The following is a 115,343-nucleotide window of genomic DNA, read 5'->3' as shown; positions in this document are numbered from 1 at the left end:
CACACCGGCGAGCCCTACCGCTACTGGAACGGCTGGCACTACCTGGCCCGCGAAGCCCAGGCCTGGGAGCTGGCCGAGCAAGGCGTGGACCTGCAGCGCAGCCACGAACGCAGCGACCCGGATGGCGAGGCCTCCCCCGCGCGCCGCGACGCGCGTGCCTGCCTGCGCAAGGCCGAGCTGGCCCGTCTGCGCGGCGATGTGCCCGCCACCGTGCGCCAGGTGCAGGCCGCCACGGCGCTGCTGACCCAGGCCGATGCAGAGCAGAACGTGGACTTCGACGACTGGCTGCACCTTGCGCGCGAGGTCCTGCCGCTGGCCCCGCAAAGCGTTCCGGCCGTGCTCATGGCGGCGGAGCAGCACCTGGCCCGCACCGAAAGCCCCGCCGCATCGCAGGCGGTGCGCACGCACCGCAAGGTCCATGCGGCCCGGCTGCAGGCCATGGCCTGCCATGCCATGGGCCAGCCCGAGGCCGCGCTGCAGCTGGCTGCGCTGGGCCGCTTCGGCCTGGTGGATGACTCCGACGATGCCTTCAGCGGCCTGGTGCTGCAGTGGCTGGAAGAGGCGGGCCGCCTGGCCGATGCGGCGGACCTGGCGCTGGAAAGCGTGCTGCACAGCCGCCCCGGATCGGCCCGTCAGGGCTATGAACTGGCCTTGCGCAGAGTGGACAGCGACACCGCCCATGCACCGGCCTGGGCGCTGATCCTGGCCTGGGCGGGACTGGATTCCGACATGCAGGAGATCCTGGAAGACAGCCCGGCTGCTCCGCGCAGCGCCGACGACTACCTGGCCCTGGCGCGCACCCAGGCGCCCGGCCACCCTCTGCTGGACCTGATCGACGGCTGGCGCCTGGCCAAGGACCGCCAATGGGAGCAGGCCCTGCCTCTGCTGGAGCGCGGCGTGTCCGACCAGCCCCGGCACGCCAACTCCGAGCTGCTGCCCATGCTCTGGGCCGCGCGCTTCGCCGTGCTGCCCGCCGCGCAGGCGCTGCAGCGCCCCTTTGCGCAGGGCCATGGCGCCCACTGGTGCTATGCGGCGGGCGTGACCCTGGACGACGAGGACGACCTGGCCTCCCTCATGGGCGAAGGCCGGCAGGTGCCGGGCGACGAGGCGCGCGAGCCGCTGGTGCAGCGTTACTACGAAGAGGGCCTGGCCCGCTTCGAAGCCTTCTGGGCCACCGGCCAGGGCCGGTACAAGGACGCACACCTGCACGTCTACTCCATGCTCTGCAACAACCTGGCCATCAAGTACCGCTCGCAGCAGCGCTATGACGAGGCGGCGGCCCTGCACCACAAGGGCCTGTCCAGCAGCCCCTTTGCCGAACACCACGACGGCCTGCTGTGGTGCGCCATCCGCCGTGACGACCGCCCCGGCATCGTCACGGCGGCCGAGCAGCTGTGGCACTTCACCCAGGACTACGGCTACAGCCGCCACTGCCCCACGGACTACTTCCCCAGCGCGGCGCTGGCGCTCTACCAGCTGGGCCGCGCAGGCGAAATCGGCATCTGGCTGGAGCGCCTGGACCAGTGGTTCGAGGAACTGGACGAGGACGACCAGCGCGAACAGCGGCGCGACTACCTGGCCTCGCTGATGTCCCTGCTCGACTTCTTCTCCGAAAACCATGGCGAACTGGTGCGCCCGCGCCTGGACGCCCTGCTGCCCGAAGTGCGCGCCCTGGGCGAGTGCTACACGCTGCGCCGCCTGGCCTGCGCCATGGAAAGCTGCGGCCCCATCGACCAGGCCGTGGCCCTGCACCGCGAGGCCATCGCCAAGCTCACGCCCGACGACGGCGAGGCCGAGCACAGGATGGCAAAGGACGGCCTCAAGCGCTGCCTCAAGCTGCGCTCGGACAGCAAGCCCTGGTGGAAGCTGTGGTGAACCCGGGCGCCGGTGCCAACGCCGCCAGTGCCTATCGGCCGCGCGACGTGGTCAATGCGCCGGCCATCAAGCAGCGCATCCGCGAGCGCAGCGCCGCACGCGGCGACAGCGAGGAGATCGCCGCCTGGCTGGCCAACCACTTCTACCGCCATGTGATCGGCAACCTCGACGCCGATCCGCCTGCCGTGCAGCCCGTGTCCACGCAGGCCGAGCTGCTGCGCCTGCACCGCCGCGCCGAGCCTGCCGCCTGGGCGCTGGAGCGCCTGCGCGAACATGCGTCCCGCCAGCCGCTGTCACCGGACAGGCCGGCGGCCGACGGCAACGCGCCGCTGTGGTGGGTGGAGCCCGACAGCGCAGCCCTGCTGGCGCTGGAGAGCCGGCTGCTGGAGTTCCTGTCCACCCGGCGCGGCACCGCGCTGGAAGGCAAGCTGCAGCGCATCAACTGCCCGCAGGCGCTGGCGCGCTGGACGCTGGAGCACCTGGCCTTCGCCCGGAGAAGCGACAGCGGCTGGGCCGAGCACCGGCCCGGCGCCGTGCGCCCGCTGCTGCGTGGCCAGCTGGGTGTCTTCGTCGAATTCGATGCCCAAAGCCCGGACCTGCGCGCCGAAATGGCCTATGAAAGCCAGATGATGCGCCACTGCCTGGGCCAGTTCAGCGAGCGCGGCGCACTGCGCGGCGGCTATGGCGAGCACTACGCCGAAGCCTGCGAGCAGGGCCGGCTGCGGCTGTTCAGCTACCGCACGGGCACGGCCCAGCCGCGCATCACCGTCAGCGCCCAGGTGCGGGACGACGGGCGGCTGCGCATCGACCAGATCAAGGGCAAGCAGAACCGCCCGCCGATTGCGCGCTACCTGGCCGATGTGCTGGCCCTGCTCAATCACCTCGATACCGATGGCGAGGCGCCGGCGGACGCCCTGGCCATGGGCATCGTGCGCCGACCGGCACAGCTGCTGGCCACGGGCAGCGCGGCTGCCTGGTGCGCGGCCAGCGAGCTGCACACCGAGGCCGAGCAGCTGTGGCTGCTGCAGTCCCACCCGGCGCTGCTGGAGCAGCTGGACATCCGGTCGCCCCTGATGCAATGGCTGGTCGTGGCACGCCGCGACACCGTGCCCGTGCCCGCCTTCGAGCGCATGCCGCGCAGCGCGGCCCTGCAGCAGTCGCTGGAGCTGGCGCGCCGCCGGGCGGGATCGCCGGGCAGGACAGGAAATCCGCGATGAACGCCTTCACCCTTGTTGTGCTGTCTGCATTGGTCTGGTGGGCAGTGCGCGCCGGCCTGCGGCGCATGCGTGCGTCGCGCCAACGCGGTGACTTCAGCAACTACCGCAGCGGTGACGCGGCACTGGACTGGGCCCTGGCCCTGGCCCATCCCATGGCCTTTCACGCCATTCAGGGCGGCTTTGCGGACCGGCAGCTCAACGGCGCCGACTCCGCCCTGACCACCCAGCTGCGCCCCATGGTGCTGCACCACCTGGGCCTGCGCACCGACCTGGACGATGCCCAGATCGCACGCCAGTTGCCCGACGGCCTGCGCCAGCGCTGGTTCACGCTGGACCTGCAGCGCCTGCAGGCCGGTGACGATCCCCATGCCGCCATGGCCTTTGCCTGCGCACGCGTGGCCTTCCATGTGCGCTGCGCCTGGCTGCTGGGCTGGGTGGACGAGTCCCTGCACCAGCAGATCCTGCACCTGAACGCATGCCGCGCGCGGGACTGCTTTGACAGCTGGCAGGCCTTCGGCCTGGCCTACGCACGCGGCCGCAGCCAGTGGCTGGCCCGTGGTCGCGCCGACGTGCTGGGGCGCAGCGTGACGCCCGAGCAAGTGCAGCAGTGGGTGGCCGACCCCCGCCACCCCTGGCATGCCATGCCCTGGCAGCAGCAGGCCGTCCGGTGACTGCCGCCAGGTGGGTGCGCCGCCTGCCCTGCCTGCCCTGCCCGGTGCTCAGCCTTCGCCATGCACCTTGGCGAAGGTGAGGATCACCTCCCGCACCACCTGGCGCTGAGGCGCGGGCAGCTTCAGAAAGGCATCGAAGGTTTCGCGTTCGAGATAGCCCACGCCCGGCTCCTGGCATTCGAGCGGCGACGGCAGGGACGGCGGGGACCGCTGGGCTGATTCGCCATAGCGCAACACGTCGGGCTCGACCTCGAGCAGACCCGCCAGCAGCACCAGCTTGTCCTGCTCGGGAACGGCCTCGCCGTTCAGCCAGCGCGAGACCGCCTGGAAGGAGATCGGCCGACCCCAGTAACTGGAATTGAACAGCTTCAGAAGCACGCTGGGCCGGGGCTCCAGTCCCGCAGCCTCGATGGCCTGGCGCAGGCGCATTGCGAATTCGAGCTTGTTACGCATTCCGACACCCTGGATTTCCCTGGAATCTTGATTGAATCATCAGCCCGTCGCCCGGCCAGCGTTCAGGCGAAGATGCTGCGCGCCTCGGTGAAGCGCTTGGCGAAATAGGTGTTGTCCATGCGCACGCGCTGCACCGTGCCGCCGCTGGACGGTGCATGCACGAACTGGCCGTTGCCCACAAAGATGCCCATGTGCGAATAGCGCGCGCCCAGGGTGTTGAAGAACACGAAGTCGCCGCGCTGCAGGCTGCGGCTGCCCACGGGATTGCTGAACTGCGCCCACTGCGCCGTGGTGCGCGGCAGGCGGTTTTCGGTGATGCCGCCCACGGCCCACTGGATCAGGCCGCTGCAGTCGAAACCGCCTTCGGGCGAATTGCCGCCATAGGTATAGGGCGTGTTGACCACAAGCATGGTGCGCGCCAGCAGCGCCTCGCGCAATTCGCCGTCCAGATTGAGCGCCTGCGGCGAAGGCACCGGCGCCGGGCCCGCGCCCTTGCGTGGTGCGGAAGAGCAGCCAGCCAGCAGCACGGCGGCCGCCAGCAGACCCCAGTCACGGCGCGAGAGCCGCACGCCGGTCACCGGAGACACCGCAAGGGAAGTCGAAACACCAGCCTTCATGGCGCTGCATGTTCTCACAAAGCCCTCGCGGCCAAAAGAAAAGCCGCAGGCTGCGCTGCGGCTTGGCGGCAAAGAGCGCGCGGCCCGGCGGCTCAGGCAGTGCCCATCAGAACGGGAGCTTGGGCATGCCGCCGCCACCGCCCATCATTCCCTTCATGGCCTTCATGCCGCCCATGCGCTTCATCATCTTCATGAGGCCGCCGCCCTTCATCTTCTTCATCATCTCCTGCATCTGCTCGAACTCCTTGAGCAGGCGGTTGACTTCCTGGACCTGCACGCCCGCGCCGTCGGCAATGCGCTTCTTGCGCGTGGCCTTGATGATCTCGGGCTTCTTGCGCTCCTTGGCGGTCATGGAGCAGATGATGCCTTCCTTGCGGCGGATCTCGCGCTCGGCCTTGTCCATGTCCACCTGGCCGGCCTTGGCCGTGAGCTGGGCCGGCAGCTTGTCCATGAGGTTGGACAGGCCGCCCATCTGCTTCATCTGCTGGATCTGGGCCAGGAAGTCGTTGAGGTCGAAGCCGTCGCCGCTCTTGACCTTCTCGGCCAGCTTCTGCGCGGCCTCCATGTCCACGCCCTTGGTGACCTGCTCGACCAGGGCCACGATGTCGCCCATGCCCAGCACGCGCTGCGCGTGGCGGTCGGCGTCGAACACCTCCAGGCCGTCGATCTTCTCGGACACGCCGGCGAACTTGATGGGGGCGCCCGTGATCTGCCGCACCGACAGCGCCGCGCCACCGCGCGAGTCGCCGTCGAGCTTGGTCAGCACGATGCCGGTCAGGGGCAGCGCTTCCTTGAAGGCCTTGGCCGTGTTGATCGCATCCTGGCCCTGCATGGCATCGACGACGAACAGGGTCTCGACCGGCTTGAGCGTGGCGTGCAGATCCTTGATCTCGGCCATCAGCAGCTCGTCGATGGCCAGGCGGCCGGCCGTATCGACCAGCAGCACGTCAAAGAAGTGGCGCTTGGCGTAGTCCAGCGCGGCCACGGCGATGTCGTGGGGTTTCTGGTCGGGCGTGGAGGGGAACCACTCGGCACCGGCCTGGGCGGTCACGGTCTTGAGCTGCTCGATGGCGGCGGGGCGGTACACGTCGCCCGACACGGTGAGCACCTTCTTCTTGCGCCGCTCGATCAGGTGCTTGGCCAGCTTGGCCGTGGTCGTGGTCTTGCCGGCGCCCTGCAGGCCCGCCATCAGGATGACGGCCGGCGGCTGGGCGTTGAGGTTGATGTCGGCCACGCCCTCGCCCATGGTGGCGGCGAGTTCCTTGTTGACGATGGACACCAGCAGCTGGCCCGGCTGCAGCGAGCCCAGCACCTCCTGGCCCAGCGCCTTTTCCTTGACGCGCGCAACGAAGTCGCGCACCACGGGCAGGGCCACGTCGGCCTCGAGCAGGGCCATGCGCACTTCGCGCAGCATGTCCTGCACGTTGGATTCGGTGATGCGGGCCTGGCCGCGCATCTCCTTGACGAGTCGCGAAAGTTTGTCGGTCAGAGCGGAGGCCATAAGCGGGGAGGAACTGGAGTCGTCGGAAAGGAAAAGGTGTGCTGCAGCGAGCCAGCCGGGGCCAGGTGGCCAAGTGGGGCCGGGTCGCGGCACGGACCCTGCAGATCCCGATGATTCTACCCGCTGCCCCTGCCGGGGTAAGTACCGGCCTTCCGTGCCCCACGGCACGCACTGGCCAGCAGTAACATGCGCAATGTCTCCATAGTTTATGGCTATCACATTCCGCAATGCTGGCTTGCTACCGCCTGGGAGTCTTCATGCCTGATACGCCGTATCGCCAGTTCCTGGACCGTGTGCCCGACGGTTTTCTTCTGTTTGACGAGCAGGGCGGCCTGCTCGATGCCAATGCCCAGGCCTGCGCCAGCCTGGGCCATCACAAGGCCGCCATGCTGGGGCTGGGCATCATGGACGTATGGCTGGACCTGGATGGACGGCCGCGTGATTTCTGGCGGGACATGGTCGTGGACAGCCAGGCCCGTCTGCGAGGCCGGCTGACCCGCCGCGATGGCAGCAGCTTGCCCGCCGAGATCCATGTCCATTGCCTGTCACTGTCGGGCAGGCGGCTTTTCTTCACTACCTGGCACGACCTCGGCGAGCGCACCGGCCAGGACGAGCCGATCGGCCAGCCCAATGCGCAGCTTGAGCCGCACCTGCAAAACCGCACCTGGCCGTGGCAGGACTCGACGCGCCTGCTGGAGACCGTGATGCGCGAGACGCCCGACCTGGTCTTCGCCAAGGACCGGCAGGGCCGCTACACCTTCGCCAACCCCGCCACAGCCCGCTTTGCCGGACGCGCGCCCGAAGACATCGTGGGCAAGACCGACCAGGAGCTTTTCTCCGACAGCAGCTTCACCGACAGCGACCGCCGGGTGCTGGACAGCGATGCGCCCGTGGTGATGGACGATCATCTGCTGGTCGACGGGCAGCGCCGCATCTTCCAGTCCACCAAGATTCCCTATCGCGATGCCGAGGGCCGGACCGTGGGCGTGCTGGGCATTGCGCGCGACATCACCCTCATGCGCCAGACCGAGTCCCAGCTGCAAAAAAGCTACGACGTGCTGCGCCAGGCCGAACAGCTGGCGCGCCTGGGCAGCTGGACATGGGAACTGGACACCGGGCACTTTCAGGCTTCGGAGATGATGTATGTGATGAACGGCCTGGACCCCCAGGGTCCGCCACTGAAGCGCCATGCCCTGCGCGCCATGCTCGGGCCGCAGGATCTTGCCCGGCTCACCGCTGCCGTGGATCTGTGCATCAGCACCGGCCAGTCCTACAGCCTCGATGTGGTCCAGTGCTGCCCGGACGGCCGGCAGTTCGCCGCCCGCCTCATGGGCCGGGCCCTGCGCGACGAGCAAGGCCGCATCGTCGCGCTCAGCGGCACGCTGCAGGACCTGTCCGAACGCGAGGACGCACGCATGCGCCTCGAAGCCCTGGCCGACAACCTGCCCAGCGGCGCCATCTACCGCCTGGAAGGCGGCTTGACGCAACTGCGGCTCAGCTACATCAGCGCCGGCATAGAGAACCTGATCGGCGTGCCGGCCCACGCCATCATGGCCGATCGGCAGGTCTACCTGAATGCCATCCATCCCGAGGACCTGCCGCTCTACCAGGGGATGATGCAACGCTCGATCGATACGCTGCGGGTCTTCGATTGCCGCTTTCGCGTGCTCAAGCCCGACGGAGAGATCCGCTGGCTGCGCTGCCGCTCGGCCCCCCGGCGCTGTCAGGAGGGCATGGTCTGGGACGGCATCATGCTGGACATCACCCGCGAGCGCGAGGCCGAGCAGGCGCTGCATCAGGCCAAGGAAGCCGCCGAAGCGGCCGAACGCGCCAAATCGGATTTCCTGGCCATCATGAGCCACGAAATCCGCACACCCATGAATACCGTCATCGGCATGACGCGCCTGGTGCAGCAGACCGCGCTGACATCGCGCCAGCGCGGCTACCTGGAGAAGGTGGAGCGCTCGGCCAGCGCCCTGCTGGCCGTGATCAACGACATCCTCGATTTCTCCAAGATAGAGGCGGGCATGCTGGCGCTGGAGGAAGTGGACTTCGCCCTTGACGATGTGCTGGAGACCGTGACGGCCTCCACGGCACTGCGCGCAGAGGAAAAGGGGTTGGAAGTGGTCTATGCGCTGGACCCGCAGCTGCCGCCCCGTTTGCGCGGCGACCCAATGCGCCTGGGCCAGGTGCTGACCAACCTGGTCGGCAACGCCATCAAGTTCACCGAGCATGGCGAGGTGGTGATCTCCCTGCATCTGGCGCCGCCACCGGTGGACGCGCCTGCGGATGCCGATGCGGACACCACGGCAGCGCCCCTGCACCACCTGTGCGTGAGCGTGCGCGACACCGGCATAGGCCTGGATGCATCGCGGGCCGAGCGGCTGTTCCAGCCCTTCACCCAGGCCGACATCCAGACCACGCGCCGCCACGGCGGCACCGGCCTGGGCCTGGCCATCTGCCACAGGCTGGTGCAGCTCATGGGCGGCGAGATCGGCGTGTGCAGCCAGCCCGGCCAGGGCAGCGACTTCCGCTTCACGGCCAAGGTCCGGCTTGCCACGGATGCGCTGCCGGACGGCCACGACAACCTGGGCAGCACCGGCGTTCTCATCGTCGACGACAACGCCAGCGCGCGCGAGGCGCTGGCCGCCATGGTGCGCAGACTGGGCATGCGCTGCGATACGGCGGCGGACGGCATGCAGGCGCTGCGCATGCTTCAAGAGGCCGCACGCCAGGAATCCCCCTATGGCCTGGCCCTGCTGGACTGGCGCATGCCCGGCATGGACGGACTGGAGCTGGCACGCCGCATGCGCGAGCGACAGGACCTGGTCAAGACCCCGGCTGCGCTCATGGTCACGGCCTTCGGGCGCGACGAAGTGCAGCTGCGTGCCGCGCAGTTTGGCCTGCGGGGCCTGCGAGGCCTGCTGATCAAGCCCCTGACCGCATCGGCACTGAGGTCCTGCATCCGGGAGGCGCTGCGGGACCCGGAATCGACCCAGCCCGAAGACCCGGCGGCCGGCCCGTCGCCACAGCAGCGCTACCCCGACCTGCCTGGGCGCAGGGTGCTGGTGGTGGATGACAACGTGCTCAACCGCGAGGTGGCCACCGAGCTGCTGGAGCAGGCCGGCATATCGGTACAGACTGCGCAAGACGGTCTGCAGGCGCTGCAGCTGCTCGACAGTCAGCCTTTCGATGCCGTGCTCATGGACGTGCACATGCCCGGCATGGACGGCCTCAGTGTCACGCGCGCCCTGCGCACGCGCAGCGCGCTGCGGCATCTTCCGGTGATCGCGCTGACTGCGCAGGCCTATGTCGAGGAGCGCGCCCGGATCGAGGCCGCAGGCATGAATGCCCATCTGACAAAACCCGTTGACGATGTGCTGCTGTACGAGACGCTGCAGCGCTGCCTGCGCGCAGCCCCGCCGACAACGGCAGCGCCTGCGCCGGCCCCGCCCTCCCGGCCCACGCCGCCAACCCCTGCCCCGGCCTGGGATCCTGTGCAGCTGCGGCAATGCCTTGCCAGCCAATCGCCGCGCATGCTGCATGCGATCGAAGGCTTTGCCCAGGACTTTGCCGATGCGCCGCAACAGCTGCGCAGCGCCGCGCGCAGCGGCAACTGGGCAACCGTGGCGTTGTTGGCGCATACCTTCAAGGGCAGCCTGGGCTACCTGGGCGCGAACCTGCTGGAGCAATGGTCGGCCATGGCCGAGACCGGCGCGCATGCCTGCCTGTCAGGCGACGGCAATGGCGGGAATGCCCGGCCCAGCGGTGATCTGCCATCCCTGGTCCAGGCGCTGGCCGATGGGCTGCAGGGCCTGCTGGCGGAAATCGCCGTGCGGTCCAGGCAGTTGGCCTTGCCACCCCTGGCCACGGTGTCCAGCGCTGCGCCCCCGCAGCAGCGGCAGCGGCAGCGGCAGCCGATGACCGCAGAGGAAGTCTCATCCACGCTGGCTCGGCTGCGGCTGCAGATTGCCGACAGCGACTATGCCGCCGTGGCCGAACTGGAACGGCTGCGGCCCCTGGTCAGCGGGCGCCATGCGTCCGTGCTGCAGCGCATCCAGCGCTGCACCGAGTCCCTGGAAACCGAGGCGGCGCTGCAGGCGCTCGATCAGCTGGCGCGGAGCATGGCCGCGAACCGGATGGCCCTACAGGGAGCTGCAGATGCTTGACGCCCTGACCGGGTCGGAGCTGCCCACGGTCCTCATCGTGGACGACGAGCGGCTGAACCGCAGCATGCTGGCCGAGCTGCTGAGCCCCCACTACCGAGTGCTGCTGGCCAAGGATGGCCCTGGCGCCCTGGTGGTCGCCCACCGCGAAGCCCACCGCCTGCAGCTGATCCTTCTGGACCTGGCCATGCCCGGCATGAACGGCTACGAGGTGCTGGGTGCGCTGCGCGCGCAGGAGCGCACCGCCCATATCGCCGTCATCTTCATCACCGGACAGAGCAATGCCGAGGCCGAGGAATACGGCCTGCGCCTGGGCGCGGCCGACTATGTCTCCAAGCCCATACGCCCCGCCGTGGTCGAGGTGCGCGTGCGCAACCAGATACGGCTGGCCCTGCAGCGCCAGGCCCTGGAGCGCCTGGCCATGGTGGACGGGCTGACCGGCCTGGCCAACCGGCGCCACTTCGACGACGTGCTGGAGCGCGCCTACCGCCGCAGCCTGCGCACGGGCGAGCCCGTGGGCCTGGCTCTCATTGATATAGACCACTTCAAGCAATACAACGACTGCTATGGCCATGTGCAGGGGGACGAGGCGCTCAAGGCCGTGGCTGCCACGCTGCAGCGCCATGCGCGCCGGCCCTACGACCTGGCAGCGCGCTTTGGCGGCGAGGAATTCGCGCTCATCCTCCCCGGCGAAAGCGACGCCCCGGCCATGGCCGAGCATTTCCGCCAGGAAGTGCTGCGCCTGTCCATCGCCCACGCCGCCTCTCCCACGGCGCCGCAGCTCACCGTCAGCTGCGGCGTACTCACCGTGCGGCAGCCGTCTGCCGCGCCTTTGGAAACCTGGCTGCAGAAGGCGGACGGCCTGCTCTACCAGGCCAAGGCCCAGGGGCGCAATCGCATCGAGGCAGCCGCGGAGCCCTGAAAATGCGCGCCGAACCACGGTATGGCACCCGGATTCTGAGCCTGCACAACCGGCGGCGGGAAAGCCACAGCTATCATTGAAAGATGCTCTCCGTCCCCCTGATTTCCGCCAACGTATCGCCCCTGGGCTGGATGCTGGCGCTTGCCGCAGCCGTGGCCTATGCCGTGCCAGCCGCCGGCGCCCGACGCATCAGCCAGGCCGGCGCCCGCATTGCCCTGCGCCTGGCCTGGGTGCTCCACGCCCTGGCCCTGGCCTGGGGCCTGCTCGGGGAGCAGCCTCACTTCGGCTTTGCACCGGCCCTGTCCATGACGGCCTGGCTGGTGCTCACCGTCTATGGCGTCGAGCAGCAGCTGTTCCCCAAGATGCGCGCGCAGCTGGCGCTGTCCGCGCTGGGCACAGCCGCCGTGCTCATGGCCGCGCTGTTTCCGGGAACGCCCCTGCATGTCAACGCCTCGCCCTGGCTGCCGCTGCACCTGGCACTGGGAATTGCCTCCTACGGACTGTTCGCGGCCGCCGTGGTCCACGCCTCGCTGATGACACGCGCCGAGCAGCACATGCGGCTGGGCGGCGGTGGCCATGACAGCGGCCTGCCGCTTCTCACGCTGGAGCGCCTGACCTTCCGCTTCGTGTCCGCAGGCTTTGTGCTGCTCACGGCCACGCTGGCCGCAGGCTGGCTGTTCGGCGAACAGCTCTATGGCAAGGCCTGGGTCTGGAACCACAAGTCTGTGTTCTCGCTGCTGTCGTGGCTGACCTTTGCCGTGCTGCTGATCGGCCGTGCGCGCTTTGGCTGGCGTGGCCGCAGCGCCGTGCGCATGCTCTATGCAGGCGCCCTGCTGCTGCTGCTGGCCTATGCGGGATCGCGCTTCGTCATGGAAGTGCTGCTGGAGCGCACCACATGAAGTACCTGCTGGTCCTGATCGTCATCATCATTGCAGTCGGCGTCTGGCGCAGCCAGCGCCGTGCCGAGGCCCGCGAGCGGCGCCAGGCCGCTGCGCCGCGCAATCCGGCCAACCCGGCCAATGCGCCGCTGGCGGCACCGCAGGACATGGTCGAATGCGCGCACTGCGGCCTGCACCTGCCGCGCAGCGAGGCCATCGAGGCGGCCGGCCGCAGCTACTGCAGCGCAGAGCACCGCACCCTGGCGCAACGGCGCTGAGCATGCAGGACGCGGCCCCCCCCCAGCCACCCACCATCGACGAGGCCGCGGCGCAGTCGCCGCACGACGCCAACGCCCCCTTTGTCCGGCTATGGCAGGGCTTCCTGACCGGCCGCGTGCTCATCGCCACTGCGCTTTTGCTGCTGCAGCTGGCGCTGCTCAGCGTGCAGCCCGGCGGCAATTCCCTGGTCTGGCTGGTCTGCCTGGGCTACCTGGGGCTGACGCTGCTGCTGCGGCTGACGGCACGCGCGCAGCCGCCGTCGCCCCGCGCCGGCGTGCACTGGCTGCCCGTGATCGGCGTGGACATCGCGGTCATCTGCCTGCTGCAGATGCTGCAGACCGGACCGCTGAACTACTCGGCCCTGCTGGCCATTCCCATCCTGATCTCGGCCGTGCTGGGCAATCTGACGCTGGCCCTGGCCACCACGGCCAGCGTCACGCTGCTGACCCTGGGCTGGGTGGCATGGCAGGACGTGGCTGGCCGCATAGAAAGCACCCAGGCCTACTACCAGGCCAGCTTTGCCTGCGCAGGCTATTTCGCGGTGGCCTATCTGACGCACGAACTGGCACGCCGCGTGCGGCGCGAGCGCCACCTGGCCCAGCACAGCAGCCGCAAGGCCCAGACGCAGGAACAGGTCAATGCCCTGGTGATCCGCCACCTGGGCGAAGGCGTGCTGGTGGTCGATCCCCAGTTCCGCGTGCAGCAGGCCAACCCGGCCGCGCTGCACCTGCTGGGGCTGGCCGACGCGCATGCCCTGCCCTTCGCCCTCAAGGAGCATTCCGGCTGGCAGCGGCTGCAGGACGCCGTGGCCCAGAGCTTTGCCCAGAACCTGCCCATCTCGGCCGCCATCCATCTGCAGTCCATCGGCCAGGAAGGCATGACGGGCCTGCACCTGCGCACCTGGCTGACCGAGGTCGCCACCCCATCCGACGCCGCCGACGCGGCCGAGCCCGCGCTGCTGCAGCAGCTGTGCGTGGTCTTTTTGCATGATCTGCGCGAGATGGAGGCGCGGCTGCGCACGGAAAAGCTGGCGTCCATGGGCCGCATGTCGGCCGCCGTGGCCCATGAGATCCGCAATCCGCTGGCCGCCATCACCCAGGCCAATGCCCTGCTGGCCGAGGATCTGGCGCAGGACCCGGCCCAGCAGCAGCTGTGCCGCATCGTGGGCCAGAATGCCGAGCGCCTGGCACGCATCGTCGAGGACGTGCTCAACATCGCCCGGGCCCAGCAGCACATTGGCGAGGCGCATGCCGGTCTGCTGGCCCTGGACCAACATGTGGCCCAGGTTTGCCAGGAATGGCAGGCCCAGGGCCAGCCAGTGCACAGCATCCAGCTCCTGCTCGACGCCAGGGACAAGACCGTGGTGTTCGATGGCGAGCATCTGCGCCGCATCCTGGTGAACCTGCTGGACAACGCCCGGCGCTACCGCAGCAACGCCCACGAGCCACACACGCTGCAGGTGCTGACCGGCGCGCCGGCCGGCGGCCAGATCTGGCTACAGGTCTGGAGCGACGGCGCCGCGCTGGAGCCCACGGTGCAGCGCCATCTGTTCGAGCCCTTCTTCTCTTCGGAAAGCCGCTCCAGCGGCCTGGGCCTGTATATCTGCCGCGAGCTGTGCCAGCGCTACGATGCCAGCATCAGCTACCAGAGGCTGTCGCGGCCCACGCCGCACGGCCCTGTCGAGGGCAATGCCTTCAGCATCGTGTTCCGTGCCGGCCCGGCCTCGGCCCTGCCGGCCTCCCTGTTTGATCAGATTGTGGTGTGATGCCTTTGAACTCCCTGCCCGCTGCCGCATCGATCCTTGTCGTGGACGACGAGCCGGATCTGCGCACCCTCTATGAACTGACCCTTCTGCGCGAAGGCTACCGCGTGGAAACCGCCGCCAGCGTGGGCGAGGCGCGCGAGCAACTGCAGACCCAGCGCTTCGACGTGGTCATCACCGACATGCGCCTGCCCGACGGCATGGGCATGGAGCTGCTGCAGGACCTGCGCAGCCAGCAGCGGCGCGAGCGCTGCGTGGTCATGACGGCCTACGGCTCCGCCGAGAACGCCGTCGAGGCCCTGCGCTCAGGCGCCTTCGACTACCTGACCAAGCCCGTGGACCTCAAGCAGTTCCGCCTGGTCGTGGCCTCGGCCGCCCAGGGCGTGGGCGGTGTGCCGGCCCCGGGCGTGATGCCGGCGCGCAACCCTTCGGCCGCTCCCGCCGCCAGTCCGGTCCTCAACGGCAGCGGCGCACTGGACGCCATGGTCGGCGAGTCGCCCGCCATGCAGGCCGTCAAGCAGCGCATTGCCAAGGTGGCCCGCGGCATGGCGCCGGTGCTGGTGCATGGCGAGTCGGGCACGGGCAAGGAGCTGGTGGCCCGCGCGCTGCATGCCTGCAGCCAGCGTGCCCATGGCCCCATGGTGGCCGTGAACTGCGGCGCCATTCCCGAAAACCTGCTGGAGGCCGAGTTCTTCGGCGCGCGCAAGGGCTCCTATACCGGCGCCACCCAGGACCGCGACGGCTACTTCCAGGCTGCGCGCGGCGGCACCTTGTTTCTGGACGAGATCGGCGACCTGCCCCTGGCCATGCAGGCCAAGCTGCTGCGCGCCATCCAGGAGCGCCGCGTGCGCCCCCTGGGCTCCGCACAGGAGGAAGCGGCCGATGTACGCATCGTCAGCGCCACCCACCGCGATCTGGCTGCCGATGTGCAGCAGGGGCGCTTCCGGCAGGACCTGTACTACCGCCTCAATGTCATCGAGGTACTGCTGCCCCCGCTGCGCGAGCGCCGCGAAGACCTGCCTGCCCTGTGCCGCGCCCTGCTGGCACGGCTGTCGCAGGAATCCGGCCTGCCCATGCCCGAGATCGACGAGCGTTCAGTGCAGCAGATCGCCCGCCTGCCCCTGCCCGGCAATGTGCGTGAACTGGAGAACCTGCTGCATCGCGCCATCACGCTGGGTGAGGACGGGCCGCTGCGCATAGATCCCGAGATGCAGCTGCCCTGCGGCACGCCGCCCGCACCGCCCGCACCACCCGCATCCGCCTCGCCCTCTTCTTCGCTCTCGCCTTCGCGCCCCCTGCCGCTAGGCGGCCCGCTATCGCCAGAGCCAGCCGATGCCGACCTGCCCCGTGACCTGCAGGCCTGGCTGGACGAGCGCGAGCGCGGCATCCTGGTGCAGGCGCTGCAGGAAAACGGCTTCAACCGCACGGCCACCGCCGCGCGCCTGGGCCTGAGCCTGCGCCAGATCCGCTACCGCATCGACCGGCTGAACATCGCCCTGCCCGGCGATGCCAGCGCCGAGACGGACGGAGGCGGCCATGGCGAGGCCTGATCCGCAGGCGCAAGCCACCCAGGCCCCGGCCTGGACCTGGCAAGGCGGCTGGCTGCAGCAGGCCCGCCACCTGCCCTCGCCCAACTTTGGCGAGCGCCCGACCCAGGCGCTGGTCGATCTGGTCGTCGTGCACTCCATCAGTCTGCCCCCCGGCGAGTACGGCACGGGTGCGGTCCAGCAACTGTTCACCAACCAGCTCGACTGGGACGCCCATCCTTACTACCAGGGGATACGCGGCCTGGAGGTGTCGGCGCATTTCTTCATCACGCGCCAGGGCGAGGTCTGGCAGTTTGTGGACTGCGATGCGCGCGCCTGGCATGCAGGCGCTTCCTGCTGGCGGGGCCGCGACCGCTGCAACGACGACTCCATCGGCATAGAGCTCGAAGGCCTGGAGGGCCTGCGGTTCGAGCCGGCCCAGTACGCGGCGCTCGATGCCCTGTGCAACGCCATCGCGGCCCGCTACCCCGTGGCCCATCTCGCAGGCCATGAGCACATCGCGCCGGGCCGCAAATGCGATCCGGGCGCAGGCTTCGACTGGCACCGGCTGCGCGGGCTGCTGGCCCACCACCCAGCCACGGCGAACTGGCAGCTGCCGCCGGGCGCGGGCCAGCCCTCCACGTAAGCGCACACCCTCATCGCAGGCACCGCCAGATCTTGCGCAAAACCCCGCTTGTCCACAGGCAGAGGACAAAGGGTCTGTCAATCCAGAAAGCAACCGATGTGGCGCGCCAGGCGCACGCAGCGGCTGCCTGATCATTTTTTACAAATTCACGCATGTGTCGCAGCCCCACTGTCCATGGGGCTTTCAGCGGTCCGACCGGCGCAGGGCCAAGGCTGCAGCGGCTTGCGGCGGACCATCGCCCGCAAGCCACGGCGCAGCGGGCCTTTGCTGCTATTGGCTTGTAGGTTGCGCACCCGTTTGGCGCAGCGCAAACAGCGGTTTTCCGGCCGTGAGTACCCCGTGTACATGAGACGGCGATACACTACAGGTAGTGCCCAGAAGCACGCTGGACACCATATCTAGTGTTCACAAGCTGTGCACACCCTGTGAAAACGGTGTGTACATCCGACCCCGATTCCATCTCCCAGCAAGCCTGCCCCAAGTGCAGGTCCGCGTCCGTTCTATCCACAAACACCCGTTGAGGAAACTCATGCAAGAAGCACTGAATTCTTTGGCTCCCGCTGCGCACGGTGATGCTGCCAATCCTTCCTCCGCCCATCACCTGTCCGTGCAGGACGGCTACCAGATCATCCGCCGCAGCGGCGATGTGGTGCCCTTCACGCCGCAAAAGATCGCCGTCGCGCTGACCAAGGCCTTCCTGGCCGTGCGCGGTGCCCAGGGCGCGGCCTCCGCCAGCGTGCGCGAGACCGTGGACGAGCTGACCCAGGCCGTGGTTCGCGCACTGCTGCGCTCGCGTCCGGGCGGCGGCACCTTCCATATTGAAGATGTGCAGGACCAGGTCGAACTGGGCCTGATGCGCGGCGGCCACCACGACGTGGCACGCGCCTACGTGCTGTACCGCGACCGCCGCAACCAGGAACGTGCCGAGCAGAAGAAGGCCGCCGAGGCCGCAGCGGTTGCCGCCGCCGCACCGGCGCCCGTGCTGCATGTGACCGACAACGGCCAGCGCGTGCCGCTGGACCAGGCCCGCCTGCTGGCGCTGATCGAGGCGTCGTGCCGCAACCTCAACGCCGATATCCAGGCCGCCCCCATCGTCGCCGAGACGCTGCGCAACCTGTACGACGGCGTGCCGATCGAAGAAGTCTTCAAGGCCTCCATCCTGGCCGCCCGCACGCTGATCGAGAAAGACCCCGACTACACCTACGTCACCGCCCGCCTGCTGCTGCACACGATCGTGCGCGAGGTCATGGGCCGTGACGTGCACCCGGCCGACATCCAGGCGGCCTACGCAGAGTACTTCCCCGGCTTCATCCGCAAGGGCGTGGACAACGAGCTGCTCAACCCCGAGCTGCTGAACTACGACCTGCCCCGCCTGGCTGCCGCCATCAAGGCCGAGCGCGACGAGCAGTTCGACTACCTGGGCCTGCAGACCCTGTACGACCGCTACTTCCTGCACGTGCGCAAGACGCGCATCGAGCTGCCCCAGTCCTTCTTCATGCGCGTGGCCATGGGCCTGGCGCTGCAGGAAGAGGACCGCAATGCGCGCGCCATCGAGTTCTACGAGCTGCTGTCGTCCTTCGACTTCATGAGCAGCACGCCCACGCTGTTCAACAGCGGCACGCTGCGCTCGCAGCTGTCTTCCTGCTACCTGACCACGGTGCCCGACGATCTGGACGGCATCTATGAGTCCATCAAGGAAAACGCCCTGCTGTCCAAGTTCGCCGGCGGCCTGGGCAACGACTGGACGCGCGTGCGCGCCCTGGGTTCGCGCATCAAGGGCACGAACGGCGAGTCGCAGGGCGTGGTGCCCTTCCTCAAGGTGGTCAACGACACGGCCGTGGCCGTGAACCAGGGCGGCAAGCGCAAGGGCGCCGTCTGCACCTACCTGGAGACCTGGCACCTGGACATCGAGGAATTCCTCGAACTGCGCAAGAACACCGGCGACGACCGCCGCCGCACGCACGACATGAACACGGCGAACTGGATTCCCGACCTGTTCATGAAGCGCGTCATGGAAAAGGGCCACTGGACCCTGTTCTCGCCCTCCGATGTCGGCGACCTGCACGACCTCTTCGGCGCCGCCTTCGAGCACGCCTACAAGGCCTACGAAACCAAGGCCGACAACGGCGAACTCAAGCTGTTCAAGCGCATCCCGGCCATGGACCTGTGGCGCAAGATGCTGTCCATGCTGTTCGAGACCGGCCACCCCTGGGTCACCTTCAAGGACCCCTGCAACGTGCGCTCGCCCCAACAGCACGCCGGCGTGGTGCACTCGTCCAACCTGTGCACCGAGATCACGCTGAACACCAGCGACACCGAGACCGCCGTCTGCAACCTGGGCTCGGTCAACCTGGCGCGCCACATCGTCGATGGCGCCATCGACCACGGCAAGCTGCGCAAGACCATCACCACGGCCATGCGCATGCTGGACAACGTGATCGACATCAACTACTACGCCGTGCAAAAGGCCAAGGACTCCAACCTGCGCCACCGCCCCGTGGGCCTGGGCCTGATGGGCTTCCAGGATGCGCTCTATGAAATGCGCATCGCCTACGCCAGCGACGCGGCCGTCGAGTTCGCCGACCAGTCGATGGAAGCCATCTGCTACTACGCCTACTGGGCCTCCACCGAACTGGCCAAGGAACGCGGCCAGTACTCCAGCTACAAGGGCTCGCTGTGGGACCAGGGCATCCTGCCGCTGGACACGCTGAACCTGCTGGAGAAGGCACGCGGCGGCTATGTGGAAGTGGACCGCTCCTCGCGCCTGGACTGGGATGCCCTGCGCGCCAAGATCGGCCAGCACGGCATGCGCAACTCCAACTGCGTGGCCATCGCGCCCACGGCGACCATCTCCAACATCGTCGGCGTCGATGCCTCCATCGAGCCCTCGTTCGGCAACCTGTCGGTCAAGTCCAACCTGTCCGGCGAGTTCACCGTCATCAACCAGTACCTGGTGCGTGACCTGAAGCGCCTGGGCCTGTGGGACGACGTGATGGTCATGGACCTCAAGCACTTCGACGGCTCGCTGCGCCCCATCGACCGCGTGCCCCAGGACGTCAAGAGCCTGTACGCCACCGCCTTCGAGGTCGAGCCCACCTGGCTGGTCGAGGCCGCTGCGCGCCGCCAGAAGTGGATCGACCAGGCCCAGAGCCTGAACATCTACATGGCCGGTGCATCGGGCAAGAAGCTGGACGACACCTACAAGCTGGCCTGGCTGCGCGGTCTGAAGACCACCTACTACCTGCGCACCACCAGCGCCACCAACATCGAGAAGTCCACGGTGCAAAGCCGCGTGCTCAACGCCGTGCCCTCGGCCGCCGCCGCACAGCCTGCCGCCGTGAACACCTCCAGCGCCCTGGAAGCCGCGGCAGCCGCCGCACGCGCCCAGGCACCGGCGACGGACATCAAGTTCTGCGCCATCGACGATCCCGGCTGCGAAGCCTGCCAGTAAGCCGCGCAGCGCGGGGCCTCGCCACGGCGCAGGCCCCGCGCCCTGCCCGCCAGCCAGCGCCATGCGCAGGATCTTCGCCATGGACCTTGGGCCTGCTCAACACGCCAGGCCACCCATGGTCCTACATTGACCGGAGCAGAAAGAGAGGACTCTTTCGCACCGAATGAACTGAACATATGCCCCAGGGCATGCCGGAGAAAATTGCAATGCTGACCTTTGACGACGACGCCACCCTCTCGAACACGCCCAGCGGCGCGGAGGCTGCGCCGAGCACCACACACAAGCGCGTGAATGCCGCCGACAAGCGCATCATCAATGCCAAGACCGACGTCAATCAGCTGGTGCCGTTCAAGTACAAGTGGGCCTGGGAAAAGTACCTGGCCACCTGCGCCAACCACTGGATGCCGCAGGAAGTGAACATGAACCGCGACATCGCCCTGTGGAAGGACCCCAACGGCCTGACCGAGGACGAGCGCCGCATCATCAAGCGCAACCTGGGCTTCTTCGTGACGGCCGATTCGCTGGCCGCCAACAACATCGTGCTGGGCACCTACCGCCACATCACGGCGCCCGAATGCCGCCAGTTCCTGCTGCGCCAGGCCTTCGAGGAAGCCATCCACACCCACGCCTACCAGTACATCGTGGAGTCGCTGGGCCTGGATGAGGGCGAGATCTTCAACGCCTATCTCGAAGTCCCCTCCATCCGCGACAAGGACGAATTCCTGATCCCCTTCATCGAAGCGATCATGGACCCCGCCTTCAAGACCGGCACCTTCGAAACCGACCAGACCCTGCTCAAGTCGCTGATCGTTTTCGCCTGCCTGATGGAGGGCCTGTTCTTCTACGTGGGCTTCACGCAGATCCTTGCGCTGGGCCGCCAAAACAAGATGACCGGCGCCGCCGAGCAGTACCAATACATCCTGCGCGACGAGTCCATGCACTGCAACTTCGGCATCGACCTGATCAACCAGCTCAAGCTCGAAAATCCACAGCTGTGGACACCCGAATTCAAGGAAGAAATCACGGCGCTTTTCGTCAAGGCCGTCGAGCTGGAATACCGCTACGCAGAGGACACCATGCCGCGCGGCGTGCTCGGAATGAACGCATCGATGTTCAAGGGCTACCTGCGCTACATCGCCAACCGCCGCGCCACGCAGATCGGCCTTGAGGCCCTGTTCCCCAACGAGGAAAACCCGTTCCCCTGGATGAGCGAGATGATCGATTTGAAGAAGGAACGTAACTTCTTTGAGACACGCGTCATCGAGTATCAAACCGGCGGCGCACTTTCCTGGGATTAATCGCTTCTCTGCAGGCACAATGCGAACCATGACGCGCTTCACGCTTTTGCAATACCGATGGTGTTGCGGCGTGGGGCGTCTCCGTGTTCATTGCGATGCGTCACTCCACATCGCTTTGGATCGCTTCGGAGCCCCGTACCCCGAAGTGTTTTGTGCAAATCAACGAAGGAGAAGATGATGGCAACTGCGAAGAAGACGGCCTCCACCAAGGCCCCCACCGACAAGAAGACCACTGCCAAAAAGGCGGCTGCTCCCAAGGCTGAAACCGTGAAGAAAACCACGGCCACTGCCAAGGCAGCACCCGTCAAGAAGGCTGCTGCACCTGCTGTGAAGAAGGCTGCAGCTCCTGCTGCCAAGAAGGCCGCTGCACCTGCTGCAAAGAAGGCTGCCGCTCCTGCCAAGAAGGCTGCTGCTCCTGCTGCGAAGAAGGCTGCCGCTCCTGCCAAGAAGGCTGCTGCTCCTGCTGCGAAGAAGGCTGCCGCTCCCGCCAAGAAGGCTGCTGCTCCTGCTGCGAAGAAGGCTGCCGCTCCTGCCAAGAAGGCTGCTGCTCCTGCTGCAAAGAAGGCTGCCGCTCCCGCCAAGAAGGCTGCTGCTCCTGCTGCAAAGAAGGCTGCCGCTCCCGCCAAGAAGGCTGCTGCTCCTGCTGCAAAGAAGGCCGCCGCTCCTGCCAAGAAGGCTGCTGCTCCTGCTGCAAAGAAGGCTGCCGCTCCCGCCAAGAAGGCTGCTGCTCCTGCCGCAAAGAAGGCCGCCGCTCCCGCCAAGAAGGCTGCTGCACCTGCCGCAAAGAAGGCCGCTGCTCCTGCCAAGAAGGCTGCTGCTCCTGCTGCCAAGAAGGCCGCTGCTCCCGCTGCCACAAAGGCTGCTGCACCTGCCGCGAAGAAGGCCGCTGCTCCCGCCAAGAAGGCTGCCGCTCCTGCTGCTGCCAAGAAGCCCGCTGCAGCCGCCAAGCCTGCCGCAGCGCCCGCCAAGGCCGCAGCAGCTCCTGCCGCTCCCGCCAAGAAGGCTGCAGCCCCGAAGAAGGCCGCTGCTCCCAAGAAGGCCGCAGCAGCTCCCGCCGCTGCCGCGCCCGCAGCTCCCGCTGCCGCACCCGCGCCCATCGCGCAAACCCGCCTGGCTCCCCAAGCCGCATGGCCCTTCCCCACAGGCAACAAGCCCTGAGACTTTTCCGGTCTCAAAGCAAAAAGCCCGGCTCTTTGGAGTCGGGCTTTTTTCATCGCCGGGCCGCCCCAAGATGAAAAGTGCCCCCTCGGGGGCAGCGGTCCTTGCGCAGCGAGGCAAGCGTGGGGGCCATCTTTCATTGTGAAGCCGGCGGCTGCGCCGCCGGCCGGTGTTCCCGGCTTCAGGGCTGGGCGAAGTCCAGCACGTAGTTCTGCGGGCCACGGCTGGCAATCTTGAGCGCGCCCAGGCGGTTGCCCAGTTCGGCGCAACGCACCAGGTCCCAGCCACGCTCCAGGCCGAACAGCATGGCGCCACGCCATGCGTCGCCACATCCCGTGGGATCGACCACGGCGGCGGGCTGCACCGGCGCCACCAGGGTCTTGGCGCCTTGCACCCAGACCTCGCAGCCCTCTGCCCCCAGCGTCACCACCAGGCCTTGCACCTGCCCGGAAATCTGCTCCAGGCTCCAGCCCGTGCGCTCGCTGAGCATGCGGGCCTCGTAGTCGTTCACGGCCACCCAGTCAGCCTGCTCGATGAAGCTGCGCAGCTCCTGTCCATCGAACATGGGCAGGCCCTGGCCTGGATCGAACACAAAGGGAATGCCGGCCGCCTTGAACTGCTGGGCATGCTCGAGCATGGCCTGGCGGCCATCGGGCGCAATGATGCCCACGCGCACCTGCTCCTTGAGCTCTGGCGTGATGCGGTTGCCGTGGGCCTGCATCATGGCGCCCGGGTGGAAGGCCGTGATCTGGTTGTTGTCACGGTCCGTCATGATCATGCACTGGGCCGTGTGCGTGTCCTGCAGCTGGCCGATGTGCGCGGTCTGCACGCCCAGTTCGTCGAGGCGCTGCACATAGTCGGCGCCGTCGCTGCCCACCATGGCCATGGGCCAGGCATCACCGCCCAGCAAGCGCAGGGCGTAGGCGATGTTGCCGGCGCAGCCGCCGAAATCGCGGCGCAGCGTGGGCACCAGGAAGGACACATTGAGGATGTGCAACTGGTCAGGCAGGATCTGGTCGGCAAACCTTCCCTCGAAGGTCATGATGTTGTCGAACGCAAGGGATCCGCAGATGAGAGCGGCCATGGTGTGTCTCGGCTTTCTTGAAAGTCAGGGGGATTCAGGGATAAAAAACCAGGGCCCGATAGCCGGCCACGGCCGCCTCCAGGCCTTGCACTTCGACCGGGGCCGTCACGCTCCACTCGCCATGGCCCTCGATCTGCGCGGGCGCGCCGAACTGGTCAAGCCGGATCACGCGCCGCAGCAGCAGCTTGTCCTGGGCATCGGTGAGCGTGAGTTCGACAGCGGGCATGGCCACGGGGAAGTCGGAACGGTTCTCCAGGCTCAGGCTCCACTGGTACTGGCCGCTGCGCGGCAACTGCCGAAAGCCCGAACTGCCGATCACTACGTCGCCGATCTGGCGGCGCGGCTGCAGCTCGCAGCCCGCCATGGCGCACAGGGCCTGCAGCGCAGGCGCCAGCGAAGGATGCTGCACGGCCAGCGCATCGCGCTGGCCCCACATGACCTGGCCTGCCAAGGCGCCCACGCCCAGCAGGCTGCCCATCACAAGCGCCACGCGCACGGCAGGCCGGCGCCAGAAGGCCTTGCGCCGCGCCTGGCGCACAAAGCCGGGCTCGGCCTCGGGCAGCGCGGCCGCAGCCTCACCGCTGCCCTCGCCATCGCTGTCCGGCCAGCGGGAGAACTCCGGCGAAGGCACGGAGGCCTGCGCCTGCGGCTCCGATTCCCGCAGCAGGCCGGTTGGCACGGACGGCGCAGGCGCATCGGACGACTTGTCGGATGGCTTGTCAGATGACTTGTCGGATGGCTTATGGGGCCGTGTGAACGGCGCGCCTTCCTCATCCTTTGCCGGTGCGGGCACAGGAGCCGCAGTGTCAGGCTCGGGTCCGAGCAGGCCGTCAACGGCCTGCTCGGCCTGGGCAGCGGGCGGGGACTTCGGCGCTGCCCGGGACGCAGCCAGGATCTCGTCCACCAGCGACGCTCCAGGCAGCGCGCTGCCCAACTCTTCGGCGGCGCTGGCGGAGGGGTCCTTCGCGGTCACAGGGGGCGAAGGCGGGGCCTCAGGAGCCGGCACCTCGGCCGGCGGCATGGACGGCGAAGGCTCGGCCCTGGCAGCCGCAGCCGTGGTTGCGGTGGATACCGCAGGTGCCGCAGGTGTGGCAGGTACAGAGGGTGCAACAGGTGCAGCAGGTGCAGCAGACCCCGATGCGCCCCGCCCCGGCAATCCGCTCGGCGCCGTCGGCAGCCACATGGATTCCCTGAATTCGCAGATGTCATCGTCCTCGAATTCGGCCGGGTTGTGCGATGCCCCGCCAGCCACCGGAGTGCCGGCCACCGAGGTGCCGGCCGCGTTCACAGGTGCCGTGGGCAGGGGCTGCAGGTCTTCGGAGGCATCGAACACTTCATGGCAGACGCCGCAGCGCACCCACCCCTGCGAAATTCGCAGCTGGTCGGCCACCACTTTGAAGCGGGTTCCACAGGCAGGACAGCGGGTGACTTGGCTCATCAGCGATCGATTGTAGGCAGCTGCTCGCGGCCCGCGCCACGAAGGCGGCGGCCGCGCGGGGACTCGGGCCGGAAATCAGGCCGCGCGGCGCGCGGTCATCAGGATCCAGCCATCTTCGCTGTCGGCCACTTCCAGCGCCAGGTACGGCGCATAGGCCTCCTTGAGCTCGTCGGCCTGGCGCTCCAGGATACCGGCCAGCACCAGGCTTCCACCCGCTGCCACGCGGCCGCACAGCAGCGGCGCCAGCACCTTGAGCGGCGTGGCCAGGATGTTGGCCAGCACGGTGCGGTATTCGCCGTTGCCGGCATCGGGCAGGCCCGCCTTCAGTTGCACGGCGTTGGCATCGGCGTTGTAGCGCGTGGACTCCACGGCTGCCGGGTCGATGTCCACCGCGTCGATGTCGGTGGCACCGAACTTGGCTGCGCCAATGGCCAGGATGCCCGAGCCGCAGCCGTAGTCCAGCGTGCGGCCAAGACTGCCTTGCGGCTGGCGGGCGATCCAGCGCAGGCACATGCGTGTGGTCGGGTGCGTGCCCGTGCCAAAGGCCAGGCCCGGGTCCAGGCGGATGCTCACGCGCGCCTCGGGCGGCAGCTCGTGCCAGGTGGGGACAATCCAGAATTCGGGCGTGATGTCCACCGGGGCGAACTGCGACTGCGTCAGGCGCACCCAGTCCTGCTCCGGCACCTGCTTGACGGCGATGATGCTGCAGCCCTCGAAGAAGTCCTGGGGCAGCAGCAGATCACGCGCCTCTTCGGCCGCTTGCTGCGAGGGGAACAGCGCCACCAGGCGGCTGCGCTGCCAGCCGTCCTTGGGCGGCGGCATGCCGGGCTCGCCGAACAGGGCTTGCTCGGCCTCGGTCTGCGCGTCGGCATCCTCCACCGATACGCTCAGGGCGTCCAGCGCATCCAGCGCATCGCTGACGGTCTCAACCCGGTCTTCCGGGCACAGCAGGCTCAACTCGAACATGGGCCCATCCTTTTCTATGCAATAAATGAAAATGCTGGCCGCCGTCGCCGGGGGCCAGCATGCAGGGTCAATCGGGCGACCTGCTCAACGCTTGTTGGCGTTGCGGTGCGCCAGCCACTCTTCCAGGTAATGGATGTTGGTGCCGCCTTCCATGAACTTGGCGTCCACCATCAGATCCTGATGCAGCGGGATATTGGTCTTGATGCCTTCGACCACGGTCTCCAGCAGCGCCGTGCGCATGCGCGCCAGCGCCTGCTCGCGCGTGTCGCCGTGGACGATGATCTTGCCGATCATGGAGTCGTAGTTCGGCGGCACGAAGTAGTTGTTGTAGACGTGCGAGTCCACGCGCACGCCGGGGCCGCCGGGGGCATGCCACATGGTGATGCGGCCCGGCGACGGCATGAAGTTGTAGGGATCCTCGGCATTCACGCGGCACTCGATCGCATGGCCCTTGAGCTGGGCATTGATCTGGCGCTGGGTGAAGGGCAGCTTCTCGCCTGCGGCCACCATGATCTGGGTGCGCACGATGTCCACGCCCGTGATCAGTTCGGTCACCGGATGCTCCACCTGCACGCGGGTGTTCATCTCGATGAAGTAGAACTCGCCGTTTTCAAAGAGGAACTCGAAGGTGCCGGCGCCACGGTAGCCCAGCTTCTTGCAGGCAGCGGCGCAGCGCTCGCCGATCTTCTCGACCAGGCGGCGCGGAATGCCCGGAGCCGGCGCTTCCTCGATGACCTTCTGGTGGCGGCGCTGCATGGAGCAGTCGCGCTCGCCCAGGTAGACCGCGTTGCGGTGGTTGTCCGCCAGGATCTGGATTTCCACATGGCGCGGGTTCTGCAGGAACTTTTCCATGTAGACGGCCGGATTGCCGAAGGCTGCACCGGCCTCGGCCTTGGTCATCTGCACGGCATTGATCAGCGCCGCCTCGGTATGCACCACGCGCATGCCACGGCCACCGCCGCCGCCTGCGGCCTTGATGATCACCGGATAGCCCACGGCCTTGGCGATGCGGCGGATCTGCACGGGATCGTCAGGCAGCTCGCCATCCGAGCCGGGCACGCAGGGGACGCCCGCCTTGATCATGGCCTGCTTGGCCGAGACCTTGTCACCCATGGTGCGGATGTTCTCGGGCGTGGGGCCGATGAAGGTGAAACCGCTCTTTTCCACGCGCTCGGCAAAGTCGGCGTTCTCGCTGAGAAAGCCGTAGCCGGGGTGGATGGCCTCGGCGTCGGTCACCTCGGCGGCCGAGATGATGGCCGGCATGTTGAGGTAGCTCAGCGGCGAAGGCGCGGGGCCGATGCACACGGCCTCATCGGCCAGCTTGACGTACTTTGCGTCACGGTCGGCCTCGGAATACACCATCACCGCCTTGATGCCCAGTTCACGGCAGGCGCGCTGGATGCGCAGGGCAATCTCGCCCCGGTTGGCAACCAAAATTTTCTTAAACATGAAGGTCCTCGCGACTTGGTGCCTGCGCCGGTACGCAGGCCGAAGCCGTCAGTTGAGCCAATTGCTCTGTCGCGCCGCGGCATGCGTTCGCGCCAGGGCGTCGTGCCGCTTGCGGCATCGCTCGCCTGCAGGTTACTCGATCACGAACAGGGGCTGGCCGTACTCTACCGCCTGGCCGTTTTCGCCCAGGATGCGCGTGATCGTGCCGCTCTTGTCGGCTTCGATCTCGTTGAGAATCTTCATCGCCTCGATGATGCAGATGGTCTCGCCTTCCTTGACCTGGTTGCCCACTTCCACGAAGGGCTTGCCGCCAGGGCTGGAGGCGCGGTAGAAAGTGCCGACCATGGGCGACTTCACCACGTGGCCGGAGACGGCTGCCTCGGCCGGTGCCGCCACGGGCGCTGCGGGGGCAGCGGCGACGGGTGCCGCCATCGGCGCGGCCATGGGAGCCTGCATGGGCGCTGCCACATAGTGCTGCACCACGGCGCCTTCGCTCTTGACGATCCGGACCTTGCCCTCTGCTTCGGTGATCTCCAGTTCCGACACGTTCGATTCGGACACCAGATCAATGAGGGTCTTGAGTTTTCGCAAATCCATGGGAGCTCCAGCGGCTAACAACTAAATAGGGCGCGAATTTACTCCAATTTCGCCCTTCTGCGTGCTTTGAGGCATATTTTTCATCAACGTCGCCATGGAATTCAGGGCATTTCCTGAGCTTTCACAGCTTCGGCGATGCGAAAAATCAGCCTTTTGCGCTCCAGGAAGCCAGATCTTCGGTAGTAAGCTCACCTATTTTACGTTGCTGCACCATGCCATCTTCGCCGAGCAGCACGGTGAAGGGCAGTCCGCCCTGCAGATTGCCCAGCGAGCGGGTCAGGCCCAGACCGCCTTCCACCGCCAGCGCCACAGGGAAACGCAGGGGTGTGCGACCCAGGAAGCGCTGCACTGCCTCCGGCTTGTCCACAGCCAGGCCAATGACCTGAATACCATGCTGGTCTTGGCGCGCCGAGAAGGCATCGAGCATGGGCAGCTCGCGCACGCAGGGCGGGCACCAGGTGGCCCAGAAATTGACCAGCACCGGCTTGCCTCGCCAGCGCGACAGCGTCATGGCCGAGCCATCGGGCGTGATGAAGCGCTGCTGCCACAGCTGCTCTTCTGCACTGGCATCCATGGCGTGCGGCTGAAAACGCCACCACGCAAACCCTGCCCCACCCAGGCCCGCGGCGGCGGCAACGCCGCCCATCAGCCAACGGCGGCGGGAAGATGTGTTTTGCCCTGCATCCACTGAATCAGCCACGGTCGGCCTCCTCTTCATCCTGATCCAACAGCCTGCGCAGCGCCTCGGCGCTGCCGCGCGGGCTGCGCCCCTGGCCGTCGGGCTTGAGTGCGCCACGCAGATCATCATGGTCGTACACCAGCAGATGCACGCCCACGGACTCGTTCAAAGGGCGGCAGAAGGCGTGGATGCTCAAGGCCTCCACGGCCTGCCCCGTAAAGCCGGTGACGGTGCTGGGCTCGTACTCCACATGCTGGTTGATCAGCGCGATCTCGGCCGACTTGGGGTCGTCGCAGAACAGCTGCAGGTAAATATCGGACAGGCGGGTGGCTGTGCCGCGCCAGACGGCGCCGGCCAGATGGGGCCGGAACTCGGCCAGGCGGTCCATCCATTGCAGGGCCAGTTCGCGCAGGGCCTGCAGTTCCTGGGGCTGGGTGTCGGCGCAGAACAGGGCAATGTATTCACGCACGGCCTCTTCCACCAGGTCGTTGCCCGGCAGCGCGGTGCGCGCGGGCAGCCCCAGCTGGCGAAGTGCGCGGTGCTTGGCAGCCCCCCATTCCAGCCCTTCCTCGACCACGAGGCGGGCCGCGGTCTGGGCAATTTCGGCAGTGGCTTGGTCCATGGCTTTCCGATCCGCTGTATCCCTACATATATATAAGAGGCCTTCCCTGCGGATGGCCCCGGGCCATTGTGACCCAAGCCGCGGCACCGCCGGCCGCAGACGGGCTTTGCACGTTCCCGCCAGCGCCTTGCACCGGCGATTTCGCAACCTTGTGTTTCCGGGACCCGGTGCCTGCTGGGCCGCAAGCTCCTGTTTTTGCAGGACAGCCCTCCCGGACATGACGGCAACCGTAGAATGCCCGGCCATGCACATACATATTCTGGGCATCTGCGGCACCTTCATGGGCGGACTGGCCGCACTGGCGCGCGAGGCAGGGCACCGCGTCACAGGCTGCGACGCCGGCGTCTATCCGCCGATGAGCGATCAGTTGCGTGCACTGGGCATCGACCTGATCGAGGGCTACGGCGCCGACCAGATGGCCCTGCAACCCGACATGTATGTCGTGGGCAACGTGGTCAGCCGCGCGCGGCTGCCCGACGGCAGCCCCAAGTTCCCGCTGATGGAGGCGATTCTTGAAAGCGGCGCCCCCTACACCAGCGGTCCGCAATGGCTTTGCGAACAGGTGCTGCACCATCCGTCCTGCCCGCGCCATGTGCTGGCCGTGGCCGGCACCCACGGCAAGACGACCACGACGTCGATGCTGGCCTGGATTCTCGAATGCGCAGGCCTGGCTCCGGGCTTTCTGGTCGGCGGCGTGCCGCTGGACTTCGGCGTCTCGGCCCGCCTGGGTGCATCCAGCCGCCCGACGCCAGGCCAGGGGCCGGCTGGCGCGGAGCCCGTCTTCGTCATCGAGGCCGATGAATACGACACGGCCTTCTTCGACAAACGCAGCAAGTTCGTGCACTACCGCCCGCGCACGGCCGTGCTCAACAACCTGGAGTTCGACCACGCCGACATCTTCGAGGACCTCGGCGCCATCGAACGCCAGTTCCACCATCTCGTGCGCACCGTTCCCGCCTCCGGGCGGCTGGTGGTCAACGGCATAGAGGAAAGCATCACCCGCGTGCTGCACCAGGGCTGCTGGAGCGAGGTCTCCAGCTTCGGTGCGGTGGTCAGCGATTTCAGTGCCCAAGGCGATCCCAGCGCCTTCGACGTGCTGCACCGTGGCCACAAGGTCGCGCGCCTGGAATGGGCACTGACCGGGGAGCACAACCAGCTCAATGCGCTGGCCGCCATTGCAGCGGCCGAGCATGTGGGCGTGACGCCGGCCCAGGCCTGCGAAGCGCTGGCGCGCTTTCAGAACGTCAAGCGCCGCATGGAGCTGCGCGGCATGGCGGGTGGCGTGTCCGTCTACGACGACTTCGCCCACCATCCCACGGCCATCCGCACCACGCTGGACGGCCTGCGCCGCAAGCTCGGCAGCCAGGCACGCATCCTGGCGGTGTTCGAGCCGCGCAGCAACACCATGAAGCTGGGCACCATGAAGTCGCAACTGCCCTGGGCCCTGGAAAGCGCCGATCTGGTGTTCTGCCACACGGCCGGCCTGGACTGGGATGCTGCCGAGGCGCTGCGCCCCCTGGGCGTGGGAGCCGGCCACAAGGCGCAGGTGGCTGCAGACATCGATACGCTGATCGGGCAGATCCGCGCAGCCGCCCGCCCCGGTGACCACGTGGTGTGCATGAGCAATGGCGGCTTCGGTGGCATTCACCCCAAGCTGCTGGCGACGCTGCAGGCCGCAGGCTGAACCGGGCACGGCCCCCAATGAAAGAAGCCCGGGTCATGCCCAGGCTTCTTTGCTGTATCGCTATCTGTCCGTCGTCAGTAACTGATGGACATGGCCGGCACATCGACACGGATCAGCGGCTTGGACAGCACGGCCTGGGCGGCCACGGCATAGCTGTTGCGCCATTGCTCGTCGTCGAACAGCCCGGAGCGCGTACGCGCCGCACGCGCCACCACCACCAGCTTGTCGGCCAGCAGAACCTTGCCGCTGGCGCGCAGGGGTTCGCAGTCCATGGAGATGAACTGCTGGTCCAGCCAATGCCGTCCTTCATCGGAACTCATGGGGGTGAGCCCGCTGGTGTCCGTGCGGTACTCTTGTCCGGCATCCAACACCACAATCACTTCGCTGCGCATGGAACTCCTCTCTTCATTACGGGATACGGCCCTGTGTCTGCTCATGCAGACAGGGCTGTCACTCATGCCCTGAGCTTAACCGCAAGCGCCTTTTCCACACCCCGGGCAAGCTGACATGCCTCAAGTGCCAGAGACTGGCACCGGCGCTGGAGCCGGCACTGCCGCCAGCAGGTGTTTCAAGGCCTGCCCGCGCCTGCCCAAAGGTGCAAACGTACAATGGCCGACAGATTTGGCCCCGTTTTTTCATGGACCTCACCGCATGACAACCGACACCACGCACCAGAAACTGCTCGACCAGTTGCAGCAACTCGAAGACGAGTTGCGCAGCCAGAGCCTCTGGTCGGCCGTGGCGCCCAGCCCTGAGGCCATGGCATCGACCATGCCGTTCATGTACGACACGCTCAAGCTGCAGGAATGGCTGCAGTGGGTTTTCCTGCCCCGGCTGCGTGCCGTGGTCGATGCCCGCGGCCAATTGCCCTGCCAAAGCCACGTGCATCCACTGGCCGAGCATGAATGGAGCCAGCCCGTGGCATTCGACAAGCGCCAATTGCTGGTCCTGCTGCTGGGCATAGACGACACGCTGAACCAGGGCGGACTGACCCCGCCGGACGCCACGCCGCCACACTGAACAAGAAAACCGGGACATGGAAAAAACGGGGCATGCATGCCCCGTTTTCTTTTCCGGCTCAGGCGGCAACCAGGGCCGCAGCCGGCTCGGGATGCTTGACGCGGCGCTGCTGCACGGCGTCGGACAGTTCGGCCAGCGTTGCCAGGGAATCATCCCAGCCCAGGCAGGCATCAGTGATGCTCTGGCCATAGGTCAGCGCAGCCACCTCATCCTTGCCGGGCGTGAACTTCTGGGCACCGCCCACGAGATGACCCTCGATCATCACGCCGAAGACGCTGCGCGAGCCGCCGCTGATCTGTCCGGCGATGTCGCGTGCCACATCCTTTTGGCGCTCATGCTGCTTGGAGCTGTTGGCGTGGCTGCAGTCCACCATCAGCGTGGGAGGCAGGCCGGCCTTTTCCAGATCCTCGCAGGCAGCGGCCACGTTGGCCGCGTCGTAGTTGGGGGTCTTGCCGCCGCGCAGGATGACGTGGCAATCCTGGTTGCCTGCCGTGTTCACGATGGCAACCTGGCCATTCTTGTGCACGGACAGGAAGTGGTGGCCGCGGCTGGCCGACTGGATGGCGTCGGTGGCGATGCGGATGTTGCCGTCCGTGCCGTTCTTGAAGCCGATGGGCGCCGAGATGCCCGAGGCCAGTTCACGGTGGACCTGGCTTTCCGTGGTGCGCGCACCGATGGCGCCCCAGCTGATCAGATCGGCGATGTACTGGGGCGAGATCACGTCCAGGAACTCGCTGGCGGCCGGCACGCCCAGGCGGTTGATGTCGATCAGCAGTTGCCGCGCAATGCGTAGGCCTTCGTCGATGCGGTAGCTCTGGTCCAGGTAGGGATCGTTGATCAAACCCTTCCAGCCCACGGTGGTGCGCGGCTTTTCGAAGTACACGCGCATCACGATCTCCAGCGTGTCCTTGTACTGCTCGCGTATGGGCGCCAGGCGGCGTGCGTACTCGATGGCGGCCGCCGGATCGTGGATGGAGCAGGGGCCGACGATGACCAGCAGGCGGTCATCCTCGCCAGCCATGATGTTGTGGATGGTGCGGCGGGTGTCGCCGATCAGGGTTTCGACGGCCGTACCGCGGATGGGGAAGAAGCGAATGAGGTGCTCGGGAGGGGGCAACACGGTGATGTCCTTGATACGTGCGTCGTCGGTTTGGCCAGTCTTTTGGGAACCGCCGCGATACCAGGAATCGGCGAGGGAAGCTTGATGAGCAGTCATTGCTTGCTTTCGTGAGGAAAGATGGATCGTGGAAAACGGAGCGAAGAATCGGGAGGGAAAAACAAAAAACCGCCGGGCTTTACAGCTTCGGCGGTTTTGAGGGAGGTTTGTTCGGGTGCGCGCGCTTACCTCTCTTCCGCCGGGGAGGAGAACCAAAAGTAAAAGTAGAAGGAGGCACGGGCTTGCATGGGGATCGAATGTAGCACAGTCATTTTTCGCAGTGCAACATGGACATGAGGGCGGGGAAGCAGCCCTTCACCGTGCCACAGAGAGAAAGCACAAAATCATTGATGCAATAAAACTGCTTTTTTCTCAGTTTCACGCAAAAATTCTTCAGGCATATGTAGAAAATCACGATGCCATGCAGTTTTATTGCCATCGGCCATGAAAACGTGCAAACCCCGGGAAATGATGCATCTGCGCGTCACGCAAGGGCGCGATCAACGCCGCAGCAATGCGTCACGCAGCCTGCGCAGGGCCCGGCGCACGGCGCTCAAGGGTTGCCATCGGCGCGCCTTGTAACCAGACAGGATGGAAGTCACATCGGCTTCGCCGGCCACGGCAGCGGATTCGGCAAACATGTCCGTCAGCAGGCAGGCATCGCCCAGCAGACGCCAGCCCAGGCGCTCGCAGCGGCGGAAGTGCTCGGGCTCCTGGGCATCGCCCACCAGCACGGACTGCTGCCAGGCGTGGACGGCCTCCCTGAAGCCTTTGAGCAGACGCTGGTAGGCAGGAAATTCGTAGAGGGCATGCCAGCCCGTGGCCAGCGTGGTGAGAAAGTGCTGGTGGTCCAGCACCGCCAGGTCAAGCTGCTGTATGGCGTCTTCCACCGCGGGGCGCGGGCTGCCCGCATAGCGCACGCGCACGGACTCGTCCAGCGCGACGGCCAGCAAGGCCAGTTGCTGGTGCATGGGCTGCAGGTCGCCCACGATCAGCTCATGCTGCCAGAAGCGGCTCAGCCGCGACTCGCCGGCCCAGGCACGCCATTGCTTCGGCAGGCTGCGCAGGGGATGGACGGAGGTCCGCGGGCCTGGCCGGGAGGAAAAGGAAAGCTGGGTCATGGAATCGGCGCCGGGCGGCGCCCACCGAACGCGGCGGGCCGCGTCAGGCAGGACAGGGCCCGGCCTGCCGTGCAGGGCGCGGGCATGGGACCGTCAGGCCGTGCCGCCCACCGTCAGGCCGTCGATGCGCAGCGTGGGCTGGCCCACGCCCACGGGCACGCTCTGGCCTTCCTTGCCGCAGGTGCCCACACCGCTGTCCAGGCGCATGTCGTTGCCGATCATGGTGATGTGCTTGAGCGATTCCGGGCCGCTGCCCACGATGGTCGCGCCCTTGACGGGGTACTGGATCTTGCCGTTCTCGACCCAATAGGCCTCGCTGGCGGAGAACACGAACTTGCCGCTGGTGATATCGACCTGGCCGCCACCGAAGTTGGTAGCGTACAGGCCCTTCTTGATCGAGGCCACGATTTCCTGCGGCTCCCGGTCGCCACCGAGCATGTAGGTGTTGGTCATGCGCGGCATGGGAATGTGGGCATAGCTTTCGCGGCGGCCGTTGCCCGTGGGCTTGACGCCCATCAGGCGGGCATTCATCGCGTCCTGGATGTAGCCCTTGAGGATGCCGTCCTCGATCAGCACATTGCTCTGGCTGGTGCAGCCTTCGTCATCGACGTTGAGCGAGCCGCGGCGATCGGCCAGCGTGCCGTCATCCAGCACGGTGACGCCCTTGGCAGCCACGCGCTGGCCGATGCGGCCGCTGAAGGCGCTGGCACCCTTGCGGTTGAAGTCGCCTTCCAGACCGTGGCCCACGGCTTCGTGCAGCAGCACGCCAGGCCAGCCTGGGCCAAGCACCACGGTCATCTCGCCAGCCGGCGCGGGACGGGATTCCAGGTTGGTGAGGGCCGCGCTCACGGCCTCGTCCACGTACTGGGTGATCTGCTCGTCGCTGAAATAGGCCAGGCCGAAACGGCCACCGCCGCCGGCAGAGCCCACCTCACGCCGGCCCTTTTGCTCGGCGATCACGGTAACCGACAGGCGCACCAGCGGCCGCACGTCGGCCGCCAGCGTGCCATCGGCACGGGCCACCAGCACCACGTCGTACTCGCTGGCCAGGCCGGCCATGACCTGGACCACGCGCGGGTCCTTGGCGCGGGCCAGTTTCTCGACCTTGCCCAGCAGCTCGACCTTGGCCGTGCTGTCCAGCGTGGCGATGGGGTCCAGGCCGGGATACAGCGAGCGGCTTTGCGCAATCTTGGGAGCATTGGCGCGCACGCGCTTGCTCTGGGCCGCGCCCGAGATGGAGCGCACGGTGCGCGCGGCATCCAGCAGCGAGGCTTCGGAAATATCGTCGGAATAGGCAAATGCCGTCTTCTCGCCACTGACCGCACGCACGCCCACGCCCTGGTCGATGCTGAAGCTGCCGGTCTTGACGATGCCCTCTTCCAGGCTCCAGCCTTCGGCGCGGGTGTACTGGAAGTAGAGGTCGGCGTCGTCGACCTGGTGGCTGCGGATCTCGGCCAGTGCGCGCGCGAGATGGGTTTCATCGAGCCCGAAGGGCTCAAGCAGCAACTGGCGCGCTGTGGCCAGGCGTTCAATGGTGGGTTCGCGGGAGATCATTCACGCATTGTAGAGAGCCGGCCATGCCCTCGCCGTGCAACGGCTGCGGCCAGCGGCTTGCCAACCCACAAAAAAGAACGGAATGCCGCTCCACCAGGCTGAGCGGCATTCCGTAGGCATGCATCCGCGTGGATGGCGAACATGCTGGCCCATGTCCGCACTTGCTTTGTAGCCTGCCCTGGCGGCGGTGGCAAGTGAGCAGACTCCCGCAGAAACTATCAAAAAAGGAGCAACCAGCGCTTTTGGAGTCTCATTTTCCAAGCCAAATCACAGGAAGGAATGCGACGCCGGATACCGCAGGCATCCAGACTCTTTGACATTTGCGGGCGCCTTTGGCGCCGCAAAGTGCGATTCAGAGCGGCCCGCCGCCCTCGCCCGGCAGTTGCCGCTGCGAGCGCGCCACCGACATCAGCACGCCCAGCGCCAGCCCCAGCGTGACCATGGCCGTGCCGCCATAGCTGATGAAGGGCAGCGGCACGCCGACCACGGGCAGGATGCCGCTGACCATGCCCATGTTCACGAAGGCATAGGTGAAGAAGATCATGGCCACGGCTGCCGCCATGAGCCGCGCGAACAGCGAGTTGGCCTGGATGGCGATGGCCAGCCCGCGCCAGACCAGCAGCAGGAAGGAGACGATGATGAACAGGTTGCCGACCAGTCCGAACTCCTCGGAATAGGCCGCGAAGATGAAGTCGGTCGTGCGCTCGGGAATGAACTCCAGGTGGGTCTGGGTGCCCGCCATGAAGCCCTTGCCCCAGACACCGCCCGAACCGATGGCGATCATCCCCTGGATGATGTGGAATCCCTTGCCCAGCGGGTCGCGCGTGGGGTCCAGCAGGGTGCAGACACGGGTTTGCTGGTATTCATGCAGCACGGGCCAGCGCACGCCGTCGGCGCACAACTGGGGCTCGTACAGCACGATGAGCGTGATGCCGATGGCGCCGGCCAGCACGGGCGGCACGATGAGTTTCCAGGGCAGGCCCGCGAAAAAGATCACGGACAGGCCTGCGGCCATCACCAGCAGCGAGGTGCCCAGGTCGGGCTGCTTCATGATCAGCCCCACGGGCACCAGGAGCAGGACCATGGCGATCACGAAGTCCGTGCCGCGCAGCTGGCCCTCGCGGCGCTGGAACCACCAGGCCAGCATCAGCGGCGTGGCGATCTTCAGCAGTTCGCTGGGCTGGATCACCACGCCCACGTTGACCCAGCGCTGCGCCCCCTTCTTGGTGATGCCGAACAGCGCCACCGCCACCAGCAACGCCACGCCCAGCATGTACAGCGGCACGGCCACCTTCATGAGCTGCTGCGGGGGAATCTGGGCCACCACAAAGAGGATGGCCGCCGCGATCAGCATGTTGCGCCCATGGTCGGTGAAGCGCGTGCCGTGGTCGAAGCCCGAGGAGTACATGGCGATCAGCCCCGCCGACGCCAGCATGCCCACGAACAGCAGCAACCAGAAGTCAAAGCCCCGCAGCAGCGGGGCAACACGTTGCCAGAGGGAGGGCTTGTCGAATTCGGTCACGGGGATGGTCGGTCGCGGGCACGGGCCGCCATTATCCCGTGGCGCATGCGGCCCAGCCCGGCGCAGGGTTGCCCACGGAGGCGGTTGTCATCCAGCTGTCGGCCCGGGCCTTCCCTGCTGGGCGCCGCCTGCCGCAGCGGCCACAATGGGCCATGAGCCGTCCGGGCCGCATTCCGCGCCCGGCCCCAGCAACGCAAAGGAGAGCGCCCGCCATGACCACCACCCATTTGCTGTACCTGCACGGCTTTCGCTCCTCTCCCCAATCCAACAAGGCCCGGCGCCTGGCAGAGCATGTGGCCACGCGCCATCCCCATGTGCGCTGGTGGAGCCCGCAACTGCCCCCTTCCCCGCGCGAAGCGGCTGCCCTGATTGCCGATGGCATCGGCAGCTGGCCGCGCGAGACCATGGCCGTGATCGGCTCCTCGCTGGGCGGCTACTACGCCAGCTGGGTGGCCCAGCTGGCGCGCTGCCGCAGCGTGATGATCAACCCGGCCGTCAACCCGGCGCGCGATCTTGAAAAGTACATCGGCGAGCAGACTTCCTGGCACAACCCGGAGGAGCGTTTCTTCTTCCGCCGCGAATACATCGAGGAGCTGCGCGCGCTGGACACGCGCCATATGACACCGGCCGCCCCCGAAATGCTGCTGGCGGCCGAGGGCGACGAGGTGCTGGACTGGCGCGAGATGAGCGCACGCTATCCGCATGCGCTGCAGATCATCCAGGAGGGCGGCGATCACGCGCTGAGCAACTTCGAGGAGTACTTGCCTCAGCTGGACGAGTTCCTGAATCTGGCCTGATGCCGCGCAAGACTGCGCGGCAGCTGCCAGCCGCAGCATGGGAGAATGTCGGGCTATGCACGCATTGTTTGAAGAATCCGGCAAGTTCCTGGCCGGCCGCATCCTCTCCGAAGCCGACACCTCCGCCCAGGTGGAGCTGGACTCGGGCAAACGGGTCAAGGTCAAGTCGGCCAACATCCTGCTCAAGTTCGACAAGCCGGCGCCTGCCGAACTGATCGCCCAGGCGCAGGCGCAGGCCGCCCAGATCGATCTGGACCTGGCCTGGGAATTCGCCCCCGAGGAGGAATTCGGCTTCGCCGACCTTGCACGCGACTATTTCTCGGACAAGGCCACGCTGGCCGAGCAGGCCGGCGCGCTGTTCCGTCTCTACGACGCACCGCACTACTTCCGCCGCTCCGGCAAAGGCCGCTTCAAGAAGGCGCCGGCCGAGATCCTGCAGCAGGCGCTGGCCGGCATAGAGAAGAAAAAGCAGATCCAGGCCCAGATCACGGCCTGGGCCGAACAGCTGGGCGCCGGCGAATGCCCCGGCCCCATCCGCGAGCAGCTCTACAAGATCCTGTTCCGCCCCGACAAGAACGCCGCCGAATACAAGGCCGTGGTCGAGGCCAGCCGCGCCACGCGCCTGGCACCGCTGGACCTGCTGCACAGGGCCGGCGCCATTGAATCGGCCTACGAGTTCCACTGGAAGCGCTTCCTGTTCGACCACTTCCCCAAGGGCACGCAGTTCCCGGCCCTGCAGGCACCCCAGCCACCGGCCGACCTGCCGCTGGCCGAGGTCCAGGCGTTTTCCATCGATGACTCGGCCACCACCGAAATCGACGATGCGCTGTCGGTGCGCGGCCTGGGCACGGGCACGGTCACCGTGGGTATCCACATCGCCGCGCCCGGTCTGGCCATCGTGCCGGGCACGCCGCTGGACCAGCTCGGCCGCTCGCGCCTGTCCACCGTCTACATGCCCGGCTACAAGATCACCATGCTGCCCGACGAGGTGGTGCAGATCTACACGCTGGACGAAGGCCGCGCCAACCCCGCCGTGTCGCTGTACGTCACCGTGGACGAGGCCACGCTGGAGACCACGGCCAGCGAGACGCGCCTGGAGCGCGTGCCCGTGCAGGTCAACTTCCGCCATGACAAGCTGGACCACATCGTCACCGAGCAGTGGCTGGCCGACCCCTCCTTCGAGGTCGAGGGCACGCCCGAAGTGCTGCAAGGCAAGCGCGCCGAACTGACGTTCCTGCAGCGCTGGGCCAAGCACCTGAAGGCCGGGCGCGAACTGGTGCGCGGCAAGCCCGAGAACTTCAACCGCCCCGACTACAACTTCCGCCTCGTGGGCAACGGCGGCGCCGAGCCCCGCGGCAACGAGCAGGTGGAGATCAGCGTGCGCAAGCGCGGCGCGCCGCTGGACCTGATCGTGGCCGAGGCCGCCATCGTGGCCAACAGCACCTGGGGCGGCTGGATGGCCGAGCTCGGCGTGCCCGGCATCTACCGCAGCCAGGCCAGCCTGGCGCCCGGCATCAAGGTGCGCATGTCCACCAAGGCGCAGCCCCATGCAGGCATCGGCGTCAAGAGCTATGCCTGGGCCACCTCGCCGCTGCGCCGCTACGTGGACCTGGTCAACCAGTGGCAGATCATTGCCTGTGCGCGCCACGGCAAGACCGCCGCCCTGGCTGCGCCGTTCAAGCCCAAGGACGCCGAGCTGTTCGGCATCATCAGCAGCTTCGACGGGGCCTACAGCGCCTACAACGGCTACCAGGCCGGCATGGAGCGGTTCTGGACGCTCAAGTACCTGCAGCAGCACGCCATCACCGAGCTGACGGCCACCGTCATCAAGGAAGGCATGGGCGGCGGCCTGCTGGTGCGCGCCGATGACCTGCCCCTGGTCTTCCCCGTGCTGGGCGTCACCGGCCTGCCGCGCGGCGCCCATGTGCGCGTGCGCCTGGGCGAGATCGACGAGATCGCGCTCGATGTCTCGGGCACGCTGATCGAGCGCCTGGATGGCGATGCGGCGGCCGCTGCCGATGGCGCCGAAGACAGCGCCGAGGATGACGAGGAAGCCGTGGCCGGCCCCATCGCCATCGCCGTGGACATGAACGAGACCGATGGCACACCGGCGGCCGACCCCGCCCAGCCCTGACCTGCCTCACATCCGAGCAACTGCCCCAGATCTGACGTGAAACTGCCTACCGCCCTCCGTTCCCTGAGCACGCTGCAGTTGGCACTGGGCGTTTCCATCGCCCTGCATGCCGGGTTGTTCTCGTTCCGGTTCATCGACCCGGAGCGCTTCGACCGCGTGTTCCAGGACACGCCGCTGGAAGTCATCCTGGTCAATGCCCGCGCCAACGAGCAGCCCGACAAGGCGCAGGCCATCGCGCAGACCTCGCTGGCCGGCGGCGGCGAGGCCGACAAGGGCCGGGCCTCCAGCCCCATGCCCTACTCGGCACTCACGGCCGTGGGCGACGACTTCGAGGAGCGCCAGCGCCAGATCGACTCCATGCAGGAGCAGCAGACCGTCTTGCTGACGCAGTTGCGCAAGCAGGTCGCGGCCCTGCCGCCGCTGGACCCGCGCGAGGCGGCCAAGCAGACCAAGGAGCAGCAGGCCCAGCAGGAAAAGCGCCAGCAGTTGGTCAAGCTGCTGGCCGAGATCGAAAAGCGCATCAACGAGGAAAACGCCCGCCCCAAGAAGCGCTATATCAGCCCGTCCACGCGCGAAGCCGTCTACGCCATCTACTACGACGGCCTGCGCCGCAAGGTCGAGGACAAGGGCACGGAGAACTTCCCCGAGCAGGCCGGCAAGAAGCTCTATGGCGAGCTGGTCATGATCCTCACCGTCAACCACGACGGGCGGGTGCTGTCCACCGAGATCGTGCAGGGCTCGGGCAACCGCCTGCTGGACACCCGGGCCGAGGCCATTGCGCGTGCGGCCGGCCCCTTCGGCCATTTCGGCCCCGCCATGCGCGCCAAGGCCGACCAGATCGCCGTGGTCTCGCGCTTCAAGTTCACCCGCGAGCAGACGCTGCAGACGACCGTGCAGTAGCGCCCTCCTCCTCTCTTCGCGCACCCTCCTTTTCCGACATGACTTCCGCCGCCAACTCCTCCGACCGCTACTGCGTCATGGGCAACCCCGTCGCGCACAGCCGTTCGCCCTGGATCCATGCCCGCTTTGCCGAACTGTGCGGGCAGGACCTGCACTACGAGCGCCAGCATGTGGAGCTGCAAGGCTTTGCCGAGGCCGTGCGCGGCTTTGTCGCGGCAGGCGGACGCGGCTGCAATGTCACCGTGCCCTTCAAGCTGGAAGCAGCACAGCTGGCCACCACCTCCAGCGAGCGCGTGCAACTGGCCGGCGCCGCCAACACCCTGGTGCTGGCGGCGGACGGCATCCATGCCGACAACACCGACGGCCTGGGCCTGGTGGCCGACATCGTGCGCAATGCGGGCGTGCCGCTGGCCGGGCGCGACCTGCTGCTGCTGGGCGCGGGAGGCGCCGCAGCCGGCGCACTGGGCTCGCTGCTTGCCGAGCGCCCGCGCCGCATCGCCGTGGTCAACCGCACCTTCGAGCGCGCCCAGGCCCTGGTGCAGCGCCATGCCGCTATCGCCGCGCACCATGGCGTGGAACTGGTGGCGCTGGAGCAGCAGGCCGTGGATGAGGATTTCGACGTGGTCATCAACGCCACCGCCAGCAGCCTGGCCGGTGCCGAGGTGCCCGTGCCGGCCCGCGTGCTGCGGCCTGGCAGCCTGGCCTACGACATGATGTATGGCGCCGCAGCCCAGGGCTTCCTGCAATGGGCCGAGCAGCATGGCGCCCAGGCCCGCGACGGGCTGGGCATGCTGGTGGAGCAGGCGGCCGAATCGTTCGCGCTGTGGCGCGGCATGCGCCCGCCTTCGGCCCAGGTGCTGAACGAGCTGCGCGCCCATATTGCTCAAGGCGGCTGAGCGCTTTATGAAATCCCTGGCACGCGCCCTGCTACTGGTGCTGTGCGCCGGCTTGCTGCTGCAGCTGTTCTTTGTGCTGCGCATTGCGCTGATGGTGGTGGTCGATCCCGAATCCACGGCCTTTCAGCGCTCCGAGGCCTGGCAGATGCTGCGCAGCTCCGAAGGCCTGCACTGGAGCCAGCAATGGCTGCCCTACGACCGCATCGCGCCCACGCTCAAGCGCGCCGTCATCGCCTCCGAAGATGACAGTTTCACCGAACACCACGGGGTGCAATGGGAGGCCATCGAGAAGGCCTGGCAGCGCAACCAGCGCGCCGAAGCCCGTGCCCAGAAGGCAGACAACGGCAAGGCGCCCAAGATCTACGGCGGCTCCACCATCACCCAGCAGTTGGCCAAGAACCTGCTGCTGTCGGGCGAACGCAGCCTGCTGCGCAAGGGCCAGGAACTGGTGCTGACCCAGCTGCTGGAACTGATGCTGAGCAAGCAGCGCATCCTGGAGATCTACCTCAACAGCGTGGAATGGGGCCAGGGCGTGTTTGGCGCGGAGGCTGCAGCCCGCCACTACTTTCGCAAGAGCGCCTCACAGCTCAGCGCGGCCGAGGCCGCACGCCTGGCCGTGATGCTGCCCCAACCCAAGCGCTTCGAGAAGCTGCCCAACTCCGGCTATCTGCTGCAGCGCACGCGCACGGTCATGCAAAGAATGCCCAGCGCCGTCATCCCCTGAACGGCTACAGTCACGCCATGCGCATTCTTGGAATAGACCCCGGGCTGCAGACCACGGGATTCGGCGTGATCGACGTCGACGGCCACCGCCTGGCCTATGTGGCCAGCGGCACCATCCGCACCACCGGCATCGCGCTCGGCGACCTGCCGGGCCGGCTCAAGCTGCTGTTCGACGGCATCTCGGAAGTCGCCAACCGCTACCAGCCCGACACCTCGGCCGTGGAAATCGTCTTCGTCAACGTCAACCCCCAGTCCACGCTGCTGCTGGGCCAGGCGCGCGGCGCCGCGCTCACGGCCCTGGTCAATGCGGGCCTGCCGGTCGCCGAATACACGGCACTGCAGATGAAAAAGGCCATGACCGGCCACGGCCGCGCGGCCAAGAGCCAGATCCAGGAAATGGTGCGCCGCCTGCTGCAACTGCCCGGCCTGCCCGGCACCGACGCAGCCGACGCCCTGGGCCTGGCCATCACCCACGCCCATGCGGGCGCCGCCATGTCGAAGATGGCCGAGGTCACGCAGCTGCAGCGCCGCCAGCACGCCGTCTACAAGGGCGGCAGGGTGTATTGACTCCCCCTGAGGCGCTGCGCGCCTTCCCCCTGAGGGGGACGACAGCCTAGCTGCGGGGCGGCCCTTGCTTGCTGTCTCTCGCCTGAGCGCGCCCTCCGCAAGCGCCATGGTCTCGATCTCGCTACCGCAACTGCGTTGAATGGGATGCGAGTCAGAGCCGCCCTCAGACGATGCGTCCAAAGAACAGCACGGCGAAGAAGGTCACGCCGGCAATCACGGTCCACTTGAGGATGATGAAGCCCCAGCGCTTGTAGTGCGGCCGGCCCGTGCCCAGGTAGAACGCGAAGGAGACGGCCGAGGCCAGCAGCAGCAGGGTGGCCAGCCAGCGGAAGATCAGCATGGCGGCGCTCGCCTCACCAGGCCCGCGCGGGCTGGGCGAAGCCCTTGGGTGCCTGGCGCTCGCTGTCGAAGCTGACCAGTTCCCAGGCGTCGGGCTGGGCCAGCAGGGCACGCAGCAACTGGTTGTTCATGCCGTGGCCCGAGCGGAAGGCGCTGTAGGCGGCAAGCAGCGGCCTGCCGATCAGGTACAGGTCGCCGATGGCGTCGAGGATCTTGTGCTTGGCGAACTCGTCGTCGTAGCGCAGGCCGTCGCTGTTGAGCACCTTGTAGTCGTCCATGACGATGGCGTTGTCCATGCCGCCGCCCAGCGCCAGGCCATGGCTGCGCAGCATTTCCACGTCCTTGGTGAAGCCGAAGGTGCGCGCGCGTGCGATATCGCGCGTGTAGTTGTCCTCGCCCATGTCGAACTCCACGCACTGGCCCGTGGAGTCCACGGCCGGATGGGCGAAGTCGATCTCGAAGCGCAGCTTGAAGCCGTGGTAGGGGTCAAAGCGCGCCCACTTGAGGTTCTGGCCCTCGCCCTCACGCACCTCGACGGGGCGGATGACGCGGATGAAGCGCTTGGGAGCCTTTTGCAGCTCGATGCCCGCGCTTTGCAGCAGGAACACGAAGGAGGCGGAGGAGCCGTCGAGGATGGGCACTTCCTCGGCGGTGATGTCTATATAGATGTTGTCGAGCCCGAGACCGGCAATGGCCGACATCAGGTGCTCCACGGTATGCACCTTGGCGCCGCCGGTGCCGATGGTGGAGGCCATGCGCGTGTCGGTGACGGCTTCGGCCGAGATCGGGATGTCCACAGGCTCCGGCAGGTCCACGCGACGGAACACGATGCCGGTGTCGGGCTGCGCGGGTCGCAGCGTCAACTCGACGCGCTGGCCGCTGTGCAGGCCCACGCCAACGGCACGGGTGATCGTCTTGATGGTGCGTTGTTGGAGCATCCGGCTATTTTAGAACGCGGCAGCCGTGCGCAGGGCATGGCCCTGGCACGGCTTTCGCTATCACGGCTATGCAGCGACCGTATGGGCCGCTGCTCAGTCAGCCTGCTTGCGCAGGAAGGCCGGGATTTCCAGATCGTCCATGCCGCCGGAGGCCAGGGCATCGACGCGGGCAGCGGCCTGCGTGCGGTTGGTACGCCAGACGCTGGGGACCGACATGTTGTTGGCATAGTCGGCGCCGCCAGCGGCACCGCCGACCAGGCCGCCGGCTGCCGTGGCGGCACCCATGGAGGCCGAGGGCAGCTGGTAGCTCATGTTGTCGGTACCGGTGCGCAGACCGCCCTGCACCACCTGCATGTTCTGGCGGCGTGCGCTGGGGCGCGACAGGCCGGTGGCGACCACGGTGACGCGGATCTCGTCGCCCAGGGTGTCGTCGTAGGCGGCGCCGTAGATCACGTGCGCATCGGGCGAGGCATAGGCATTGATGGTGCTCATGGCAAGGCGCGACTCGGACAGCTTGAGGCTGCCCTTGGCGGCCGTGACCAGCACCAGCACGCCCTTGGCGCCCGACAGGTCGATGCCTTCCAGCAGCGGGCAGGCCACGGCCTGCTCGGCGGCGATGCGCGCGCGGTCGGGGCCGGCGGCCTTGGCCGTGCCCATCATGGCCTTGCCGGGCTCGCCCATGACGGTGCGCACGTCTTCGAAGTCGACGTTCACATGGCCGTACTCGTTGATGATTTCGGCAATGCCGCCCACGGCGTTCTTGAGAACGTCGTTGGCATGGGCAAAGGCCTCGTCCTGCGAGATGTCGTCACCCAGCACGTCCAGCAGCTTCTCGTTGAGCACGACGATCAGCGAATCGACATTGGCTTCGAGCTCGTTCAGGCCGCTGTCGGCGTTGGCCATGCGTCGGCCGCCTTCCCACTCGAAGGGCTTGGTGACCACGCCCACGGTGAGAATGCCCATTTCCTTGGCCACGCGCGCGATCACGGGCGCAGCGCCCGTGCCCGTGCCGCCGCCCATGCCGGCCGTGATGAACAGCATGTGCGCGCCTTCGATGGCGGTGCGGATGTCGTCCTCGGCCATTTCGGCAGCCTCGCGGCCCTTGTCGGGCTTGCTGCCCGCGCCCAGGCCGCTGCCACCGAGCTGGATGGTGCGGTGGGCGCTGCTGCGCAGCAGCGCCTGCGCGTCGGTGTTGGCGCAGACGAATTCCACACCCTGCACGTTGCGCGCAATCATGTGCTCGACGGCATTGCCGCCGCCGCCGCCAACGCCGATCACCTTGATCTGCGTACCCTGGTTGAATTCTTCAACTTCAATCATGTCGATGGGCATGTTGGTTCTCCTGTAGCTCTCTGTAAGTGGTCACCACCGTCTGGGGAAAATTCTGTCTTCTGTCCGGTATTCGGAAGCCGGTGGGCGGGCCGGTAATGCGCAGTCGATGAAAGCACATATCAAAAGTTCCCCACGATGAAGTCTTTGAAACGGCCAAAAGCGGTCTTCATCGACCCACTCTTTTGTGCCACCTTGAAACCGCGCAGGCGAGCCAGGCGGGCCTCTTCGAGCAATCCCATCACGGTGGCGGCGCGGGGTTGGGCCACCATGTCTGCCAGAGCGCTCGAATACTTGGGGATGCCGCGGCGCACGGGCTTGAGGAAGATGTCCTCGCCCAGTTCCACCATGCCCGGCATGACGGCGCTGCCGCCGGTCAGCACGATGCCCGAGGACAGAACTTCCTCGTAGCCGGAATCGCGCACCACCTGCTGCACCAAAGAAAAGATCTCTTCCACGCGCGGCTCGATCACGCCGGCCAGCGCCTGCTTGCTGATCATGCGCGGGCTGCGGTCGCCCAGGCCCGGCACTTCGACCTGGGCATCGGGGTCGGCCAGCAGTTGCTTGGCATAGCCGCTTTCGACCTTGATGTCCTCGGCGTCCTTGGTCGGTGTGCGCAGCGCCATGGCGATGTCGCTGGTGATCAGGTCGCCCGCGATCGGGATGACGGCCGTGTGCCGGATGGCGCCGCCCGTGAAGATGGCCACGTCGGTGGCGCCCGCGCCGATATCGACCACGGCCACGCCCAGCTCGCGCTCGTCGTCGGTGAGCACGGCCTGGCTCGATGCCAGCGGGTTGAGCAGCAGCTGTTCGACCTCCAGGCCGCAGCGGCGCACGCACTTGATGATGTTCTCGGCCGCGCTCTGCGCGCCCGTGACGATGTGGATCTTGGCCTCCAGGCGGATGCCGCTCATGCCGATGGGCTCGCGCACTTCCTGGCCGTCGATCACGAATTCCTGCGGCTCGACCAGCAGCAGCCGCTGGTCCGAGGAGATGTTGATGGCCTTGGCCGTCTCCATCACCCGCGCCACGTCGGTGGCCGTGACTTCCTTGTCCTTGATGGCCACCATGCCGCTGGAGTTCAGGCCGCGGATGTGGCTGCCGGTGATGCCGGTGCACACGCGCTGGATCTTGCAGTCGGCCATCAGCTCGGCCTCTTTCAAGGCCTGCTGGATGCTCTGCACGGTGGCGTCGATGTTCACCACCACGCCCCGCTTGAGTCCGTTGCTCGGGGCCACGCCGAGGCCGGCGAGCTTGAGTTCGCCGTTGTACAGGACCTCGGCGACCACGACCATGACCTTGGCCGTGCCGATGTCCAGTCCGACGATCACATCTTTGTATTCTCTTGCCATATCAGCATCCGCCCCCGGTTGGTTCTGTCCTGTCGCTGTGTCGCTGCATGGTGTGCGTGTACATAGGTCTTTCCTCCCTCGTCTTCAGCGTCGGGGACGCACTGCAGCCGGCGCCTTGGCCGTGCCGGTGGTCACACCGCGCAGCCTCAGCGCATATCCGTCTTCGTAGCGCAGGTCGGCCGACTCGATGGCGTCGGCCTTGCGCTTGTATTGGGTCGTGATCTGGGGCAGCGTGCGCACGAAGCGCTGCACGCGCTGCAGCACGGCTTCCACGCTGCCGCCACCCAGTTCGATCTGTGCATCATTGGCCAGCCTGAGCTGCCAGCTTCCGCGCGCATTGAGCGTGAGCCCGTCGATCTCCACATCCAGCGGCCCCAGCGCCGGCACCAGCAGCCGGTACATCTGCAGCATCTGCGGGGCGCTGTCCTCGGGGCCCTGCAGGCGCGGCAGGCCGTCGCGGTCGAGCTCGCCCAGGTTGGCCTCGAAGACCTCGCCAAAGCTGTTGATCAGGCCGGTGCCCGAATCGGGGCCCCAGAAGGCCTCGGCCACATGCTCGTGCAGGATGACGCGCAGGCTGTTGGGATAGTCGCGGCGCACCTGCGCCTCGCGCACCCAGGGCACCTGCTCGAACGCCGCCTTGGCGCCCTTGAGGTCCACGGTGAAGAAGTTGCCCGTGAGCACGGGCGCCACGTTGGCGCGCAGCGTCACCGTGTTGTTGTGCACCAGCTCGCCCTCGACCACGATGCGGCCGATGTTGAAGGCCGGGTGGCGCAGCGCCCACCAGCTCACCGCTGCCAGCCCCAGCGCAGCCACGCCCACGAACAGGACCGTGGCGGTCACGTTCATGAGCTTGACGTCGAAGGGGGCCGGCAGGGAGTAGCTCATGCGTGCTCCTGCTCCGGTTGCGCGGCGTCCAGCGCGGCGCTGGCCAGGATGCCCAGGCAGAGGTTTTCGTAGCTCACGCCGATGGCGCGGGCCGACATGGGCACCAGCGAGTGGCCCGTCATGCCCGGCGAGGTATTGATCTCCAGCAGGAAGGGCTTGCGATCGCTGGCGCGGATCATGATGTCGGCGCGCGACCAGCCGCGGCAGCCCAGCGTGCGGAAGGCGCGCACGACGATGCGCCGGATCTCTGCCTCTTCCTCGGCGGGCAGTCCGCTGGGGCAGTGGTACTTGGTGTCGTCGGTGAAGTACTTGTTCTGGTAGTCGTAGTTGCCTTCGGGGGCAACGATGCGGATCACGGGCAGCGCATGGGCGCCCTCGCCGGTGCCGAGCACGGGGCAGGTGGTCTCGTCGCCTTCGATGAACTCTTCGCAGAGCACTTCGGGGTCATAGCGGGAGGCCAGCACATAGGCCTGCTCGCATTCCTCGGCCGTCCAGACCTTGGTCAGGCCGATGGTCGAACCCTCGCGCGAGGGCTTGACGATCATGGGCGCGCCCAGCGCCTGCAGCGCGGCGCGCGTCTCGCCTGCGCTGGCGACCAGACGCCAGTCCGGCGTGGGCAGGCCCTCGAAGCGCCAGATGCGCTTGGTCATGATCTTGTCCATGGCGATGCTCGAGGCCATAACGCCGGGGCCCGTGTACGGGATGCCCAGCAGCTCCAGCGCGCCCTGCACTGTTCCATCTTCGCCGTAGCGGCCGTGCAGCGCGATGAAGCAGCGGTCGAACCCTTCCTTCTTCAACTCGCCCAGGTCACGCTCGGCGGGGTCGAAGGCATGGGCGTCCACGCCATGCGACAGCAGGGCCTTGAGCACGCCCGTGCCCGACATCAGCGAGACCTCGCGCTCGGCCGAGCGGCCGCCCAACAGCACGGCCACCTTGCCCAGGGCCTTGACATCGATCTGGGTGCCGAAGCTGCTCATTGCGCAGCTCCCTGCTGCGCCTGCAGCTCTTGTTTCTGAAGCATTTCAACCAACTTTCCGGGCACGGCGCCAATCGAGCCTGCCCCCATGCACAACAACACGTCGCCATCGCGGGCATTGACGGCAATGGCCGCCGGCAGCTCGGCAACGTTTTCCACAAACACCGGCTCGACACGGCCGGCCACGCGCAGGGCGCGTGTCAGCGAGCGGCCGTCGGCCGCCACCACGGGCGCCTCTCCGGCCGCATAGACCTCGGTCAGCAGCACGGCGTCGGCCAGGCCGATGACCTTGACGAAATCCTCGAAGCAGTCGCGCGTGCGGCTGTAGCGGTGCGGCTGAAATGCCAGCACCAGGCGACGGCCCGGGAAGGCGCCGCGCGCGGCGGCCAGCGTGGCCGCCATCTCGACGGGGTGGTGGCCATAGTCGTCGATGACGGTGAAGCTGCCGCCGTCGGCAGTCGCCAGTTCGCCATAGCGCTGGAAGCGCCGGCCCACGCCCTTGAAGCTTTCGAAGGCACGCAGCAGCGCGTCGTCGGAGATCTCCAGCTCCATGGCCACGGCTACGGCCGACAGCGCGTTGAGCACGTTGTGCTCGCCCGGCAGGCTCAGCACCACGTCCAGGTCGGGATAGCTCTGGCCGTTGCTGCGGCGCACCGTGAAATGCATGCTGCCAGCTTCGGCGCGCACGTTGAGGGCGCGCACCTGGGCGTCCTCGGCAAAGCCGTAGGTGGTCACGGGGCGGGCCACCTGGGGCAGGATCTCGCGCACGGCCGGGCTGTCCACGCAGACGATGGCGCGGCCGTAGAACGGCATGCGGTGCAGGAAATCGACGAAGGCGCCCTTGAGCCGGCCGAAGTCATGGCCGTAGGTTTCCATGTGGTCGGCGTCGATGTTGGTGACGACGGCCATCACGGGCAGCAGGTTCAGGAAGGAGGCATCGGACTCGTCGGCCTCGACCACGATGTAGTCGCCCTGGCCGAGCTTGGCGTTGGCGCCCGCGCTGTTGAGCTTGCCGCCGATGACGAAGGTCGGGTCCAGCCCGGCCTCGGCCAGCACGCTGGTCACCAGGCTGGTGGTCGTGGTCTTGCCATGGGCACCCGCGATGGCGATGCCCTGCTTGAAGCGCATGAGCTCGGCCAGCATGAGCGCACGCGGCACGACGGGAATCTTGCGCTCGCGCGCGGCCAGCACCTCGGGATTGTCGGACTGCACGGCGGTGGAGGTGACGACGGCGTCAGCCCCTTCGATGTGCGCGGCCGCATGGCCGACGTGGGTGGCGATGCCCAGGCCGGCGAGCCGGCGCAGCGTGGCGCTGTCGGACAGGTCCGAGCCCGAGATGGCGTAACCCAGGTTGTGCAGCACCTCGGCGATGCCGCTCATTCCGGCGCCGCCGATGCCGACGAAATGGATGTGATGAATGGCGTGCTTCATGCGGCCAGTTCCTCACAGGCGGCGACCACCTCGGCGGTGGCATCGGTCTTTTGCATTTTCTTGGCTTTTCCAGCGCGCTCCAGCAGCGTCGCACGCTGCATATTTTGTAGCATTTCGGCCAGGCTTTGGGCAGTCAGTGCGCTTTGTTGCATCAACCATCCACCACCGGCATCGACCAGGAAACGCGCGTTCGTGGTCTGGTGGTCGTCCACAGCGGACGGGAAGGGCACATAGATGGCTGCGGCGCCCACGGCCGCGATCTCGGTGACCGTGCTGGCGCCAGCGCGGCAGACGATGACATCGGCCTCGGCAAAGGCGCGCGCGGTGTCGTCGATGAAGGGCGTGAGCTCGGCCGCGACGCCTGCGGCGGCATAGTTGGCGCGCAGGGCATCGATCTGCGCGGCGCCGCTTTGGTGCAGCACGACGGGCCGCACATCGGCAGGAATCAGGGCCAGCGCCTGGGGCACGATCTCATTGAGCGCCTTGGCGCCCAGGCTGCCACCCACCACCAGCAGGCGCAGCGGGCCGCTGCGGCCTGCGAAACGCTGCTCGGGCGCGGGCTGCTCGGTGAAGGCCTGGCGCAGAGGATTGCCGACCCAGCGGCCCTTGGGGAACACGTTGGGGAAGGCGGTGAAGATGCGGTGGGAGACGCTGGCCAGCACCTTGTTGGCCATGCCGGCCACGGAGTTCTGCTCATGCAGCACCAGGGGTTTGCCGGCCAGCACGGCCATCATTCCACCGGGGAAACTGATGTAGCCACCCAGACCGACCACCACGTCGGGCTTGACGCGGCGCACCACGGCCAGCGCCTGCCAGAAGGCACGCAGCAGGCGCATGGGCAAAAAGGCCAGGGTCATGATGCCCTTGCCGCGCACGCCCGAGAACTCGATGGTCTCCAGCGGGAAGCCCTGGGCCGGCACGATGCGCGACTCCATGGAGCCGGGCGCGCCCAGCCAGCGCACGTTCCAGCCGCGCTCGCGCAGGGCCTGGGCCACGGCCAGGCCCGGGAAGATATGTCCGCCCGTGCCGCCGGCCATGATCAGGGCCGTGCGCTGGCGTTGCGTGCCTTGGGAGATGGGCTGCTGTGTCATGCATGCCCTCCCTTCATCAGCAACTTGTTCTCGTAGTCCACCCTTAACACCACCGCTATCGCTATCAGATTCATCAAAATGGCCGAGCCCCCGAAACTCATCAGGGGCAGCGTCAGCCCCTTGGTCGGCAGCGCGCCCAGGTTCACGCCCATGTTGATGAAGGCCTGGAAACCCATCCAGATCGCAATGCCCTCGGCCACCAGGCCGGAGAACACCCGGTCCAGCGCAATGGCCTGCCGCCCTATGAGCATGATGCGGCGCGTCAGCCACAGGAAGGTGACGGCGATCAAGAGCACGCCGACCAGGCCGAATTCCTCGCCGATCACGGCCAGCAGGAAGTCGGTGTGCGCCTCGGGCAGCCAGTGCAGCTTCTCGACGCTGCGGCCCAGGCCCACGCCGAAGATCTCGCCGCGACCGATGGCGATCAGCGCATGCGACAGCTGGTAGCCCTTGCCCAGGGCATGCTTTTCGTCCCAGGGATTGAGGTAGGCAAAGATGCGCTCGCGCCGCCATTCGGAGGTTGCGATGATCAGCACGAAGGCCAGCACCACCAGGGCCGCGATCAGGAAGAACATGCGCGCATTCACGCCGCCCAGGAACAGGATGCCCATGGCGATCACCACGATCACCATGAAGGCGCCCATGTCGGGCTCGGCCAGCAGCAGCACGCCGACCAGCACCACGGCCAGCCCCATGGGCAGCACGGCGCGGAAGAAGCGCTCCTTGACCTCCATCTTGCGCACCATGTAGTCGGCTGCATAGATGAGCACGGCGAACTTGGCCAGTTCGGACGGCTGGAAATTCATGATGCCCAGCGACAGCCAGCGCCGCGCACCGTTGACCACGGTGCCCACGTGCGGGATCAGCACGGCCACCAGCAGGACCAGGGACACCAGGAAGAGCTTGCGCGCCATGCGCTCCCAGGTGGCCATGGACACCTGGAAGGCCAGCAGCGCGCCGACGAAGGCCATGCCGATGGACATGGCATGGCGCATCAGGAAATGGGTGGGCGCGATCTTGCCGAAGCGCGGATTGTCCGGCATGGCGATCGATGCCGAATACACCATGATCAGGCTCCAGGCCAGCAGGCCTATGACCACCCAGATCAGGGCCTGGTCCAGGCCGAGCACGCTGGCAGGCGTCTGCGTGGGCCGGTGGTACTGGGGGCCGCCCAGGCGCACGGGCAGCACGTCGATGGCCTTCTCCTGCGCTCCACCGAACCAGGAGCGCATGCGGCCCAGGACCTGCGATACGGCGGTCATGCAGCACCTCCGAGTTCATGCCCGGCATCCAGCGCCAAGGCGCGCACGGCATCGACGAACTGGTGGGCCCGGTCCTCGTAGTTGCGGAACATGTCCAGGCTGGCGCAGGCGGGCGACAGCAGCACGGCATCGCCCTCATGGGCGCGCGAGGCGGCCAGCTCCACAGCGTCGGCCATGGTGGTGGCATCGACCAGGGGCACGCCGCAGTCCTGCAGGGCGGCGCGGATGCGGCCGGCGTCGCGGCCGATCAGCACGGCCGTGCGCACATGGCGCGACACGGGCGCGACCAGCGGAGAGAAATCCTGGCCCTTGCCGTCGCCACCCAGGATGACCACGATGCGGTGGTCAGGTCCCAGGCCGGACAGCGCGGCCACGGTGGCGCCCACGTTCGTGCCCTTGCTGTCGTCGTAGTATTCCACGCCGTTGACGCGGCCAATGGGCTGGACGCGGTGCGGCTCGCCCCGGTATTCACGCAGTCCATAGAGCAGCGGCGCCAGCGTGCAGCCGCCCGCGCTGGCCAGGGCCAGGGCAGACAGGGCGTTGATGGCGTTGTGCCGACCGCGGATGCGCAGTGCGTCGGCAGGCATGAGGCGCTGGATGTACAGGTCTTCGGCGTTCTTGCCCTTGGCGGTTTCGTCGGCCTCATGGGCGCGCACCAGCCACGTCATGCCGCTGACCACTTCCAGGCCGAAGTCGCCGGGGCGGCGCGGCATGTCGCCGCCGAAGGTGATGTGGGCACGCTGCTGGGGCTTTTGGCGCTTGCCCGGTGGCACCACGGGCGCCGGCAGCATGCGCATGACCTCGGGGTCTTCGCGGTTGAGCACCATGGTGCCGCTGCTGCCGAAGATGCAGGCCTTGGCATCGGCATAGGCGCGCAGGCTGCCGTGCCAGTCCAGATGGTCCTGGGTGATGTTGAGCACGGCGGCGGCCGTGGGCTCGAACATCTGCACGCCATCGAGCTGGAAGCTGGACAGCTCCAGCACCCAGGCCTGGGGCAGCGTTTCGGCATCGATGGCCTGGGTCAGCGTGTCCAGCAGCGTGGGGCCGATATTGCCGGCCACGGCCACGCGCAGGCCCGCATGCTCCAGCAGTTGGCCGGTCAGCGAGGTGACCGTGGTCTTGCCATTGGTCCCGGTGATGCCCAGCACCGTGGGACGGTAGCCATGGGCTGCGGCCAGGGCCTTGAGCGCCATGGCGAAGAGATCGAGCTCGCCGCCCACGGGCAGGCCCTGGGCGCGCGCCGTATCGACCACGGGCGCCACGGCGGCCGGGCTCAGGCCGGGCGAGCGGTAGACCAGGCCCAGGCTCTGGCCGTCCACCAGCTGCGCCGTGAGCTCGCCGGGCACGAAGCGCACCTGGGGCAATTCGGTGGACAGCTGCTGCAGCTGGGGCGGCGCCTGGCGCGTATCGGCCACGATGACTTCGGCGCCGCAGCGCACGCACCAGCGTGCCATGGCCAGGCCCGAGGCACCCAGACCCAGCACGAGCACGCGCTGGCCCTGCAGGTGCTGGACCTGCTCGCCGGGCCAGCCGGCAGCCACGGGCGGCAGCACCTGTTCGGATTCAACCGCCTCTTCGGCGGCAAGGGGCGTGACCTCGGCATCGGACGAGTCGGAGATGCTGGGGTCCGCAAAGATCTGGGCCACGAAGGCCGCAGCATCCTTGGCCGCCGTCAGCGTGGCGATGTCGGGCACGGGCTCGGTAAGGGCCACAGGCACCTGCGGCACCTGCGGCACCTGCGGCACCTCGGCAGCCGGAGGCTCCGCCTCGCCGTCGCCAACTGGCGCGGGAGCCGGTGAATCGTCCAGGACCGGATCCGCAACCACCTGCCCCTCGGGAGCGAGGCCGGGCATTCCAGCCGGCTCCGCCAGCTCGACAAGCTCGGCAGGGGACGCCGGCACGGCGGGCTCGGTGGCCGTCAGTGCGTGGAGGTCGGTCTTGAAGTCTTCGGTGTTCATGCACTCACCTCAGCTTCAGCGTGGACAGGCCCAGCAGGCACAGCAGCATGGTGATGATCCAGAAGCGGATCACGACCTGGGTCTCCTTCCAGCCACTCTTTTCGAAGTGGTGGTGCAGCGGCGCCATCTTGAGCAGGCGGCGTCCTTGGCCATAGCGCTTCTTGGTGAACTTGAACCAGGTGACCTGCAGCATCACCGACAGTGCCTCCACCACGAAGATGCCGCCCATGATGGCCAGCACGATTTCCTGGCGCACGATGACGGCAATGGTGCCCAGCGAGGCGCCCAGCGCCAGCGCACCCACATCGCCCATGAACACCTGGGCCGGGTGGGCGTTGAACCAGAGGAAGGCCAGGCCCGCGCCGGCCATGGCCGCGCAGTACACCAGGAGCTCGCCCGAACCCGGGATGTGCGGGAACAGCAGGTACTTGGCGTAGCCGGCATTGCCGGTGACGTAGGCGAAGATGCCCAGGGCCGAGCCCACCATGATCACGGGCATGATGGCCAGGCCGTCCAGCCCGTCGGTCAGGTTCACGGCATTGCTGGCGCCCACGATGACCAGGTAGGTCATGATCACGAAGCCCAGCACGCCCAGCGGGTAGCTGACTTCCTTGAAGAAAGGCACGAGCAGGCCCGCCTTGGGCGGCAGGTCCAGCGCAAAGCCGGACTGCACCCAGGTGACGAACAGCTCGAAGACCTGGGCATTGGAGTTCTCGGAAATGCAGAACACCAGGTACAGCGCTGCCAGCAGGCCGATGACGGACTGCCAGAAATATTTCTCGCCCGAGCGCATGCCTTCGGGGTCCTTGTTGACCACCTTGCGCCAGTCGTCCACCCAGCCGATGGTGCCAAAGCCCAGTGTGACCAGCAGCACGATCCAGACGAAGCGATTGGACAGGTCGAACCACAGCAGCGTGGAAACGGCAATGGACAGCAGGATCAGCGCCCCGCCCATGGTGGGCGTGCCGCTCTTGGCCAGATGGGTCTCCATGCCGTAGCCGCGCACGGGCTGGCCGATCTTGAGCGAGGTCAGCATGCGGATCAGGCGCGGCCCGGCCAGCAGTCCGATGACCAGGGCCGTGAGCGCGGCCATCACGGCGCGCATCGTGAGGTACTGGAAGACGCGCAGAAAGCCGAACTCGGGGGACAGGCCCTGCAGCCATTGGGACAGCATCAGCAGCATGCGGCCTCCTTCTTGCAACCGTCATCCTTGCCGGCCGCCTCGACCGCCTGAACCACCTGCTCCATCTTCATGAACCTCGAACCCTTGACCAGAATGCTGCCCACCTCGGGCAGCGCGGCACAGGCTGCCTGCTGCAGCGAGGCCATGTCTTCGAAATGCCGCGCACCTGCACCGAATGCGGTGGCGGCGGATGTGCTTTGCGCGCCCAGCGTGAACAGCCGGGGTATGCCCAGGCTGCGCGCCAGCGCGCCAGCTTCGGCATGGAATTGCGGCCCCTGGTCGCCGACCTCGCCCATGTCGCCCAGCACCAGCAGCTGGGGAGCGGGCAGTTCGCGCAGCACCTCGATGGCCGCGGCCACCGAGTCGGGATTGGCGTTGTAGCTGTCGTCGATCACGGTGACCGTGCGGCCCTGCACCGAAACGCCCAGTGCGCGCGAGCGGCCCTGCACGGGCTCGAACACGCTCAGGCCGCGTGCAATGTCGGCCAGCGGCACACCGGCTGCCTGGGCGCAGGCCGCAGCGGCCAGCGCATTGCGCACGTTGTGGCGGCCGGCAATGTGCAGGCGTACCGGGGCCTCGCCCTCGGGCGTGACCAGGGTGAACTGCCAGGCATCGCCCAGCCACAGCGCATCGCGCGCATGGACCTGGGCGCCATCGGCAGACTCGCCGAACAGCAGGCACTGGCGCGCAGCGGCCAGCTCGCGCCACAGCGGCGTGTAGGTGTCGCCGGCCGGGAACACGGCCACGCCATCGGCGGGCAGGGACAGCAGCACGCTGCCGTTCTCGCGCGCCACGGCCTCGACCGTGTGCATGAATTCCTGGTGCTCGCGCTGCGCGTTGTTGACCAGGGCCACCGTGGGCTGGCCGATGGCGGCCAGCTCGGCAATCTCGCCGGGATGGTTCATGCCCATCTCCAGCACGGCCACGCGGTGCTGGGCGGTCATGCGCATCAGGCTCAGCGGCAGGCCGATGGAGTTGTTGAAGTTGCCGCGCGTAGCCAGGGCCGCTTCGCCCGCATGGGCGCGCAGGATGGAGGCCACCATCTGCGTGACCGTGGTCTTGCCGTTGCTGCCTGTGACGGCAATCAGCGGCAGCGCAAAGCGCGCGCGCCAGGCCGTGGCCAGCGCGCCCAGGGCGGCCAGCGAGTCGGGCACCTCGATGCCGGACAGGCCTGCGGCCTCCAGGCCGCCATGGGCCAGGGCTGCGGCAGCGCCGGCCTCGCGGGCCTGGTCCAGGAACTGGTTGGCATCGAAACGCTCGCCCTTCAAGGCGACGAACAGATCCCCGGCCTGCAGCGTGCGGGTGTCGGTGTGCACGCGCGTGAGCACGGTCTGGCCGTTGCCGACCAGCCGTGCCTGGGGGATATGCGACTGGATCAGCTCCAGCGCTTGTTGCAAGGTCATCATGACCGCTTCTTTCCTTCGCGGGCCGCCAGCGCCTTGTGCGCCTCGGCCATGTCGGAGAACGGATGGCGCTGGCCCGCCGTCTCCTGGTAGTCCTCATGTCCCTTGCCAGCGATCAGCACCACGTCGCGTTCGCTGGCGTGCGCAATCGCCTGGGCGATGGCCGCTGCGCGATCGGCCTGGGACTGCAGGTTCTCGCCCGGCTGCATGCCGGCCAGGATCTGGTCGATGATGCGTTCGGGCACTTCGCTGCGCGGGTTGTCGCTGGTGACCAGCACACAGTCGGCATTCTTCTGGGCGGCCTGCCCCATGAGCGGCCGCTTGGTGGCATCGCGGTCGCCGCCGCAGCCGAACACGCACCACAGCCGGCCACGGCGCTGCTCGGCGGCCGGGCGCAGGGCGCGCAGGGCCTTGTCCAGCGCATCGGGCGTGTGGGCATAGTCCACGGCCACCAGCGGCTGGTCGGGCTGGACGATCTGCTGCATGCGGCCGGGCACGGGCTCCAGGTGGGCGCAGGCCGCAACGGCCTGGTCCAGGGTCAGGCCCAGGCAGCGCAGCGCGGCCAGCACGCCCAGCAGGTTGGATACGTTGTACTGGCCCACCATGCGCGTGTGCATGCGCAGGCTGTGGCCGGCCTCGATCACGGTGAAGCTCAGGCCCTCGGCACCCAGCGCAATGTCCTTGGCCTGCAGGCGCGCCGCGCCTTCGATGGAAATGCTCCAGACGTCGAGCGCGGCAGGCTGCTTGCGCGACTGCAGCGTGGCCCACAGGCGTGCGCCATGCGCGTCGTCCACATTGACGACGGCGGCCTGCAGGCCGGGCCAGTCGAACAGCGCGGCCTTGGCATCCCAGTAGGCCTGCATGCTGCCGTGGTAGTCGAGGTGGTCCTGCGTGAAATTGGTGAACAGCGCCAAGCGGATGCGCGTGCCGTCCAGCCGGTGCTCGACGATGCCGATGGACGAGGCCTCGATGGCGCAGGCCGCCAGGCCCGCATCGGCGTACTCGCGGAACGCGCGCTGCAGCCGCACCGGGTCGGGCGTGGTCATGCCCGTGGATTCCATGGCGGGCGGAATGCCCACGCCCAGCGTGCCCACCAGGGCGCAGCCGCTGCGTTCCTGCAGCTTCACCTGGGCCAGCGCGTGCGCCAGCCACCAGGCGGTGGTGGTCTTGCCATTGGTGCCGGTCACGGCCAGCACGTCGATCTGGGCGCTGGGATGCTGGAACCACTGGTCGGCGATCAGGCCCGTGGCGGCCTTGAGGCCGGGCAGCGCCGCGATGTGCTCGCCGCAAAAACCGAAGGCTTCGACACCCTGCGCTTCGACCAGGCAGGCCATGGCACCGCGCTCCAGGGCCGAGGCCACATGGGCGCGGCCATCGGTGGCCGCGCCGGGCCAGGCGATGAAGGCGTCGCCGGGCCGGACCTTGCGGCTGTCGGTCTGCAGCGTGCCGCTGCCTTGCAGGCGGGCGGCCAGCCATTGGACAGCCTCGGTGGCCGTGGACAGCACCCGCAGGGCTTGGGAGGAACTCATAGCGAGGGCTCCTCCACGGGGTTGGCGACGATCAAGGGCTTGACTTCCATATCGGGCTGCACGCCCATCAGGCGCAGCGTCTGCTGCACCACTTCACTGAACACGGGTGCCGCCACGGTGCCGCCGTAGATGGTGCCTGCACTGGGCTCGTCCACCATCACGGCGACGATGATGCGCGGGTTCTCGATGGGCGCCATGCCCGTGAACCAGGCGCGGTACTTGCCGGCGGCATAGCCCTTGCCCTGCTGCTTGCGGGCCGTGCCCGACTTGCCGCCCACCGAGTAGCCGATGGTCTGGGCGCGCTGGCCCGTGCCGCCGGGGCCGGCCGCCAGGGCCAGCATCTTGCGCACCTCGTTGGCCGTGCGCGGCGAGAACACGGGCACGCCCACGGGCGGCTCGTCGGTCTTGACCATGGTGGCCGGAATCACGCGCCCGCCGTTGGCAAAGACGGTGTAGCTGCGCGTCATCTGCAGCAGGCTGGCGGACAGGCCGTAGCCATAGCCCATGGTGGCCTGCTCCACCGGCCTCCAGGTCTTGTAGGGACGCAGGCGACCGCTGGCGGCGCCGGGGAAGGAGATCTGCGGCTTCTGGCCGAAGCCCACGGCCGAGAAGGTTTCCCACATTTCCTTGGCCGGCATCTGCAGCGCGATCTTGGTCGTGCCCACGTTGCTGGACTTCTGGATCACGCCGGCCACGGTGAGCAGGCCGTAGTTGTGGGTGTCGGAAATCGTCGAGCCCGTGACGTTGACGCGGCCCGGCGTGGTGTCGATGGGCGTTTCCGGCTTGAACCGGCCCGACTCCAGCGCCAGGCCGATGGTGATGGGCTTCATGGTCGAGCCGGGCTCGAAGGTGTCGGTGATGGCGCGGTTGCGCAGCTGCTCGCCCGTCAGGTTCTTGCGCTTGTCGGGCACGTAGCTGGGGTAGTTGGCCAGCGCCAGCAATTCGCCGGTGTGCGCATCCATGACCACCACGCTGCCCGCCTTGGCCTTGTGCGCGATGACCTGCTCCTTGAGCTTCTGGTAGGCGAAGTACTGGACCTTGCTGTCCACGGACAGCTGGATGTCGCGGCCGTCCTGAGGCGGCACTTCCTCGCCCACGCCCTCGACCACGCGGCCCAGGCGGTCCTTGATCACGCGGCGCGAGCCGGGCTTGCCGCCGAGCTCCTTGTCGAAGGCCAGCTCCATGCCTTCCTGGCCATGGTCTTCCACATTGGTGAAGCCCACGATGTGGGCGGCCGATTCGCCTTCCGGGTACTGGCGCTTGTATTCCTTGCGCTGGTAGATGCCCTTGATGTTGAGGGCATGGATCTGCTGGCCAACGTCCCAGTCGAGCTGGCGCTTGATCCAGACGAAGGTCTTGTCCTCGTCGGCCAGCTTTTCCATCAGCGCGGGCAGCGGCATCTCCATGAGCGCGGCAAGCTGCTTGAGCTTGGCCTTGACCTCGGGGTCGTCCTGCTCGACATCTTCGGGAATGGCCCAGATGCTGGCGGCCGGCACGCTGGAGGCCAGGATCAGTCCATTGCGGTCCAGCAGGCGGCCGCGGTTGGCCGGCAGCTCCAGCGTGCGCGCAAAGCGCACCTGGCCCTGGCGCTGGAAGAAGTCGTTGCCGAACACCTGCACATAGGCCGCGCGTGCACCCAGGCCGACAAAGCCCAGGCCCAGCATGGCCACGATCATCTTGCTGCGCCACAGGGGAGTCTTGGACGCCAGCAGGGGACTAGAGGTGTAGAGCACGCTGCGCGTCATGGAGCCACTCCGGTGCGCGCATCGTCATTGACGTACTGGGCGATGGCCGGCGTGGCCGGCTTCATCTGCAGGCGCTCGCGCGCCATGACCTCGATGCGCTGTGGCGTGGCCTGGGCGCGCTTTTCCACCTGCAGGCGCTGCTGCTCGGTGGCCAGGCGGCGCGACTCGGCCACGGCACGGTCCAGTTCGGTGAACAGGCGGCGCGATTCGTACTGGTTGTGCACCAGGAAGATGGCGCTGGCCATCACCGCCAGCAGCAGCACGAGGTTCAGGCGCAGCATGCCACGCCCTCCTCTTGCGCCAGACGGTGCATGCGCTTCATGCAGGCACCCCAGTGCGGCGAGCCACGCGCATCACGGCCGAGCGCGAGCGCGCATTGGCGGCGACCTCGGCCTCGCTGGGCTTGATGCGGCCCAGGGCTTCAAGGCGCATGGGCGTGGGCACGGCAAAGGGCGCGCGCCGGTCATAGACTTCCTTGGAGTGCTTGGCGATGAACTGCTTGACGATGCGGTCCTCCAGCGAGTGGAAGCTGATCACCACCAGGCGTCCGCCCGGCGCCAGCACGCGCAGGCTGGCCTCTAGCGCCTGTTCGAGCTCTTCAAGCTCGGCATTGATGAAAATCCGAAGAGCCTGGAATGTGCGTGTCGCTGGGTTCTGCCCAGCCTCGCGGGTCCGGACCGCGCCAGCCACGAGCTCGGCAAGCTCCGCGGTGTTGCGAAGGGGCCCCTGGCTTTCGCGCCGAGCAACAATCGCCTTTGCAATGGGGCCAGCAAACCGTTCTTCGCCGTAGTCACGTATCACCTCCGCAATCTGCTGGGCATCGGCTTCCGCCAGCCAGTCCGCCACGCTCTGGCCGCGCGTGGTGTCCATGCGCATGTCCAGCGGACCCTCGAAGCGGAAGCTGAAGCCACGCTCGGGGTTGTCGATCTGGGGAGAGCTCACGCCCAGGTCCATCAGCACGCCCTGCACGCTGCCGGCCGGCAGCTCGCTGAGGTGGCGAAACCCTTCGTGCCGAATCGAAAAACGCGCATCGGTGATGCGCGCTGCCTCTTCGATCGCGTCCGGGTCCTTGTCGAACGCCAGCAAGGCCCCATCCGGCCCCAGCCGCTGCAGGATGCGCCGGGAATGCCCGCCTCGCCCGAAGGTCGCGTCCACCCATTGCCCGGCAACGGGCTGTGCGGCGCCGTCCAGCAGCGCATCGACGGCCTCGTCGAGCAAAACGGTGATGTGTTGCAACGGCTGATTCAAGAAAACGCCTCTTTCCTAGAAAGCAAAATCCTGGAAGGCCGCAGGCATTTCTTCCTGCATGGCCTTCGCTTCATGTGCCTCATAAGTGGCCTTGTCCCACAGCTCGAAATGGTTCCCCATGCCCAGCAGCACGACCTCCTTGGTCAGACCCACGGCTTCACGCAGCTCGGGCGACACCAGCACGCGGCCGGTGGCATCCATGTCCACGTCCATGGCGTTACCCAGGAAGATGCGCTTCCACCACTGCGCCGACATGGGCAGCTGCGCGATCCGCTCGCGAAACTGCAGCCACTCCGTGCGCGGGAACAGCATCAGGCAACCGTGGGGATGTTTGGTGAGGGTGACCTGGCCCTGGGCCATGGCCACAAGGGCGTCACGATGCCGGGTCGGCACAGACAGCCGCCCCTTTCCATCGAGATTCAGCGAGGACGCCCCTTGAAACACGGTCAGTCACCCCGGTCGGTTGGAGCCATCGCGTCCCGGAAATCGGGGCACAAAGGCAACTTTCACCACTTAATTGCACTTTTTTGCACTGTAGCAGCAATTTGGTGTTTCACAACCCGGGAATGGACAATTATTTGCAATGAAATCAACAACTTAGAAGCCGAATGCAATGTGAGTGGTGACAAAAATCCCTGGCTTTACAAGTACTTAGAGGACTGACTGCAAGTGATCTCTCAAAGCCTGCACGCAATTGCAACGATTCAATTCGCCGGCGACCGGTTGCAACTCGGGCAACCCTCCTACAAAAAGTGACTGCCCGGCAATGCGGGCAGTCACTTCGGTGGCGGCTGCGCGGCAGCCGGCCCGTTTCAGAGGATGAAGCGCGAGAGGTCTTCGTCCTGGCTCAGGGACTGCAGACGCTGGTCCACGTAGGCCGCGTCGATGGAGATGGTCTGGCCCGACAGATTGGCCGCGTCGAAGCTGACCTCGTCCAGCAGGCGCTCGAGCACGGTGGACAGGCGGCGGGCGCCAATGTTCTCGGTGCGCTCGTTGACATCGAAGGCGATGCCGGCGAGCCGGGTGATGCCTTCGGGCGTGAATTCCAGCGTGACGCCTTCGGTGGCCAGCAGCGCCTGGTACTGCTTGACCAGGGAGGCATGGGTCTGGGTTAGGATGGCCTCGAAGTCCTGGACCGACAGCGAGTCCAGCTCCACGCGGATCGGGAAGCGCCCCTGCAGCTCGGGGATGAGGTCGCTGGGCTTGGACAGGTGGAAGGCGCCCGAGGCGATGAACAGGATGTGGTCGGTCTTGACCACGCCGTACTTGGTGGAGACGCTGGTGCCTTCGACCAGGGGCAGCAGGTCGCGCTGCACGCCCTGGCGCGAGATGTCGGAGCCGCTGGTTTCCTGGCGCGTGGCCACCTTGTCAATCTCGTCGATGAAGACGATGCCGTTCTGCTCGGCATTGGCGATGGCGCGGGTGCGCACGTCTTCCTCGTTGACCAGTTTTGCCGCTTCCTCGTCGGTCAGCAGCTTCATGGCCTCGGCAATGCGCAGCTTGCGCGTCTTGCGCTTTTCCTGGCCCATGTGGCTGAACATGCCGCGCAGCTGCTCGGCCATCTCTTCCATGCCCTGGGGACCCATGATCTGCACCTGGGGCGGCGCGTCGGCGACATCGATCTCGATTTCCTTGTCGTCGAGCTGGCCCTCGCGCAGCTTCTTGCGGAAAACCTGGCGTGCCGTGTTGTCGGCGGCCACCTCGCCGCTGCGGGCCTGGGGCACGAGCACGTCAAGGATGCGGTCCTCGGCCGCGTCTTCGGCGCGCAGGCGCAGCTTCTTCATGTCGGCCTCGCGCGTCTGCTTGACGGCCACCTCGGCCAGGTCGCGGATGATGGCATCCACGTCCTTGCCCACGTAGCCCACTTCGGTGAACTTGGTGGCCTCGACCTTGATGAAGGGGGCATCGGCCAGCCGCGCCAGGCGGCGCGCGATCTCGGTCTTGCCCACGCCTGTGGGGCCGATCATGAGGATGTTCTTGGGCGTGATCTCCTGGCGCAGGCCGTCGGCCACGTTCTGGCGGCGCCAGCGGTTGCGCAGCGCGATGGCCACGGCGCGCTTGGCGCCAGCCTGGCCGACGATGTGGCGGTCCAGTTCGGAGACGATCTCCTGGGGGGTCATGGCAGAGGACATGGTGTGTATTCGATGCATTGCGCCGCCAGCCCCGTTGCCTGGCCGCTGGCGACTGTGAGTTTCAATGCCGTGCGTTTCGATCGCCGGCCTGCTGGGCAAGCCGGCGCCGCGCGGGTGTCAGAGCGTCTCGACCGTGTGGTGCATGTTGGTGTAGATGCACAGCTCGCCGGCAATGGCCAGCGACTTGCGCACTATCTCCTCGGCCGACAGCTCGGTATTGGTCAGCAGCGCCTTGGCCGCAGAGTGCGCGTAGGCGCCGCCCGAGCCGATGGACACGATGCCCTGCTCGGGCTCCAGCACGTCGCCGTTGCCGGTGATGATCAGCGAGGCCGATGCGTCGGCCACGGCCAGCATGGCCTCCAGACGGCGCAGCACGCGGTCGGTGCGCCAGTCCTTGGTCAGCTCGATGGCTGCGCGCGTCAGGTGGCCCTGGTGCTTTTCCAGCTTGGCCTCGAAGCGCTCGAACAGCGTGAAGGCGTCTGCCGTGGCGCCGGCAAAGCCGGCAAGCACCTTGCCGTGGTAGAGCTTGCGCACCTTGCGCGCGGTGCCCTTGACGACGATGTTGCCCAATGTGACCTGGCCATCGCCACCGATGGCGACCTGCACGCCTTCGGGGGTCTGCCGGCGCACGCTGATGATGGTGGTGCCGTGATACTGTTCCATAGCGGTGCCAGATGAGGGCGAAGGCGGCCTTCTCAAGGGTCTGCTCAAAGAATGCCCCCGCGCTCTTCGCGGCGGGTGCGCCGTCCTGCCGCAAGGGGTGTGGCGCAGCCGCCGCGCGGCGGGATCAGTCCCGCCGTGGAGTGACCTGCGCGTGCTCCTGGATGCCGATCACGTTGAAGAACACCGCCACCAGCTGGTGCAGCTGGCCGAACTGCAGCACATGGCCCAGCGACTGCATGTGGGCAGCCCAGTTGAGCACGGAGCCGGCCGCCGCAAAGTCCATGCGCACCAGTTGGGTGCAGTCGATGAACACGGGCTCGCCCAGGCTGGCCCCCTCCTGCACCGGGTCCAGCCAGGTGGAGGCATCGCCTTCAATGGTGCCGGCCAGCGCAAATCGCACGGCGTCCGCCGTGGCAGCAATGCCTGCCTGCAGGGGCGCGTCCGCGCCCTCGGTTTCGATGGCTTGCGTCAGGCACTGGCAGACCGGGTCCACCCACGAGGGAGGCGAGACCTCATAGGTGACGCAGTAGTCCAGCGCCACCAGCTCGAAATCATCCTGCCGGTTCATCAAACGCAGCACCGCCATGCGCAACCGCCACCACAGCGTATCCACGCTGGAATCGCCCGAGGGAGCCAGCGTGCCCAGCAGCGCCAGCAGCCGGTCCGCATTGAGCAGCACGAACACGCCCTGCGAGCCCGCCCATTGCTGCAGCAGCGCCTCCAGGGGCGTGGCCGCCGCATCGTCGATGCCGGCCACGGCAGCCCAGTCCAGGGTCCAGGGGCTGGAAGCCTTGGCCTGGGAGGCCTTCAGCGCCGTCACGGCACTCGGCGTGATCTGTGCAGGTGCGCTCCAGCGCCAGCCACGCCCGGCCGCTGCGCCCGGCATGGACACCACGGGGGCGGTGCGCTGTTGCGGCATCGCAAACCATTGGGGAGCGGAGCGGCCAAAGCGCGCCGCGAATTCGATGCCCGCCTTGTCGAACTGCAGCGGGCGGTCGGCCGCACGGTACAGGTCCAGCAAGGCCAGCCACACCGGCAGCTGCGCGGGGACATCGCGCCGGTCTATCAGCTCCAGCATGCCCTGCTCGGCACCATCCACATCGCCATTGGCAAAGAGGATGGCCGGCTCTTCCAGGTCGGGATCGTGCTCGAACACCACGAAGCAGGGCGGCACCATGTCCATGGGCTGCGGCGGAGAGACCTCGGTGGCCGCGAAGGCCGGCAGGAAATCGGTCGCCCCCTCCAATGGCCGCAGGGGGCGGGCCATGGGCATGGGGTCAATGATGGGAGCCGTCGAGACGGAGGGCACCTGCGGCGCAGGCGCCAGGCTCATGGGCAAGGTAGTGGCAAAGGCCGCCACGTCGCCGGCCGAGGCAATGGCCGGCGGCACCACGTCGCTGAGCATGGGAATCTGCCCAGACGGCGGCGGCTGCTTGCGAAACGAGGCCGGAGCGGGGTTGCCACCCGCAGGCAGCGCCATGGGAATGGTGGTTGCATCGGCCGCCTGCTTGCCCCGCCACCATTGCTGGGACATCTGGGCCTCGATCTCGTCGATCTTCTTGAGCGTGACGGCGCGTTCACCGGAGGATTTGGAGCTCAGCAGGCTGCTGAGAAATTGCGAGCCCTGCGCGGCGGGGCCGGGCACACCGACCGGTGCGCTGCCCGGCCTGGAGGCCTGTTGCAGCTCGGCCTGGCGCAGGCGGCGCAGCTGGTCGAACTCGCGCTTGCGCACGAAATCGTTGCGGCGCTTGCGCTCGATCATTTCCTTGAGCGCCTGCTTGCTGTACTGGCTTTCCTGCTCCCCGTCCAGGCCGTCGAGGTCGGACCAATTGACCGTAGGGTGGCGCACAAAGCGCACCACCTTGGACAACAACCCCCCCGATTTGCTGCTCTCTTCTTTTGCCATGGCGAGTCAGATTAGCACCGACGGCCTGCAGGCCGTTGCTGCAACTCAATCCCCATACATCTTCTGCTTGAGCTCACGGCGCTGCTGGGCTTCCAGCGACAGCGTGGCCGTGGGGCGGGCCAGCAGGCGGCCCACGCCGATGGGCTCGCCGGTCTCGTCGCAGTAGCCGTAGTCGCCCGCGTCGATGCGTGCAATGGATTGCTCGATCTTCTTGAGCAGCTTGCGTTCGCGGTCGCGCGTGCGCAGTTCCAGCGCATGCTCTTCCTCGATGGTGGCGCGGTCGGCCGGATCGGGAACCACCACGGTGTCCTCGCGCAGGTTTTCTGCCGTCTCACCCGCGTTGGTGTGCATGTCGTGCTTGAGAGTGAGCAGCTTGAGGCGGAAGAACGCCATCTGCTTCTCATTCATGTATTCGTCATCCGACATGGCCAGCACTTCGGCATCCGTCAGTTCTTCCACCGACTTGGTCTTCCAGGCATTGGCCAGCTTGGGGTCTCGTTTCGTCGATCCCGACGAAGGCGTTTGCGTAGTGGTAGGCATAGTGTTGGTTTCGCTAACTTAGTCCGCGCCGAGGGCTTCGGACGGGGCCATGGATGGTACTGTCAATCGGGGCGCCCGGGTCGAATGCCGTGTAGGACAGCCGATCGCCGCAGTTGCGGAACCTGCCGGCTTCCCCGTGCGGCGGGGTGCGGCAATCCAGGCCGTGCGGCGGCCGTGCGTGCAAAGAGCCCTTTTGCGGTCAGCAAGGGACACCAGGTCGGCAACGCCGACCGCAGTGCGGACCGCGGCCTTCTGGCTTGCAGCCGGGGCCGGTGCGGCCACTGACGGCTTCTTGCTGGATTCGGCGCTCACTTGCTGTCTCCTCACGGTATGGGCGACCCCTGCGGGGCAGTCCATTGGGCTTGGGGGCTCTCTTCAGGGGCGCGATTGTATCGATGCTCTACAGGAGCGCAAGCCGTTGCACATACCCCACAGGAATGCAAAGGGGCCGCCCACGCATGCGGGCGGCCCCTGTGTCATTCAGATGTCAGCAAAAAGCCATCCGATTGCCCACAAAGGTTCACAAAAAACTCAGACCAGGCACTGCTCCAGGCCCTGCAGGAAGATGTCCTGGGGCAGGTCGATGCCAATGAAGACCATCTTGCTCTGGCGCTTTTCGCCCTCGGCCCACTGCGGTCCCAGGTCGCTGCCCATGAGCTGGTGCACGCCCTGGAAAATGACCTTGCGCTCCGTGCCCTGCATGTTCAGCACGCCCTTGTAGCGCAGCATGCGCGGGCCGTAGATGTTGACGATGGCGCCCAGGAAGTCCTCCAGGCGGGCAGGGTCAAAGGCACGGTCGGCACGGTAGACGAAGCTCTTGACGTCGTCATCGTGGTGATGGTGGTGCGGATGCTTGCAGTGCTCGCCATGCTCGTGGTCATGGGCGTGGTCGTGCCCGCAGTTCTCGTCGTGCTCATGGCCATGGTCGTGGCCGCAGTGCTCGTCATGCTCATGCTTGTGGCCATGGTCATGTCCGTGGTCGTGATCGTCTTCCTTGAGGAAGTCAGGATCGATGTCCAGCTTGGCATTGAGGTTGAAGCCGCGCAGGTCGAAGACTTCGTTCAGGGGCACTTCGCCGAAATGCACGGCGCGGATGGGCGCGCGCGGGTTCATGTGCTTGAGGCGGTGGATGAGCGCGTTCTTCTCGTCCTCGCTGACCAGGTCGGTCTTGGACAGGAACAGCTGGTCGGCAAAGCCCACCTGGCGGCGCGCCTCCTGGCGGTCGTCCAGCTGCTGGTTGGCGTGCTTGGCATCGACCAGGGTGAGGATGGAGTCGATCAGATAGGTCTCGGCGATCTCGTCGTCCATGAAGAAGGTCTGGGCGACGGGGCCGGGATCGGCCAGGCCCGTGGTCTCGATCACGATGCGGTCGAACTCCACCAGGCCCTTGCGGCGCTTGGCGGCCAGCAGCTGCAGGGTTTCGCGCAGGTCTTCGCGGATGGTGCAGCAGATGCAGCCGTTGCTCATCTGCAGGATCTGCTCCTTGGACTCCGTCCTGAGGATGTCGGTGTCGATGTTCTCTTCGCCGAACTCGTTCTCGATCACGGCGATCTTCATGCCGTGGGACTCGCTGAGCACGCGCTTGAGCAGCGTGGTCTTGCCCGAGCCCAGGAAGCCGGTGAGGATGGTGACGGGAATCAGTGCCATGGGATTGCTTTCAGAAAATTCAGCAAAGGGAAGCGGCAAGGCCCGTCCACCATGGACGGGCCTTGTCGAAAAGACGTTCCGAATAAGTTTAGCGAGCCTGTCAAGTGCCGTTTTGCCAGAGGGCTTGGCCTTTTTTATCGGAGGCCGCCCTTTTCATCGCTATCGCCATTGCCATCGCCACTGTCGCTGCCGTCCCCACTGTGGCGCCGCGCGCGCGGATGGGCGCTCTCGTAGGCCTGGGCCAGATGCTGGAAATCCAGGCGCGTGTAGATCTGCGTGGTCGAGATGCTGGCGTGGCCCAGCAATTCCTGCACGGCGCGCAGGTCGCCGCTGGACTGCAGCATGTGGCTGGCAAACGAATGCCGCAGCACATGGGGATGGACACCGGCCGACAGGCCGGCCTGCTGGCCGCGCTGGCGCAGCCGCGCCCAGACCGACTGCGCGCCCAGGCGTTCGCCGCGCCGGCCAATGAACAGCGCCGGCTCCTGCCGCGCCGCCCGGGCCGCCGCGCCAGCCAGGCCCGTCTCCCGCAAGGCCAGCCAGCGCTGCAGCGCCTGCAGCGCGGCGGCGCCCACGGGCACGGTGCGCCGCTTGCCGCCCTTGCCCTGCACATGGGCGTCGGCGGCCTGCAAATCTATCCAGCCACGGCCCTGGCGTTGCGTGTTCTGGCCGGGCGCCACGTCCAGGCCCACCAGCTCGCCCACGCGCAGGCCGCAGCTGTAGAGGAGTTCGGTGATGGCGGCGTCACGTGCCTCGATCCAGGGGTCGGCGTCGGCGTTGCTGAAGGCGGCCAGCTGCACGGCGTCATCCACGCCCAATGCCTTGGGCAGGGGTTTGGGGGCCTTGGGACCGCGCACGCCCTCGACGGGATTGAAGGGCACCAGCGATTGCTGGGCTGCCCAGCGGAAGAAGCTGCGCCAGCCCGACAGGATGAGCGCAATGCCGCGCGGGCTGCGGCCCCGGGAATGCATCTGGGCCACGAAGCGGCGGATATGGGCGGGCTGCAGCGCCAGCAGCTCCTGGCCGGCGTCGCGGGCCATGGTGCAAAGCCGGGCCATGTCCAGCGCATAGAGTGCGCAGGTGCGGTCGGCCAGGCGCTTTTGCACGCGCACATGCTCCAGATAGGCATGGACGGCGGCGGGGAGCATCGCCAGGTTTTCTGCCGCCAGATCCTCTGCCGGAAGGTCGCCTTCCGGGAGCCCGTCCCTGTCCGATGCTCCCGGCATGGGCTTTCAGCCGGTCAGCCGCGCGCCAGGGTCAGCGGCACGGGCCGCATGCGCGACAGGGCCGCGCTGGCCAGGGCCGAGATGCGCGAGAGGAATTCCGTGCCCATGGTGGCCTCGAAGCGCAGCGGATCGGGAGACCCCAGCACCAGCATGCCGAAGGCATTGGCCGGGTTGATGCTGTCGCCGTCATGCAGCGTGAGCAGGGCCAGGGACTGGGCCGCATCGGGATCGACCAGCCAGCCGCCGGGCTCGAAGCCCATGTTGGGGCCGCAAAACGGCATGGTCAGCGACGCCGCAAAGGATTTGGCGTCCTCGCTGACGCCCATGGTGTAGATGCTGCTGGTCTGGGCGCCGGAGACGTTCCACAGGCGCAGGGCCACCTGGGGCACCTCGAAGACATGCTGCAGGCTGGCCGTGAGCGCGTGGGGCAGCTCGCGCAGGTCCTGGACCTTGGCCAGTGCGCAGCTCCAGGCATGCAGCTTGTCGCCGATGGAGGCGTTCTCGCTGCTGTGGCGCATCATGTCCATGATGCGGTGCTCCAGGCCCTTGATCTTCTCGCGCAGCATCTCGGCCTGGCGTTCCTGCAGGCTGACGGTACGCGGGCTGTGGCTGCTGACCAGCTGCACACGCGCGAGCATCTCGGCGTGGCGCTCGAAGAATTCCGGATGGTTCAGCAGGTAGTCGGCAATCGTCTCTTCGGTGACGGCGATATCGGTAGTGCTGTTCATGGCTGGTCGGGAACCTCGATCTGTCCTTCAAAAACAAACTCTGCGGGGCCGGTCATGCGCACTGCGCCGCCGTCCCACTCGATGGTCAGCCGGCCGCCGCGGGTGTGCACATCGACGCGCGCGTCGAGCAGCCCCCAGCGAATGCCGGCCACCACGGCCGCGCAGGCGCCCGTGCCGCAGGCCAGCGTCTCGCCGGCACCGCGCTCGTAAACACGCAGCCGGATCTGGCCGCGATCGACGATCTGCATGAATCCCGCATTGACGCGCTGGGGAAAGCGCGCATGGCGCTCGATCAGCGGGCCCCAGGTGGCCACGGGGGCGTGGTCCACATCGTCCACCAGTTGCACCGCATGCGGGTTGCCCATGGAAACGGGGGCGATCCAGACCGTGGCCTCGTCGCCCAGCTGCAGGGGCCATTGCTGCGCCGCACCCAGCGGGCGGGGCACAAGGTCTGCACTATTGAAGGGCACCAGGGAGGGTTCCAGCACGGGCTGGCCCATGTCCACGGTGACGCGGCCATCGGCATGCAGCTCGGGGGCGATGAGGCCGGCCAGCGTCTGCACGCGGATGACGGACTTGCCGGTCAGGCCCTTGTCGTGCACATAGCGCGCAAAGCAGCGCGCGCCGTTGCCGCACTGCTCGACCTCGCCGCCGTCGGCGTTGTGGATCACATATTCGAAATCGATGCCTTCGGCGGGCGAGGGCCGCACCGTGAGGATCTGGTCGGCGCCCACGCCGAATTGGCGATGGGCGAGGAAGCGGTACTGGGCTGCGCTCAGGCCCAGCGGGCCGGCGGTTTCGTCGAGGACCACGAAATCGTTGCCAGCGCCCTGCATCTTGGTAAAGCGGATCTGCATCCGGCGATTATCCCCTGCACGGCAGCCTCATGGCGCAATCCGGGGCCATGCCCCGCAGCAGTACTTGCGTCTCTTGCGCAACAGCGGCGGGCGGGCCAATCCGCATAATGCCCCCATGACCCGCCCCAGCCAGCTCCTGCACCCCCAGCGCCAGCCCGTAGACACGCTCAAGGCCTCCACCGTTTTGCTGCTGCGCGACTGCGTGGACGGCAGCGGACTGGAAGTGCTCATGACAAGGCGCTCGCCCAAGGCCAGCTTCGTGCCCAGCGCCTATGTCTTCCCGGGCGGCGGCATCGAGGCCCAGGACGCGGCCGAGGCTGCCCATGCCTGCGCCGACACCCGCCCCGCCCAGGCCGCTGATGCCTTGCGCATCACCCAGGCCATCGCCGGCCTGCGCGAGACTTTCGAGGAACTCGGCATCCTGCTGGCCCACGATGCCCTGGGTCGGCCGGTATCCGCCGCCGAACTGGCCACGCTGGACCGCAAGGCGCCGCTGGTGCCCCAGTGCGAGGCACGCGGCCTGCGCCTGGCCGTGGATGCGCTGTGGTACCTGGCCCACTGGACGGCCGACCGCGACCAGCCCCGGCGCTTCGATGTGCCCTTCTTCGTGGCGCGCATGCCCGAAGACCAGGAACCCGACGCCGACGGGTCGGAACAGTTCGAGCCCATCTGGGTGCGCCCGCAGGAAGCGCTGGAGCGCCACCGCGCGGGCAGCTTCCCCATGATCTTCCCCACCATCCGCACGCTGGATCGGCTCAGCCGCTTTGCCGGCACCGATGCCGTGTTCGCCGCCCTGCAAGGCGAGCAGCCGCTGTGGCAGTGCTGCCCGCGCACCGGCTTTCTCAATGGCAAGGAAGCCCGCCACATGGAGGACGAGGCCCCCTTCGGCGAGCTGGAAATGGTCTGCCCGGACGGCCAGATCCTGCACACGCTGGACTGGCAGAGCGAGCGCGCCGTGCCACTGCGCAAGAACCTGCTGCGCCTGACGGCACCCAACCCCGGCGTGATGACCGGCCCCGGCACCAACAGCTATCTGGTGGGCGATGCCGCCACGGGCTACGCCGCCATCGACCCCGGCCCGGCCGACGCCGCCCATGTGCAGCGCCTGTTCGATGCGGCGGGCGGCGACATACGCCACATCCTGTGCACGCATTCCCATGCCGACCACTCGCCGGGCGCCGCGCTGCTGCAGGCGCTGGCCGTGCAGGCCGGCAGGCCCAGGCCCGCCATTGGCGGCCTGCCCTCGGCGCCCACGGCCCGGCCGGCCAGCCGCTTCACCCCCGACTACGCACTGACCGACGGCCAGCGCATCGTGCTGCAGGATGCGCAAGGCGGCACCACCCACACCCTGCAGGCCGTGTTCACGCCCGGCCATGCGGCCAACCATGTGTGCTTTGTGCTGGAGGAAGACGCCCTGCTGTTCAGCGGCGACCACATCCTCAATGGCAGCACCACCATCATCGATCCGCCTGACGGCAACATGCGCGACTACATCGATTCGCTGGACAGGCTCGACGCGCTGTGCGCCGCGCACGATGCGCGCTTCATCCTGCCGGCCCATGGCTATGTGCTGGGCTTTGCGCGCCAGGCGATCGCCAAGCTCAAGGCCCACCGGCTGGCGCGCGAGGCCAAGGTGCTGGCCGCCATGCAAAAACAGCCTGACGGCAGCGTGCAGGACTGGGTGCGGCTGGCCTATGACGACGCCCCGCCGCAGCTGTGGCCGATTGCCGAGCGCTCGCTGCTGGCGCATGTGGAGCGCATCCGTGCGCTGTGCGGGCGGCAATGACCGGCAATGACCGACGACGCGCGCGGGGCCTGGTATCTGGTTAAGCTGCGCGCATGTCTGAATCTGAAAGCGTTCGCCTGGCCAAGCGCCTGGCCGAACAGGAACAATGCTCGCGCCGCGAGGCCGAACTGCATATCACCGCCGGCAACGTCCAGGTGGACGGCAAGGTCGTGCAACTGCCCGAGACGCGCGTGCGCCCCGAGCAGCAGGTCACGCTGCGCAGCGGCGCCCAGCCCGAGGCCGTGCCGCCCGTCACCCTGCTGATGAACAAGCCTGCGGGCTATACCCAGGGCCGGCCCTATGGCCGGGTGCGCAGCGCCCACTCCCTGCTGGGCGAAGCCAGCATGGCCCAGGTGGACACGCCCATGCCGCTGCTGGTGCTGGCCCAGCATTTCAAGAACCTGGAATCCTTCCTGCCCCTGCCGCTGCCAGCCAGCGGCCTCATCGTCTACACCCAGGACAAGCGCGTGGCGCGCAAGCTGGGCGAGGAAGGCATGTGGCTGGAGCAGGAATGCATCGTCGGCGTCGAGGGCCAGATCCACGAGGACGGCCTGGAGCTGATGAAGGCCGGTCTGCCGATCGGCAAGCGCCAGCTGCCGCCCTGCCGCGTGAGCTGGCAGAACGAGAACCATCTGCGCTTTGCGCTCAAGGGCATCGCGCCCGACGAGATCGACGCCATGTGCACCGAAGTGGGCCTGCGCGTGGTCAGCCTGCGCCGCCTGCGCATTGGCCGCCTCTCTCTGGCCAAGGTGCCCGAAGGCCAGTGGCGCTACCTGATGCCCTGGGAGCGGTTCTAGGCCGGCATTGCCGGGTGCGCGGCGGGCAGCACATTCGGCAAATGAGAATCATTTCATAGAATGCAGGATTCCCGTGCTGCCTTCGGGCCTCCCGCATGCCTGCGCCCGCCTCTTCCTCTTCTTCCCTGCTGAGCACCTTCCAGGACAGCTACCACGAGCTGGTGCGCTTCGTGGCGCGCCGCGCCGGCCCGCAGGCCGCGCGTGACCTGGTGCATGACGCCTGGATACGCCTGGCCGAACGCCAGCGCGGCGAAAGCGATGCGCCCGCCGCGCCGGACAGTCCGCCAGGCGCCAGCCGCGCCTATCTCTACGCGGTGATGGAGAACATCGCCATCGACCACCTGCGCCATGGCCAGCGCACGGCCGAGCGCTTTGACACCAGCGCGAGGGAAGGCGAGCCGCCCTCCCCCCTCAGCCCCGATGTGGCCGACACCCATTCCTACCGCCAGGCCCTGGCCGGGGTCGAAGGCGCCCTGGCGCAGTTGCCCGCGCGCTGCCGCGACATCTTCCTGGCCGACCGCATCGAGGGCGCCTCGCATGCCGAGCTGGCCGAGCGCCACGGCGTCTCGGTCAAAACCGTGGAACGCGAGGTCATGCGCGCCATGGACAGCGTGGAAGCCTCGCTGCGCCGCTGGCGCGGAGACACCGCCGCACCCGCACCACGCACGGGCCGCCGCCGCGCCCTGTCCACCCTGCTGGGGATGGCGGGCCTGGGTGTCGGCAGCCCGGCGATGTGGCTGGCCTGGCGCCAGTGGATGCCGCAGTACCAGGTGCGGCTGGCCACGGCCACCGGCCGCCTGCTGAACCAGCCCCTGCCCGACGGCAGCAGCCTGACGCTGGACGCCGCCAGCCGTGCCGAGGTGGACTTCTACGCCACGCGCCGCCAGGTGCGGCTGCTGGCCGGCAGCGCCTTCTTCGCCGTGGCGCGCGACACGGAACGGCCCTTCGTGGTCCAGGCGGCGGACGTACAGGTCACCGTGCTGGGCACGCGCTTCGAGGTGGCGCTGGAGGACGATGCGGTGCTGGTCGCCGTCGATGCGGGCCGCGTGCAGGTGCGCGACGGCAGCGGCGCCCGGCATGAACTGGGCGCAGGCCAGATGCTGCGCCTGGCGCCAGGCCAGACGGCCGCCGTGCAAACCGTTGCGGCAGTGGCCGCCTGGCGCGAGGGCTGGCTGGACTTCCAGAACACGCCGCTGGCCGAGGTCGCCCGCCGCCTGGAGCGCTACAGCCTGCAGCCACTGCGCGTGGAGCCTGACGCCGCCGCCCTGCCCGTGCTGGGGCGCGTGCGCATTGCGGCGGCCCAGGGCTGGCTGCGCATGCTGCCGCGCACCCTGCCGGTCAGCGTGCAGGAAGAGGTGCAGGAAAAGGAGCAGGGCCCGGGAACCGGGCGCACCCTGGTCATCCGCCGCCGCAGCTGATGCGCCGATGCGCCCATGGCCCCGGAATGCACGGCACATGCGCACCAGGCGTGAGGGAATGTCTGCGCCCGTTCGTATAGGCATGAGGACCCGGGAACGCGACGCATTCGCAGCCCGGAAATCGCCATTGCCCAGATCCGCCACGGGACCTTCCATGTCTTCCTTCCCCTCCAAGCCTTCCCGCCTTGCCCGCCACCATGCCGTTGCCGCGGGCATCGCGCTGCTGGCCCTGCAGCTGTCTCCAGCCGCTCTGGCCCAGGCGGCACCGGCCACAGCCACGGCCGCCAGCACCGACTTCCACATTCCCGCCCAGCCGCTGGACCAGGCGCTGGCCCAACTGGCCCGCCAGGCTGGCCTGCAGCTGCTGGCCGCGCCTGAACTGGTGCAGGGCCGCCGTGCGCCCGCCGTGGAAGGGCGCCTGAGCACCGCCGCCGCCGTGGCCCGGCTGCTGCGCGGCAGCGGGCTGGAAGGCCATGTGAGCCAGGGCACGCTGGTGGTGGAAAAGCCCGCCGGCACCGTGGCCCTGCCCGAAGTCACGGTCTCCGCCGTGGGCGAGACCACGACCACCGAGGGCTCGGGCTCCTACACCACGGGGCTGATGAGCACCTCGACCAAGCTGCCGCTGTCCATCCGCGAGACGCCCCAGTCCCTCACCGTGGTCACCCGCCAGAAGATGGACGACCAGGGCATGCTGTCCATCGACGACGTGGCCAACAGCACCACCGGCATCACCATCAACCGCTGGAGCGACGACCGGGCGCGCTATTTCTCGCGCGGGTTCGTGATCGGTTCGTTCCTGCAGGACGGCGTGCCCGTCTCGTATGAAACCGACACCTCCACCTACGACACCATGGCCATGTACGACCACGTGGAAGTGGTGCGCGGCCCCACGGGGCTGATGACGGGCGTGGGCGACCCTTCGGGCACGATCAACTTCGTGCGCAAGCGCGCGCCGCGCACCACCCAGCGCTCGGTCACCCTGCGCGGCGGCAGCTGGAACCAGGCCGTGGGCGAGGTCGATGTGGGCGGCGCCCTCAACGAGGACGGCTCGGCGCGCGGGCGTGTGGTGGCCTCGGCCCAGTCGCGTGACCACTTCATCGATGGCTACAGCAGCCGCCGCCAGCTGCTGTACGGCACCGCCGAGTTCGACCTGGGCCGCGACACCACGCTGAGCGTGGGCGGCTCCTATGTGAACGAAGACAACCCCGGCTCGCAATGGATGGGCGTGCCCATGGGCTTCGATGGCTCCTTCCTTGACATTGCGCGATCCAGGCGTTTCTCGCCCTCCTGGAGCAAATGGGACAAGAAGGAGGTCAGCCTGTTCGCCGACCTGGAGCACCGCTTCGACAACGGCTGGAAGGCCAGGCTGGCCGCGCGCGCCCTGCAGGCCAAGTCCGCGCTGGACGGCGCCTACCTGGTCTCGGGCGGCCTGGACGACCAGGGCCGCACGCGCTACGACGTGGCCGGCGGCCTGTACGACTACGACAAGCGCCAGCTCAGCCTCGATGCCTCGGCCCAGGGCCCCGTGCGCCTGTTCGGCCGCGAGCATGACCTGGCCTTCGGCGTCAGCCGCCGCACCATCCGCTGGAGCGACCAGGGCTACAGCTACCTGTCGCCCACGGGGGAATGGCTGATCGCCAATGGCGTCGATCCCTATACCTGGAACCCCGACTCGCTGGACCGCTCCGGCCTGCTGGCCGAAGACCTGTGGACGCGCCGCCAGAAGACCACGCTCACCTCGGCCTACGCCACGGGCCGCTTCCTGCTGGCCGAGCCACTGAACCTGATCGCCGGCGCGCGCCTGGACTGGTACGACTTCACCAACGTCCAGCGCCAGGGCAGCTGGAGCCGGGAGCGCGAATTCAGCGAGAAAGCCCATGCCACGCCCTATGCGGCGCTGACCTATGACATCAGCAAGACCTACTCGGCCTATGCCAGCTACACCAGCATCTTCCGGCCGCAGGATTTTCTGGATGTCTCGGGCAGCATGCTGGCGCCGGTGGAGGGCCGCAACTTCGAGCTGGGCCTCAAGGGCAGCTACCTGGACGAGCGCGTGAACCTGGCCGTTGCCGTGTTCAACACCACGCAGGACAACCTGCCCCAGGCCATCGCGGACATCAACTCCTGCACGGTGAAGACCAATTGCTACCGCTCGGTGGGCAAGGTCAAGAGCAAGGGGCTGGACGTGGACATCAGCGGCGAGATCCTGCCGCGCCTGAACGCCGGCCTTGGCTATACCTTCACCCAGGCCAAGATCGCCAGCGACAGCACCGAAGGCGCCAAGGGCGCGCCCTATGCCAGCTACACGCCGCGCCACCAGCTCAAGCTGTCGGCCATGTACCACCTGGGCGGCGAGCTGGGCGCATGGCGCGTGGGCGGCGGCCTGCGCTACCAGAGCCGCACCACCTCCGAGTCGCTGACCAGCGCCGAAGGCTATGCAATCCGCCAGTCCGCCTATGCCGTGGCCGACCTGGTCATCGGCTATCGGGTGAACCGGCAGCTGGACCTGCAGATGAACATCAGCAACCTGTTCGACCGCCGCTACTTCGAGACCCTGGGCACGAACAACGGCGGCAACTATTTCGGCGTGCCGCGCAGGCTGCTGCTGACGGCCAAATACCAGTTCTGAACCGCCCATGAAAATGCCCCGCCGGTGGCGGGGCATGAAAGAAAGTGTGAAGCGCGCCGATAAGCCGGATTCTGTGCACGCGGTTGCCCGCATGTGACCGCCATTAATCTGGGCCGGGCGTCGCCGCCCGGCTCGGTGCTACCTACCCGCACACTCCGGGGGCCCCGTCAACGTGTGCCTACTTGGTATTGCTGCGCGTAGAGATTGCCCGTTTCACCCGGGGACGCGTTCCGCGTCCCCGGGTGGCTATGGGGCCCAGGCTTTCGCCTGGGCGTCTGGCTTGCGCCAGCCGTCGCCAGCTTGCGCTGGCACCCCATAGAACACCAAGTTGGCGGCACATGTCCCCGACTCGTCTCTGTTGCTCTGATCCTCACCTCACGGTGGACAGCCGTTAGCTGCTACGCTGCCCTGTGCAGTCCGGACGTTCCTCCAGTGCCGTGTTTCCACGATTGCACCAGCGGCGGTCTGGCGTGCTTCACGGGCGGCATTATCTCGCGGCTTGGGCCGGGCTGCAGGCAGATGGCGCAACAGCCTCACGGCGGCATGCAGAACTCGCGGCGGAATTGTTCGGGTGAGGTGCCGGCCTCGCGCTGGAACATGGCGATGAAGGCCGAGGGCGTGCTGTAGCCCAGGTCATAGGCGATCTGCTGCACGCTCAGGCCGGCCTCCAGCGCGTCGATGGCCAGCAGGTAGCGCATGCGCTGGCGCCATTCGCCCAGGCCCATGCCCAGCTCGCGCTGGCAGTGGCGCGCCAGGGTGCGCTCGGTCATGTGCACGCTGGCGGCCCATTGGGCCAGGCTGCGGTGGTCCTCGGGCGCAGCGCGCATGCGGGTCAGCACTTCGACCAGGGCCGGGTGTTCGGCGGCCGGCAGATAGCCGGGCTCCACGGGAACGGCCCGCAACTGGTCGTAGAGCACACGGGCCAGGCGCAGGTCGGCATCCGTGGCGGGAATGTGCACGTCGCGCACGGCAAAGTCGGCCAGGATGGCCTTGACGATGGCGCCGATGCGCATGGAGCACGGCTGCGCCGGCAGCTCCCTGCACAACGCAGGCGCCAGGTAGACCGAGCGGTAGACCACGGCGTGCGCCACGTGGCAGCTGTGCACCACGCCGGGCGGCACCCAGACGCCGTACTGCGGCGGCGAGACCCAGTGCTGGCCTGCCGTGTCCATGCACATGCTGCCGTGGGGCGTGTAGTTCAGGTGACCCCAGCTGTGGCTGTGCGGCGGCACCTCGGTGTCGGCGCCGAATTCGTCGTAGCGGAAGTAGTACTCGCCCGGCACATCCTCGACGTTCTGGATGTGCATGGGCTTGCTGGGACGGGGCATGGCGGATGGTCCGGGTTGCGCTATCGATTGTCCGAAACCAGGGATGCACTCCAAGTCGGACAGAACGATCATAGGACCAGTCTTAGGAGTCTTCCAATGGGGTCTTACCTTTTCCCTTTGATCGCCGTGCTCATCTGGTCGGTCAATACCGTGGTCAGCAAGATGGCGGCCGACAGCATCGGCGCGGCCGAGATCGGTTTCTACCGCTGGCTGGTGGCGGCCGTGCTGTTCACGCCTTTCCTTTTGCCGTCCATCTGGCGCCAGCGCGCCGACATCCGGCCGCTGCTGCCGCGCCTCATCGTGCTGGGGATGCTCGGCATGGTGATCTACCAGAGCCTGGCCTACTACGCGGCCCATATGACATCGGCCACGCACATGGGCCTGATCGGTTCGCTCACGCCCATGATGGTGCTGGGCCTGTCCACCGCCATGCTGGGCCAGGCGCTGAGCCGGGGCGCCGTGCTGGGCTGCGTGCTGGCCATTGCGGGCGTGGCCCTGGTGGTGTCTTCGGGGCAGCCTGCCACCTTGCTCACCCAGGGCCTCAATGGCGGCGATGCGCTGATGTTCGTGGCCATGCTGGCCTATGCGGTCTACAACATCCTGCTCAAGCGCTGGCCCATGCCGCGCCTGGCCACGGTGCAACTGCTGTACCTGCAGATCCTGGTGGCCGTGATCGCGCAGCTGCCGCTGTTCCTGATGGCGCCGCGCACGGGGCTGAACGCGACCAACCTGCCGCTGGTGGGCTTTGCGGGCATCATGGCCTCCATCGCCGCGCCGCTGCTGTGGATGATGTCGGTGGCGCGCATCGGGCCGGGCCGCTCCAGCATGTTCTTCAACCTGGTACCCATCTTCACGGCCGTGATCGCCTTCATGGCGTTGGGTGAGCCCCTGGCGGCCTACCACGCCGTGGGCGGCGTGCTGACCATTGGCGGCCTGCTGCTGGCCGAGCTGTGGAAGCAGCCTTTGCGCGCACCGCGTGCCGCCGCCACCGCCTGAAAAAATCAGGGTTTTCCCGAGCGCAAATGGTGCACGCATGCTGCATGCCGGTGCGGCGCCCGCACCAGCTCTGCCCATAAGAATTTGCATTCAGGCCTGCTCATAATTTCTTGTTGGACAGCCCTGTCCCGCCTTTCGATACTGCCGCCACAGGAACAGCTCCAGACGCCCGGCCGGTCTCACTGCAGACCCGCCAGCGCCTGAAGCCCCTAAGACACACGGGCCCCGCCCCGGTCCGTGTGCCCGCTGCACCGTCGAAGACAGGAGACACCCCATGAGCAGTCCGGCATCCGCCGCACATTCCCCCGCCCACGGCGCCGGCCAGGCATCGCCGCCCGACATGGACGCCACCTACCGCAAGATCGCCTGGCGCCTGATTCCCTTTCTGGTGCTGCTCTTCATCCTGGCATGGATAGACCGCGTCAACGTCGGCTTCGCCAAGCTGCAGATGCTGGACGACCTGCAGTTCAGCGAGGCCATCTACGGCCTGGGTGCCGGCATCTTCTTCATCGGCTACTTTCTGTTCGAAGTGCCCAGCAACCTGCTGCTGGAGAAGATCGGCGCACGCAAGACGCTGGCGCGCATCACCATCCTGTGGGGCGCGGCCTCCATGGCCATGGCCTATGTGACCACGCCCACCATGTTCTACGTGCTGCGCTTCATCTTGGGCGTGGTGGAGGCCGGCTTCTTCCCCGGCGTGGTGCTGTACCTGACCTACTGGTTCCCGGCCCGCCACCGGGCGCGCGTCAACGGCCTGTTCATGACCTCGTTCGCCATTGCGGGCGCCGTGGGCGGCCCCATTGCGGGCGCCATCATGAATGGCATGCAGGGCGTGGGCCATCTGTCCAACTGGCAGTGGCTGTTCATCCTGGAGGGCATTCCCTCGGTGATCGCCGGCTTCTTCGTGCTGCTGTACCTGCCCGAGAAGCCCGCCAACGCCAAGTGGCTGAGCGCGTCCGAGCAGCGCGCCGTGACCGCCGCCGTGGAGGCAGAGAACCAGGGCGGCCACAAGCATGTGTCCTTCCTGGACGCCTGCCGCAACTACCGCGTGTGGCTGTGCGCTGCCGTGTATTTCTGCATCGTCAGCGGCAACGCCACCATTGCCTTCTGGTCGCCGTCCATCATCAAGGAGATCGGCATCCAGAACACGCTGCAGATCGGCCTGATCTCGGCCATTCCCTTCCTGGCCGGCACGCTGGCCATGGTCTGGAACGGCATGCATTCGGACAAGACGGGCGAGCGCCGCATGCACTGCGCCCTGTCCGCGCTGATCGCGGCGGCGGGCCTGATCCTGACGGGCCTGTTCCTGCACAACGCCGTGCTCGCCCTGTGCGCGCTGACGCTGGCCTCCATCGGCATCCTCGCGGCCTTTCCCGTGTTCTGGTCGATTCCTGCCGCCTTCCTGGCCGGCACGGCGGCGGCCGGCGGCATTGCGCTGATCAACTCCATCGGCAACCTGGCCGGCTTCGTGGCGCCCTACATGATCGGCGCGCTCAAGACCAGCACGGGGTCGCTGTCCTCGGGCCTGTACTTCGTGGCCGCGCTGGAATTCATGGCCGCCTTCCTGGTCGTGCTCTTCGTCAAGAAGCAGTGATGCCTGCGCGCCGCACCGCGCGCGCCACTGCCCCCTCCTCTTTCCCACCGGGGCCTGCGGCCCCGCCTTTTCCCTGGATCGCCTGCCATGCAACTGCAGTTCACCACCCCCGAGGGCCAGACCTTCGCCCCTGAATTCGACACCCTGATCGTCGCCGGCTGGGCCGGCCGCGACCGCGAGGCCATCGAGCACCACATCGAGGAGCTGGCCGCCATCGGCATTCCGCGCCCCAGCGCCGTGCCGCTGTACTACCGCATCTCCAGCAACCAGCTGAGCCAGCGCAGCGCGCTGCAGGTGCTGGGCCCGGACTCCTCGGGCGAGGTCGAGGTCTTCGTGTTCACGCACGAAGGCGAGATGTTCGTGAGCCTGGCCTCCGACCACACGGACCGCAAGCTGGAAGCCTACAGCGTGGCCTTTTCCAAGCAGGCCTGCGTCAAGCCCGTGGCCACCCAGGCCTGGCGCTTTGCCGACGTGGCCGGCCACTGGGATGAGCTGGTCGTGCGCTCGTGGATCGTGGAAGACGGCCGCGAGGTGCTCTACCAGGAAGGCACGCTGGCCAGCCTGCGCACGCCCCAGGACCTGATCGCAGGCTTCACGGGCGGCAAGGATCTGCTGCCCGCAGGCTGCGGCATGACCTGCGGCACGGTGGGCGCCATCGGTGGCATCCGCCCCTCGACGCAGTTCTCCATGGAGCTGTACGATCCCCGCAGCCAGCGTTCCATCCGCCACAGCTACCGCAGCGAACTGCTGGACGTCGTGGCCTGAGCCGCGACTCCGATCCGCCCACGCCCGCCTTCACCCACAGGACTTCCCACATGACCCAAGCCCTCCCCCTGCCCAGCCTGGAACTGGCATCACAGCGCCTGCATGGCGGCGAAACCACCTCGGTGCAGCTGACCGAGCAGGCCCTGGCCCGCACCATGTCGGGGGAAGGCCCCAAGGTGTTCACGCGCGTGTTCCAGGGCGCGGCCCTGGCCGAGGCCCGTGCCAGCGACGTGCTGCGTGCGGCCGGCCTGGCGCGCTCGCCCATCGAGGGCCTGCCGGTCTCGGTCAAGGACCTGTTCGACATCGCCGGCTTTCCCACGCTGGGCGGCTCGCGCCTGCTGGCCGACGCACCGCCCGCGCAGCGCACGGCCGAAGTAGTGCAGCGCCTGCGCCAGGCCGGCGCCGTCATCGTGGGCACGACCAACATGACCGAGTTCGCCTACTCGGGCCTGGGCATCAATCCGCACTACGGCACGCCGCGCAATCCCTGGCAGCGTGACGAGGACGGCGGCCGCATCCCGGGTGGCTCGTCCTCGGGCGCGGCCATCTCGGTCACCGACGGCATGGCCATGGCGGCCATCGGCTCGGACACGGGCGGCTCGGTGCGCATTCCTTCGGCGCTGTGCGGGCTCACGGGCTTCAAGCCCACGGCGCGCCGCGTGAGCATGGAGGGCGTGCTGCCGCTGTCGGCCAACCTGGACTCCATCGGCCCGCTGGCCCCCAGCGTGCGCTGCTGCGCCACGCTGGACGCCATCCTCTCCGGCGAGCCGCTGGGCGAGCTGCATGCCGCCCCGCTGCAGGGCCTGCGCCTGCTGGCACCCACCAACGTGGTGCTGGACGGCATGGACGCCACCGTGGCCGCCGCCTGGGAGCGCGCCCTGTCCCTGCTGTCGCAGGCGGGCGCCCACATCACCCATGCCGTGGTCGCGCCCTTCGGCGAGCTGGCCGACATCAATTCCAAGGGCGGCTTCACGGCCGCCGAGGCCTGGGCCTGGCACCGCCACCACATCGCCACGCGCCTGTCCGAGTACGACCCGCGCGTGGGCACGCGCATCCTGCGCGGCAAGGACATCAGCGCGGCCGACTACATCGACCTGCTGGCACGCCGCAAGCAGTGGATTGCCGCCGTCAGCGCCCAGATGGCCGACCATGACCTGATCGTCATGCCCACCGTGCCCGTGGTCGCCCCGAAGATCGCCGACCTCACGCAGAGCGACGAGGCCTACTTCGGCGCCAACGGCCTGATCCTGCGCAATCCCACGCTGATCAACTTCCTCGACGGCTGCGCCATCTCCCTGCCCTGCCAGCGCGCAAGCGAGGCGCCCGTGGGCCTGAGCCTGGCCGGCCTCGGCGGGCAGGACCGGCGACTGCTGTCCGTGGCCCTGGCCGTGGAGCAGCTGCTGGCTTCGGCGCAGGGCTGATCGACCAGGCGGCCTCGGGCCTAGCCGCCCAGGCCGCTGCCCGGCAGCCGCGCCACGGCCTGGCCGTGGTTCAGCGCAAAGGCGGCGGCGGTCTCCTCGGCCGCGCGCGCCACCACTTCGGTCAGCGGGTTCTGGTGGTCATTGCGAAAGCAGGCCACCAGCGGCAGCGAGGGGAACTCACGGTCCACGCGCAGCAGGCGCAGGCGCTGCTCGGCCAGCTCGCGCTGGATGATGGCCGGCGGCACGGCGGCCACGCCCAGGCCGTCGCAGACCACGCGGATCATGGTCGCCACCGAGGCGATGCAGTTCAGGTGCACCGAGGCGCTGCTTTCGGTGGAGAACAGCTGCTCGATCACCGCATACGGCTCGGAGCCGCGCGCAAAGCACATGATGGGAAAGGCCGCCAGCTCGGCCAGGCTCAGGGTCTCGTCGCCAATGCCCAGCTTGGGGCTGCCCACCCAGGCCATGGGAAATTCACCCAGCGACAGATGGCCCACGCCGGCCGCCGTCACGGGCTTGGCCTGCAGCGACAGGTCCAGCTGGCCCTTCACCAATTGCTCGGACATGTGCAGCGTGGTGTCGCAGGCGATCTCCACCTGCAGGCGCGGATAGCGCTGCTGCAGCAGCGCCAGGAAATCGGGAAACCAGCTGTGCACGATGGACTCGATGGCGCCGATGCGGATCACGCCGGCATAGGCCTGCTTGTCCAGCATGTCCTCGCGCATCTCGCGCATGAGGCGCAGCATGCGCTCGGCATGGACCAGGGCCTTGGCGCCGTCGGCCGTCAGCGTGACCTCGCGCACGCCACGGTCGAACAGGCGCACGCCGAACTCCTGCTCCAGCGTGGCGATGCGGCTGGAGACGGCGGCCTGCGTGGTGTACAGCCGCTCGGCCGTCATGCGGAAATTGCGCAGCTCGGCCAGCAAGACAAAGGTTTCCAGGAACCGTAGATTCATGCGGCGATGTTAGCCGTCCAGGCCATATCGATATAGCCCATGCATAGAACAGCTGCGTGCACAATGAATGCCTGGTTTTCGCGCAGCGTCTGCGCGCCACCCCCGACTGTCCAACCACCACCCCAAAATCGCGGAGGTCCGATGAGAGCTGACAACATCCTGCAAACGATTGGCAACACGCCCCATGTGCGCATCAACCGCCTGTTCGGCGCCGGTGCCAATGTGTGGATCAAGTCCGAGCGTGGCAACCCCGGCGGCTCCATCAAGGACCGCATCGCCCTGGCCATGGTCGAGGACGCCGAGAAGTCCGGCGCCCTGCAGCCCGGCGGCACCATCATCGAGCCCACCAGCGGCAACACCGGCGTGGGCCTGGCCCTGGTGGCCGCCGTCAAGGGCTACAAGCTGGTGCTGGTCATGCCCGAGAGCATGAGCATCGAGCGCCGCCGCCTGATGCTGGCCTACGGCGCCAGCTTCGACCTCACGCCCAAGGAAAAGGGCATGAAGGGCGCCATCGCCCGCGCCCAGGAACTGGCCAGCCAGACGCCTGGCGCCTGGATTCCCCAGCAGTTCGAGAACCCCGCCAACATCGATGTGCATGTGCGCACCACGGCCCAGGAAATCCTGGCCGACTTCCCCGAAGGCCTGGATGTGCTGATCACCGGCGTGGGCACGGGCGGCCACCTGACCGGCGTGGCCAAGGTGCTCAAGGCCAGGTTCCCCCAGCTCAAGGTCTTCGCCGTGGAGCCTGCCGCCTCGCCCGTGATCTCGGGCGGCCAGCCCTCGCCCCACCCCATCCAGGGCATTGGCGCAGGCTTCGTGCCCAAGAACCTGGACACCAGCCTGCTGGACGGCGTGATCCAGGTCGAGGCCGAACCCGCGCGCGAGTACGCACGCCGCTCGGCCCGCGAGGAAGGCATCCTGGTCGGCATCTCCTCGGGCGCCACCCTGGCCGCCATTGCGCAAAAGCTGCCCGAGCTGCCCGCAGGCGCCAAGGTGCTGGGCTTCAACTACGACACGGGCGAGCGCTACCTGTCGGTGGAAGGCTTTCTGCCGGCCTGACCGCCCTGCACCCTGAACAAGCCAAAGGCCCTTCGCGGGCCTTTTGTCATGGCAGAGCCGTTCAGATCGTCAGGCCCTGAGCCAGGTGCCGCAGCAGCGCATCCACCTTGGGCAGCAACTGGCGGCTGCGCGGCCAGACCAGGTGCAGCGGCAGGCCATCGACTTCGGCGCCGGGCAGCAGCCGCAGCAGGTGGCCATCGCGCAGCGGCGCTTCAACCATCCACGTGGCCAGTTGGGCGATGCCGCAGCCCGCCATCACGGCAGCCACCACCGCTTCGCCATCGCCCAGCACCATGCGCGGCTGCACCGCAATGGCGCCGGCACTGCTCTGCCATGCACTCATGCCTGCATCGGTCCTTCCATAGGCCACGGCATCATGGCCGGCCAGTGCCTGCAGGCTGTCAGGCGCTCCGCGCCGCTCCAGATAGGCAGGCGATGCGCAGAACACCAGCCGCTCCCGCCCCAGCAGACGCTGGCCCAGTCCCGCAGGCAGCTGCACGCTGCCGCCTATGCGCACGGCCACGTCGATGCCTTCGTCCACCACGTCCACGAAGCGGTCCGTGAACGACACCTGGGGCTGCACCGCCGCATGGCGCTGTGCAAACTCCAGCAGCAGCGGCATCACCTTGAGCCGTCCGTACAGCGCCGGCAGGTCCACGCGCAGCCTGCCTGCGGGCTCCAGGTGCTCGGCGGCCAGCACCTGCTCGGCCGACTCCAGCTCGCCCAGCACGCGCACACAGGTGCGGTAGAAGGCCTCGCCGGCATCGGTCAGCCGCAGCCGCCGCGTCGTACGTTCAAACAGGCGCGTCGCCAGCCGGGCTTCCAGCCGGGCCACGGCCTTGCCCACGGCCGAGCCTGTCAGGTGCAGCCGCTCGGCAGCAGCCGTGAAACTGCCCGCGTCTGCGGTACAGACAAAGGCCTCGATGCCCTTGAGACGCTCCGAAGGAAACATGGCGATGGCGGCTTTCATTCAAGAATCCATTTCCAGTATCTGCAGAAAATTCATCCGAGATAAGAATTCACATCTTAAATAAGCTCGCGGGCCTGTTGTTTCTTTTCCCCGGAGTCTTTGCGCATGTCCCCTGCCCCATCCCTGAACCGCGATGCCCGCCCCTCCATTCCTGCCACCCAAGGCAAGGCCGCCACCGCCGTGCTGGCGGTGGCGGCTTTCGTCATCGTCACAACGGAGTTCCTGATCGTCGGCCTGCTGCCGGCGCTGGCGCGCGACCTGGGCACCAGCGCTGCGGCGGCCGGCCAGCTGGTCACGCTGTTCGCCCTGGTCGTGGCGCTGGCCGGTCCGCCGCTCACGGCCTGGCTGGCACCGGTGGGCCGCAAGCGCCTGTTCGTGGCCATTGCCCTGCTGTTTGCGGGCTCGAATGCGCTGGCGGCCGTGGCGCCCAGCCTGGGCGTGCTGGCACTGGCGCGCCTGCTGCCGGCCATGGCGCTGCCGGTGTTCTGGGGCACGGCCAGCGAGACCGCCGCGCAACTGGCAGGACCGTCACGCGCAGGCCGTGCCGTGGCCAGCGTCTACCTGGGCATTTCTGCGGCGCTGCTGCTGGGCATTCCCCTGGGCACGCTGGCCGCCGATGCCGTGGGCTGGCGCGGCGCCTTCGGCCTGCTGGCCCTGCTGTCGCTGCTGGTGGCCCTGGCCCTGCAATGGAAGATGCCGGCGCTTGAAGGCGCGCCCCGCATGCCCCTGGCGCAGCAGTTGCGCGTGTTGCGCACTCCCCGGTTCCTGGCGCAGATTGCGCTGTCGGTGCTGGTCTTCACGGCCATGTTCACGGCCTATACCTATCTGGCCGAAATCCTGGAGCGCGCCGCCGGCGTGGCACCCGCACGCGTGGGCTGGTGGCTGATGGGATTTGGCGCCGTCGGCCTGGCCGGCAACTGGCTGGGCGGGCGCTGGGCCGAGCGCCACGCGCTGAGAGTCACAGCGGTCCTGTGCCTGGTACTGGCCCTGGGCATGGCGGCCACCGTGCAGTTGGCCCAGGCCTTGCCCTGGCTGGTGGTCGCGCTGGCCGTCTGGGGCGTGGCCAACACGGCCCTGTATCCGGTCTGCCAGATCCGCGTCATGCAATCCGCACCCCAGGCGCAGGCCCTGGCGGGCACGGCCAATGTCTCGGCCGCCAATGCCGGCATTGCGCTGGGTGCCCTTTTGGGCGGATGGGCACTGCAGACGGCAGGCCCTCTGTCCACGGGCCGGGTTGCCGCCGGCCTGGCCATGCTGGCGGCCGTGGCGGCGCTGTGCATGGCACGCTCGGGGCGAGCAAGGCACGCGCACTGCGCATGATCCACTCCATGAAGAGCCAGGGCCGGCAACCGCAGCGGCGTGCATTGTTGCTGGCCGCTGCATGCTGCGTTGTCTGCACGCGCACAAAGTGAACAGCCTCGGGCCTGGACAATCCGTACCGGCGCCGCGACCGCATCCCGGACCGCGGCCTGTGTGCAGCGGAGACGTGACGCCCAGCCCGGCGTAGGACAGTTGTGTGGAGATTTCTTACAAAACATGTTGCGCCCACAGGTCATGCTGAACGCGCATCGGGCAAACCCGACTCTGGCCTACGATGGTCTGACCAAGGAGTAAAAAAATCTTGTTCGGTTTCTTTGAAAAACGCGTTCCGCCCTATCCCAGCGTCGAGCCCACGGTCCCTCCCAAGGGCTTTTTCGCCTTCATCTGGGCCTGCACGCAAGGCATGCGCGGCTGGATCGCGCTGCTGACCTGCACCTCGGCGCTGCTGGCCGTCTACGAGGCGGCGCTGTTCGCCCTCATGGGCCATGTGGTGGACTGGTTGTCCACGGTGTCGCCGGCCGGTTTCTGGGCAGAGCAGCGCGGCACGGTGTGGGGCATTGCCGCCGTCCTGCTGTCCAGCGTGCTGCTGCTGGCCTTTCACACGGCGGTGATGCACCAGGTGCTGGCCATCAACTTCCCGATGCGGCTGCGCTGGGTGTTCCACCGGCTGATGCTGGGCCAGAGCATGTCGTTCTATGCCGACGAGTTCGCGGGCCGCATCACCACCAAGATCATGCAGACCGCGCTTTCCGTGCGCGAAGTGGTGTTCATGGTGGTCGATGTGCTGGTGGGCGTGAGCGTCTACATGATCGGCATCCTGATCCTGGCGGCCAGCTTCGAGTGGCGGCTGATGATTCCGTTTGCGCTGTGGCTGGCCGCCTATATCGGTGCCTGCTGCTACTTCGTTCCGCGCCTGGGCAAGATCGGCAAGGAGCAGGCCGATGCACGCTCCATGATGACGGGCCGCGTGACCGATGCCTACACCAACATCGCCACCGTCAAGCTGTTCGCCCACACGCGCCGCGAGGCCGAGTACGCGCGCAACGCCATGGAGGCCTTCAAGTCCACGGGCTATGCGCAGATGCGGCTGGTCAGCCAGTTCGAGATCGTCAACCATCTGATGATCACGATGCTACTGGTGGGCTCGGCGGGCACGGCGCTGTACCTGTGGTCGGCCGGACAGGCCAGCGCAGGCGTGGTGGCGGCCATCATCGCCATGGCGCTGCGCCTGATGGGCTATTCGCACTGGGTGATGTGGCAGATGACGGGCCTGTTCGAGAACGTGGGCACCATCCAGGACGGCATCCTCACGCTGACCAAGCCGCGCACCATCGTGGACGCGCCCGACGCCAGGCCGCTGCAGGTCACGCACGGCGCCATCGCCTTCGAGGACCTGAGCTTTGCCTACAAGGACGGCGGCAAGCAGGTGATCGACCACCTGAACCTGCACATCCGCGCCGGCGAGCGCATCGGCCTGATCGGCCGCTCGGGCGCGGGCAAGTCCACGCTGGTGAACCTGCTGCTGCGCTTCCATGAAGCCCAGGGCGGGCGCATCACCATCGACGGCCAGGACATCCGCACCGTCACGCAGGACAGCCTGCGCGGCGCCGTGGGCATGGTCACGCAGGACACCTCGCTGCTGCACCGCTCCATGCGCGACAACATCCTCTACGGCCGCCCCGACGCGACCGAGCAGGAGATGCTGGCCGCCGCGCAGAAGGCCGAGGCCTCGGACTTCATCGCCACGCTGACCGACCTCAAGGGCCGTGGCGGCTACGACGCCCAGGTGGGCGAGCGCGGCGTCAAGCTGTCGGGCGGCCAGCGCCAGCGCGTGGCGATTGCGCGCGTCATGCTCAAGGACGCGCCCATCCTGCTGCTGGACGAGGCCACCAGCGCGCTGGACAGCGAGGTCGAGGCGGCCATCCAGCAAAGCCTGGACAGCCTCATGCACGGCAAGACCGTGATCGCCATCGCCCACCGCCTGTCGACCATCGCGGCCATGGACCGGCTCATCGTCATGGACCAGGGCCACATCGTCGAGCAGGGCACGCACCAGCAACTGCTGGAGCTGGGCGGCATCTACGCCAAGCTGTGGTCGCACCAGAGCGGCGGCTTCCTCGCAGAGCAGGGCTCGGAAGCTGCCAACGCCAACGGCTAGACGCTCGCCAGATCCCGGTCCAGCTGCGTATGCAAGGTGTAGCGGCTGGCCGGGTGCAAGGTCACGCTGAGGTCCATCAACTCTCCATCGGTATCCAGGTAGCGGCGCACGATCTTCAGCGCCGCTGACCCTGCCGGGGACTGCAATTCCTCCGACAGCGCCTCGGGAATGAGCGCCCCCACCACGGCCTGCCGCACCCGCGCGATGCGCAGGCCGTATTGCTGCTCCAGCAGGCTGCTGACCAGCAACTCGGGCGCAGCGCGCACGCGCTCGGCCAGTTCCTGCGTGTCAAAGCGCTGCGCATCCACATAGACCACGGTCCAAGCAATGGGCAGGTGCGGCGCGGCGCCGTCGCGGCGCAGGCTGCAGATGGCCAGCCAGCGGCTGCCGGCCGGGCAGTCCAGTTCGGCGGCCAGGTCCTGGTCCAGCACCACCTCCTCGATGCGCCGCACCTCGCGCACATGGGTGGCGCCGAACTGCACCAGGTCCTCCAGCGAGGTCAGCGCCTGGCGGTAGTGCGCATGGGGCTGCGCCGCCTCCACGCGCGTGCCCACCTTCTTGCGCCGCGATACCAGCCCCGACTGCTGCAGCTCGGCAATCGCCGCGCGCACGGTGTGGCGGCTCACGCCATAGCGGTCGCACAGCTCCAGCTCGGTGGGCAGCAGGGCGCCCACGGCGTATTCACCCGAGGCAATGCGCTCGGACAGGTCGCGCGCCACCTGGGCATAGCGTGTCTCAGCCATGGGCGCAGGCCCTCACCCCAGGCAAACCCGGATGTTCGTAATGTACGTACATAAATAAAAATATCGATATGTCCGAACTTAATCGCAATTGCGCACCATGACCCTTCCGTCCTTCACCTCCAGCACCGCCATCGATTCGCTGCTGTTCCGCGACGCCTTCGGCACCCCCGCCATGCGCGCCATCTTCGCCGACAGCGCGCTGGTGTCGCGCTACATCGAGGTCGAGGTCGCGCTGGCGCGCGCCCAGGGCCGCTGCGGCGTGATTCCGGCCGAGGCCGCACATGAGATCGCGCAGCGCTGCAGCCTCGACGCGCTGGACTTCGAGCTGCTGCGCAAGGAAACCGACATTGTCGGCTACCCCATCCTGCCGCTGGTGCACCAGCTGGTGAAACAGTGCGGCGACGCAGGCCGCTACATCCACTGGGGCGCCACCACCCAGGACATCATGGACACGGCCACCGTGCTGCAGGTGCGCGATGCGCTGGACCTGGTCGATGCCGACATCGCCGCGCTGCGCACCATCCTGGCCGACCTGGCAGAACGCCACCGCGACACGCCCATGGCCGGCCGCACGCACCTGCAGCACGCCCTGCCCATCACCTTCGGCTACAAGGCCGCCATCTGGCTGGCCATGTTCGACCGCCATGCCCAGCGCCTGAAGGAACTGCGCCCGCGCGTGCTGGTGGGCCAGTTCGCGGGGGCGGCAGGCACGCTGGCCTCGCTGAGCGGGCGGGGCCTGGAAGTGCAGCAATTGCTGATGGAAGAACTGGGCCTGGGCGTGCCCGCCACCACCTGGCATGTGGCGCGCGACGGCCTGGCCGAAGCGGTGAATTTCCTGGCCCTGGTCACCGGCTCGCTGGGCAAGATCGCCTACGACGTGATGCTGCTGTCCTCCACCGAGTTCGGCGAGGTGTTCGAGCCCTTCGTCACGGGGCGCGGCGCCAGCAGCACCATGCCGCAAAAGCGCAACGCCATCTCCAGCGAGCTGATGCTGGCCGCCTCCAAGGCCGTGCGCCAGCATGCGGGCCTGATGCTGGACGCCATGGTCCAGGACCTGGAGCGCGCCACCGGCCCCTGGCACGCCGAATGGGTGGCCCTGCCCGAGAGCTTCGTGCTCTCGGCCGGCGCCCTGCACCAGGCGCGCTTCATGCTGGGCGGCCTCATCGTCGATCCCGGACGCATGGCCCGCAACCTGGACATGACCGACGGCCTGATCGTGGCCGAGGCCGTGATGATGGGCCTGGCCCCGCACACGGGCCGCCAGCAGGCACACGACATCGTCTATGCCGCCTGCCGCAGCGTCAACGCCGAGGGCGGCACGCTGGCCGATGCGCTGGCCCGCCTGCCTGAAGTCACGGCCCATTTCGACCGCGCGGCGCTGCAGCGCCTCACCGACCCGCGCAACTACCTGGGCGAGGCCCCGCAGATGGTGGACCGCGCCCTTGCGCTGTCGCGCGCCCATACAGCCAGCGGCCGCTGACACCCCGGCCCAGGACAGAACACAGCACTACAGGAGACAACACCATGCCTTTCCATCTTCCCCGCCTGCCACGCCTGGCCCTTGCCCTGGCCGCCACCACCTTCGCCCTGGCCGCGCACGCCCAGGGCGGCTACCCCGCCAAGCCGCTGACCTGGATCGTGCCCTTCGCGGCCGGCGGCCCCACGGACGCCATGGCGCGCGACATCGCCCAGCGCACCAGCACCCAGCTGGGCCAGCAGATCATCATCGAGAACGTTCCGGGTGCGGGCGGCACCATCGGCGCGGCCAAGGCGGCGCGCTCGGCGCCCGACGGCTACAGCTTCCTGGTCGGCCACATGGGCTACATGGGCGCGGCGCCGTCGCTGTACAAGAAGCTGGCCTATGACCCGGTCAAGGACTTCGAGGCGGTGTTCCGCTTCCCCGACACGCCGCTGGTGCTGCTGGTGGGCAAGAACTCCCCGTACAAGACGGCCGAGGAGCTGGTGGCCTTCGGCAAGCAGAACCCGGGCCGGCTGAACTTCGGCAACGCGGGCGTGGGATCGACCTCGCACCTGGTGGCCGCGCTGTTCGCCAGCCGCGCGCAGATGGAGATCACCCAGGTGGCCTACAAGGGCGCGGCACCGGCCATGACCGATGTGATCTCGGGCCAGGTCGATGCCATGTTCGACCAGACCAACACCGCCCTGCCCCAGCTGGCGGGCGAGCGCATACGCGCCATCGCCCTCACCTCGGACAAGCCCATGCCCCAGTTCCCGGGCGCGGCAGCGCTGGGCCAGAAGCTGCTGCCCGGCTTCGAGACCGCCACCTGGTACGGCATCTACGCGCCCAAGGGCACGCCGCGCGACGTGGTGCAAAAGGTCTACCAGGCCTACACCAAGGCGCTGGCCGACAAGGCCTGGACCGACAGGATGGCCGCCCAGGGCATACGCCTGCTGCCCGCAGATCAATACGCCCCCGAAGCCCTGGCACGCCACACGGCCGCCGAGGTGGAGCGCTGGCGCAAGGTGGCAGCCGACGCGAAGATCTCGCTGGACTGAGCCCATGGACCAGACACGCACCCAGGCCCAGGCACCGACCCAAGCTCATACCCGCATCGAGCACGATGCCTTCGGCCCCGTCCACATCCCTGCCGACCGACTGTGGGGCGCGCAGACCCAGCGTGCGCTGGAGCTGTTCACCATTGGCGAGGAGCGCTTTCCGCAGGGCCTGTACCGCGCCTTCGGGCTGCAGAAGCTGGCGGCAGCGCGCGCCAACCGGCGCCTGGGCGTGCTGGACGACGAGCGCGGCGCGGCCATTGAGGACGCAGCCGCCGAACTGCGCGACGGCCTGCTGGACGCGCATTTCCCGCTGACCATCTGGCAGACGGGCTCGGGCACGCAGACCAACATGAATGCCAACGAGGTCATCGCCAACCGCGCCAACCAGATGCTGGGCCAGCCCCCGGGCACGCGCAGCCCGGTCCACCCCAACGACCATGCCAATGCCTCGCAGTCGTCCAACGACAGCTTTCCCACGGTGATGCACCTGGCCACGGCGCTGGAGCTGCGCGACCATCTGCTGCCCGCCCTGGAGCGGCTGCAGCAGCGCCTGCAGGAACGCGCCCTGGCCTTTGCCGGCGTGCTCAAGGTGGCGCGCACGCACCTGATGGACGCCGTGCCCATGACGCTGGGCCAGAGCTTCGAGACCTTCGCCCACCAGGTGGGCCATGGCATCCACCGGCTGCAGGCCACCCAGCCCCGGCTGTGGAGCCTGGCCCAGGGCGGCACGGCGGCCGGCACGGGACTCAACGCGCCGGCCGGATTCGACCGGATCTTCTGCGAGGAGATACAGGCGCTCACGGGCCTGGCAGTCACGCCCAACCCCTGCAAGTTCGAAGGCATGGCCGCGCACGATGCGCTCATCGAGGTCTCGGGCGCGCTCAACGTGGTGGCCGGTTCGCTGGCCAAGATGGCCAATGACATCCGCCTGCTGGGCTCAGGCCCGCGCTGCGGCCTGGGGGAGCTGGTGTTTCCCGACGATGGGCTGAGCTCCTCCATCATGCCGGGCAAGCGCAACCCGACCGTGGCCGAGGTCGTGGTCCAGGCCGCCTACCAGGCCATGGGCCACCACCTCACCGTCACGCTGGCGGGCTCGGCCGGGCACTTCGAGCTCAACGTGGCCAAGCCCGTGCTGATCCACCACCTGCTGCGCGCCATGCGCGCGCTGGGCGACGCCAGCCGCGTGTTTGCCGAGAAGCTGGTGGCCGGCCTGCAGGCACACACCGAGCGGCTGGAGCAACAGGTCAGCCACTCGCTGCTGCAGGCCACCGCGCTCAACCCGGTGCTGGGCTATGACGCCGTGGCACGCATCACGCGCGAGGCCATGGCGCGCGGCATTGCGCCGCGCGAGGCGGCCGTGGAGCTGGGGCTGGTCACGGCGGCCGAGTACGACCGGCTGGTGGACCTGCGGGCCATGGCCGGGCTGCCGCCCGCGTAGCGGCCTCAATCCTCCAGGCCTATGTTCTGCACGATCTTCTTCTCGTCCTCGAACGCCTTCCTGGCGAACGCCGTGTACTCCTGGCTGCCGCGGAACTGCGTGCGCACGCCGTAGTTGCCGACGACCTGGCGGAAGGCCGGGTCGTCCATGGCGGCCTTGATGGCGGCTTCGAGCTTGCGCACGATCTCGGGCGGCAGGCCGCGCGGCCCGGCAATGCCCAGGGGCGAGGGCACATCGAAGGCATAACCGGCCTCGCGGAACGTGGGCACGTTGGCAAAGGCCTCGGGCCGCACCTCGGAGGCCGATGCCAGGGCGCGCAGCTTGCCCGAGCTCAGGTACGGCAGCACCGTGTTGGCGTACACGCCGGACTTGATGTGGCCGGCCATCAGCGAGTTCAGCGCCTCGGCATCGCCCTTGAAGGGCGCATGCGTGAAGCGTGCGCCCGTGGCCTGCTCCAGCAGCGCCATCACCACATGGTTGGCCGTGAACTTGCCCGGCGTGCCGTAGTCCACGGCGCCCGGATTCTTCTTGGCGAACTCGACCAGATCCTGCACCGTCTTGAACGGCGAGTCCTGGGGCACGGCCAGCACGAAGTCATAGGTCATGTAGGTGGCGATGTAGCTGAGATCGCGCACCGGGTCGTACTGCACCTTCTGGATGTGGGGCTGGCGGAAGATGCTCACGGGCGCCAGCGTCAGGCGGTAGCCATCGGGCTTGGCCGTGCGCATCTCCATCACGCCCATGGACGCGCCTGCGCCGGGCTTGTTCTCGATCACCACGGTCTGCCCCAGCTGCTTGCCCATGCCCTGGGCCAGCGCACGCGCCACCACGTCGGTCACGCCGCCCGCGCCGTAGGGCACGACCAGGCTGATGGGGCGGCTGGGATAGCTGTCCTGCGCCCATGCTGCGCCCGTCATCAGGACCGATGCGCACATCCATGCGCCAAACACTCGTCTTTGCATTTCCATCTTCCTCAGAGGCTCACGACCATCGAACTTGCTGCTGTTCAATTTAGATGGATGCATGCCAACCATGGATTCGGGCAAGCCCGTAGCGTTGGGGCTTGTGGGGAAAACGCGCAGCGTGGGTGCGGGACTGATGGCTCTATAGCAGGGGGTGGCGTGGTTGCTTGGTTTGCGGGGGGTGGTGGGGTGTTTTTTCGCGCATTGGGGTGGGTGGGGCATGTCTTTGAGGCGACAGTCATGGGGCGTGTGCCCTCAGAGTGGCTGCCATTCAGGGATGCTTTTTTGTCCCTGCCGGGTGGTTGTTTTTCGAGGCCGGGTTTCGGCCCGGCGGCCCCTCTATGTCAGGATAGTTGTCGCCTCAGCTTCCCTTTGCAAAGCAGGCGGCACCATAGAGCGCAAGATGAAGCAGATCCGTTACACCCCCGAGCAAAAACTCTGGGCACTCGAGCAAATGAAGCCACCGCTGAACCGCACCGTGGTTGAGCTGGCCAAAGAAACCGGCATCACTGCCGTCACCCTGCGCACCTGGCGCGATGCGGCCCGCCAGGAAGGGCAATGCGTGCCCGCTGGCCAGCCCAGGGAGCGCTGGAGCAGCACCAGGAAATTCCAGGCTGTCCTGCAGACAGCGCCGCTCAGCGAAGAGGAGATCGCGACTTACTGCCGAACCAGGGGCATCCTGCCCGAGCAGCTGCAGCAATGGCGCCAAGCCTGCGAGCAGGCCAACGGCGGTGCAGGTCCTGTACATGAACAGGGCCGTGTGATCAGCGCTGACACGCAGCAGCAGTTACGCAATCTCGAGCGGGAACTGCAGCGCAAGACCGAGGCGTTGGCGGAGGCAGCCGCATTGCTGGTTCTCAGAAAAAAAGCGGATGCGATCTGGGGCAAGGACGAGGACGTCTGATCAACACCCAAGATCGCAAACAGGCCATGGAGTTGATCGACGAAGCCATTGGCAGTGGCGCCCGGCAAGGGCCGGCATGTGCTGTGCTGGGCCTGAGTCTTCGGACTATCCAGCGCTGGCGAACCCGGCCCTCGGATGGACGCCCAGGTGCCCGACACGAACAACCCGCCAACAAGCTCAGCGAAGCCGAGCGTCAGGCTGTGCTCGATGCCGCCAACCGTGCCGACTGCGCCAGTCTCACGCCGCACCAGATCGTGCCCAAGCTGGCTGACGAGGGCCTGTACTTGGCCAGCGAATCGACGTTCTACCGCGTGCTCAAGGCCGCTGGCATGAACCGGCGACGGGGACGCAGCAAAGCGCCGGTGGCGCGGCCCTTGACCACGCACAGAGCGGACGCACCCAACCAGTTGTGGTGCTGGGACATCACCTGGATGCCCAGCACCGTCAAAGGCCGCTTCTTCTACTGGTACATGGTCAAGGATGTCTACAGCAGGAAGCTCATCGCCAATGAAGTGCACGAAGCCGAATCCTCGCAGCATGCATCCCAACTGCTGCACAAGGCCTGCCTGCGTGAGCAAACGGCAGGTAGCCCGTTGGTGCTGCACTCAGACAATGGCTCGGTAATGAAGGGCTCGGACCTGCTGATGGCAATGCAGACACTGGGTGTGGTGCCGTCATACAGCCGACCTCGGGTCAGCAACGACAACGCCTACGCCGAGGCCTTGTTCCGCACGGCCAAATACTGTCCGCTGTGGCCCGAGCGCCCGTTCGACAACGTGCGGCAGGCCAGGCAATGGGTGCTGCGCTTTGCAGATTGGTACAACGAAGAGCATCGCCACAGCGCGCTGAAGTATGTAACGCCAGGCCAGCGTCACAGAAGGCAGGACCGGCGGTTGCTGCAGCAACGCATGCAGCTGTACGCGCAGGCCAGAAAGCGCAACCCACAGCGTTGGAGCGCAGGGCCGCGCAACTGGCATCTGCCGGATGAGGTGTACCTCAATCCGGAGCGTGCGCAACATGAGATAAGCAGGCGAGTGGCCTGACGACTGAAGCGACAACTACCTTTACACACGCCGCGCGATAAGAAAGTAGGCAAAGAAACGCGCCCAAATGCCCGCGACCCCTGCGCTTCGCTCCGGGGCAACCTGCGTCGTGGCGGTTGCGGGGTTCGCTGCGGAACTCGCTTTGCGCTTCGCGCGCCGCTCAGACAACCGCAGCGAGTCAGATCACGAAGCAGTCCTGTCCTTCGGCAGGACTGCAACCCCGCAACCACCACGCCGCAGGCGCTGACATACGGGGAGTTTGCCCGGGCCTTCGCTTCGCTCGGCCCCTGGTTTGAAGCCGAACGCAGTGATGGCGCCGGCTGTTGGCTGTTGGCTGTTGGCTGTTGGCTGTTGGCTGTTGGCTGTTGGCTGTTGGCTGTTGGCTGTTGGCTATCCCCGGCCTCCCCCCTTCTGCCCACGCCTGCGTTGGGCGGGATGCGGGGTGGCAAGCCTGCCGAAGGACAGGCTTGCTTCGTCATCTGACTTGCCGCAGTTGTTTGAGCGAAGCGCGCCAGCGCGCAGCGAGTTCTGCGGCACACCCCGCATCCCGCCCAACGCAGGTCGCCCGCAGCGAAGCGAAGGGTCGTGGGCAGTTTGGGGCGCGCTTCTTTGCCCCGCTTTCTTGTCGCGCGACAAGAAAGCGGGTCGGCCGCCGGGCCGAAACCCGGCCTCGAAAAACAACCACCCGGCAGGGGCAGGCTATGGACCCCATAAAAGAAAAGCGCCACCAGCATCCCTGCCAGCAGCGCCTTCATCAGTCAATCATCAGACCAAAATCAGCGAACGGTATCGCCCAAAACAAGCCCTTCACGGCGTGGATCAGCCCCACCTTCCAGCTGCGCCTGCCCATTGCGCTGCACCCGCAAGATGGTGCCGATGCCGCTGGACTGCGCACTGATGGACACCACATGGCCCAGGGCACGCAGGCCGCTGACCAGCGGATCGTCGTTGCCGCCATTGGCCGTGTTGATGTTGGGGTGCTCGCCGCCCACGTTGGTGGTCGGGCTGTTGGCCGCGCCGAAGTCCACCATCGATGTGGCCTGCTGGGCATCCAGACCCCAGTCCAGCGCGCCGACCAGGGTCTTGGTCACGTACTGGATGATGGTGCTGCCGCCCGGCGAGCCGGTGGCCATCTTGAAGTCGCCGGCGGTGCCGTCGGTCTTCAGGTCGAACACCAGCGTGGGCGCCATGGAGCTGCGCGGGCGCTTGCCGGGCTGAACGCGGTTGGCGACCGGGCCTTCGGTGGTGCTGGGGATGGCAGCGAAGTCGGTCAGCTGGTTGTTGAGCACAAAGCCGCGCGTGACGTGGAAGGAGCCCATGCTGGACTCCACCGTGGTCGTCATGCTCAGTGCGTTGCCCTTGGCATCGACGATGCTCATGTGCGTGGTGCCGGCCTCCTTGACATCGACCACTCCCTGCGAAGGCGTGCCGAAGTTGCCTGCCTGGGCCGTGCCCATGCTCTTGGTCGTGGAGATGAGGGCGGCGCGCTGGCGCAGGTAGCTCTTGTCCAGCATCAGCGCCGGCGAGCCGCCGGGCAGGGGCACGAAGTCGGTGTCGGCCACGTACTTGTCACGGTCGGCATAGGCCAGGCGCAGGGCTTCGCTGACCAGGTGCACGCCCATCACCGAGGGCTTGCCGCCCTCGCCATCGATGGCAGTGGGCGCATAGGCCTTGAGGTCGAAGTTCTCCAGAATGCCCATGGCCTGTGCCACGGCGATGCCGCCGGACGACGGCGGCGGCATGCTGCAGACCATGTAGCGCGCGCGGTAGGTGGTGCAGACGGCCTCGCGGCGCTTGGCCTCGTAGCTGGCCAGATCCTGCAGCGTGGTCTTGCCGGGGGTGATGGGGGCGCCGTCCGAGACGGTCTGCGTCACGCCCACCTTGCTGACGATGGCCTGGGCCAGGTCGCCACGGTAGAAGGCATCGGCACCGCCATTGGCGATGCTGCGCAGCGTGTCGGCATAGGGCTGGTTGACGAACTTGGCGCCCAGCGCCAGCGGCTTGCCCTGGGCATCGAAGTAGAGCTTGGCGGCATCGGCGTCTCGCGCCAGTTCTACCTTGGAGCCGTCCAGCGCCGCAGCCATGCGGCCGCTGATGGGAAAGCCCTTGCTGGCCAGGTCGATGCCCGAATTGAACAGCTGGGGCCACGCGGTCTTGCCGTAGTCCTTGTGCGCGAGTTCCAGCATGCGCACCACGCCTGGCGTGCCGATGGAGCGGCCGCTGGCGCGCGCCGAGGGCTTGGGCGCGGTCTGGTCGGCGGTGTCGTCCACGTAGCGCAGGTAGTTTTCGGTGGCGGCGGCCGGCGCGGTCTCGCGGCCGTCATAGGCCACGACCTTGCCCGTGGCTGCATCGCGGTAGAGCATGAAGGCGCCACCGCCGATGCCGCTGGACTGCGGCTCCACCAGGCCCAGCACCATCTGCACGGCCACGGCCGCATCCACGGCCGAGCCGCCGGACTTGAGCACCTCGCAACCCGCCTTGGACGCCAGCGGGTTGGCCGTGACCACCATGTACTTGGAGGTGTGCAGGGCCTTCTTGCCGAGGCGGTAGCCCGACGAGGGTTCGGGTGCGGCCGGATCACCGGGCAGGCCCGAGCCCACGACCACGCTGCCATCGCCCGAGGTGATGGCACAGGCGGCCAGGTCGTCCTGGCCCGATCCGCCATTGCCACCGCCTCCGCACGATGCGAGGAACAGCGGCGTGGCGGCCGCAAGGCCGATCCACTGCCATGCAGGCAGGCGTTGCCTGGAAGGGGGTTGCTTCATGAAATGTCTCCTTGTGGTGCGTGGAATGCGTTGATCTTGTTCACCTGGGGCAGCACCCGCCCGCAGGCTTGCCGCGAGCTTACATCCGTTCCACCACCACTTCGCGCAGATGCAGCCACCCCATCAGAGCGGGACTGAAGGACCCCGCTCGCGGATGGCCGGCCCTGCATGCAAGGTCCGTGCCCGGATCGGGACGACACCAGCACCAGAAATATCTGGCGGAAAATCCGAACCCGAGCACACCCCAAGGCTGTGCGGCCCGCAGCCTGTGCGGTCGCCCACTTTGGCTTACCATCGCCGGCCCTCTGCTTGATAGGTACAAGCCATGATCCGCGTCTCTGAACTGAAACTGCCCCTGTCGGCGGTGCAATACCACCCCGACAGCCACACCGAATATCTGCCCCTGGAGCCGCTGCGCGCCCTGGCTGCGCGCCAGCTGGGCATTGCCGAGGAGGCCATTGCCTCCGTGCACGTGCACAAGCGCAGCTTCGATGCGCGCAAGGCCGAGCTGCTGGCCGTCTACATCGTCGACCTGACGCTGGCCGACGAGAGCCAGGAAGCCGCGCTGCTGGAGCAGTTCTCCAGCCATGCCCATGTGAACCCCACGCCCGACATGCGCTGGCATGCCGTGGGCCAGGCGCCTGCCGATCTGGCGCGCCGGCCCGTGGTGGTGGGCTTCGGGCCCTGCGGCATCTTTGCGGCCCTGGTGCTGGCACAGATGGGCTTCAGACCCATCGTGATTGAGCGCGGCCGCTCGGTGCGCGAGCGCACCCAGGACACCTGGGGCCTGTGGCGCAAGCGCGAGCTGGTGCCCGAGTCCAATGTGCAGTTCGGCGAAGGCGGCGCAGGCACCTTCTCCGACGGCAAGCTCTACAGCCAGATCAAGGACCCGCGCCACCTGGGCCGCAAGGTGATGCAGGAATTCGTCACCCACGGCGCACCGCCCGAGATCCTCTATGCCGCGCACCCGCACATCGGCACCTTCAAGCTGGTGAAGGTCGTCGAGGGCATCCGCGAGGAAATCATCCGCCTGGGCGGCGAGATCCGCTTCGGCCAGCGCGTGTGTGACATGCGCATCGAGGGCGAGGGCGAGGACCGCCATCTCACCGCCCTGGAGGTGCTGGACCAGGACAGCGGCGAGCGCCAGTGGCTGGAGACCGACCATGCCGTGATGGCCCTGGGCCACAGCTCGCGCGACACCTTCGCCATGTTCTACGAACGCGGCGTGCACATGGAGGCCAAGCCGTTCTCGGTGGGCTTTCGCATCGAGCATCCGCAGGGCCTGATCGACCGGGCGCGCTGGGGCAGGCATGCCGGCCACCCGCTGCTGGGCGCGGCCGACTACAAGCTGGTGCACCACGCCAGCAACGGGCGCGCGGTCTACAGCTTTTGCATGTGCCCGGGCGGCACCGTGGTGGCGGCCACCAGCGAGCCCGAGCGCGTGGTCACCAACGGCATGAGCCAGTACTCGCGCGCCGAGCGCAATGCCAACGCGGGCATGGTCTGCGCCATCGACCCCTCCGACTATCCGCGCGATGCCAAGAGCTTTGCCTGGGCCTTCGACGGCAAGACCCATGGCGTGGAAGACCTCAAGGACGGCGAGCTGCACCCGCTGTCGGGCATCGTGCTGCAGCGCCAGCTGGAGACCAAGGCCTACCTGCTGGGCGGACGCAACTACAACGCGCCGGGCCAGCTGGTGGGCGACTTCATCGCGGGCAAGGAATCGGCCGCGCTGGGCGAGGTCGAGCCCTCCTACCAGCCCGGCATCACGCTGACCAACCTGCACCACGTGCTGCCGGCCTACGCCATCGAGGCCATGCGCGAGGCGCTGCCCGCCTTCGGCAAGAAGATCCGCGGCTACGACATGCACGACGCCGTGCTCACCGGCGTGGAAACGCGCACCTCCTCGCCCGTGAAGATCGAGCGCGGCGCGGACTTCCACAGCCTGAACACGCGCGGCCTGTACCCGGCCGGCGAAGGCGCCAGCTACGCGGGCGGCATCCTGTCGGCCGGCGTGGACGGCGTCAAGGTGGGCGAGGCCGTGGCCTGCGCCATCCTCGGGCTGCCCCTGCCCTCGTCGGGCGCACGCGGCTCCGGTGGCGCAGCATGACACCGCGTCCGCACCGTTTCGCCGCCCCCTCGCGCACCCAGCTGCTGGCCGCCATTGCGGCCATGGGCGTGGTGGTGCTGTCGTCCAACATCCTGGTGCAGTACGCCATCAACGACTGGCTGACCTGGGGTGCCATCACCTATCCGTTCGCCTTCCTGGTGAGCGAGCTGGTCAACCGCAGCTTCGGCCCGCAGCAGGCCCGGCGCGTGGCCTGGGTGGGCTTTGCCGTGGCCGTTGCCGCCTCGCTGGTGCTGGCGCCGCCGCGCATCGCGCTGGCCTCGGGCGCGGCCTTCATTGCCTCGCAGTGGCTGGACATCGGCGTGTTCCACCGCCTGCGTGCAGGCCGCTGGTGGCGTGCACCCCTGGTGGCCACGCTGCTGGCCGCCTGCCTGGACACCTTCCTGTTCTGGAGCATCGCCTTCGCAGGCGCCGCCGAGCCCTGGGTGACCTGGGCCCTGGGCGACCTGGGCGTCAAGCTGGTGCTGGGCGTGGCGCTGCTGCTGCCCTTCCGGCTAGCCATCGCCCGGTGGTGGAAAGGCCCATCGGCAATCGCTAGCGCCAAATAAAGCCGACGCGGTTCGCACGGACTCGATCTCAAGCCAGGGGTACCGAGCAAGGGCCTACGCCGGCCGCGCCGCCCCGCAGCGAGGGTGCCGTCCCCCTCCCGCGCGGCGAGAGAGGGGACGCCGTGCAACGGGAAGCGGCGTCCGCCGCTCCGGGGAGTCCAATAACTATGGGTTGCGCTGCAGGTAGTCCACGGCCAGCGCGGCCAGTGAACGCGCGCCCGTGGGCAGTTGCTTCTCGTCGATGTCGAACAGCGGCGAGTGGTTGGACGGTGCCTTGGCAAAGTCCTGGCCTGCCGGCGGCGCGCCCAGGAAGTAGAAGAAGCCCGGCACCACCTTCTGGAATTCCGAGAAATCCTCGGAGCCGCTGACCTTGGGAATCACCATGGCCTTGCCGCCCATGGCCAGCTTGAGCGCGGGCAGCGAGGCTTCGGTCAGCGCGGCGGGGTTGGTGGTCACCGGATAGGCCACGGGACCGAAACGCACCTTGGCCTTGGCGCCGCTGGAGGCCGCGATCTGCTCGGCCGTGGCGGTGATGCGCTTGTGCGCCTCCTGGCGCATGTCCTCGTCGAAGGTGCGCAGCGTGCCCTGCATCTCCACGTTGTCCGGGATGATGTTGTAGCGCGTGCCGCCCTGGATGGAGCCGATCGTCAGCACGGCCGGCTCCAGGCTGATGTTGAGCTGGCGGCTGACCACGGTCTGCAGGCCCAGCACCACCTGGCTGGCCGCGACGATGGGATCGACCGCATTCCACGGCGACGAGCCATGGCCGCCCCGGCCCTCGACCTGGATGCTCAGGCTGTCCGAACCCGCCATCAGCGGCCCGCTGCGATAGCCCACCATGCCCGAGGGCAGGTTGGCCGTGATGTGCAGGCCGTAGATGGCCTGCACGTCCTTGAGCACGCCGGCCTCCACCATGGCCTTGGCGCCGAAGCTGGGCACATGGCCGTGGGCATCGGCCTCCACCGGGGCGCCTTCCTCGGCGGGCTGGAAGATGAACTTCACCGTGCCGGGCAGCTTCGCGCGCATGCCGGCCAGCGCCTCGGCCGCGCCCATGAGCATGGCCACGTGGGCATCGTGCCCGCAGGCATGCATGACCGAAACCTCCTTGCCCATGTACTGGGCCTTGGCCTTGGAGGCAAAGGGCAGGCCGGTCTTCTCGGCCACGGGCAGCGCATCCATGTCGGCACGCAGCGCCACGGTCTTGCCCGGCTGGCCGCCGCGCAGCACGCCCACCACGCCCGTGCCGCCCACGCCGGTCTGCACCTCCATGCCCAGGCGGCGCAGGTGATCGGCCACCAGCTTGGCCGTGCGTTCTTCCTGCCCCGACAGTTCAGGGTGCTGGTGGATGTCGCGGCGCCAATCCACCATCTTGGGCGCCAGCGGCTGGATGGCGGCATCCAGGGCCGCCAGGCCCTGTGCATCGAGCCCCTGGGCGCTGGCCGCCAGTGGCAGGCCGCAGGCCAGCAGCCCGGCCAGGGCGATGGAGCGCAGGCCTGTGCGCGGGAAGGAGGAAGGCTTTGTCTCGGCGCTGGTGTGGAGCATCTTCGTGGTCCTGGAAAGTGGCACAAGCAGCCATGCTAAAAGTGAAGCACGTATGACGGGCACGTCAAAATCGCCATTCGAGGAGCCAGAACCGCCATGCCCCGAGCCTTCATCATCGAGCTGCCCTGCCTGGAGCACAGCGCCATCGGCCATGCCGCGCACCTGGTGGAGATGCTGCGCAGCGCCAACCTGGTCGCCAGCCTGCGCCTGGGCCGGCGCGCACCGCGCTTTGGCTGGCGCTGGGTCGACGGCCAGGGCCGTCCCCTGCCTGCCATGCCGCATGCGGCCGAAGGCGCGGCAGCCGAGGGACCCGCGCAGGCCGTCTTCGTGAGCGCGCTGCACTGCCCCGACATTCCCTCCATCCGCGACATCGTCGCCGCGCATCCTGCCCTCACCCGGCGCATCACCACGGCCTTCGACCAGGGCCTGGCCGTATGCACGCTGGGCAGCGCCGCCTGGTTTGCGGCAGCGGGCGGCCGCTGCCAGGGCCGGCTTGTGGCCCTGCCCTGGTATTTCATGGGTGGCTTCGGCCTGGACTTCCCGGGCATCGAACTGGCCGAGGGCCAGCCCTTCGTGGACGACAGGCCCTGGCTCAGCGCCTCCCACCCCGAAGCCCTGGCCCCCATGGCCGTCGCGCTCACACGCCATGCCTTCGGCGACGACCTGGCCGCAGCGCTGGCCGCCGTGCTGCAGCCCGATGCCCAGCGTGAACGCGCCACCCGCGCCGCCCTGCAGGACCGCCGCATTCCCGCCACACGCAACAGCGTGCTGGCCCACGCCATCGCCTGGCTGGAGGCGCGCGTGGAGCAGCCCTATGACCTGCAGGCCCTCGCGGACGCGGCATCCACCAGCCCGCGCACCCTGCTGCGCCACTTCCAGCAGGAACTGGGCCACAGCCCGCTGGACCACCTGCACCGCCTGCGCTGCGCGCGGGCCCGGGTGCTGCTGGAGATCACGCTGGAGAGCGTGCCGTCCGTGGCGCTGGCCTGCGGGTATGGGGATGCCTCTGCCTTTCGGCGGGTGTTCTTGCGGTATGTGGGGATGGCGCCTGCGGCCTATCGGGAAAGGCATGCGCTGAGGGCGCCGAGGAGGCGGTGGAGGGTGGGGGCTGCTTGATTGTTTTTGCCCCTGCCGGGGGGGTTCTTTTCGAGGCCGGGTCTCGGCCCGGCAGCCGACTGCCCTTTCTTGATTCGCCAAGAAAGGTCAGATCAAAGAAGGCGACCCGGATGTCCGCGACCCTCCGCTTCGCTGCGGGCAACCTGCGTCGTGGCGGTTGCGGGGTTCGCTGCGGAACTCGCTGCGTTCACTGCGTGAACTCCGCAACCGCCACGCCGCAGGCGCTGACATACGGGGAGTTGGAACGGGCCTTCGCTTCGCTCGGCCCCGGTTTGAAGCCGAGCGGAGCGATGGCGCCGGCTGTTGGCTGTTCCCCAACCTCCCCCCTTCTGCCCACGCCTGCGTTGGGCGGGATGCGGGGTGGCAAGCCTGCCGAAGGACAGGCTTGCTTCGTTATCTGACTCGCCGTGATTGTTTGAACGTAGCGCGCAGCGCGAAGTGAGTTTCACGGCGAACCCCGCAGCCGCCACGACGCAGGTTGCCCCGCAGCGAAGCGAAGGGGTCGCGGACATCCGGGTTGTACGTGTCAAGGACATGGGTAACAACTCAGCTCACAGACATGGGTAACACTTCAAGCTCACATAGTCCTTCTGGGGTCCTCGCACATCCTCTTCGTTGAAGCAGCCCAGTCGCACCGGCCCCAGATACACATCCCACTGGCCAGCGGCCACCTCCTGCATCCCGATCCACTGCCCCGCCAGCAGGTAGCCGATGTAGACCCGCAGCGCTCGCCAGTAAATCAGGCCGTTGTGGCTGACTCGAACTCTTTCCCAATGCTTCGGGTACTGCAGCTCGGGTAGCTTTGAGGGGTATGGCCTGGTCGAGTCGCTGTAATGCTGGGCCGGCATGCTTTGCTGCAAGGCCTCATGCGGGCGCTGCTGGTTGTAGTGCTCCACAAAGGCATCGAGCTGCATCTGCAATGCCGCTTTGTCCGCCGCAGGCTCTTTGCCCAGGGCATGCTTGAGCGTGCGGTGCATCCGCTCGTGGCGACCGTTTTGCTGTGGCTTGCCCCTCTCGATGCGCTCCGGCCTGATGCCCAGCCTTATCCACCATATCGCCAGGCGTGACAGGCCCGCCACGCCAGTAGTCGCGAATGGCGGACCGTTGTCACTGCGTATGCGCTCGGGCAGTCCGTATTGCCGAAACACCTGTTCGAAGCTGCGTTTGGCATCCTCGTAGTTGGGGCTGTCGTAGACATGTACGGCCAGCAAATAGCGGCTGGCGTGGTCCATGATGGTCAATGGATAGCACCAGTGACCATCGGCTGTCTTGAACTGGCCTTTGTAGTCTGCACTCCATTGGGCTGCTTGCTCGTTCGCAAGGGCTGGGCCGTAGGCACCGAGCGTCTGCGTACACGCCTGCTGCAAACAAGCCCCTCAGCCTTCAGCACGTTGTAGATGGTGGTTTTGCTGGGTGTCTCCTGTGGGCCCCAACGCTGCAGGAGCAAAGCGTGCAGCTTCTTGGGCCCCATCTGTGACCTTTGCTGCGTGCGCAACTCAATGATGGCCCGGCGCTGTGCATAGCTGATCGCCTGATTGTTCCCGTGGGGCCTGCGACTGCGCTCTTGCAATCCATCCATGCCCAGTTGGCGGTAACGCTCAACCCACTTGTAGGCCGTCTTGCGGCTGATGCCGTAGCGCCTGCACAGCTCGCTCAGCGGCACGCCACTGCGCAGATGGTCGGCTATGAAGACCAGTTTCTCGTCCATGGGTGCGCACTCCTTCCAGGGCATGGTGATCGCTCCTTGGCTGCTGTTGGCTCCAGCTGCCAAGCTTGGATCTGTTACCCATGTCCTTGTACTGATGTGTCACCTATGAGTGTGAGTCGTACCGGGGCGCGCTTCTTTGCCCCGCTTTCTTGTCGCGCGACAAGAAAGCGGGTCGGCCGCCGGGCCGAAACCCGGCCTCGAAAAACAACCACCCGGCAGGGGCAAAGACAGAAAAACAGACCGACGAACAAAAGGATCAACGGACCAGCAAAACCTAGTCCACCGTCACCTTCGCCTCCCGAATCACCCTCCCCCACTTCTCCGTCTCGGCAGCAATGAACCGATCGCACTCCTCAGGCGTGGACCCCTCCGCAAACGTCCCCATCACCTGCTCCAGCCGCTGCGACACCTCGGCACTGCGGATGATGCGCGACACCTCGGCGGACATGCGCTGCACGATCTCGCGCGGCACGCCGGCCGGCGCGATCATGGCCGCCCAGGTGCTGCCCAGCAGGCCGTCGTAGCCCTGCTCCACGAAGGTGGGCACGTCGGGCAGCGCGGCCAGGCGCTTGTCGCTGGCCACGCCGATGAGGCGGATGCGGCCCGCCTTGGCGGGCTGGATGAGGTTGGGCGGCGGGTCCAGGAACAGCGGGATCTGGCCGCCCATGAGGTCGGCCAGCGCAGGCGCGGCGCCCTTGTAGGGCACGTGGACCATGTCCGTCCTGGTGAGCAGCTTCATCAGCTCGGTGGTCAGGTGGGCGCTGGAGCCGCTGCCCGAGGAGCCGAAGCCCACCTTGCCGGGATTGGCCTTGGCATAGGCGATCAGCTCGGGCGTGGTCTTGAAGGGCGCGTTCATGGCCACGGCAGCGACCAGGGGCGAGACGCCCATGAGCGAGACGCCGACCAGGTCCTTCTTCGGGTTGTAGGGCAGCTTGGGATAGAGCGTGGTGTTGGCCGCATAGGCCGCGATGACCACGCCGAAGGTGTGCCCGTCCGGCGCGGCCTTGGCGATCTGGTCCACGCCGATGATGCTGTTGGCGCCGGGCTTGTTCTCCACGATGACGGGCTGGCCCAGGGCCTTTTGCAGGCCGACCTGCAGCAGGCGCGCCATCTGGTCGGTGAAGCCGCCTGCCGTGTACGGAACGATGATGCGGATGGGCTTGGAGGGCCAGGGGCTCTGGGCCCAGGCCGAGGGGGCTAGCACGGTGGTGGCTGCTGCAGTGGTGGCTGCTGCAGCGGCGGCAGCGGTCGATTGCAAAAAGCCGCGGCGGGAAGTCGAAGGCATGGTGTCTCTGGGTTCTTCTAAGGGAAAAAAACGCCGCGCAACAGCGCGGCGTTTGGTGGAAAACAAGGCTCAATACCCCCGCGCCACATCCACAAGGTTGAGCAGCGGCTCGCCCGCGCGCAGGCGGCGCAGGTTCTCCAGGCACTGGCGCGCCACGGTGTCGGCCGAGGCCTGGGCCGCGATGTGCGGCGTGACGAAGGCCTTGGGATGGCCCCAGACCTTGTTGCCGGGCTGGGGCGGCTCGTCGCGCAGCACGTCCAGCGCGGCGCCTGCCAGGTGGTCTTCGTCGAGCAGGGCCAGCAGGTCGTCTTCCACCACCTGTTCGCCGCGCCCCACGTTGATGAAGTAGGCGCCACGCGGCAGCAGGGACAGGGTTCTGCGGTCCAGCAGGTCGCGCGTCTCGGGCGTGAGCGGCAAGGCGCAGACCAGGATGTCGCTGGTGGACAGCAGTTGCTTCAGACCTTCGGCACCGCTGTGCGTGGCCAGGCCTGCAATGCTCTTGGCGCTGCGGCTCCAGCCTGCGACGGGGTAGCCGATGGCCTGCATGGCGCCGGCCACGAAGCGGCCGACCTCGCCCAGGCCCAGGATGCCCACGCGGCAGTCTGCACTGGCGCGCACGGGGCGGCGCAGCCAGTCGCCGGCCTGCTGCTGGCGCGCGAACAGGTCCAGCTCGCGCGTGTGGCGCAGCGCGGTGCCGACCACGTACTGGGCGATCTCCACATGCTGCTGCGGATCGACCGTGCGCGCCACGGGCAGGCCGGCCGGCAGGTCGGGCACGGCCAGCAGCTTGTCCACGCCCGCGCTGGGCGCGCACAGCAGCTTCAGGCCCGGATAGGCCGGCAGCACGCCCGGCTTGAGGCTCCAGGCGAGCATGGCCTCGACCGCGTCGGCCGGCGCCTCTTCGCGGTGGCCCCAGACCTGCACGCCGGGCGCCAGCGCGCGCAGCGAATCGACGATGGGCGCGCCCATGCTCGGGTGGATATTGACCAGAATTCCCATTGATTTCTCCATGAATCTGAGCACTGTTCGCTGCCTGCGAAACAGCAACAGCCCAAGCGCGGGACACCAAGCAAGGGCCGCCCCGCAGCGAGGGTGTCGTCCCCCTCCCGCGAAGCGAGAGAGGGGGAAGGCGCGCAGCGACTCAGGGGGTGTTAGTCCTTATAACTTGGATCGATTCGATCAAGACGGCGCAGCAGGCCGGGCCAGGCCAGGCCTGCGCCCTTGCCCTTGGTGACCTGGCGCGACTGGTTGACCGCGTCGGCAATGATGTCCTGCGGGATGCGCGTGAGCTCGCCGCCGCCCGACTGCGCCAGGATCTGGATGCGGCAGGCCGACTCCAGCGTGTACATGGCCAGCACGGCCTCGGCCACGTTGCGGCCGCAGGTCAGCAGGCCGTGGTTGCGCAGGATGAGGAAGTTGCTGGCGCCCAGGTCATCGACCAGGCGCGGCTTCTCGTCGTCACGCAGGGCCACGCCTTCGTAGTCGTGGTAGGCCAGGCGCGCCAGCGGGAAGATGGACTGCTGGGAGATGGGCAGCAGCCCCCCTTCTGCGCCGAGACGGCCACGCCGTAGCGCGTGTGCGTGTGCAGCACGCACTGCACCTCGGGACGGCCGTCGTGGATGGCGCTGTGGATGACGAAGCCGGCCGGGTTGACGTCGTATTCGGTCTCCATCAGCGGCCGGCCTTCGTGATCGACCTTGACCAGGCTGGACGCGGTGATCTCGTCGAACAGCATGCCGTAGGGGTTGATCAGGAACTGGTCGGGCTGGCCCGGCACGCGCGCCGAGATGTGGGTGAAGATCAGGTCGTCCCAGCCGAAGTGGGCGACCAGCCGGTAGGCGGCGGCCAGCTCGATGCGGGTCTGCCATTCCTCGGCCGTCACCTGGCGGCGGACCTCGGACATCGTGGTGTCGTTGCTCATGGGGTGTACCTCTTGGTGGACATCGTGGTGGACATCGTTTGGAGAAAGAATCCGTCGGTTCAGCGCCCCGTCGCGTACTGGTCGCGCAGCTCGCGCTTGAGCACCTTGCCGATGGCGCTGCGCGGCAGCTCGGCAATGAAGCGCAGGTCCGCCAGGCGCTGGGTCTTGCCGGCCCGCTGGTTGTACCAGCCCATGATGTCCTCGGGCAGGGCCGGCTGCCCCGCGCGCGACACCACGTAGGCCACGGGCGTCTCGCCCCATTGCTCGGACGGCACGCCGACCACGGCCACGTCGTCCACGGCCGGGTGGGCGCGCAGCTGGGTTTCCAGGTCGCTGGGGTAGATGTTGAAGCCGCCGCTGATGATCATGTCCTTGCGGCGGTCGAACAGGGTGAGGAATCCATCGGCATCGAAGCGGCCCACGTCGCCCGTGCGGATGAAGCGCTTGCCCGTGGGGTCGAACCATTCGGCCTCGCGCGTCTTGGCGGGCTGGCCGTGGTAGCCGGTCATCATGCTGGCCGAATGGCCCACGACCTCGCCATCCTCGCCGGGAGCGACCTCGCGGCCGTCCTCGTCGATGAGGCGGATGTCATGGCCCTCGGCGGGCTTGCCCACGGTGTGCAGCTTGTCCTGGTGCAGATGGGCTTCGAGGATGCAGGTGCCGCCGCCTTCGGTCATGCCGTAGAACTCGGTCAGGCTGCCGGGCCAGCGCGCCACCACGTCGGCCTTGAGCTCGGCCCGGAACGGCGCGCTGGTGCAGAACTTGGCGCGGAAGCTGGACAGGTCATGCTCGCCGAACTGCGGCAGCGCCATGATGCGCTGGTACTGCACGGGCACCAGCATGGTGTGGGTGACGCGGTGCTGCTGGGCCAGCTGCAGGTAGCGGGCCGCGTCGAATTTGGGCATCAGTACCACGCAGCCGCCGCTGCCCAGCGTGGGGAAGAACACCACCAGCGTGGTGTTGGAGTACAGCGGCGTGGCCAGCAGCGTCGTGCCCTCGGGGCCATAGCCGTAGACGCTGCCCCGGTTGATGTGGGCCCAGCGCATGCCGTGCGACTGCACGATGCCCTTGGGGGTGCCCGTGGTGCCCGAGGAATAGATGATGTTGAACGGCGCGGCCGGCTCCACGCTCACGGGCGCGGGCTGCGCGCCTTCGGGCGCCAGCCAGTCGTCAAAGGCCCGGCCGGGCGCGGCGCCGTCCAGCGAGATGCATTGCAGGGCGCTGTCGGCAGGCACCAGGTCCTGGGCCGCCTTGTCGAGGAACAGGTGGCGCGCCTGGGCATCGCGCAGCATGGAGGCCAGGCTGTCGGCCGTGGAGGACGGCGCCAGCGGCGCAACCACCACGCCCGCGCGCAAGGCGCCCAGGAACAGCGCGGCATAGCGCACCGAGTTCAACGCGCAGATGGCAATCGCCTGGCCAGGCTGCACGCCGTCGCGCTGCAGCGCGACGGCCACGCGGTCCATGAGGGCGTCAAGCTGCGCGTAGCTCAGCGTCTGCTGGTCGTCGCGCAGCGCGGCATGGGCAGGCTGCTGGCGCGCGTGGCTGCGGATCAGTTCGGCCAGCGTGGTGAAGGGCGCATCGGGCGAAGGCAGGGAGACAGTCATGAGGGACTCCGTTTCACGAATTCACGAATCTCAAGCGGACTGCGCCCGCCAGCCCCTGGCCCTGCGGGCGCATTGGAGGACAGGCCTACTTGGCGGCCAGGCCCAGGCGGTCGATCAGGACCTTGTCCTTGGCATAGGCCTCGCGCACCCACTGCGCATAGTCGGCGCCGGAGCGGTACCAGGCGTCCTGGTTCAGCTGCTTGAGCACCTCGATGTGGCGCGGGTCATCCATGGCCTTCTTGAAGGCGTCGTGCAGCTTGCGCACCACGGCCGGGTCCATGCCCTTGGGGCCGGCCAGTCCGTAGGGCGAGGTGGAGACCACGCCATAGCCCAGTTCCTTGGCCGTGGGCACGTCGGGCCAGCGCTGGGTGCGCTTTTCGCCGAAGGTCATGAGCAGGCGCATCTGGCCGCCATCCACATAGGTGTCCCAGCCCGAGGCATCGCTTTGCGCGGCCACGTGCCCGCCCAGCAGGGCCTGCTGCAGGTCGGCGTTGCCCTTGAAGGGCACGTGGTTGAGCGTGACCTTGGCGTTCTCGGCCAGCTCCTCCATCAGCAGGTGGGGCGAGGAGCCTATGCCGGTGGAGCCGTACTCGATCTTGCCGGGGCTCTTGCGCGCGGCGGCAATGTATTCGTTGAAGCTCTTGTAGGGCGAGTCCGAGCGCACCGTGAAGCCGAAGGTGTAGCCCGAGACGCCGATGATGTAGGTGAAGTCCGTGACCGGGTTCCAGGCCGTCTTCTGCATGTGCGCCATGCGCAGCATGGACATGGGGAACTGGGTGATGGTGTAGCCATCGGGCTTGGCCGTGCGGGACATGTTGCCCGGGCCCAGCGTGCCGCCCGCGCCGGGCTTGTTCTCCACGATGATGGTCTGGCCCAGCTGCTTGCCCGCGATGTCGGCCAGGGTGCGCATGTGGCGGTCGGTGGAGCCGCCTGCGGGGAAGGGCACGATCAGCGTGATCGGGCGCGTGGGAAAGTCGCTGGCCTGGGCCCATGCCGGTGCGCTGGCGCCCGTGGTGGCCACAAAGACAACAGCCGCAAGCGCAAGGCTGCGGCGGCCAATGGAAATCTGCATATCTGTCTCCTGCATCTCTGAACCAGGTGGGGCCGGGGCACATGCCTTGTGTGCCGCTCTGGCCAGGGCCCGGATGCTTCACCCGGGCCCGTTGGCACCGCCTCCCGGTGCGGTGCCTTGCGTTCTTACAGCGACTGCACCAGCTCGGGCACGGCCTGGAACAGGTCGGCCTCCAGGCCGTAGTCGGCCACCGAGAAGATCGGTGCCTCGGGGTCCTTGTTGATCGCCACGATCACCTTGGAGTCCTTCATGCCGGCCAAGTGCTGGATGGCGCCGGAAATACCGGCCGCAATGTACAGCTGGGGCGCGACGATCTTGCCGGTCTGGCCGACCTGCAGGTCGTTGGGCGCATAGCCTGCGTCCACCGCTGCGCGCGAAGCACCGATGGCGGCGCCCAGCTTGTCGGCCAGCGGGGTCATGACTTCGTTGAACTTCTCGCTGCTGCCCAGCGCGCGGCCGCCGGAGACGATGATCTTGGCGGCCGTCAGTTCCGGGCGGTCGTTCTTGGTGACCTCGCGGCCCACGAAGCTGCTCTTGCCGTTGTCGCCAGCGGCTGCCAGCTGCTCCACCTGGGCGCTGCCGCCCGTGGTGGCCGCTGCGTCAAAGCCCGTGCCGCGCACGGTGATGACCTTGATCTTGTCGCTGCTTTGCACCGTGGCAATGGCGTTGCCGGCGTAGATGGGACGCTCGAAGGTGTCAGCGCTGTCCACCTTGGTGATGTCGCTGATCTGGGCCACATCCAGCTTGGCGGCCACGCGCGGCGCGGCGTTCTTGCCGCTGGCGGTGGCGGGGAACAGGATGTGGCTGTAATTCGAGGCAATTGCCAGCACCTGGGCCGCAATGTTCTCGGCCAGGCCGTCCTTCAGGCTGGCGCCATCGGCGTGGATGACCTTGGACACGCCAGCGATCTGGGCCGCAGCCTGCGCAGCGGCGCCGGCATTCTCGCCCGCCACCAGCACATGCACGTCGCCGCCGCAGGCCAGGGCCGCAGTGACGGTGTTGAGCGTGGCGCTCTTGATGGAAGCGTTGTCGTGTTCTGCAATAACGAGGGATGTCATGTCGCTGTCTTCCTTAGATCACTTTGGCTTCGTTCTTGAGCTTGCTGACCAGGGTCGCCACATCGGGCACCTTCACGCCAGCGCCACGCTTGGCG

At 67.6% G+C, this 115,343-nt stretch carries 92 protein-coding genes, 1 other RNA gene and 2 pseudogenes (2 of these 95 running past the window's edge); 39 read left to right on the top strand and 56 right to left on the bottom strand.

Translation table 11 applies throughout. The annotated features are described in order from the left end of the window. The 3 genes in view from BO996_RS07675 to BO996_RS07665 are tightly spaced (each overlapping or abutting the next) and all read left to right on the top strand, a layout consistent with a single transcriptional unit that may run on beyond the window. Positions 1–1,875, top strand: the 3' portion of a protein-coding gene (locus tag BO996_RS07675; protein WP_071954423.1) for a tetratricopeptide repeat protein. Its footprint begins 414 nt before the window's first position; 1,875 of the gene's 2,289 nt are visible here — the last part of the coding sequence; its start codon lies beyond the left edge, outside the window; it ends in the stop codon at positions 1,873–1,875. After that, entirely contained in the window at positions 1,872–3,092 is a 1,221-nt protein-coding gene (locus tag BO996_RS07670) for a collagen alpha-1(I) chain (protein WP_083571211.1), read from the top strand. The genes BO996_RS07675 and BO996_RS07670 overlap by 4 nt, the downstream gene beginning before the upstream one ends. Then, positions 3,089–3,763 carry a DUF1266 domain-containing protein gene (locus tag BO996_RS07665; RefSeq protein WP_071954422.1) on the top strand — a complete coding sequence of 225 codons (675 nt, stop codon included), beginning with the start codon at positions 3,089–3,091 and terminating at the stop codon, positions 3,761–3,763. Before BO996_RS07670 ends, BO996_RS07665 begins: the two co-directional genes overlap by 4 nt. Before the next feature lie 48 nt (positions 3,764–3,811). On the opposite strand, the gene BO996_RS07660 is transcribed toward BO996_RS07665, so the two are convergent. The 3 genes from BO996_RS07660 to ffh all read right to left on the bottom strand — a co-directional run bounded on the left by BO996_RS07660 (position 3,812) and on the right by ffh (position 6,334). After that, complete coding sequence (locus tag BO996_RS07660) at positions 3,812–4,216, bottom strand: helix-turn-helix domain-containing protein (protein ID WP_071954421.1); 405 nt, start codon at positions 4,214–4,216, stop codon at positions 3,812–3,814. Between the two features lie 62 nt (positions 4,217–4,278). Then, entirely contained in the window at positions 4,279–4,833 is a 555-nt protein-coding gene (locus tag BO996_RS07655; protein WP_071954420.1) for a C40 family peptidase, read from the bottom strand. Positions 4,834–4,939: 106 nt separating this feature from the next. Next, entirely contained in the window at positions 4,940–6,334 is a 1,395-nt protein-coding gene (gene ffh / locus BO996_RS07650; protein ID WP_012203439.1) for a signal recognition particle protein, read from the bottom strand. A 257-nt stretch (positions 6,335–6,591) separates the two neighbouring features. Here ffh and BO996_RS07645 point away from each other — a divergent pair, with 257 nt between their 5' ends. The 10 genes from BO996_RS07645 to BO996_RS07600 all read left to right on the top strand — a co-directional run bounded on the left by BO996_RS07645 (position 6,592) and on the right by BO996_RS07600 (position 22,420). Further along, positions 6,592–10,503 carry a PAS domain-containing hybrid sensor histidine kinase/response regulator gene (locus BO996_RS07645; RefSeq protein ID WP_071957047.1) on the top strand — a complete coding sequence of 1,304 codons (3,912 nt, stop codon included), beginning with the start codon at positions 6,592–6,594 and terminating at the stop codon, positions 10,501–10,503. Beyond that, on the top strand, positions 10,496–11,422 hold the full coding sequence (locus BO996_RS07640; RefSeq protein ID WP_071954419.1) for a GGDEF domain-containing response regulator: 927 nt from the start codon (positions 10,496–10,498) through the stop codon (positions 11,420–11,422). The genes BO996_RS07645 and BO996_RS07640 overlap by 8 nt, the downstream gene beginning before the upstream one ends. An 83-nt stretch (positions 11,423–11,505) precedes the next feature. Then, entirely contained in the window at positions 11,506–12,321 is an 816-nt protein-coding gene (locus BO996_RS07635; RefSeq protein WP_012203436.1) for a cytochrome C assembly family protein, read from the top strand. Then, positions 12,318–12,578: a PP0621 family protein gene (locus BO996_RS07630; RefSeq protein ID WP_012203435.1), complete on the top strand. Its 261-nt coding sequence runs from the start codon at positions 12,318–12,320 to the stop codon at positions 12,576–12,578. Before BO996_RS07635 ends, BO996_RS07630 begins: the two co-directional genes overlap by 4 nt. A 2-nt stretch (positions 12,579–12,580) precedes the next feature. Further along, positions 12,581–14,344 (top strand): sensor histidine kinase, encoded by a 1,764-nt coding sequence (locus BO996_RS07625; RefSeq protein ID WP_071954418.1) that lies wholly within the window; start codon positions 12,581–12,583, stop codon positions 14,342–14,344. After that, positions 14,344–15,891, top strand: coding sequence for a sigma-54-dependent transcriptional regulator (locus BO996_RS07620; RefSeq protein ID WP_071954417.1), 1,548 nt, complete (start codon positions 14,344–14,346; stop codon positions 15,889–15,891). The genes BO996_RS07625 and BO996_RS07620 overlap by 1 nt, the downstream gene beginning before the upstream one ends. Then, on the top strand, positions 15,878–16,513 hold the full coding sequence (gene ampD, locus BO996_RS07615) for a 1,6-anhydro-N-acetylmuramyl-L-alanine amidase AmpD (protein ID WP_071954416.1): 636 nt from the start codon (positions 15,878–15,880) through the stop codon (positions 16,511–16,513). The genes BO996_RS07620 and ampD overlap by 14 nt, the downstream gene beginning before the upstream one ends. A 529-nt stretch (positions 16,514–17,042) precedes the next feature. Further along, positions 17,043–19,964 (top strand): ribonucleoside-diphosphate reductase subunit alpha, encoded by a 2,922-nt coding sequence (locus BO996_RS07610; RefSeq protein WP_013804092.1) that lies wholly within the window; start codon positions 17,043–17,045, stop codon positions 19,962–19,964. 206 nt (positions 19,965–20,170) lie between these two features. Beyond that, positions 20,171–21,262 carry a ribonucleotide-diphosphate reductase subunit beta gene (locus BO996_RS07605; RefSeq protein ID WP_012203430.1) on the top strand — a complete coding sequence of 364 codons (1,092 nt, stop codon included), beginning with the start codon at positions 20,171–20,173 and terminating at the stop codon, positions 21,260–21,262. Between the two features lie 177 nt (positions 21,263–21,439). Then, positions 21,440–22,420 (top strand): hypothetical protein, encoded by a 981-nt coding sequence (locus BO996_RS07600; protein WP_063328011.1) that lies wholly within the window; start codon positions 21,440–21,442, stop codon positions 22,418–22,420. A 181-nt stretch (positions 22,421–22,601) separates the two neighbouring features. Here the strand turns inward: BO996_RS07600 and BO996_RS07595 are convergent, their stop codons facing one another. The 7 genes from BO996_RS07595 to BO996_RS07565 all read right to left on the bottom strand — a co-directional run bounded on the left by BO996_RS07595 (position 22,602) and on the right by BO996_RS07565 (position 29,255). Next, positions 22,602–23,504, bottom strand: a complete 903-nt coding sequence (locus BO996_RS07595; protein WP_012203428.1) for a carbohydrate kinase family protein — start codon at positions 23,502–23,504, stop codon at positions 22,602–22,604. A gap of 34 nt (positions 23,505–23,538) precedes the next feature. After that, positions 23,539–24,942 (bottom strand): zinc-ribbon and DUF3426 domain-containing protein, encoded by a 1,404-nt coding sequence (locus BO996_RS07590; protein WP_071954415.1) that lies wholly within the window; start codon positions 24,940–24,942, stop codon positions 23,539–23,541. Positions 24,943–25,017: 75 nt separating this feature from the next. Further along, positions 25,018–25,908, bottom strand: coding sequence for a 50S ribosomal protein L11 methyltransferase (gene prmA / locus BO996_RS07585; protein WP_012203426.1), 891 nt, complete (start codon positions 25,906–25,908; stop codon positions 25,018–25,020). Positions 25,909–25,992: 84 nt separating this feature from the next. After that, complete coding sequence (accC, locus tag BO996_RS07580) at positions 25,993–27,357, bottom strand: acetyl-CoA carboxylase biotin carboxylase subunit (RefSeq protein WP_012203425.1); 1,365 nt, start codon at positions 27,355–27,357, stop codon at positions 25,993–25,995. A 132-nt stretch (positions 27,358–27,489) separates the two neighbouring features. Further along, entirely contained in the window at positions 27,490–27,954 is a 465-nt protein-coding gene (gene accB / locus BO996_RS07575) for an acetyl-CoA carboxylase biotin carboxyl carrier protein (RefSeq protein ID WP_012203424.1), read from the bottom strand. A 145-nt stretch (positions 27,955–28,099) separates the two neighbouring features. Next, positions 28,100–28,600: a TlpA family protein disulfide reductase gene (locus BO996_RS07570; protein ID WP_013804095.1), complete on the bottom strand. Its 501-nt coding sequence runs from the start codon at positions 28,598–28,600 to the stop codon at positions 28,100–28,102. A gap of 46 nt (positions 28,601–28,646) precedes the next feature. Further along, entirely contained in the window at positions 28,647–29,255 is a 609-nt protein-coding gene (locus BO996_RS07565) for a hypothetical protein (protein ID WP_013804096.1), read from the bottom strand. Between the two features lie 244 nt (positions 29,256–29,499). Here BO996_RS07565 and mpl point away from each other — a divergent pair, with 244 nt between their 5' ends. After that, complete coding sequence (gene mpl / locus BO996_RS07560; protein ID WP_071954414.1) at positions 29,500–30,939, top strand: UDP-N-acetylmuramate:L-alanyl-gamma-D-glutamyl-meso-diaminopimelate ligase; 1,440 nt, start codon at positions 29,500–29,502, stop codon at positions 30,937–30,939. Between the two features lie 74 nt (positions 30,940–31,013). Here the strand turns inward: mpl and BO996_RS07555 are convergent, their stop codons facing one another. Continuing rightward, positions 31,014–31,331: a hypothetical protein gene (locus tag BO996_RS07555; protein WP_071954413.1), complete on the bottom strand. Its 318-nt coding sequence runs from the start codon at positions 31,329–31,331 to the stop codon at positions 31,014–31,016. Between the two features lie 259 nt (positions 31,332–31,590). Here BO996_RS07555 and BO996_RS07550 point away from each other — a divergent pair, with 259 nt between their 5' ends. Then, entirely contained in the window at positions 31,591–31,959 is a 369-nt protein-coding gene (locus BO996_RS07550) for a YqcC family protein (RefSeq protein WP_034390510.1), read from the top strand. A gap of 58 nt (positions 31,960–32,017) precedes the next feature. On the opposite strand, the gene BO996_RS07545 is transcribed toward BO996_RS07550, so the two are convergent. The 4 genes from BO996_RS07545 to rodA form a co-directional block, all read right to left on the bottom strand. Continuing rightward, positions 32,018–33,175 carry a 3-deoxy-7-phosphoheptulonate synthase gene (locus BO996_RS07545; RefSeq protein WP_012203418.1) on the bottom strand — a complete coding sequence of 386 codons (1,158 nt, stop codon included), beginning with the start codon at positions 33,173–33,175 and terminating at the stop codon, positions 32,018–32,020. Positions 33,176–33,615: 440 nt separating this feature from the next. Then, positions 33,616–34,236, bottom strand: a complete 621-nt coding sequence (locus tag BO996_RS07540) for a hypothetical protein (protein WP_013804100.1) — start codon at positions 34,234–34,236, stop codon at positions 33,616–33,618. 93 nt (positions 34,237–34,329) lie between these two features. Then, positions 34,330–35,790 (bottom strand): metalloprotease TldD, encoded by a 1,461-nt coding sequence (gene tldD, locus BO996_RS07535; protein ID WP_012203417.1) that lies wholly within the window; start codon positions 35,788–35,790, stop codon positions 34,330–34,332. 352 nt (positions 35,791–36,142) lie between these two features. After that, positions 36,143–37,312, bottom strand: coding sequence for a rod shape-determining protein RodA (rodA, locus tag BO996_RS07530; protein ID WP_013804102.1), 1,170 nt, complete (start codon positions 37,310–37,312; stop codon positions 36,143–36,145). Between the two features lie 212 nt (positions 37,313–37,524). Between rodA and BO996_RS07525 the strand changes: the two genes are divergently transcribed. The 6 genes from BO996_RS07525 to ruvC are packed head-to-tail and all read left to right on the top strand — an operon-like array spanning position 37,525 to position 43,329. Then, on the top strand, positions 37,525–38,109 hold the full coding sequence (locus BO996_RS07525) for a YqiA/YcfP family alpha/beta fold hydrolase (protein ID WP_012203415.1): 585 nt from the start codon (positions 37,525–37,527) through the stop codon (positions 38,107–38,109). 55 nt (positions 38,110–38,164) lie between these two features. Next, the gene (locus BO996_RS07520) at positions 38,165–40,243 is read left to right on the top strand and encodes a ribonuclease catalytic domain-containing protein (protein WP_012203414.1); all 2,079 of its coding nucleotides are present in this window, start codon (positions 38,165–38,167) and stop codon (positions 40,241–40,243) included. A gap of 36 nt (positions 40,244–40,279) precedes the next feature. Next, positions 40,280–41,143 (top strand): energy transducer TonB, encoded by an 864-nt coding sequence (locus tag BO996_RS07515; protein ID WP_012203413.1) that lies wholly within the window; start codon positions 40,280–40,282, stop codon positions 41,141–41,143. A gap of 38 nt (positions 41,144–41,181) precedes the next feature. Beyond that, the gene (gene aroE / locus BO996_RS07510; protein ID WP_071954412.1) at positions 41,182–42,039 is read left to right on the top strand and encodes a shikimate dehydrogenase; all 858 of its coding nucleotides are present in this window, start codon (positions 41,182–41,184) and stop codon (positions 42,037–42,039) included. Positions 42,040–42,046: 7 nt separating this feature from the next. Further along, positions 42,047–42,763, top strand: coding sequence for a monofunctional biosynthetic peptidoglycan transglycosylase (gene mtgA / locus BO996_RS07505; protein ID WP_012203411.1), 717 nt, complete (start codon positions 42,047–42,049; stop codon positions 42,761–42,763). 17 nt (positions 42,764–42,780) lie between these two features. Then, complete coding sequence (gene ruvC, locus BO996_RS07500; protein ID WP_071954411.1) at positions 42,781–43,329, top strand: crossover junction endodeoxyribonuclease RuvC; 549 nt, start codon at positions 42,781–42,783, stop codon at positions 43,327–43,329. A gap of 163 nt (positions 43,330–43,492) precedes the next feature. Here ruvC and BO996_RS29390 read toward each other — a convergent pair whose 3' ends face one another. The 25 genes from BO996_RS29390 to dapF all read right to left on the bottom strand — a co-directional run bounded on the left by BO996_RS29390 (position 43,493) and on the right by dapF (position 71,697). Continuing rightward, on the bottom strand, positions 43,493–43,669 hold the full coding sequence (locus BO996_RS29390) for a hypothetical protein (RefSeq protein WP_012203407.1): 177 nt from the start codon (positions 43,667–43,669) through the stop codon (positions 43,493–43,495). A 13-nt stretch (positions 43,670–43,682) separates the two neighbouring features. Further along, the gene (gene lpxC / locus BO996_RS07495) at positions 43,683–44,606 is read right to left on the bottom strand and encodes a UDP-3-O-acyl-N-acetylglucosamine deacetylase (RefSeq protein ID WP_012203406.1); all 924 of its coding nucleotides are present in this window, start codon (positions 44,604–44,606) and stop codon (positions 43,683–43,685) included. A 93-nt stretch (positions 44,607–44,699) separates the two neighbouring features. Continuing rightward, a complete protein-coding gene (gene ftsZ, locus BO996_RS07490) occupies positions 44,700–45,938 on the bottom strand; it encodes a cell division protein FtsZ (protein WP_012203405.1) in 1,239 nt (412 codons plus the stop codon). A gap of 119 nt (positions 45,939–46,057) precedes the next feature. Beyond that, complete coding sequence (ftsA, locus tag BO996_RS07485) at positions 46,058–47,287, bottom strand: cell division protein FtsA (RefSeq protein WP_012203404.1); 1,230 nt, start codon at positions 47,285–47,287, stop codon at positions 46,058–46,060. A gap of 84 nt (positions 47,288–47,371) precedes the next feature. After that, positions 47,372–48,172 (bottom strand): cell division protein FtsQ/DivIB, encoded by an 801-nt coding sequence (locus BO996_RS07480; protein WP_013804104.1) that lies wholly within the window; start codon positions 48,170–48,172, stop codon positions 47,372–47,374. After that, positions 48,169–49,149: a D-alanine--D-alanine ligase gene (locus tag BO996_RS07475; RefSeq protein WP_043822039.1), complete on the bottom strand. Its 981-nt coding sequence runs from the start codon at positions 49,147–49,149 to the stop codon at positions 48,169–48,171. The genes BO996_RS07480 and BO996_RS07475 overlap by 4 nt, the downstream gene beginning before the upstream one ends. Further along, positions 49,146–50,579 carry a UDP-N-acetylmuramate--L-alanine ligase gene (murC, locus tag BO996_RS07470; protein WP_034390494.1) on the bottom strand — a complete coding sequence of 478 codons (1,434 nt, stop codon included), beginning with the start codon at positions 50,577–50,579 and terminating at the stop codon, positions 49,146–49,148. The genes BO996_RS07475 and murC overlap by 4 nt, the downstream gene beginning before the upstream one ends. Further along, a complete protein-coding gene (gene murG / locus BO996_RS07465) occupies positions 50,576–51,670 on the bottom strand; it encodes an undecaprenyldiphospho-muramoylpentapeptide beta-N-acetylglucosaminyltransferase (RefSeq protein WP_012203400.1) in 1,095 nt (364 codons plus the stop codon). The genes murC and murG overlap by 4 nt, the downstream gene beginning before the upstream one ends. Further along, positions 51,667–52,932, bottom strand: coding sequence for a putative lipid II flippase FtsW (gene ftsW / locus BO996_RS07460; RefSeq protein ID WP_012203399.1), 1,266 nt, complete (start codon positions 52,930–52,932; stop codon positions 51,667–51,669). The genes murG and ftsW overlap by 4 nt, the downstream gene beginning before the upstream one ends. Continuing rightward, entirely contained in the window at positions 52,929–54,890 is a 1,962-nt protein-coding gene (murD, locus tag BO996_RS07455) for a UDP-N-acetylmuramoyl-L-alanine--D-glutamate ligase (RefSeq protein WP_071954410.1), read from the bottom strand. Before murD ends, ftsW begins: the two co-directional genes overlap by 4 nt. A 4-nt stretch (positions 54,891–54,894) precedes the next feature. Continuing rightward, on the bottom strand, positions 54,895–56,073 hold the full coding sequence (gene mraY, locus BO996_RS07450; protein WP_012203397.1) for a phospho-N-acetylmuramoyl-pentapeptide-transferase: 1,179 nt from the start codon (positions 56,071–56,073) through the stop codon (positions 54,895–54,897). Beyond that, the gene (locus BO996_RS07445; protein ID WP_071954409.1) at positions 56,064–57,479 is read right to left on the bottom strand and encodes a UDP-N-acetylmuramoyl-tripeptide--D-alanyl-D-alanine ligase; all 1,416 of its coding nucleotides are present in this window, start codon (positions 57,477–57,479) and stop codon (positions 56,064–56,066) included. The genes mraY and BO996_RS07445 overlap by 10 nt, the downstream gene beginning before the upstream one ends. Beyond that, a complete protein-coding gene (locus BO996_RS07440; RefSeq protein ID WP_071954408.1) occupies positions 57,476–59,005 on the bottom strand; it encodes a UDP-N-acetylmuramoyl-L-alanyl-D-glutamate--2,6-diaminopimelate ligase in 1,530 nt (509 codons plus the stop codon). Before BO996_RS07440 ends, BO996_RS07445 begins: the two co-directional genes overlap by 4 nt. Continuing rightward, complete coding sequence (locus tag BO996_RS07435) at positions 59,002–60,750, bottom strand: peptidoglycan D,D-transpeptidase FtsI family protein (protein WP_013804112.1); 1,749 nt, start codon at positions 60,748–60,750, stop codon at positions 59,002–59,004. Before BO996_RS07435 ends, BO996_RS07440 begins: the two co-directional genes overlap by 4 nt. Then, positions 60,747–61,031 (bottom strand): cell division protein FtsL, encoded by a 285-nt coding sequence (gene ftsL, locus BO996_RS07430; protein ID WP_012203393.1) that lies wholly within the window; start codon positions 61,029–61,031, stop codon positions 60,747–60,749. The genes BO996_RS07435 and ftsL overlap by 4 nt, the downstream gene beginning before the upstream one ends. A 37-nt stretch (positions 61,032–61,068) precedes the next feature. After that, positions 61,069–61,998: a 16S rRNA (cytosine(1402)-N(4))-methyltransferase RsmH gene (gene rsmH / locus BO996_RS07425; RefSeq protein WP_012203392.1), complete on the bottom strand. Its 930-nt coding sequence runs from the start codon at positions 61,996–61,998 to the stop codon at positions 61,069–61,071. A 15-nt stretch (positions 61,999–62,013) separates the two neighbouring features. Then, on the bottom strand, positions 62,014–62,442 hold the full coding sequence (gene mraZ / locus BO996_RS07420) for a division/cell wall cluster transcriptional repressor MraZ (protein WP_012203391.1): 429 nt from the start codon (positions 62,440–62,442) through the stop codon (positions 62,014–62,016). Between the two features lie 368 nt (positions 62,443–62,810). Further along, on the bottom strand, positions 62,811–64,130 hold the full coding sequence (gene hslU, locus BO996_RS07415) for an ATP-dependent protease ATPase subunit HslU (protein WP_170962086.1): 1,320 nt from the start codon (positions 64,128–64,130) through the stop codon (positions 62,811–62,813). Between the two features lie 117 nt (positions 64,131–64,247). Continuing rightward, positions 64,248–64,793 (bottom strand): ATP-dependent protease subunit HslV, encoded by a 546-nt coding sequence (hslV, locus tag BO996_RS07410; protein WP_012203389.1) that lies wholly within the window; start codon positions 64,791–64,793, stop codon positions 64,248–64,250. A gap of 124 nt (positions 64,794–64,917) precedes the next feature. Next, the gene (locus BO996_RS07405; protein ID WP_071954407.1) at positions 64,918–66,699 is read right to left on the bottom strand and encodes an STAS domain-containing protein; all 1,782 of its coding nucleotides are present in this window, start codon (positions 66,697–66,699) and stop codon (positions 64,918–64,920) included. A 45-nt stretch (positions 66,700–66,744) separates the two neighbouring features. Beyond that, positions 66,745–67,239, bottom strand: coding sequence for an RNA polymerase-binding protein DksA (dksA, locus tag BO996_RS07400; RefSeq protein WP_012203387.1), 495 nt, complete (start codon positions 67,237–67,239; stop codon positions 66,745–66,747). Between the two features lie 531 nt (positions 67,240–67,770). After that, the gene (locus BO996_RS07395) at positions 67,771–68,886 is read right to left on the bottom strand and encodes a CobW family GTP-binding protein (RefSeq protein WP_013804115.1); all 1,116 of its coding nucleotides are present in this window, start codon (positions 68,884–68,886) and stop codon (positions 67,771–67,773) included. A gap of 134 nt (positions 68,887–69,020) precedes the next feature. Continuing rightward, the gene (locus BO996_RS07390) at positions 69,021–70,112 is read right to left on the bottom strand and encodes a tyrosine recombinase XerC (RefSeq protein WP_071954406.1); all 1,092 of its coding nucleotides are present in this window, start codon (positions 70,110–70,112) and stop codon (positions 69,021–69,023) included. A gap of 14 nt (positions 70,113–70,126) precedes the next feature. Next, positions 70,127–70,840 carry a DUF484 family protein gene (locus BO996_RS07385; RefSeq protein WP_012203384.1) on the bottom strand — a complete coding sequence of 238 codons (714 nt, stop codon included), beginning with the start codon at positions 70,838–70,840 and terminating at the stop codon, positions 70,127–70,129. After that, positions 70,837–71,697 carry a diaminopimelate epimerase gene (gene dapF, locus BO996_RS07380; RefSeq protein WP_013804117.1) on the bottom strand — a complete coding sequence of 287 codons (861 nt, stop codon included), beginning with the start codon at positions 71,695–71,697 and terminating at the stop codon, positions 70,837–70,839. The genes BO996_RS07385 and dapF overlap by 4 nt, the downstream gene beginning before the upstream one ends. Before the next feature lie 115 nt (positions 71,698–71,812). Between dapF and BO996_RS07375 the strand changes: the two genes are divergently transcribed. The 4 genes from BO996_RS07375 to BO996_RS07360 all read left to right on the top strand — a co-directional run bounded on the left by BO996_RS07375 (position 71,813) and on the right by BO996_RS07360 (position 78,327). Continuing rightward, complete coding sequence (locus tag BO996_RS07375) at positions 71,813–73,483, top strand: MBL fold metallo-hydrolase (protein WP_071954405.1); 1,671 nt, start codon at positions 71,813–71,815, stop codon at positions 73,481–73,483. A gap of 53 nt (positions 73,484–73,536) precedes the next feature. Then, entirely contained in the window at positions 73,537–74,280 is a 744-nt protein-coding gene (locus tag BO996_RS07370) for a pseudouridine synthase (protein WP_012203381.1), read from the top strand. Positions 74,281–74,375: 95 nt separating this feature from the next. Further along, complete coding sequence (locus tag BO996_RS07365) at positions 74,376–75,698, top strand: sigma-70 family RNA polymerase sigma factor (RefSeq protein WP_071954404.1); 1,323 nt, start codon at positions 74,376–74,378, stop codon at positions 75,696–75,698. Positions 75,699–75,852: 154 nt separating this feature from the next. Continuing rightward, positions 75,853–78,327, top strand: coding sequence for a TonB-dependent siderophore receptor (locus BO996_RS07360; protein ID WP_071954403.1), 2,475 nt, complete (start codon positions 75,853–75,855; stop codon positions 78,325–78,327). Between the two features lie 44 nt (positions 78,328–78,371). Here the strand turns inward: BO996_RS07360 and rnpB are convergent. After that, positions 78,372–78,804: RNase P RNA component class A (gene rnpB / locus BO996_RS07355), an RNA gene on the bottom strand. A gap of 56 nt (positions 78,805–78,860) precedes the next feature. Beyond that, positions 78,861–79,655: an AraC family transcriptional regulator gene (locus tag BO996_RS07350; RefSeq protein ID WP_043780839.1), complete on the bottom strand. Its 795-nt coding sequence runs from the start codon at positions 79,653–79,655 to the stop codon at positions 78,861–78,863. A 96-nt stretch (positions 79,656–79,751) separates the two neighbouring features. Between BO996_RS07350 and BO996_RS07345 the strand changes: the two genes are divergently transcribed. From BO996_RS07345 to BO996_RS07330, 4 genes are all read left to right on the top strand, one after another. Continuing rightward, entirely contained in the window at positions 79,752–80,651 is a 900-nt protein-coding gene (locus BO996_RS07345) for a DMT family transporter (protein WP_012203377.1), read from the top strand. A gap of 274 nt (positions 80,652–80,925) precedes the next feature. After that, positions 80,926–82,245, top strand: a complete 1,320-nt coding sequence (locus BO996_RS07340) for an MFS transporter (protein WP_034390465.1) — start codon at positions 80,926–80,928, stop codon at positions 82,243–82,245. Between the two features lie 87 nt (positions 82,246–82,332). Further along, positions 82,333–83,010 (top strand): DUF2848 domain-containing protein, encoded by a 678-nt coding sequence (locus BO996_RS07335; RefSeq protein WP_013804123.1) that lies wholly within the window; start codon positions 82,333–82,335, stop codon positions 83,008–83,010. Positions 83,011–83,060: 50 nt separating this feature from the next. Next, the gene (locus BO996_RS07330; protein WP_071954402.1) at positions 83,061–84,431 is read left to right on the top strand and encodes an amidase; all 1,371 of its coding nucleotides are present in this window, start codon (positions 83,061–83,063) and stop codon (positions 84,429–84,431) included. 20 nt (positions 84,432–84,451) lie between these two features. Here the strand turns inward: BO996_RS07330 and BO996_RS07325 are convergent, their stop codons facing one another. Beyond that, on the bottom strand, positions 84,452–85,387 hold the full coding sequence (locus tag BO996_RS07325) for a LysR family transcriptional regulator (protein WP_043822010.1): 936 nt from the start codon (positions 85,385–85,387) through the stop codon (positions 84,452–84,454). Positions 85,388–85,528: 141 nt separating this feature from the next. On the opposite strand from BO996_RS07325, the gene cysK reads away from it, so the two are divergent. After that, the gene (gene cysK / locus BO996_RS07320) at positions 85,529–86,446 is read left to right on the top strand and encodes a cysteine synthase A (RefSeq protein ID WP_013804126.1); all 918 of its coding nucleotides are present in this window, start codon (positions 85,529–85,531) and stop codon (positions 86,444–86,446) included. Positions 86,447–86,507: 61 nt separating this feature from the next. Here cysK and BO996_RS07315 read toward each other — a convergent pair whose 3' ends face one another. After that, positions 86,508–87,416, bottom strand: a complete 909-nt coding sequence (locus tag BO996_RS07315) for a LysR family transcriptional regulator (RefSeq protein WP_017406936.1) — start codon at positions 87,414–87,416, stop codon at positions 86,508–86,510. A gap of 105 nt (positions 87,417–87,521) precedes the next feature. On the opposite strand from BO996_RS07315, the gene BO996_RS07310 reads away from it, so the two are divergent. Together BO996_RS07310 and BO996_RS07305 are read left to right on the top strand one after the other, a co-directional pair. After that, positions 87,522–88,736, top strand: coding sequence for an MFS transporter (locus tag BO996_RS07310; protein ID WP_071954401.1), 1,215 nt, complete (start codon positions 87,522–87,524; stop codon positions 88,734–88,736). Positions 88,737–89,037: 301 nt separating this feature from the next. Continuing rightward, on the top strand, positions 89,038–90,894 hold the full coding sequence (locus BO996_RS07305) for an ABC transporter ATP-binding protein (RefSeq protein WP_013804128.1): 1,857 nt from the start codon (positions 89,038–89,040) through the stop codon (positions 90,892–90,894). Here BO996_RS07305 and BO996_RS07300 read toward each other — a convergent pair. Next, positions 90,891–91,637: a GntR family transcriptional regulator gene (locus BO996_RS07300; RefSeq protein WP_071954400.1), complete on the bottom strand. Its 747-nt coding sequence runs from the start codon at positions 91,635–91,637 to the stop codon at positions 90,891–90,893. The genes BO996_RS07305 and BO996_RS07300 overlap by 4 nt on opposite strands. Positions 91,638–91,734: 97 nt before the next feature. On the opposite strand from BO996_RS07300, the gene pcaB reads away from it, so the two are divergent. From pcaB to BO996_RS07285, 3 genes are read left to right on the top strand one after another with little or no spacing between them, the layout of a single operon-like run. Then, positions 91,735–93,117 (top strand): 3-carboxy-cis,cis-muconate cycloisomerase, encoded by a 1,383-nt coding sequence (gene pcaB / locus BO996_RS07295; protein ID WP_071954399.1) that lies wholly within the window; start codon positions 91,735–91,737, stop codon positions 93,115–93,117. Between the two features lie 44 nt (positions 93,118–93,161). Next, positions 93,162–94,154, top strand: coding sequence for a tripartite tricarboxylate transporter substrate-binding protein (locus BO996_RS07290; RefSeq protein ID WP_012203368.1), 993 nt, complete (start codon positions 93,162–93,164; stop codon positions 94,152–94,154). 4 nt (positions 94,155–94,158) lie between these two features. Beyond that, the gene (locus BO996_RS07285) at positions 94,159–95,592 is read left to right on the top strand and encodes a class II fumarate hydratase (protein ID WP_071954398.1); all 1,434 of its coding nucleotides are present in this window, start codon (positions 94,159–94,161) and stop codon (positions 95,590–95,592) included. 5 nt (positions 95,593–95,597) lie between these two features. Here BO996_RS07285 and BO996_RS07280 read toward each other — a convergent pair whose 3' ends face one another. Then, positions 95,598–96,554, bottom strand: a complete 957-nt coding sequence (locus BO996_RS07280; protein ID WP_012203366.1) for a tripartite tricarboxylate transporter substrate binding protein — start codon at positions 96,552–96,554, stop codon at positions 95,598–95,600. A gap of 403 nt (positions 96,555–96,957) precedes the next feature. Here BO996_RS07280 and BO996_RS07270 point away from each other — a divergent pair. Further along, a protein-coding gene (locus BO996_RS07270; protein ID WP_232240478.1) for an IS3 family transposase occupies positions 96,958–98,501 on the top strand; the annotation gives its coding sequence in 2 pieces (ribosomal slippage) (positions 96,958–97,426 and positions 97,426–98,501; 1,545 coding nt in all). A 776-nt stretch (positions 98,502–99,277) separates the two neighbouring features. Here BO996_RS07270 and ggt read toward each other — a convergent pair. Further along, a complete protein-coding gene (gene ggt, locus BO996_RS07265) occupies positions 99,278–101,266 on the bottom strand; it encodes a gamma-glutamyltransferase (RefSeq protein ID WP_071954395.1) in 1,989 nt (662 codons plus the stop codon). 325 nt (positions 101,267–101,591) lie between these two features. Between ggt and BO996_RS07260 the strand changes: the two genes are divergently transcribed. Then, complete coding sequence (locus tag BO996_RS07260; RefSeq protein WP_071954394.1) at positions 101,592–103,376, top strand: NAD(P)/FAD-dependent oxidoreductase; 1,785 nt, start codon at positions 101,592–101,594, stop codon at positions 103,374–103,376. Next, the gene (locus BO996_RS07255) at positions 103,373–103,942 is read left to right on the top strand and encodes a VUT family protein (RefSeq protein ID WP_034390445.1); all 570 of its coding nucleotides are present in this window, start codon (positions 103,373–103,375) and stop codon (positions 103,940–103,942) included. Before BO996_RS07260 ends, BO996_RS07255 begins: the two co-directional genes overlap by 4 nt. A 165-nt stretch (positions 103,943–104,107) precedes the next feature. Here BO996_RS07255 and BO996_RS07250 read toward each other — a convergent pair whose 3' ends face one another. Beyond that, a complete protein-coding gene (locus BO996_RS07250) occupies positions 104,108–105,484 on the bottom strand; it encodes an amidohydrolase (protein ID WP_071954393.1) in 1,377 nt (458 codons plus the stop codon). 96 nt (positions 105,485–105,580) lie between these two features. Here BO996_RS07250 and BO996_RS07245 point away from each other — a divergent pair, with 96 nt between their 5' ends. Beyond that, positions 105,581–106,600: a GlxA family transcriptional regulator gene (locus BO996_RS07245; RefSeq protein ID WP_071954392.1), complete on the top strand. Its 1,020-nt coding sequence runs from the start codon at positions 105,581–105,583 to the stop codon at positions 106,598–106,600. Between the two features lie 551 nt (positions 106,601–107,151). Here the strand turns inward: BO996_RS07245 and BO996_RS30030 are convergent. The 8 genes and pseudogenes from BO996_RS30030 to BO996_RS07205 all read right to left on the bottom strand — a co-directional run. Further along, positions 107,152–108,332 (bottom strand): annotated as a pseudogene (locus BO996_RS30030) (integrase core domain-containing protein). Between the two features lie 250 nt (positions 108,333–108,582). Beyond that, a complete protein-coding gene (locus BO996_RS07235; protein WP_071954391.1) occupies positions 108,583–109,593 on the bottom strand; it encodes a tripartite tricarboxylate transporter substrate binding protein in 1,011 nt (336 codons plus the stop codon). A 69-nt stretch (positions 109,594–109,662) separates the two neighbouring features. Continuing rightward, positions 109,663–110,592, bottom strand: coding sequence for a 2-hydroxyacid dehydrogenase (locus tag BO996_RS07230; RefSeq protein ID WP_047217427.1), 930 nt, complete (start codon positions 110,590–110,592; stop codon positions 109,663–109,665). Between the two features lie 152 nt (positions 110,593–110,744). Beyond that, positions 110,745–111,514 (bottom strand): annotated as a pseudogene (locus tag BO996_RS07225) (class II aldolase/adducin family protein). A gap of 59 nt (positions 111,515–111,573) precedes the next feature. Continuing rightward, entirely contained in the window at positions 111,574–113,118 is a 1,545-nt protein-coding gene (locus tag BO996_RS07220) for a class I adenylate-forming enzyme family protein (protein WP_071954390.1), read from the bottom strand. An 85-nt stretch (positions 113,119–113,203) separates the two neighbouring features. After that, entirely contained in the window at positions 113,204–114,190 is a 987-nt protein-coding gene (locus tag BO996_RS07215; RefSeq protein ID WP_012203334.1) for a tripartite tricarboxylate transporter substrate binding protein, read from the bottom strand. 125 nt (positions 114,191–114,315) lie between these two features. Further along, positions 114,316–115,248, bottom strand: coding sequence for an electron transfer flavoprotein subunit alpha/FixB family protein (locus BO996_RS07210; RefSeq protein ID WP_034390428.1), 933 nt, complete (start codon positions 115,246–115,248; stop codon positions 114,316–114,318). A 13-nt stretch (positions 115,249–115,261) separates the two neighbouring features. Further along, positions 115,262–115,343: the final stretch of an electron transfer flavoprotein subunit beta/FixA family protein gene (locus BO996_RS07205; protein ID WP_012203332.1), read on the bottom strand. The gene runs 668 nt beyond the window's last position; 82 of the gene's 750 nt are visible here — the last part of the coding sequence; its start codon lies beyond the right edge, outside the window; its stop codon occupies positions 115,262–115,264.

Source organism: Delftia sp. HK171, assembly GCF_001886655.1.
GTDB lineage: Bacteria > Pseudomonadota > Gammaproteobacteria > Burkholderiales > Burkholderiaceae_C > Comamonas > Comamonas acidovorans.
This window is presented reverse-complemented; position numbering and strand designations above follow the sequence as displayed.

What these genes read in the sequence shown, in the direction of transcription:
- BO996_RS07665 (WP_071954422.1), top strand. Translation starts at nt 3,089, where the DNA reads ATGAACGCCTTCACCCTTGTTGTGCTGTCTGCATTGGTCTGGTGGGCA.
- BO996_RS07325 (WP_043822010.1), bottom strand. Translation starts at nt 85,387, where the DNA reads ATGAATCTACGGTTCCTGGAAACCTTTGTCTTGCTGGCCGAGCTGCGC.
- murD (WP_071954410.1), bottom strand. Translation starts at nt 54,890, where the DNA reads ATGAACACCGAAGACTTCAAGACCGACCTCCACGCACTGACGGCCACC.
- BO996_RS07345 (WP_012203377.1), top strand. Translation starts at nt 79,752, where the DNA reads ATGGGGTCTTACCTTTTCCCTTTGATCGCCGTGCTCATCTGGTCGGTC.
- BO996_RS07605 (WP_012203430.1), top strand. Translation starts at nt 20,171, where the DNA reads ATGCTGACCTTTGACGACGACGCCACCCTCTCGAACACGCCCAGCGGC.
- BO996_RS07625 (WP_071954418.1), top strand. Translation starts at nt 12,581, where the DNA reads ATGCAGGACGCGGCCCCCCCCCAGCCACCCACCATCGACGAGGCCGCG.
- BO996_RS07350 (WP_043780839.1), bottom strand. Translation starts at nt 79,655, where the DNA reads ATGCCCCGTCCCAGCAAGCCCATGCACATCCAGAACGTCGAGGATGTG.
- dksA (WP_012203387.1), bottom strand. Translation starts at nt 67,239, where the DNA reads ATGCCTACCACTACGCAAACGCCTTCGTCGGGATCGACGAAACGAGAC.
- BO996_RS07570 (WP_013804095.1), bottom strand. Translation starts at nt 28,600, where the DNA reads ATGGGCGGCGTTGCCGCCGCCGCGGGCCTGGGTGGGGCAGGGTTTGCG.
- BO996_RS07655 (WP_071954420.1), bottom strand. Translation starts at nt 4,833, where the DNA reads ATGAAGGCTGGTGTTTCGACTTCCCTTGCGGTGTCTCCGGTGACCGGC.
- BO996_RS07340 (WP_034390465.1), top strand. Translation starts at nt 80,926, where the DNA reads ATGAGCAGTCCGGCATCCGCCGCACATTCCCCCGCCCACGGCGCCGGC.
- BO996_RS07335 (WP_013804123.1), top strand. Translation starts at nt 82,333, where the DNA reads ATGCAACTGCAGTTCACCACCCCCGAGGGCCAGACCTTCGCCCCTGAA.
- BO996_RS07640 (WP_071954419.1), top strand. Translation starts at nt 10,496, where the DNA reads ATGCTTGACGCCCTGACCGGGTCGGAGCTGCCCACGGTCCTCATCGTG.
- BO996_RS07555 (WP_071954413.1), bottom strand. Translation starts at nt 31,331, where the DNA reads ATGCGCAGCGAAGTGATTGTGGTGTTGGATGCCGGACAAGAGTACCGC.
- ggt (WP_071954395.1), bottom strand. Translation starts at nt 101,266, where the DNA reads ATGAAGCAACCCCCTTCCAGGCAACGCCTGCCTGCATGGCAGTGGATC.
- BO996_RS07475 (WP_043822039.1), bottom strand. Translation starts at nt 49,149, where the DNA reads ATGAGCAGCTTCGGCACCCAGATCGATGTCAAGGCCCTGGGCAAGGTG.
- dapF (WP_013804117.1), bottom strand. Translation starts at nt 71,697, where the DNA reads ATGCAGATCCGCTTTACCAAGATGCAGGGCGCTGGCAACGATTTCGTG.
- BO996_RS07230 (WP_047217427.1), bottom strand. Translation starts at nt 110,592, where the DNA reads ATGGGAATTCTGGTCAATATCCACCCGAGCATGGGCGCGCCCATCGTC.
- BO996_RS07365 (WP_071954404.1), top strand. Translation starts at nt 74,376, where the DNA reads ATGCCTGCGCCCGCCTCTTCCTCTTCTTCCCTGCTGAGCACCTTCCAG.
- accC (WP_012203425.1), bottom strand. Translation starts at nt 27,357, where the DNA reads ATGTTTAAGAAAATTTTGGTTGCCAACCGGGGCGAGATTGCCCTGCGC.
- BO996_RS07565 (WP_013804096.1), bottom strand. Translation starts at nt 29,255, where the DNA reads ATGGACCAAGCCACTGCCGAAATTGCCCAGACCGCGGCCCGCCTCGTG.
- BO996_RS07215 (WP_012203334.1), bottom strand. Translation starts at nt 114,190, where the DNA reads ATGCAGATTTCCATTGGCCGCCGCAGCCTTGCGCTTGCGGCTGTTGTC.
- BO996_RS07280 (WP_012203366.1), bottom strand. Translation starts at nt 96,554, where the DNA reads ATGCAAAGACGAGTGTTTGGCGCATGGATGTGCGCATCGGTCCTGATG.
- BO996_RS07370 (WP_012203381.1), top strand. Translation starts at nt 73,537, where the DNA reads ATGTCTGAATCTGAAAGCGTTCGCCTGGCCAAGCGCCTGGCCGAACAG.
- ftsL (WP_012203393.1), bottom strand. Translation starts at nt 61,031, where the DNA reads ATGCTGCGCCTGAACCTCGTGCTGCTGCTGGCGGTGATGGCCAGCGCC.
- BO996_RS07390 (WP_071954406.1), bottom strand. Translation starts at nt 70,112, where the DNA reads ATGCCGGGAGCATCGGACAGGGACGGGCTCCCGGAAGGCGACCTTCCG.
- BO996_RS07310 (WP_071954401.1), top strand. Translation starts at nt 87,522, where the DNA reads ATGTCCCCTGCCCCATCCCTGAACCGCGATGCCCGCCCCTCCATTCCT.
- murC (WP_034390494.1), bottom strand. Translation starts at nt 50,579, where the DNA reads ATGAAGCACGCCATTCATCACATCCATTTCGTCGGCATCGGCGGCGCC.
- BO996_RS07660 (WP_071954421.1), bottom strand. Translation starts at nt 4,216, where the DNA reads ATGCGTAACAAGCTCGAATTCGCAATGCGCCTGCGCCAGGCCATCGAG.
- BO996_RS07290 (WP_012203368.1), top strand. Translation starts at nt 93,162, where the DNA reads ATGCCTTTCCATCTTCCCCGCCTGCCACGCCTGGCCCTTGCCCTGGCC.
- BO996_RS07245 (WP_071954392.1), top strand. Translation starts at nt 105,581, where the DNA reads ATGCCCCGAGCCTTCATCATCGAGCTGCCCTGCCTGGAGCACAGCGCC.
- BO996_RS07220 (WP_071954390.1), bottom strand. Translation starts at nt 113,118, where the DNA reads ATGACTGTCTCCCTGCCTTCGCCCGATGCGCCCTTCACCACGCTGGCC.
- BO996_RS07595 (WP_012203428.1), bottom strand. Translation starts at nt 23,504, where the DNA reads ATGGCCGCTCTCATCTGCGGATCCCTTGCGTTCGACAACATCATGACC.
- BO996_RS07360 (WP_071954403.1), top strand. Translation starts at nt 75,853, where the DNA reads ATGTCTTCCTTCCCCTCCAAGCCTTCCCGCCTTGCCCGCCACCATGCC.
- BO996_RS07525 (WP_012203415.1), top strand. Translation starts at nt 37,525, where the DNA reads ATGACCACCACCCATTTGCTGTACCTGCACGGCTTTCGCTCCTCTCCC.
- accB (WP_012203424.1), bottom strand. Translation starts at nt 27,954, where the DNA reads ATGGATTTGCGAAAACTCAAGACCCTCATTGATCTGGTGTCCGAATCG.
- BO996_RS07620 (WP_071954417.1), top strand. Translation starts at nt 14,344, where the DNA reads ATGCCTTTGAACTCCCTGCCCGCTGCCGCATCGATCCTTGTCGTGGAC.
- BO996_RS07300 (WP_071954400.1), bottom strand. Translation starts at nt 91,637, where the DNA reads ATGGCTGAGACACGCTATGCCCAGGTGGCGCGCGACCTGTCCGAGCGC.
- BO996_RS07610 (WP_013804092.1), top strand. Translation starts at nt 17,043, where the DNA reads ATGCAAGAAGCACTGAATTCTTTGGCTCCCGCTGCGCACGGTGATGCT.
- lpxC (WP_012203406.1), bottom strand. Translation starts at nt 44,606, where the DNA reads ATGCTCCAACAACGCACCATCAAGACGATCACCCGTGCCGTTGGCGTG.
- BO996_RS07520 (WP_012203414.1), top strand. Translation starts at nt 38,165, where the DNA reads ATGCACGCATTGTTTGAAGAATCCGGCAAGTTCCTGGCCGGCCGCATC.
- BO996_RS07645 (WP_071957047.1), top strand. Translation starts at nt 6,592, where the DNA reads ATGCCTGATACGCCGTATCGCCAGTTCCTGGACCGTGTGCCCGACGGT.
- mpl (WP_071954414.1), top strand. Translation starts at nt 29,500, where the DNA reads ATGCACATACATATTCTGGGCATCTGCGGCACCTTCATGGGCGGACTG.
- BO996_RS07260 (WP_071954394.1), top strand. Translation starts at nt 101,592, where the DNA reads ATGATCCGCGTCTCTGAACTGAAACTGCCCCTGTCGGCGGTGCAATAC.
- ftsW (WP_012203399.1), bottom strand. Translation starts at nt 52,932, where the DNA reads ATGACCGCCGTATCGCAGGTCCTGGGCCGCATGCGCTCCTGGTTCGGT.
- prmA (WP_012203426.1), bottom strand. Translation starts at nt 25,908, where the DNA reads ATGTTCGAGTTGAGCCTGCTGTGCCCGGAAGACCGGGTTGAGACCGTC.
- BO996_RS07480 (WP_013804104.1), bottom strand. Translation starts at nt 48,172, where the DNA reads ATGAGCTACTCCCTGCCGGCCCCCTTCGACGTCAAGCTCATGAACGTG.
- BO996_RS07445 (WP_071954409.1), bottom strand. Translation starts at nt 57,479, where the DNA reads ATGATGACCTTGCAACAAGCGCTGGAGCTGATCCAGTCGCATATCCCC.
- mtgA (WP_012203411.1), top strand. Translation starts at nt 42,047, where the DNA reads ATGAAATCCCTGGCACGCGCCCTGCTACTGGTGCTGTGCGCCGGCTTG.
- BO996_RS07630 (WP_012203435.1), top strand. Translation starts at nt 12,318, where the DNA reads ATGAAGTACCTGCTGGTCCTGATCGTCATCATCATTGCAGTCGGCGTC.
- ffh (WP_012203439.1), bottom strand. Translation starts at nt 6,334, where the DNA reads ATGGCCTCCGCTCTGACCGACAAACTTTCGCGACTCGTCAAGGAGATG.
- BO996_RS07330 (WP_071954402.1), top strand. Translation starts at nt 83,061, where the DNA reads ATGACCCAAGCCCTCCCCCTGCCCAGCCTGGAACTGGCATCACAGCGC.
- BO996_RS07285 (WP_071954398.1), top strand. Translation starts at nt 94,159, where the DNA reads ATGGACCAGACACGCACCCAGGCCCAGGCACCGACCCAAGCTCATACC.
- BO996_RS07550 (WP_034390510.1), top strand. Translation starts at nt 31,591, where the DNA reads ATGACAACCGACACCACGCACCAGAAACTGCTCGACCAGTTGCAGCAA.
- ftsA (WP_012203404.1), bottom strand. Translation starts at nt 47,287, where the DNA reads ATGGCAAGAGAATACAAAGATGTGATCGTCGGACTGGACATCGGCACG.
- BO996_RS07440 (WP_071954408.1), bottom strand. Translation starts at nt 59,005, where the DNA reads ATGAGTTCCTCCCAAGCCCTGCGGGTGCTGTCCACGGCCACCGAGGCT.
- ftsZ (WP_012203405.1), bottom strand. Translation starts at nt 45,938, where the DNA reads ATGCCCATCGACATGATTGAAGTTGAAGAATTCAACCAGGGTACGCAG.
- BO996_RS07210 (WP_034390428.1), bottom strand. Translation starts at nt 115,248, where the DNA reads ATGACATCCCTCGTTATTGCAGAACACGACAACGCTTCCATCAAGAGC.
- BO996_RS07375 (WP_071954405.1), top strand. Translation starts at nt 71,813, where the DNA reads ATGACCCGCCCCAGCCAGCTCCTGCACCCCCAGCGCCAGCCCGTAGAC.
- BO996_RS07395 (WP_013804115.1), bottom strand. Translation starts at nt 68,886, where the DNA reads ATGGCACTGATTCCCGTCACCATCCTCACCGGCTTCCTGGGCTCGGGC.
- BO996_RS07635 (WP_012203436.1), top strand. Translation starts at nt 11,506, where the DNA reads ATGCTCTCCGTCCCCCTGATTTCCGCCAACGTATCGCCCCTGGGCTGG.
- aroE (WP_071954412.1), top strand. Translation starts at nt 41,182, where the DNA reads ATGACTTCCGCCGCCAACTCCTCCGACCGCTACTGCGTCATGGGCAAC.
- ampD (WP_071954416.1), top strand. Translation starts at nt 15,878, where the DNA reads ATGGCGAGGCCTGATCCGCAGGCGCAAGCCACCCAGGCCCCGGCCTGG.
- BO996_RS07235 (WP_071954391.1), bottom strand. Translation starts at nt 109,593, where the DNA reads ATGCCTTCGACTTCCCGCCGCGGCTTTTTGCAATCGACCGCTGCCGCC.
- BO996_RS07540 (WP_013804100.1), bottom strand. Translation starts at nt 34,236, where the DNA reads ATGACCCAGCTTTCCTTTTCCTCCCGGCCAGGCCCGCGGACCTCCGTC.
- ruvC (WP_071954411.1), top strand. Translation starts at nt 42,781, where the DNA reads ATGCGCATTCTTGGAATAGACCCCGGGCTGCAGACCACGGGATTCGGC.
- BO996_RS07385 (WP_012203384.1), bottom strand. Translation starts at nt 70,840, where the DNA reads ATGAACAGCACTACCGATATCGCCGTCACCGAAGAGACGATTGCCGAC.
- murG (WP_012203400.1), bottom strand. Translation starts at nt 51,670, where the DNA reads ATGACACAGCAGCCCATCTCCCAAGGCACGCAACGCCAGCGCACGGCC.
- BO996_RS07250 (WP_071954393.1), bottom strand. Translation starts at nt 105,484, where the DNA reads ATGCTCCACACCAGCGCCGAGACAAAGCCTTCCTCCTTCCCGCGCACA.
- hslU (WP_170962086.1), bottom strand. Translation starts at nt 64,130, where the DNA reads ATGTCCTCTGCCATGACCCCCCAGGAGATCGTCTCCGAACTGGACCGC.
- BO996_RS07435 (WP_013804112.1), bottom strand. Translation starts at nt 60,750, where the DNA reads ATGACGCGCAGCGTGCTCTACACCTCTAGTCCCCTGCTGGCGTCCAAG.
- pcaB (WP_071954399.1), top strand. Translation starts at nt 91,735, where the DNA reads ATGACCCTTCCGTCCTTCACCTCCAGCACCGCCATCGATTCGCTGCTG.
- BO996_RS07255 (WP_034390445.1), top strand. Translation starts at nt 103,373, where the DNA reads ATGACACCGCGTCCGCACCGTTTCGCCGCCCCCTCGCGCACCCAGCTG.
- cysK (WP_013804126.1), top strand. Translation starts at nt 85,529, where the DNA reads ATGAGAGCTGACAACATCCTGCAAACGATTGGCAACACGCCCCATGTG.
- BO996_RS07590 (WP_071954415.1), bottom strand. Translation starts at nt 24,942, where the DNA reads ATGAGCCAAGTCACCCGCTGTCCTGCCTGTGGAACCCGCTTCAAAGTG.
- BO996_RS07315 (WP_017406936.1), bottom strand. Translation starts at nt 87,416, where the DNA reads ATGAAAGCCGCCATCGCCATGTTTCCTTCGGAGCGTCTCAAGGGCATC.
- BO996_RS29390 (WP_012203407.1), bottom strand. Translation starts at nt 43,669, where the DNA reads ATGCTGATCTTCCGCTGGCTGGCCACCCTGCTGCTGCTGGCCTCGGCC.
- BO996_RS07545 (WP_012203418.1), bottom strand. Translation starts at nt 33,175, where the DNA reads ATGACTGCTCATCAAGCTTCCCTCGCCGATTCCTGGTATCGCGGCGGT.
- BO996_RS07600 (WP_063328011.1), top strand. Translation starts at nt 21,440, where the DNA reads ATGGCAACTGCGAAGAAGACGGCCTCCACCAAGGCCCCCACCGACAAG.
- mraY (WP_012203397.1), bottom strand. Translation starts at nt 56,073, where the DNA reads ATGCTGCTGATGCTGTCCCAATGGCTGCAGGGCCTGTCCCCCGAGTTC.
- tldD (WP_012203417.1), bottom strand. Translation starts at nt 35,790, where the DNA reads ATGATCTCCCGCGAACCCACCATTGAACGCCTGGCCACAGCGCGCCAG.
- BO996_RS07405 (WP_071954407.1), bottom strand. Translation starts at nt 66,699, where the DNA reads ATGGCAAAAGAAGAGAGCAGCAAATCGGGGGGGTTGTTGTCCAAGGTG.
- hslV (WP_012203389.1), bottom strand. Translation starts at nt 64,793, where the DNA reads ATGGAACAGTATCACGGCACCACCATCATCAGCGTGCGCCGGCAGACC.